This is a genomic window from Pandoraea vervacti (genome assembly GCF_000934605.2).
Lineage (GTDB): Bacteria > Pseudomonadota > Gammaproteobacteria > Burkholderiales > Burkholderiaceae > Pandoraea > Pandoraea vervacti.
The window spans coordinates 3,223,253-3,338,595 of the sequence record NZ_CP010897.2 but is presented as its reverse complement, the minus strand read 5'-3'; the positions used below and the strand labels follow the sequence as shown (position 1 = coordinate 3,338,595).

The window sequence follows — 115,343 nt, the reverse complement described above, 5'->3', positions numbered from 1 at the left end:
GCGCTCAACCAGAGTGCCAATCGCGGAGCGGTTAAGGCCAATGATCAGATCGCCTTCCCAATGTCCAGGAACAGCTCGATCGGCAATTTCTGCCGGGCGTTCACTGATCATCACCTCCGGAGTGACGAAGTGCTTTCCGCGCTGTTGCGTCCTGGCCCGCGGCACGCGAAGTGCGCGGCCCGAACGCAGGCAAGCAGTAAGCTCTCGTCGCAACGCGCCTCGGCCTTGAATGTAGAGTGCTTGATAGATGGCTTCGTGGCAGATCCGCATAGACTGATCATCGGGATAGTCAATCTGAATTCGCCGACTGATTTGCTCCGGACTCCAGCAAGTGCCCCAACGACGGTCCGCACGACGGCCTTGTCTTCGTCCTTTCCACGGAACGTTAGGTCCGGGAATTGGCTTGCCCCGAAAGTCAGTGATCGTTCCAGCCAGGCGAGCCTGCACATATGCCCTCAACTGGTCGTTCTCTGCCAGTTTCGAGGCCTTCGGACGCTCGGCCGCGCGTTCAGCTTTCCATTGGGCAACCGTTGCCCGATACACCAGAGTACCACTGCGGGTCGCGGCGTTGCGGCGTAGCTCGCGTGAAATCGTTGACGGTGACCGCTGCAGCCTGCGCGCAATCTCACGAACACTGCAATCCTGCGCCCACAGCAGTGCGATCTCCTCGCGCTCCGAAAATGACAAGTAACGCCCAGAGTGTGGCACCAGGTCGATCGGTGCCATGCCACCCGCCTCACGGAACCATCGCGGCCCCAACGGTTGCGATACGTTACACGCCAGCGCTGCGGCCTCGCTCTCCATCCCTTGTGCGATGCACTTCCAGAATGCTCGCTTCGAATCGAGTTGATTGACGCCCGGTCTGCCAGGTGATCGCATGAGGGGTCTTCCCGTTTGTGCTGAGCTCCATCCCAGTGGTCGTCCCATTCAACACCTCCAATCTGGAGATGTTGCGACGACCAGTTGAATCCGCCTTGACTGCCCTGATCGGAATGCACCATGACACCGGGTCCCGGTTTGCGTTTCCAAACCGCAGCCACTACGCCTGTAAAGCCAGATCGCTGGTCATCGTCGAGCGCGTAGCCCAACCGACGATCTGGCGCGAGTACAGATCCATAACAGCCGGCAGATACAGCCAGCCCTCGTAAGTCCGGATGTACGTGATGTCCGTTACCCAGACCCGGTTCAGTGCGCTTGGCCCGAATTCACGGTTCAGCACGTTGGCGATTACGCCGACCGGACCACCCCGATAGCGGGGCTTGCTGCCATAGCTCACTTCCGCCCGCAGACCTTCGCCTTTCATGAGGCGATGGACGCGGTGACGGCTGCACGTTTCGCCCGATTCACGCAAATCCATCGTGACCTTGCGGTAGCCATAGACGCCGCCGCTGGCTAGCCAGGAATGCTTGGTCAAACCGAGCAATCGATCATCCTCGCGCTTGCGGGATCCAACTGTCTGCAGTTGCCAGACGTAATAGCCGCTGCGATTCGCGCCAAGGACTCGGCACATCGAGTGCAGGTGGAACTCGCCGAGATGGGATCGCATGAATGTGTACCTTGCCGTTATCCCTTTGCAAAGTACGCGGCGGCTCTTTTTAGAATGTCGCGTTCCTCGGTCATGCGCTTGAGCTCGGCCTTCAGTCGCCGAACCTCGGCGCTCTGATCCAGCTCCGCCTGCCGCACGACGTCGGGCCTGCCGAGCTTCAGTTTCCATGCGTAAAGGCTGTGGGTCGTGATGCCCAAACGCCGGGCCACCTCTGCCACCGAATGACCCCGTTCGGTTACCTGTTTGACTGCCTCGATCTGGAACTCATCCGTGTACCGCTTGCCGCTCATGCTGACCTCCTCGGTTGCCATAAATGACGGCTCGAAGATGTCTACCAAAGGCTGGCCGGTCCACTAACGCCTCCTAAAGTATTAGCGTCTAGTAGCCGTTATTGAATTCTCATCTTATGGGAGTCTCTATGGAATTATTTTCTGCTGGGCTGGAAGTCTTTTTTCGTACCTTAGTCGTTGTCGGGGTTTTCGCCATCCTGATGAGATTTGCCTGCACCAATTTTGGTCAAGGGCTTCTGGTGTGGGTGCTCGGCGTACTCGTCGGATTCGGCCTCACAGCTGGCGGCGACATTTATCATTGGCTAACGGTCGGGGACTATCCTAGGTTCGTAGGCGAAAGCCAAGAGGTTACCTTTCGATCCGGCGACTATTTAGTGCTTGTGAAAACCCATCTCGTTGCGGGAGCGATAGGAATTGTTGTCGCGATAGGAGTGTACGAATATTTCGTTGGCGATCGACGCTGGTTCTGAGGGGCGAGCAACGCTGTGGACGCGCTTGATATTCACAGCGTGCTGCTCACACAATCCCGCGGTCATTGCTCGCGACGCTCGCGTGGGAGTCTGATCGCCAGTGGGGCCGGCAGTCGCGTAGGTCGGCGGCCTCCCTTGTGGTGCTGGTGAGGGAGGTGAACCACCACATGAACTGTGCAAAAAAACAGTATTACAGTGGTCCGCTATTGAGTGCTTCGCCATTCAGGCCGCTTTCTACGAGGCTCTTCTCATGCTCGATTCGGAGTTCCCGCCGCCTTACTCGCTCAGAGAACTCAAACTGGCGCATTGCCATAGTTGCCATCAATCCCTCTTCCGATCCATACAAAGACCAAGCATTGAGATTGAATTTATCCAGTGTTTCCAACGCCGTTCTTCTTTCAGATGCGGGGATCTCAAACTTTATCAGCACATCTTGGCCCTCAGTCCGGCCCATTGCGTCTTCGTGCGGAGCGAAATTCCAATCGTCATCGACGAGTACACGGCATATCGTGTATTCCGCCTGTTGAAGATAATGTCGCCGATGGGTTCGGGCATATGGACCAAGTGTGGCGATAGCGGGTTCGTTCAGCGATCCCACCTTCCCTGACCACACAGACTCCAGGTAGGCGTAAACGGCGACGGGGTCAGATTTTTCTTCATCGCAGCCTGAAAACGCAAAAAAGGCCGCTATGTATGGAGAGCGGCTCCAATCCAAAATCGGTGAAGGGAACCCGTGGTGGCGCAGGTAGAGCATATATTCGTAGGCCGGCGGTGCGCTCGGGATCGATGATTCGAGTGCTTTCCTTATCTCAAGGGGAGAAGGAATTTCCCACGTTGTGCCGCTGGCGGATTCGATCTCGTACCGAGCGGCGAATATTGCGTCGTAATAATCTGAAAAGCGAGATATCTTGACCGGGTACCGCTCAAGCGTCGTAGACAACGTAAATTGAGCCTTCGATTGCCCGCGATAAAGGAGATGTGGAAGATGTCGTCCATCGAGACCACGCTCCAACTCGTTATAAACGTTTGAGAGCTCAGAAAGCTTAGATTCGAATTCTCCCCAGTTCGCGACTTTTATTTCAATGGTCGTTCGTGCGTCTTGCACAAGTTGCTTGGTTATTTTGGATTCGGTCATATTTGCAGGCGACACGCAGCAATTCGGTTTCGAGATAATAGCCTTGCGGATTTCCTTGTTGACGCTCAGCATAGGTGACTTCGTGCGCACAAACTACCGCGTACCAGATCGACAGTTGTTTCGCAACAAGTGCGGCGTGGCCGTGCCAACTGCCGAGTGGCGAGACGAGGTCTACAAGGACTATTTCGCCCCGATCATTCGCCGGGACGGCGACGGGCGGCGCTCTGATTTGGCGTCGTTCGGGATGGTGCCGCGCGAGAAGATCCCGCCAGGTGTGAAGCTGTGCGACACGATGAATGCGCGAGCGGAGACGGTAGGGGAGAAGCGCAGTTTCAGCGGCGCCTGGAAGAAGCAGCAACTTTGCCTGATCCCGACGCAGGTCTTCTACGAACCGGACTACGAGACAGGGAAGGCGGTGCGCTGATCCATCGGCAGGGCCGACGGACGCCCGTTCGCGATTGCGGGGCTATGGCGGGAGTGGGAAGGCGATGGAGGCACGCGGCTGTCATTCACGATGCTGACGCTGAACGCGGACCATCACCCGTTGATGAAGCGCTTCCATAAACAGGGAAGTGAGAAGCGGTCAGTGGTCCTCATCCGACCGGAAGATCTTGGAGACTGGCTGGCGGTGCGGTCGATCGACGAGGCGAGATCTTTCGTGGCGCTCCCGCGCGCTGAAATGATGTGCGCGGCACCAGCGCCGAAGTGAATTTTACGGCTTGTGGAGAATCGGTTTAACGAAGCTCACGATATCAGCTACGGCCAATTGGATTTCGTTGCCAAACTCATCAGTGCCGCGCAATCCGGCAGAAAATACCTTGCCTCTCACATCAAGCGCATATGCTCGGTCATCCTTGAAGTCTTCGCCGTCGCCTTCGACGTTTCGCAAATACGAGTCGTGTGCCGCCCATAACGTTTGGGCGATCTGGTGAAGGCGTTTGGTTTTTGTCGCCACCTCCTCTCCCCAAAGCGCCTCCGCCTCCAACGCTCTCGTGTCGAAGGTGGAAAGGGCCTCCCGAACGCCACTAAATCTCGAACTCAGTGCTTCTCGCCATGCCTGCAACTCTGGGATGTCGGCAGCAAGTGACACAAACGGTGCTCGTGCGATCTTGATTGCGTCCCTGAAGCGAAACGTTTCGAGAGCCAAACCTTTGGCGACTTCGTATTCGGCCCGTCCGTGCAATTCGCGCTTCCAGGCTCGGACTCCGCGAAGCGCAATTACGGCCGTTGCAACTGCGCTGCCGCCTAGCGCCACATCTTTAAGGGCACCGATAGCTGTTGCATTTTGCGAAAGGGCATTGAGAATCCAGCACGAGGTCATGATCGCATCCGCTCTTGTGGGATGGTGATATTAGGCAATTGCCTAATATTATGCTGTACATATCAACAGATTGACTCAAACGAAAAAACCCGCACGGCTTTAAACCGTGCGGGTTCTATTCTGGTCGGGGCGAGAGGATTTGAACCTCCGACCACCTGCACCCCATGCAGGTACGCTACCAGGCTGCGCTACGCCCCGTGAGACATGCATCGGTGAAGATGCATCGCTCGAAAGAACGCGATTATAGCAGAGCTTTTTGCGGGAAAGAAAGGGGACATGCCACGCCGACGCATCTTTTTTTCCTTCGCCAGCCAACCTGCGCATCAACTCATTGAATCGCTTCCATTTTTTGCGCATCACCTTCGGTCGCCCGACGTCGCATCCGGTCCTCGCCACGCTGCCCGACACCGATGATGGTTATCCCGAATGTCGAATTCGGAAGGCCTCACGATAATGGAATTCTGCCTAAATCCATTGCCCACGAGGCTCGGAGACCAGCGATGCCGCACACCCAGGGATTCGGCGACGCGCGCGATCTTCTGCTCGCGCAGCGCGCTCACTACGACGTGGCGTACCGCGATTTTCGCTGGCCAGTCCTCTCGCAATTCAACTGGGCGCTGGATTTCTTCGATCCGCAAGCGCAAGGCAACGACACGCCGGCGCTCTGGGTCGTCGAAGAAGACGGCAGCGAAACACGTCTGTCGTTTGCCGAAATGTCCGCACGCTCGAACCGCGTCGCCAACTTTCTGCGCGACCACGGCGTCGCACGGGGCGAGCGTGTGTTGCTCATGCTGCCCAATCAGGTCGAACTGTGGGACCTCATGCTCGCGTGCATGAAGCTCGGCGCTGTCATGATTCCGGCCACCACGCTGCTCGCCGCAGGCGATCTCCTCGACCGGCTCGAACGCGGGCGCGTGCGCCACGTTGTCACCACCGCACGAGACGCCCACAAGTTCGCGGATCTCCCCGGCGACTATCAGCGCATCGTCGTCGGCGACGACACACCGGACGGCTGGTTGCCGCTCGCCCCCGCCTACGACAGCGCCGCCGAGTTCACACCCGACGGCACCACGCTCGCCACCGACCCGCTCTTGCTGTACTTCACCTCGGGCACGACGTCGCGTCCCAAGCTCGTGCTGCATACGCATCAGAGCTACCCCGTGGGCCATCTCGCCACGATGTACTGGATCGGCCTGCAACCCGGCGACATTCACTGGAACATCAGTTCGCCGGGATGGGCTAAGCACGCCTGGAGCTGCTTCTTCGCGCCATGGAACGCCGGCGCCACCATCTTCATCTACAACTTCCCGCGCTTCGACGCGCGCGCCGCCCTCGAGACTGCCGCCCGATGCGGCGTGACCACGCTGTGCGCCCCGCCGACGGTCTGGCGCATGATGATTCAGGAGGACCTCACGCGGTACGCGGTGAAATTCCGCGAACTGATCGGCGCGGGCGAACCGCTCAATCCCGAAGTGATCGATCAGGTCAAGCGTGCATGGCACATTACGATCCGCGACGGCTATGGGCAAACGGAGACCTGTTGTCAGATCGGCAATTCGCCGGGGCAGGCCGTCAAGGCGGGGGCGATGGGGCGCCCGATGCCGGGATATCGTGTCGTGTTGCTCGATCCCGATGGCAAGGAGACCGACGAGGGCGAAGTCGCGCTGGTGTTGTCGCCGCGACCGACAGGATTGATGCAGGGCTATGAGGACGACGCCGAGAAGACCGCCGACGCCATGCGTGACGGCTACTATCACACCGGCGATGTCGCCATGCGCGATGAGCGGGGCTATTTCACGTACGTCGGTCGGGCGGACGATGTCTTCAAGGCATCCGACTATCGCATCAGTCCGTTCGAGCTGGAGAGCGAAATCATCAAGCATCCGGCCGTGGCCGAGGCCGGTGTCGTGCCGAGTCCCGACCCGCTAAGACTTGCGGTGCCTAAAGCGTTCATCACGTTGCGCTCCGGTTTTCAGGCCGACGACAAACTCGCGCTCGACATTTTGCAGTTCTGCCGCGATCGGCTCGCGCCCTATAAGCGCATTCGCCGCATCGAGTTCTGCGACTTGCCCAAGACGATCTCCGGCAAGATTCGCCGTGTCGAACTGCGCCGCACCGAGGAGGGGCGCAGCCTCGAATTGCGTCGCGAGATGGAGTTCTGGGATGTCGATTTCGCCGATCTGAAGTGAGACGAAGTCGCCGACGTCGACGATGTCGCACCTTAGCGCACGTGCTGAATCACCAACTCTGCGCCCAACATCGCGAGGCCGACGAAGAAGCACCGACGGAACACCGGCGCGCTCACGCGAGCGCGCACCCATTGTCCGAAGAACATCCCGCCCAGGGCGGGGGCGAGCGCCAGCAGCGATACGCCGATGGCATGACCATGAAAGACGCCGTCGCGTGCCAGCCCGGCGGCGAGCGCCATCGTCGAGACGGTGAACGACAGACCCAGCGCCTGCACGAGGTCATCCTTGTCGAGATCGAGCGCCTGAAGAAACGGGACGGCAGGGATCACGAAAACGCCGGTTGCCGCCGTCACCAGCCCGGTGATCACGCCGATGCCGCCGCCAAGCGCGCTGACATGGGCGCTGCGCCATGTCCTCGGCAGTTGTGGGCGCACTGCAGCCAGGCCGAGTGCGGCGTAGACGAGCAGCGCAACGCCCAATGCCACGCCGGGCAGATTGCCGCCGTTCGAAAGCCACCCGCCGCCTGCCCACGTTCCCACGCAGATACCGACGAGCATTGGCCACAGGCGTTTGGCCAGCGCCGCGAAGCGCGGCCCGGCCAACAATTGCCAGATATTGGTGACAAGCGACGGCACGATCAGCAGTGCCGCCGCTTCGGCCGTCGGCATGGCAAGCCCAAGCAGACCGACGGCGACCGTCGGCAAGCCCAGCCCGATCACGCCTTTGACGAATCCGGCGAGCAAGAACGTGACAAGGCCCAGCGAAAGCAGGGGGAGGAGGTCGGTAAGTGTGTGGGCAGGCATCATGCGCTCAGTATCGATGCGCGGCGGCAGGCCGCCAATGCGGCATTCACGCAGGCCGACTCAGGCGCGCGCTGAGGCTGTGTGCCGGACGTGGTGAGCAACGCCGCACGGGACCGGGTCGCGCCGTCTTTGTGGCGGCGATTCGCGACGACGGTCTCGCCGCATGGATCGGGGGCGGTGTTGAGTGCCGCGGTGTTGAGTCCCATTGAGGCCGACGTTGATGCGCATTTCGGCCGTGATGGCGCGAATTGCCCCGGCGAAGCGGCGCCCGACGCGGTTTGGCGTTTTCAGTTATGCTCAGGCCAAATTCGCGCCGTGCCGCGCATCGGGCGCGTTCCCCGGAATCCCGATTCCGGCGGTCGTGCCGTTGCCGTCGGCACCCCGTAGACCTCCGTATGCCGTTCGCCGCCGAAACCCGCGCCGACCATGACGTCTCGTCATGCCGGATCTTCTCGGCGACAGTCATGCCATAGCACCGCGCTTGTCCAGAGGGATGGAAGTTGGAAAACCAGAATCGTCAAAACGAACCTACCACCGCTCACGCTGGTCAGTCTGACGCCCACGCGTTGCTCGATCAGCGTCTGGCGCTCATCATGCAGCCCGCGCACCGGGATCTGCTCGGTCAGGGCCTGTCGGGCATCGAACGTGAAACGCTGCGCGTCGAGGCCAGCGGCGCACTTGCGCTCACGCCGCATCCTCGCGCGCTGGGCTCCGCGCTCACCAACGAAGAGATCACCACAGATTACTCCGAGGCACTGCTCGAGTTCATCACGCCGCCGCAACGCGACGCCGCCGATGTCATTGCCCGTCTCGACGAGATTCATCAGTTCGCCTATCGCAAGCTCGGCGCCGAACTGCTGTGGAGCGATTCGATGCCGCCGGCATTGCCGCCGGAGGACGTGATTCCGATTGCTGATTACGGTACCTCCCACATCGGCATGCTCAAGCATGTGTATCGTCGCGGCCTTGCGCTGCGTTACGGCAAGCCGATGCAGTGCATTGCGGGCATCCATTACAACTTCTCGCTCGCGGAGCCCGTCTGGGAACTGCTTCGCGAAGCCGAAGGGGCGACGGACTCCCCGCGTGACTATCAGTCGGCGCGTTACGTCGCGCTTATCCGCAACTTCCGCCGCTACAGCTGGTTGCTGATGTATCTGTTCGGTGCTTCGCCGGTGCTGCACGCCGAGTTCCTGCGCGGGCGCGACCATGGTCTGGAGACCTTCGACGAAGGCACGCTCGGGCTGCCGTATGCCACCAGCCTGCGCATGAGCGATCTGGGTTATCAGAACAGCGCGCAATCGGAAGTCTCGCCCTGCTACGACTGCCTGCCGAGCTATATCGATGCGCTCACGCAGGCGGTGAGCCAGCCGCATCCGGCTTACGAAGCGCTCGGCACGAAGCGCGACGGGCAATGGATTCAGCTCTCGACGAACCTGCTGCAAATCGAAAACGAGTTCTACGCGACGATTCGTCCGAAACGTGTGACGTACAGTGGCGAGCGTCCGGTGCAGGCGCTCGCGCGCCGGGGCGTGCAGTACGTCGAAGTGCGTTGTATCGACATCGATCCGTTCGAGCCGGTCGGGATTGACGTCGACACGGCGCGATTCATCGACGCCTTCCTGTTGTTCTGCGCACTGGAGAACAGCCCGTCGTGTTCGAACGCCGAGAACGTGGAGAATCGCGATAACTTCGCGCATGTGGTCAAAGCGGGCCGCAAGCCGGGCCTGATGCTCCATCGCGGCGGCGAAGCGATCACGTTGTCCGACTGGGCCGACGAACTGCTCGATCGCATCGATCGCACCGCAGCGGCGTTCGACGCGCAACGCGGCGGCGCTCACTATGCGCATTCGATGGCCTTGCAGCGTGCCAAGGTGCGGGACGTATCGCTCACGCCGTCCGCCCGTGTCATGGCCGCGCTCGAACCGCTGCGCGGCACGGCGGGCGGCGCGTTTCAGGCGTTTGCACTGGAACAGAGCAAGCGTCACGCGCGGACGTTGCGCGACATGCCCCTCGATGCTGCCGTCATCGATCATTTCGAGACGCTGGCGCGCAAGTCGCTCAACACGCAAGCCGAACTCGAGCGCACGCAGGTCGGGGACTTCGATGCCTTCGTTGCCGCCTATCGCGCCGGAACGCTGGGAACGATGAGCGTCTGACCCTGCGCCGACGATCGGTGCGGTTCCATGGAAAAAAAGCGCCTGTTACGGCGCTTTTTTCTTAGGCGAGCACGCCTAGCTGCCAGGCAAAAATGACAGCCAGTCCCGCGCCGATCGTGAGTAGCTGATGACGCGTTGCCGCACACACGGCGATCGCGACCAGCGCGGCTACGAGTTGCGGGTTGCGCCACGTCAGTTCGAGGCCATCGCCGTGCGGGGCAAGCGTCATGGGCACGATGATCGCCGTGAGCACCGTGACGGGAACGAACGACAGGGCTTCGCGCAGCCACTCGGGAAAACGCACCCGGTCGCCGAGCACGAAGATGCCGGCCTTGACCGCGAACGTTACGCCCGCCATGCCGAGAATTGCGACGACGTAGTTCATTGCGCACCTCCCTTCGGCGCTTCCTGCGAGCGCATGCCGGAGGGATCCTGCGCACTGTTTCGGCGATCGTTATTCGCGCCGCCCGAGTCCGGTCGCGCGCCGTCCCGACGCTTCGCATGCAGGGCGAGCATGCCAGCGGCAATGCCGAGCGCAACGGCCACGAGCAGCCCGAGCTTGTAAGGCATCCCCCGACACAGAAACGCGGACGCGCCGGCGACGATCGTCGCAATCGCCCAGGGCGCGCGCGCCATTTGCGGCACGATGATCGCGATGAACGTCGCCACCATCGCGAAGTCCAGCCCGAGGGTTTGCAGACGGGGAAAGGCGGCGCCGAACAGCAGGCCGGCCAACGTCCACAGTTGCCAGTTCAGATACATCGACAGCGCGGAGCCGAGGAAGTACCAGTGGCCCATCGGGTCGTCCGGGTGGCGATGGAAATAGCTGCTGGTGACAGCAAACGTTTCGTCGGTAAGCAGAAAGCCCAGCACGGCACGCCAGCGCAAGTTCAGGTGCTTTACGTGTGGCAACAGATTCGCGGCGTACAGCATGTGTCGCAGATTGACGATCAGCGTCGTTGCCCACAGGACGGCGTAACCCACGCCCGTGGCGAACAACCCGGCAGCGATGAACTGGCTGGACCCGGCGAACACGGTTAGCGACATCAGTTGACCGTGCCATAGCGCCAGAGGCGTGGAGGCGACCAGCGCGCCGAAGATCAGACCGAATGGCGCAGCGCCGACGATCATCGGCAACGTATCGCGAGCACCTGCGGCGAAGCTTGCCGTGCGGGACAGAACCGGCATGGTGAAACGTTCCTGTAGATGGGTAAGAGATGAACGGAGCGATGAACTGAGCAATGAACGGAGCGCTCAGCATAGCGGTTTCGGCCCCGCGCACGCTTGTACGTTCTTGCGTTCCGCAGGATGACGCAAGCCAAAGCAAAAACGGCCGCCGTGTCGGTTCACGGGCGGCCGTTCCTGGGCTTGCCGGAGGATCGGATCGACGCCGCTCACACCGGCGTGAGTCCGGGACTCACCGGACTCAGGGCGAAATCACGGGTGCTTGAACATATCGAGAATGCGGGCTTTCTCGCTGGCGTCGGTGCCGCCGGGCGAGGGCGGCTGACCGGCAGCGGGCGGCGGGGCTGCGGGCGACGGCGAACGGTTGCCGAAGAACGGCAGCGAGAAGCCTCCGCTGTTGTCTTCGATGCCGATGCTAGCGACAAAGCCATTGCCCGGCAGCTTGTCGGATTCGTACAACTCGCCGTTCACGACGCTCACGCCCTCGGGCATCGGCATTTGCTGCTGCGGTACCCCGTTGAGCGCGACCCCCATGTACTTGAGCCAGACGGGCAGCGCCAGTTGTGCGCCGAATTCCCGGCTGCCGAGCGTTTTCGGCTGGTCGAAGCCGAGCCATGCGACGGCGACGAGCGAGCGCTGATAACCGGCGAACCAGCCGTCGACGGCGTCGTTGGTCGTGCCGGTCTTGCCGGCGATGTCTGTGCGCTTGAGCGCGTTCGTTCCCGAGCCCGTGCCGCGCTGCGCCACCGTTTGCAGCAGACTGTTCATGATGAACGCGTTCGGCGCGGAAATAGCGCGCGCCGCGTTGACGCCCGCGACAACCGGCGTCGCCTTGTTCAGCACGTTGCCGCGCGCATCGCGGATCTCGCTGATGAGATACGGTGCGACGCGATAACCGCCGTTGGCGAACACGGCATACGCCCCTGCGAGTTGCAGCGGCGTGGTCTGTCCGGCGCCGAGGGCCATCGGCAGATAGGGCGGCACTTTGTCGGCGTCGAAGCCGAAGCGCGTGGCGTAATCCTGCGTGTACTGCGTGCCGGCGAATTGCAGCAGACGGATCGCAACGAGGTTCTTCGAGCGTTGCAGACCTTCGCGCACCGTCATCGGGCCGCTGAAGGCGTCGTCGTCATGCGGGTCCCACGCCTGGCCGCCCGTTTGCGCGGGGGGCAGGTTCAGCGGGCCGTCCATGACCATCGTGGCAGGGCTGACGCCTTTTTCGATGGCCGCCGAATAGACCACCGGCTTGAACGTCGATCCCGGCTGACGCCATGCCTGCGTTGCACGGTTGAACTTGCTCTGGTTGAAGTCGAAGCCGCCGATGAGCGCACGGATTGCACCATCGTCCGGTGAGAGCGAAACCAACGACCCTTGCACTTCGGGCAACTGCGAAATGCGCCATTTGCCCTTAGCGTCCTTCATGACGCGGATGATCGAGCCCACGCGAATGCGAATCTTCTCGTTGGCCTTGGGCGAGAGGGCCGAGGCGGCGAAGCCGATGCCGTCCCCATTGATGACGGCGGCGTCGCCCGACAGCGGCACCGCCGTGACTTGCGACGCACTCGCCGCCACGACCACCGCCGCCATGAGGTCGCCGTTATCGGGATGCTCCAGCAGCGTGTCTTCGATCAGTTGCTGACGGTCCGGCATGGCAGCCGGAAGTTCCACAAAGCCCTCGGGGCCGCGATAGGCGTGCCGGCGCTCGTAATCGAGCACGCCCGCGCGCACCGCTTCATACGCCGCTTGCTGCTTTTTGGCATCGAGCGTGGTGATGACCGTCAGACCGCGCGTGTAGGTGTCGTCCTTGTACTCGTCGTACACCGCCTGACGCACCATCTCCGCGACGTACTCGGCATGCACGTTGTACTCGTTGCCGGACGTGCGCGTGCGAATCGGTTCGTGCAGCGCATCCTCGTATTGATTGCGCGAGATGTAGCCCAGATCGAGCATGCGCTTGAGGATGTACTCCTGCCGGATCTTCGCGCGCTTGGGGTTGACGATGGGGTTATAGGCAGAGGGCGCCTTGGGCAGACCGGCGAGCATCGCAGCTTCGCCCAGCGTGATGTCTTTCAGGTCCTTGCCGAAGTAGATCCGTGCCGCACTGGCGAAGCCGTACGCGCGTTGGCCCAGGTAGATCTGGTTCATGTACAGCTCAAGAATCTTGTCCTTGGACAGCGCGGACTCGATCTTGTACGCGAGCAACATTTCGTAAATCTTGCGGGTGGCCGTCTTCTCGCGGGAGAGGAAGAAGTTGCGGGCGACCTGCATGGTGATCGTACTGGCGCCCTGCGCTGCGCCGCCGTGCATCACGTCCGACACGCCCGCACGCAGAATCCCGATGAAATCGACGCCGCCGTGGTCGTAGAAGCGGTAGTCCTCGATGGCGAGCACCGCTTTTTTCATCACGTCCGGGATCTGGTCGATGGTCACCAGGCTGCGTCGTTCTTCGCCGAATTCGCCGATCAGCACGTTATCGGACGTATAGACGCGCAACGGCACCTTGGGCCGATAGTCGGTGATGACATCCAGCGGCGGCAGATTCGGGCGCATGACGATCAGCGCATACCCGACGATCAGGGCCGCGACAACCGCCAGCCCTGCCAGGGCGACGAGGATGACGCCAATCGTGCCGAAACCGCGCTGGCGACCGATGGGGCGACCAACGCGACCAACGCGACCAAGGAGACCGCCGAAGGAAGCGCCATGAAGGCGAGGCGAGGCGGCGTGCGATGACTGCGCCTGAGGGGTGACGACGGGGGACAAGCGGTGCGCGCGTTGCGACGGCGCACGAGGCGGCAAACAATGCTTCAAGGACATACCCAACGAAAAATGCAGGATGGGAACAGGCCGGCCGGCCTAGCGCTGCGTGGATCCCCGCCGCGCGGCGAAATCGGTGCAGTATGCCACGCCCGGCGCATCCCTCCCGAAAAAAGTAGGGGGCTACGGTGGACAGACTGCGGGGGGGGGCGCGACACGAGCATCCGGCATGCGCCGTCGCCGCTCGCGCACGGGGCGCATCGTCAGCGACGCGCCTCCGTTGCCATACGTAGGGCCAGTGCGCCGAGCACACCGCCCATCAGGTAACGCTGAATACGCAGCCATGCCGGACGCTGGCCGAGAAAGCGCGAAATCGCGCCGGCCGATAGCGCCACGGAGGCATTCACCGCCACGCTGCAAACGATTTGCGTGACGCCGAGGAACAGCGACTGCGTCAGTACACTCCCGTGCCCGGGGTGCACGAACTGCGGCAGCAGCGCGAGATAAAGCATGGCGATTTTCGGATTCAGCACCGAAGTCAGCAGGCCCATCGTGAAAAGACGACGATTACTGTCCTTTGGTAGCGTACGCACCTCGAACGGGGACCGGCCGCCGGGCTTGAGCGCTTGCCATGACAGCCATAGCAGGTAGATGGCGCCGCCAAAGCGCAACGCATCGTAGGCGAACGGCACCGCGAAGAGCAGGGCGGTAATACCGAAAGCCGCACAAAGCATGTAGAAGACGAAGCCCAATGCCACGCCGCCCAGCGACACAAGACCGGCGGCAGGTCCCTGGCATAACGAGCGCGAAATCAGATACATCATGTTTGGCCCGGGCGTCAGGGCCATGCCGATGGCGACCAGGGCGAAGGCCAGCCAGGTGGAGATTTCGGGCATTGTGGTGGCATCCCGAACGCTCGATGCGTTCGAGTCTCGTGAAAGGAGCAGGCTGCAAGATACCATGCTCGCGGTGTACACGCCGGTTCGGAAAAACCGAGCGGTCACATCGTGCGAATTCAGCCCAGCCGTTTGAGAAAGACCGTCATTTCCTTCTCCGCTTGCCGGTCGCCGTGCGCCTGCGCCGCCGAGATGCCGCGCGTCCATGCGTCGCGCGCGCCCTCGATGTCGCCCGCGCCCTGACGCGCCTTGCCCAGCAATTTCCACGCTGCGGTGTAGGCCCCGTCAAACGCGACACAACGCGCGAGGTGATCGGCGGCGACGGTGAAATCCCGCAGGTCCAGATAGGCCTTTCCGAGACCAAAGCGCAACAGGGCGTTGTCCTTGCCGGCGGCCAACAGTTTCTCAAGTCCTTCGATCATGATCCGAATATATTGAATGTATATATAAAAAACGTAATAAGATTTCGCACACCCCCCGATCACTCGCAGCACGGCGTCGTTCCTCGGCGTCTTCCCGGTGAGTTCGCGTGACGATCTCGAGCTGACTCGACCTGACTCGACCTTTACGCGACGTGTCGGACGCCCGACGATTGATATCGATCAATCCGGGCGCGCGTCGGCATCTTGGCTCACAGGCACGTAAACCCGCAGGATGCTCAAGTCTGGCGCGCGATGCGCCGATGTGACAAGTAGTACTGGCCCATCAGAGGCCGGACAGGGGTGGGATACCCATTCAGCAAGACGGAGACGACAGCATGTTGCGAAGCTTTTCGATCAAGGCGCGCCTGGGCATGACCATGGCGCTGTTGGCGGTGTTATTGATTGTGTTGGGCGCATTGGGCATGGCCGGCATGACGCGCACTGGCGATGCGCTTCGCGAAACGTATGCCAATCATCTCGCGGCGACCGTGGCGCTCGGTAAGGACAACGCCACGCTTGCGCGAACGCGCGCGATTCTCGATCGCATCGTGCTGCATCCCGAATCGCCCGACGTCGACAAGGTTGCCGCCCGTGCGCGCAACATGATCAAGGACGCCAATGCGGCATGGGCGGCATATCAGGCGCTGCCCCATGGGGCCGAAGAGCAACGTCTGGCGGATGACGTTGCCACCCGGCGCGCGACATTCTTCGCCCAGGGCATGGACCCGATGCTCGCCGCCATCGACGCGCGTGACCGTACCGCCATGGACGAGATCACGATGAACGTGCTGCCGAAGCACTACGCGTCGCTGACCACGGCAAGCGATGCGCTCGCCGCCTACAAGCTCAAGCTCGGCGAGCAGACCTATGAGGCGTCGATGACAGAGCTCGCGGCGTTTCGCTGGTTGAGCATCGGCGCGACGGCGCTGGGCGTGCTGATGGCCATCGCGTGCTACTTCTCGTTGCGCGGCGCGATCATGCGGCCGCTGAACGAGGCGTTGTCGCATTTCGAGAACATTTCCGCGGGCCAACTCGACAACCCCGTGCACGTGCGTGGCAAGGACGAAATGTCGATGCTCATGCGCGGGCTCGAGACGATGCAGTCCAGACTGGCCGGCACGATCCGCGGTGTGCGCCACAGTTGCGACGCCATGGCCACTGCCACGGCCGAGATCTCGGCGGGCAATACCGATTTGTCGGCGCGCACCGAACAGCAGGCGGCATCCCTCGAAGAGACGGCCTCCTCGATGGAGCAACTGACGGCGACCGTCAAACAGAATGCCGACAACGCGCGCCAGGCGAGCCAGTTGGCCGTCAACGCCTCGGACATCGCGACACGTGGCGCGCGCGTCGTGGCGCGCGTGGTCGACACGATGCAGGGTATCTCGGCAAGTTCGTCGCAGGTCGTCGACATCATTGCGGTCATCGACGGCATTGCGTTCCAGACCAATATCCTCGCGCTCAACGCGGCCGTCGAGGCTGCGCGAGCCGGCGAGCAGGGGCGCGGCTTCGCGGTGGTGGCCGGCGAGGTGCGCACGCTGGCCCAGCGCAGCGCCACGGCCGCACGCGAAATCAAGGCGCTCATCGAGGCGTCGGCGCAGAAGGTGTCCGACGGCTCGACGCTGGTGACCGAAGCGGGACGCACGATGGACGAGATCATGCAAGCCGTGCAGCGGGTGACCGACATCATGGGCGAAATCTCGGCGGCGTCGGACGAACAGAGCGGCGGCATCGAACAGGTCAATCAGGCCGTCACGCAGATGGACACCGTGACGCAGCAGAACGCGGCGTTGGTGGAGCAGGCGGCAGCGGCGGCAGCGTCGCTGGAGGACCAGACCCACGCGTTGCGTGAGGAAATGGCGCGGTTCCGGCTGGGTGACGAAGCGCTGGCGCAGGGCGTCGCGCCGGGCAGCGGGCGACGCACCGCATTGCACTCGGCCGGTGGCGCCCCGCTGTCGCTGGCCGCGTGAGCGGGCATGTCCATGGCGGCGGCCCGCCTAACCGGGTAACATTGCGCATCTTTTTGCTCAGTTGAGGGTGTCGAGGTATGAAGCGAGTGGCGCTGATGGCGACGGTGGCAGTACTGGCGGGTCTGACGGCAGGCTGTGGTCCGATCAACCAGATGAGCCGGCCCGATCCGGCAACGGGTCGACTGCTCGATCAAGGCACCAGTGCCGATCGTTTCATGGTGCTCAATTGCATCTACCACGGCTGGAGCGAGCTTTCTACCAACGTCGATTCGACGAGCTACGCGCGTCAGGGGGCGGACCGTGTGCGTGTCTATCGTGGTCACGACAAGGACAACAACGCGATCTACAACCCGTACGTCGACGTCATGCAAGGCGGGTTCGGCGCCCGTATCCAGTACTTCGAGACCCCGGGCAGCAACCTGCCGCGTGACTTCGAGAACACCGTCAAGCGCTGCATGGTGCCTTACGCGGGCAGTAACGACTGATCGGTGCGTCATCCGAGATGGGAAGCCCCGGCGTGAAAGCGCCGGGGCTTTTCTTTTTGCGGGATCGGATGTTGCGGGATGTTGCGGGGGCGAGCCGGACGGCAAGGGTGGCAAGGGCGCCAGGTGCATGCCACGCCGGCTTCACGCGTGCATCGTCCCGCTCGGGCAGGGGACTTAGAAATTAAAATAATAAAAGCCATTTTCCATATATCTTTTCTGCATATCGGGGTGGCGGACCGTGGCAATGGCTGTCATCTGTTGCGTAACAGGAATATGCGACAAGTGCGCACGATGACGGCATGTTCGCGGTCGAATCGCGGGGAGCTAGGGGGAAATCGGGGTCGGAAGCGCGCACGGTCGATTCGATGCAAACGGGTGTTCGGCGCGGCGCAGGCGGGGGGCGGCAACCCATGCGGCGGACACCCCGCAAATCCCCGTGCGACGGCTTTCCAGGGCGGTGACCCTTGGGAAAACGTGCTATGCTCCACGCCGTGATTGATCAGGTCCTTCCAAGCACCACTTGATTCTCGCAATCCGCTAATCGGTCAGGCCGTGTCGCGGAAGGTTTCGTAACCCGCTATTTCTCGAGACACTCGTAGAAAAGGTGAGCGCAAAATGAGTTTGATGGAACAATTCCAAGCGAACTCGTACCTCTTCGGCGGCAATGCCCCCTACGTCGAAGAACTGTACGAATCGTATCTTGATAATCCGGCTTCCGTGCCGGACAACTGGCGCCAGTATTTCGACGCGCTGCAAAACGTTCCCGCTGTTGATGGTTCCAACGCCAACGACGTGGCTCACGCCCCGATCGTGGAGTCGTTCGCCCAGCGCGCCAAGGCCAATGCCTTCGTGTCGCACGCCGGCGCTTCCGACCTGGCCGTGGCCCGCAAGCAGGTGCACGTGCAGTCGCTGGTCGCCGCCTATCGCTTCCTCGGCGCACGCTGGGCCAATCTGGACCCGCTCAAGCGTCAGGAACGTCCGGCCATTCCGGAACTGGAACCCGCTTTCTACGACCTGACCGAAGCCGACATGGACAGCGTGTACTCGGCAGAGAACACGTACTTCGGTTTCGAACAGGCCAGCCTGCGCGATCTGCTCAAGGCGCTGCGCGACACGTACTGCGGCTCGATCGGCGCCGAGTACATGTACATCAGCGATCCGGTGCAAAAGCGCTGGTGGCAGGAGCGTCTGGAGAAGGTGCGCGCGACGCCCAACTTCACCGCTGAAAAGAAGAAGCACATTCTCGAACGCCTGACGGCCGCTGAAGGCCTCGAGCGTTATCTGCATACCAAGTTCGTCGGCCAGAAGCGCTTCTCGCTCGAAGGCGGCGAATCCTTCATCGTGGCGATGGACGAGCTCGTCCACCACGCCGGTAGCAAGGGTGTGCAGGAAATCGTGATCGGCATGGCCCACCGCGGCCGCCTGAACGTGCTGGTCAACACCCTCGGCAAGATGCCGTCGGACCTGTTTGCCGAATTCGAAGGCAAGCACGTCGACGATCTGCCGGCAGGCGACGTGAAGTACCACAAGGGCTTCTCGAGCGACGTCTCGACCACGGGCGGCCCGGTCCACCTGTCGCTGGCGTTCAACCCGTCGCACCTTGAAATCGTGAACCCGGTGGTCGAAGGTTCGGCCAAGGCCCGTATGGACCGTCGCGGCGAAGCCGACGCGGCCAGCGTGCTGGCGGTGCAGGTCCATGGTGACGCGGCCTTCGCAGGCCAGGGCGTCGTGATGGAAACGCTGAACCTCGCGCAAACGCGCGGTTACGGCACGCACGGCACGGTGCACATCGTCATCAACAACCAGATCGGCTTTACCACGTCGGACCCGCGCGATGCGCGCTCGACGACGTACTGCTCGGACGTGGTCAAGATGATCGAAGCGCCGGTGCTGCACGTGAACGGCGACGATCCGGAAGCGGTCGTGCTGGCCATGCAGCTCGCGCTCGAATTCCGTCAGGAGTTCAAGAAAGACGCCGTCGTGGACATCGTTTGCTTCCGCAAGCTTGGCCACAACGAGCAGGACACCCCGGCGGTCACGCAGCCGCTGATGTACAAGAAGATTGCTCAACACCCGGGCACGCGCGCGCTGTACGTCGAGAAGCTGGTGCAGCAGGGCGTGATCACGGCGGAGGAAGGCGACGGCTTCGTCAAAGCCTATCGCTCGGCCATGGACGACGGCCACCACACCATCGACCCGGTGCTCTCGAACTACAAGAGCAAGTACGCCGTCGACTGGGTGCCGTTCCTGAACAAGAAGTACATCGACAAGGCCGATACGGCCGTGCCGCTGGCCGAGATCAAGCGACTGGCCGAGCGCATCACGACGATTCCGGAAAACTTCAAGGTTCACCCGCTCGTCGAGAAGGTCATCGCCGACCGCCGCAAGATGGGCGCAGGCGAGCAGCCGCTGGACTGGGGCATGGGCGAGCACCTGGCTTACGCCTCGCTGGTGGCGTCGGGTTTCGCCGTTCGCCTGACCGGTCAGGACGCCGGCCGCGGCACGTTCACGCACCGTCACGCCGTGCTGCACGATCAGAATCGTGAGCGCTGGAACGACGGTACGTACATCCCGCTGCAACACGTGGCGGACGGTCAGGCCAACTTTACGGTCATCGACTCGGTGCTGTCCGAAGAAGCCGTGCTGGGCTTCGAATACGGTTACTCGACCGCCGAGCCGAACACGATGGTGCTGTGGGAAGGCCAGTTCGGCGACTTCGCCAACGGTGCCCAGGTCGTGATCGACCAGTTCATCTCGAGCGGCGAAGTGAAGTGGGGCCGCGTCTCGGGCCTGACGATGCTGCTGCCGCACGGCTATGAAGGCCAGGGTCCGGAGCACTCGTCGGCACGCATGGAACGCTATCTGCAGCTGTGCGCCGATACGAACATGGAAGTGGTTCAGCCGACCACGCCGGCACAGATTTTCCACGTGCTGCGTCGTCAGATGATCCGTCAGCAGCGCAAGCCGCTGATCGTGTTCACGCCGAAGTCGCTGCTGCGTCACAAGGAAGCGGTCAGCGATCTGTCGGAACTCGTCAAGGGCGGCTTCCAGACCGTCATCGGCGAAACCGATGCCGCGATCGACGCCAACAAGGTCAAGCGTGTCATCGCCTGCTCGGGCCGCCTGTACTACGACCTGATTGCACGCCGTCGTGAAGAGAAGTCGACCGACGTTGCGATCGTCCGTGTGGAACAGCTCTACCCGTTCCCGCACAAGGCGTTCGAGAACGAGCTGAAGAAGTACGAAAACCTCGCCGAAGTGGTGTGGGCTCAGGACGAACCGCAGAACCAGGGTCCGTGGTTCTACATCGAGCACCACCTGCTCGAAGCCATGAGCGCCGGTCAGAAGCTGGCATATGCCGGTCGTCCGGCCTCGGCATCGCCCGCGGTGGGTTACTACGCCAAGCACTACGAACAGCTCAAGTCGCTGCTCGACGTCGCTTTCGGTCGCAGCCTGAAGGGCGCGACGGTGGTGCAGTAACCGGTTAGGTCTTACAGCGGTCGTCCTCCCCCAGGGACGGCCGCTGCCGTATTTCCGAATTGAACGTTTATCGAATCCAGGATCCAGAAATGGCCATTGTTGAAGTCAAAGTCCCCCAGTTTTCCGAGTCGGTTTCCGAAGGCACGCTGCTCGACTGGAAGAAGAAAGTCGGCGAAGCGTTTGCGCAGGACGAAACCATCATTGAAGTCGAGACCGACAAGGTCGTGCTCGAAGTGCCGGCCCCGGCCGCTGGCGTGCTCGTCGAAGTGTCGGCCGCTGCCGGCGACACCGTGACGTCCGAACAAATCATTGCCAAGATCGACACCGAAGCCAAGGCAGGCGCCGCTGCGCCGGTCGCCGCCAAGCCGGCCGAAACCGCTGCGCCGGCTGCCGCCCCGGCCGCCGCCCCCGCCGCCGGTGGTGCTTCGGGCAACATCGCCAGCCCGGCCGCTGCCAAGGTGCTGGCCGAGAAGAACCTGTCGGCCGGCGACGTCGCCGGTTCGGGCCGTGACGGCCGCGTGACCAAGGGCGACGCCCTGGCTGCCGGCGCCAAGCCGGCGGCTGCGGCGGCTTCGTCGATCCCGGCCCCGGCACAACGTGCCGCACTGCCGTCGGTCGCTGCCCCGACGGGCCGCGACCAGTCGCTCGAAGGCCGTCCGGAACAGCGCGTGCCGATGTCGCGTCTGCGCGCCCGTATTGCCGAGCGTCTGCTCCAGTCGCAACAGACCAACGCCATTCTGACCACGTTCAACGAGGTCAACATGAAGCCGGTGATGGATCTGCGCAACAAGTACAAGGACAAGTTCGAGAAGGAACACGGCGTGAAGCTGGGCTTCATGTCGTTCTTCGTCAAGGCCGCCGTGCACGCGCTCAAGAAGTACCCGGCCGTGAACGCCTCGATCGACGGTAACGATATCGTCTACCACGGCTACTTCGACATCGGTATCGCTGTCGGCTCGCCGCGTGGTCTGGTGGTGCCGATCCTGCGCAACGCCGATCAGATGAGCCTCGCCGACATCGAAAAGAAGATCGCCGAGTACGGCAAGAAGGCTGCCGACGGCAAGCTGTCGATCGAAGAAATGACCGGCGGTACGTTCTCGATCTCGAACGGCGGCGTGTTCGGCTCGATGCTGTCGACCCCGATCATCAACCCCCCGCAGTCGGCCATTCTCGGCGTGCACGCCACGAAGGACCGTGCCGTCGTGGAAAACGGCGAGATCGTCATCCGCCCGATGAACTACCTCGCCATGAGCTACGACCACCGTATCATCGACGGTCGCGAAGCCGTGCTGAGCCTCGTCGCCATGAAGGAAGCGCTGGAAGATCCGGCTCGCCTGCTGCTCGACCTGTAAGCGTTAGCGCGCACCGCGCGGTGCCGTCAGGCCACGCATGTCGTGGCCGGCGCGCCGCGCCTCCCCCTGCCGTCAACCTTCACTGAGTCTCAAAATGGCAAACAAAGCATTTGATGTAGTCGTTATCGGCGCCGGCCCCGGTGGTTATATCGCCGCGATTCGCGCTGCGCAACTTGGCTTCTCCGTCGCGTGCGTCGAGAAGTGGACCAACCCGGCCGGCAAGATGGTGCTGGGCGGTACGTGCCTGAACGTCGGTTGCATTCCGTCGAAGGCGCTGCTGGCGTCGTCGGAAGAATTCGAAAAGATCGGTCATCATCTGGCCGATCACGGTATCACCACGTCGGATGTCAAGATCGACATCGCCAAGATGCTCTCGCGCAAGCAGGGCATCGTGGACAAGATGACCGGTGGCATCGAGTTCCTGTTCAAGAAGAACAAGATCACGTGGCTCAAGGGTCACGGTACGCTCGTCGCCAAGAGCGACGGCGGTTACCAGATCGACGTGAAGGGCGACGAGACCGAATCGGTCACCGCCAAGAACGTGATCATCGCAACGGGCTCGAAGGCTCGCCATCTGCCGGGTATGCCGGTCGACAACAAGCTCATCTCGGATAACGAGGGCGCGCTGTCGTTCGACACGGTACCGAAGAAGCTGGGCGTGATCGGCGCCGGCGTGATCGGTCTGGAGCTGGGTTCGGTGTGGCGCCGCCTGGGTGCCGAAGTCACCGTGCTCGAAGCCATGCCGGAGTTCCTGGCCGCTGCCGACGCCGGCGTGGCCAAGGAAGCCGCCAAGCAGTTCAAAAAGCAGGGGCTGGACATCAACGTCGGCGTAAAGGTCGGCGAAGTCAAGACCGGCAAGGACAACGTCACGGTCAACTACACGGACAAAGACGGAAAGGAGCACACGCTCGAAGTCGATCGCCTGATCGTGTCGGTCGGTCGCGTGCCGAACACGGACGATCTGGGTCTGGGCAACATCGGTCTGGCGACCGACGAGCGCGGCTTCATTCCCGTGGACGATCACTGCCGCACCAAGCTGCCGAACGTGTATGCGATCGGTGACGTGGTGCGTGGCCCGATGCTCGCGCACAAGGCCGAAGACGAAGGCGTGCTGGTGGCCGAAGTCATTGCCGGTCAGAAGCCGCACATCGACTACAACTGCATTCCGTGGGTGATCTACACCTCGCCGGAAATCGCATGGGTCGGCAAGACCGAGCAGCAACTGAAGGCTGAAGGCCGTGAGTTCAAGCCGGGTCAGTTCTCGTTCGCGGCCAACGGCCGTGCGCTGGGCATGGGCTCGTCGGACGGTTTCGTGAAGGTGCTGGCCGACGCCAAGACCGACGAAATCCTCGGCGTGCACGTCATCGGCCTGAACGCTTCGGACCTGATTGCCGAAGCCGTGGTGGCGATGGAGTTCAAGGCCGCTTCGGAAGACATCGGTCGTATCTGCCATCCGCACCCGTCGCTGTCGGAAGTGATGCGTGAAGCCGCCCTCGATGTCGAGAAGCGTGCACTGAACAAGTAAGCCGTTTTCGCTTACCTGTCCGAACAAAGGCGAGGCAACTCGCCTTTGTTTTTTCCCGATTTCCTATGCCCCCCGGCGCGGGCCCGTCGCCGCACTGCATGAACGTTCGCGAATACTACCAACAAGAATTGGCCGCGCGCGGCTACAAGCCCGATGAAGCGCAGGAGCGCGCTGTCGAGCGTTTGCAGAAATGCTACGACGAATGGGCCGCCTACAAATCCAAGCGCTCGAATACGCTCAAGAAGTGGCTCGTCCACCCGGACCTGCCCAAGGGCGTATATCTCTGGGGCGGGGTAGGGCGCGGCAAGAGCTTCCTGATGGACAGCTTCTACTCGGTGGTGCCGTTGCAGCGCAAGACGCGCCTGCACTTCCACGAGTTCATGCGTGAAGTCCACCATCAATTGCAGGCGCTCAAGGGACTGCCGGATCCGCTCGATGAACTGGCCAAGCGTATTGCCAAGCGCTATCGCCTGATCTGTTTCGACGAATTTCATGTGTCGGACGTGGCGGACGCCATGATCTTGCACCGCTTGCTCGCCGAGCTTTTCAAGAACGGCGTGCAGTTCGTGATGACGTCGAACTACCGTCCCGACACGCTGTACCCGGACGGACTGCACCGCGACCGGGTGCTGCCGGCCATCCGCCTGCTCGAAGAGAAGCTGGACGTGCTCAACGTGGATGCAGGCGTCGACTATCGTCGTCGTACGCTCGCGCAGGTGCAGGTCTACCACTATCCGCTTGGCAACGACGCGAACCGCGCGCTGCGCGCAGCATTCAGCGAGATTGCCGGTGTGCCGGACGAAAGCCCGTTGCTGCATATCGAGCAGCGCGAACTTAAGGCATTGCGCCGTGCCGGTGGCGTGGTGTGGTTCGACTTCCATACGCTATGCGGCGGACCGCGTTCGCAGAACGATTATCTGGAACTGGCCAATCGCTTCCATACGGTGGTGCTCTCGGATGTGCCGAAGATGACGCCTCGCATGGCGTCGGAGGCGCGCCGCTTCACATGGCTGGTGGACGTCTTCTACGACCACAAGGTCAAGCTGCTGATGTCGGCGCAAGTGCCTGCCGAGGAACTGTACACGGAGGGTACGCTGGCCCACGAATTTACCCGGACGGTTTCGCGTCTCGTGGAAATGCAGTCGCTCGAATATCTCGAAGCGCCGCGTCGCGTCGTGGACACGTCGCTGACCTGATCGCGCCTATCGTCCCCGGTCGCTGCGGCCTCGCTGGCGCGAGTCCGAGGGGGGCGGTGGCGGCGGTTGCCGCTGTTCCCGGATGTGATTGTAGATGTCGCCGCGAAGGTCGCCCTGCGGGCGCACCTCTTGTGGCTGCGGCCGAGACGGTCCAGACCGTGCGCCGCCCTGATTGTCGCCGCGTCCGCTAGGACGTTCGGCGCCTTGTGCAAACCAGCCCTGGAAAAAGCGGTTGCCTGACGACGATTGCGCCGCCGCGCCCAGCGACGCACCGGCCAGCATGACGAAACACAGCACCCGGACAAGTCGGGCATAACGCGTCGTGCGCATGTCGCCACCTCCTTGTCGGTTGAACTGCCCTGAATTGCCGCGTGGACCCGGCGCACGAGCGGACTGACCGTGCCGAAGCAGGTTGCCGTGAACTGCCGACCCGGTAGCGTGCTCTGCGCGTTACGTCCATTGCGGCTACGCTTCGAGATTAAGAGGACAGCGACCCGCGTGCTGTAAAGATTTGTAAAGCAATGTAAGTCGACAGGCGATTGTCGCCACAGGTCGCCTACCATGCGCTGTTTTGACGCTGTTTTGACTGTTGGAGTCCTGCCATGCGCAAGCTTTCTGTCGTCGTCGTTGCACTGGTCGTCGTCCTGGGCCTGCTTTTCGGTACGCCGTATTACACCTTATGGCGTGCGCGCGACGCCGCCAATGCCCGCGACGCCGACGCACTCTCGTCGTACGTCGACTATCCGGCGGTGCGCGAAAGTCTGAAAACGAGTTTGCACGACGAACTGTCGCGTCAGATGGACAAGCAACGCGGCAACGCGTTTGGGGCGCTGGCGCTGGCACTGGGCGGCTGGGTGTCGGATCGCGTCGTGGAGGCGCTGCTCACACCGCAGGCCGTTGCAGCCATGTTGCGTGGTGACAGCACCGGGCTGCCCCCGGCCCCTGGCGCACCCGCACCGCGCGACATCGCGCCGCCACAGCCGAGCGCGCCGCAGTCCGCTGCACCTGCGACACCTGCGACACCCGCCACGCCGCCGACGAACGGCGACGCGAATTCATCCGCCGCAGCGGGCACGGGAGCGCCGGAGAACAACCCACCGCGCACAACGACCAAAACCGAGTTCCAGGACTTCAACCATTTTCTCGTTCATGTGTCACGCAGCGACCGTCCGGAGCGCGTCGTGACCTTCACGCTGACACGGCGAAATGTCGTGCAGTGGCGTCTGACGGCGATTGCGTTGCCGCCGTTGTAATTTCTCATATGGATTGCCATCTTGGATGCGATTCTGAAAGCGGTGTCCTGGCGACGCCTGTGTGTGGCCGCGATGCTCACGGGCAACGCGCTCGTCGCCGCAGCGGCTGCGGATGTCTCGTCGCCCGTCGGCGTGTGGCGCATCGTTGACGAAACGGGCGATCCGAAAGCGCTCATCACGATCAGCGAGCACGACGGTGAAATCGTAGGGGCGTTGACCAAAAGCCTCGGCAGACCGGACGGCCTGGAGCGTCGTTGCACCGAGTGCACGGACTGGCGCAAGGACAAGAAGCTTCAGGGCCTGCAAATCATTCGCGGGTTGCACAAGGATCCCGACAGCGACGAATACGTCGGTGGGAAGATTCTCGATCCGGATAGCGGCAGCGAATATGGGTGCAAGATGCGGGTCGTCGCAGGTGGCAAGAAGCTCGAAGTTCGAGGCTATTTCGGCATCTCCTTGCTGGGCCGCACGCAGACCTGGATTCGCGAGCCGTAACCGCATCCTTCCGGCGCAGGGGGCGACGTCATCGCCCGACATCGCATCGATGTGCCCTCGCCAAGGCTAGAGGACTTCCTCAGCACGACGTCACGCCTTTGGCGTAATCTTCAAAGCGACTCACGCGTGGAAGACCGGCGCCGGTATGCGTATTTCCGATGTGTCCTTCGCGGTTGCGGTGAGTCCCACGACAATCAATTCCGTATCTGGGAGGATGACAATCATGATGCAAATCTCGAACGCGACGTCCTGGCGACGTCTGGGTGCGCAGGCGCTCGTGGCGGTGGCGCTGCTCGGTGGGATGGCGAATGCGGCGATGGCCGCCGACGAAAACTCGCCGGTGGGGGTGTGGAAGACCATCGACGACGCGACCGGCAAGCCGAAGGCGCTCGTCACAATCTCGGAGAAAGACGGCGAGTACGTCGGGGTGATCACGAAGGGGCTCGGGCCGAACGACGACCCCGAGCGTGTCTGCGAGAAGTGCACCGACGCGCGCAAGGGGCAGAAGATGCTGGGCATGCAGATCATTCGCGGCATCAAGAAGGACGGCGACGAATATAGCGGCGGCTACATTCTCGATCCCGAGAACGGCAAGGATTACAAATGCGAGCTGACGGTGGTCGACGGCGGCAAGAAGCTCGACGTTCGTGGCTTCATCGGTATCTCGCTCATCGGCCGCACGCAGACCTGGATTCGCGAGCAATGATGGGCATCGATGTGCGCTGACACCGGGGGCCCCACGGGCACGGTAATGCGCAACGACGGCGGACGACCCGCATGACCCGGACGAGAAATCGTCCGGGTTTTTCTTTGACGGAACGCTTACCACCTCACGCCTACGGTGTAACGCCTACGACGCAACGCCCTGCAAGGCGCCGATGTCCTCGCGCGAGCCGGTGCGCTTCGGCAGCCGGTCGAATAGCGCGTGAATCATTTGCGGCATGGTGTGCTTCTCGATGGCGCCCAGCACGCCTCTGGCGGGCCGGATGTCACGCTTCGGATCGTCAATGTCGCTGGCGTTTCCAACGTCGCGCGCCTGGCTGGTCGCGCTCGACCGACTCACATCCGTACGCATCTCTGGCGCGACGGGCGGCAGCGCTGCGGGCACGCCGATGCGTTGCCCGACCGGCCGCGGAATCATCAGGCGCGAGACCCAGCCCATCGCCTTGCCGACGAGCGGGAAATGCATGGCGAGCCGCTCGGCGTGCTTCACGGTCTCCTGCAACAGGGACAGGGCTTCGCCATCGACGTAATACGCCGTGATCCGCGATGACGCGGGCGACGCCGAATGGCGGGCTACCGTGCGATTGTGCAGGCCCGCGCTGTCAAACGTCAGGCCTCGCGAGCCGGGCACCACGGATGTCTGCGCCGTCGCCAGCCCGCCGCCTAGCGAATGGCCGGTGAAGACCAGCGTCTTCGCACCGTACGTCCATGCCAGCGACCTGGCCAATCCGACCGCCTTGTCGTATTGGGTCGACGTGAGTCCGAGCGCCTGCCGGATGTTGTGCATCCAGTCGACCGACGCGCGACCCGCAATGCCGATCTCCGTGCCCCGATTGGCCACGATGATCTTGTTGCTGAGCGCATCGGCATAGACGGCCGCGAAGTGGCCCGACTGCCCGGAACCGTTGTCGTCGTGGTTCTCCAGTCGCTGCACGCGCGAGGGCAGAATCTGTGGGACGACGTGATCGAAGTAGACGTCGTAGTTCACCAGCGCGGCGGCTATGGCGTCGCGTTGTTCGAGCAGGGCGGCCGGGGTGTGACGACGTCCTCTCGATTCGATCCATGTGTCGATTTCGTCCACGCGTTGTGCAATCGGCACGAGCTTCGATGTTGTCTCTGCCACCTCGTGCGCGGCATCCGGGCCGACGAGCGGTGTCATCTGGAAGAGCACTTCGCGATACGCGTTCGCTTGCCGAAGCCCATTGGCGCGCGACACGGTATCGGTATCGGTGGGATCGCCGCCGAAGGAGGCCGATGACGGCGCGCTTCGCGCGGCCTCGCGCCACGCTCGCGTCAGTGCCTGCAGAAGGTCGTTCAGCGCGTGCGGCCGGTTCGTGCCACGCGTGATACCGGTGTGTGGCGGCGGGGCGATGCGTTGCAATGCGGATCGCCATTGCTCGCCCGCCATGCGGCGCTCGTTGACATGCTCGGGCCATTGGTCCGGCATCGCAGGCGCGTGCGTCGCGGAGGGCGTGGTGTCGACCGGCGCGCCATCGACCGGGTCGTGAACCGGTTCGTTGGCAGCGGGGGTCGTCAAAGTCGAGGGAGATAACGTGGGGCTGAACGCCCCGGTCAGGATGTGCATGGAAGTCATCGTTTGCGATGGTAAAAATTCCCCCGCGTGGCACCGCCTCGGCTCGTGACCCAGGTATGCGGCAGCGCAGGGCAAAGGCGAGCGATTCTGCGCGACGCCCGTGCGCGCGGAAATCAAGAATGGCTCATTTCCCATCGTTCGCTTGCGCATGTGGGCCGGGACCCGTCGGGTGTCGCAAGCACATCTTCGGCACATCGTCGGAACGTGGCACGGACGTCATAACGACAACGCCCGGGCAGTGTCGCTTCACTGTCCGGGCGTTGCCGTCCTGCACCGTTCGTCGGGGCCTGCCCCCCGCGAACGTTCCCCCCTCGCGATCCGTTCCCTTCGGATTACTTCCCGAGTCCGCCAAGCAAACCGGTCACTGGCGCGAGCAGTCCGCCCGCGCTGCCCGAACTACCGGTGCCGGTGCTCGCCAGCGACGTGAGCGGCGTGGTGACGGTGCTCAGCAAGGTCGTGACGGGCGCCAGTGGGCTTGCCGTGGCGCCGCTGCCCGACCCACCCGCCGTACTTGTCACCCCGCCCAGAAGGCCGCTCACTGCGCCCAGCGGGTTGCTGCCGGACGATCCCGTGCCGGTCGTCAGCCCGCCGAGCAGGCCGGTGACGCTGCCGAGCGGATTGCCGGAAGCGCCCGTCGCGCCGCCCAGACCGCTGAGCAGTCCGGTGAGGGCGCCGAGCGGATGGTTGCTGCCGGCCGCCGTGGGGCTCACGGTGGTATTGCCGACGTTCGCCAGCACATTGCCCAACGCATTCGGGCTTGCCGTTCCGGTCGTGCCCGAGAGAAGGCCGCCTGCGCTCGCCACGGTGTTGCCGAGGGCCATCAGCGGGTTGCCGAGGCTCGCGACCACGCCGTTCGGCGCGCTGGCCTTGACCTGGGCGCCGGTCGTGTTGAGCGCGCCGCCGAGGGTCCCGAGCAGCCCCGCGACGGGCGTGCCGAGTCCGGTGGTGTTGCCGAGCGTCTGTGTCGTGGTGACGACCGTGTTCGTAATGGGTGTAATGGCCGAGGAGAGTGCCGCGCTCGCTTGGACGACCTGAGGACTGGTGAGTCCTTGCGTGAGCGCCTGTCCCCCCGTTACGCCGCCCTGACCGACGGTCGTGACGACGTTACCCAACACGCCGGTGAGCGCAGCCACGGGCGTGTTGGCAAGCGGGCCGCTGTTGCCGATGCCGGCCACGCCGCTGCCGAGCGACTTGGTAGCGTTGCCGAGATCGGAGACGACGCCACCGGTGCTCGCGAGCGTGGTGCCGACCGGATTGGCGCCGCGCTTGCCGAGTTGCCCGAGGCCGTCGCCGACCCCCGTACCCAGATCTGTCACCGCTTTGCCGGTTAGCGAGACGGCGCCGCCGACACCCTGCGTGACCTGCGGCGAGACACCGGGAATGGTTGTGTTGGACACCTGATTACCGACGGCGCTGACCACCGATCCCACCGAGCTCACCACGCCGTTGCTGCTCGAGCTTGGGTTTGTCGGATTGTTCGGATTGGTCGGCGTATTTGGCGTATTTGGCGTACTCGGGTTGTTCGGCGTGTCGCCGGTGGCGCCACTGCCGCCACCCGAACTTGAGCATCCGGTGACGCCGATCACGCCGGCGACGAGCGCCACGAGCAATGTGGGATGCAGAATCTTCGACATGACATTTCTCCTCGATGGCGCGCGGCTTTCGTTGGCTCGCGCGCGGTGTCCGGCGACGCTCGCTCAGGTTTTGGACGACGTGCCGCGCGTGTTCGACACCAGACCTGCGATGTCCTGATCCGCTTCGAAGCGCAGACGAAACGTTTCGCTCTTGAGCGTGCGAATGCTCTGCACCAGAAAATCGTGTATCGCAGCGAGTTCACTGTGGTCGTATGCCGCGCTCACCGCAGTGAGCTCTCGCGATACCGACGATAGAAACTGCTCGATTTGCGCACAGCGTTCTTCGATCGGGTGAATCATCACCATGCGACGGTCGTGCGGGTTCTTCTCGCGCTCGACGAAGCCCGCGCGCTCCAGCCGGTCGATGACGGTCGTGATGCCGCCCGAGCTCACGCCCATCAATTCGGCGAGTTGGCCCGCCGTGATCGATTCGAGTTCGAGGATCAGGTCGAGCGCATTCAGGTCGGTGACGTTCAGGCCGAGCTGCTCGGCAAGCGCCGCGTGATAGAGCGCGGTGTACACGGCGAGCCGGCGTCCGAGCGAGCGGACGATGCCGGCGACGAGATCGTTGCGGTTCGTGTGTCGGTCGCTCATGGTGCCGTTCGTTCCATGGGACGGAGCAGACGTCGAGGTCGCTCCCGAGGCGACGCCGGTGTCGGCGCCGTACGTGTTATGGCTGTGACGGGGGACGTAACCGTCACCGGATTCACGCATTGCCAGCGGTTCGGAGGTTTGCGGGGCGGATTCGCCATGACCGCGCATCAGAACGCCGGTGTCGGATATGAAGCGGGCCATGGCATCTCCTTATCGATTCCTGTCGGGGGGGTGCCCCTATGTAGTTCGTCAAGCACTGGGGTCCGTTTTGGGTTGATAAAAAGTGCCGTCGCGTAGCATGGCAAAAAGGACGTCGCAGCGCCGGCGAGCCAGCGCGATAAGTGCCTGGTTGTGGCGCTTGCCCTGCTGGATTTTTCGACTGTAGTAAGCCCTTGAGATCGGGTCTCGCAAAGCCGCAAAGGCCGAGAGAAACAGGGCGCGTTTGAGTACCTTATTGCCACGTCGAGAGGGGTGTTCGCCGCGAATCGAGGCGCCAGAGCGCCGGGTCACCGGCGCTAGGCCAGCATAGGCCGCCAGGTGGGCGGCCGAGGCAAAGGCCTTGTGCGCCACCTCGGTCAGGAGTCGCGCTGCGGTCCTGAGCCCGACTCCGGGCATGCTGCTCAGGACCGGCCAAAGAGGGTTGCTTTGCACCAGGCGCTCGACCTCGGCGGCGATCTCGTCGCGTTGCTTGCGTAGGGCGGCCAGTTGCTGGGCCAGACGCGGCATCACCAGCGTGGCGGCATGAGTACCCGGCACGACTACGGTTTGTTCGGTAAGCGCCTGCGCGATGTCGGCGGCCAAGCTCTTGCCAATGCGTGGTGCGAGCTTGATCAGGCGATTCGCCAGCGTTTTTTGGCCCGCGGCCGCCAGTGCTGCGGGTGAGGGGTAGCGCTCAAGCAGATCGAGCACGGCGGGATGATCCAGGCGAGGTCCGAGCACGCGCTCAAGCGCGGGATGAATCTGCGTGAGCAGGCCGCGAATGCGGTTGCTGGTTTGGTTGGCTTGGGCGGCCAGGTCGTCGTCGAAGCCACACAGCATAGTGAGCTCGGCGAGCGGCTCATCGGCCAGACGCAATGAGCGCAGCGTATGCGGCATGGTGCGTGCGGCATCTGCGATGACGGCGGCGTCGCGCGCGTCGGTCTTGGCTTCGCCTGCGTGCAGGTCGGCGATGCGACGCATAGCCAGACCTGGCAAGTAGGCGACTAGCGTACCGGCGTCGCGGGCTACGGCCAGCGGCAGTGCGCCGATGGTAGCCGGCTGATCGACGACGAACAGGAGCTGGCCGTGGGCTTTCAACTCATCGATGAGGGCGCGCAGTTGGGTCTCATCGTTAGGCAGGGCCTTGTTGTAGAGGCGACGGCCGTTGCGATCGAGAGCGACGGCATGGTGGTGGCCTTTGCCGACGTCGACGCCGATGAAGACATCGACGGCGTCATGAAGTGGAAAGTTATGCATTGCAGTTGGCACAAAAAGTGAATTGGCCTGCAAGAACCCTGGTGGCAAGTCTCGGCATCCACGTTACGGACGGCGTCGGAATATCCGTGCCAAACCCCTATCAGCGATCACCAGCCACCCACCAGACCCGGTGACAACACCCCCCGGATCATGGTTACGACTGGGGGCGGGAATCATGCCGGGCCTGGCTGGCCAAAACCTCGATTATCGAGGTGCGAACATAGTAACGGGGCTTGCGTGGCCCGGCGCGTGCGCGTCGAGCCACATGACGCATCAATTACTTGCCGACGCTGGCGACGCTGCCCAGCAGGTTCGTGACCGGCACGAGGATGATGGCCAGACCGTTCGTCGCGCCGCTGCTGCCGCCTGCGCTGCTCGTCACGCCGGAGAGCAGACTGGTGACGGGGGCGAGCGGGCTGCTGCCGCTGCTGCCACTGCTGCCACTGCTGCCCGATGTCGCACCGCCCAGACCGCCGAGCAGACCCGTCACGGGCGCCAGCGGGCTGCTGCCGCCACCGGCGCCACCCAGGCCACCGAGCAGGCCCGTGACCGGTGCGAGCGGGCCGCTGCCGCCACCGAGCAAGCCGCTGAGCGAGCCGAGCGAGCCGAGGGAGCCGCCACTGCTACCGCCGCCACCGGCGGCGGTGTTGCCGAGACCGCCAAGGAGTGAGCCGAAGGGGTTGGCGGAGCCGGTCGATGTCGAACCGTTGACGAAGCCACCCAGCGTGGAGACCGTGTTGCCGGTTGCGGTGACCGTGTTGCCGAGCGATTTCACGACCCCGTTCGACGACGTTCCGCCGATCTGCACCCCTAATCCGGCCACCGTGCTGCCGACCGTGCCGAGCAAGCCGTTCAATGGCCCACCGAGTCCGGTCGTGTTGCCCACGGTGCGGGTCGTGTCGGATACGACGTCGGTGATCGGGTTCACTGCCGAGGACAGGGTTTGTGTCACCTGCGCTACCGGGCCGCCGGAGAATGCCTGGCTCGCGATGGCCCCGCCGGCGATGCCGGCCTGACCCACGGTGCCTACGATGTTGCCAACGGCGCCGACCAGCGTATCGGCCGGCGTGTTCTGGAGCGGGTTGCCCTTCGTGATGCCCGAGATGCCGCTGCCCAGTTGCACACCGGCGTGGCCCAGATCGGTAATGGCAGGCGCGAGTCCGACTTTGAGCGTGGTGCCCACCGTGTCTGCCGATGTGCCGCTCTGGCCAAGACCGGCGCTCACGCCGTTACCCAGATCGGTGACGGCGTCACCCGTGCTCTTGAGCGCGCCGCCCATGCCTTGCGACGTTTGCGCTGACACCAGCGGAAGCTGGGTGTTCGCTACCTGATCGCCCAGTGCGCTCACCACGTTACCGGCCGAGCTGACGATGCCGCCGGCGCCGGAGGCCGTGGTGCCGACGGCGTTGGGGGTGCCTGTCGTGCCGGTGGAGGTGGCGCCGCTGCCGCCGCCGCCGCTGGAGCAGCCCGTAAGCGCGATGGCTGCCATGGCGGCCGAGGCCAGAAGGGTGCGTTGAAGTGCGTTGCTCATGATGTCTATCTCCCTTGATCGTTCTGAGTGTCGGCTGGCGGGGGACCGCTCGATGACGCCGTTGGGTTTCGTTGCTTGCCGTGAGGTGCTGCTATTTCCATTTGAGAAACCGGGGCCGCTCGCTGTGGTGCCGCGGCGCATGTTCGGCGTGTCGGGCGGGCCGGATCCGGGGCGCCCCGGTGCGATGCGTTGGCATCGGGGCGAGGGCCGGATCGCGGCGGCCACAGGCGGGCGGTGGTATCGCGCGGGTCATGATCGGGTTGCCGGCGTGTCGATGGCGTCGGTTGCGTTCGATCACGTCGTTTGGCGTGGCCGGCCGTCGCTTACTTCTTGCCGCCGAGCAGGCCGCCGAGCAAGCCGGTCACCGGGGCGAGCGGGCCGCCGTTGCTGGCGCCGCTGGCCGAGGTTGCGCCGCCCACCGAACCCGTTACCGTACCGAGCAGCGTGGTCACCGGGGCGAGTACGCCACCCGAAGCGGCGCTACCGGACGCCGAGCCGCCTGCACCGGCCGAGGCGCCGCCCGTGCCGGCCGCGCCGCCCACGCTTACGCTGAGCGTGCCGCCGAGCGCACCCGTCAGACCCGAGACGAGATTCGTGACCGGGGCGAGCGGGTTGGCGCCCGAGGCACCGCCCGTTGCTCCGCCGACGGCGCCCGTCAGGCCCGACACGACGGTCGTGACCGGGGCCAGCGGGTTGCCCGTCGAGCCGCCGCCTGCGGCACCACTGAGCGCGCCCGTCAGACCGTTGACGAGATTCGTGACCGGGGCGAGCGGGTTGTTCGCCGAGCCGCCGCCCGTGGCGCCGCCGAGCGCGCCTGTGAGGCCGGAGACGAGGTTCGTGACCGGGGCGAGCGGGCCGGTAGCGCCCGTGCCGCCGCCGATGCCGCCCGTCAGGCCGCCGAGGGCAGAGGTGAGCGGTGCGAGCGGATTGGTGCTGCTCGGCGTGCCGTGAACCACGCCGCCGAGGCTTGCCACCGTGTGACCCACGCCGGCGACGACGCCGCCGAGATCGGCGGCCACCGGGTTATTGACCTGGCCGCCGAGCTTGGTGCCCACGCCCGCCAGGCTGCTGCCCACCGTCACAAGCAGGTTGTTCACCGGCGTGCCGAGACCCGTCGCGTTGCCCAGCGTTTGCGTGGTATTGGTCACGACCGTCGTGATCGGCGTGATGGTCTTCGTCAGCCCGGCGGTCAACTGCTGAACGGGCGCGGCGTTCACGGTGTCCGTGAGACCCGTGCCGAGTGCGGCGCCTGCGCCGCCCACGGCGCTCACCACACCGCCGAGCAGCGTGGTCACGCTGTTCACCGGGGCGATCTTGTTCAGACCGGTGGTTTGCCCGAGGCCGGTCACGGCGCTGCCGAGTTGCTGGCCCGCCTGACCGAGGTTGGTCACAGCGACCGTGACGCCGGTGAGGGTCGGGTTGAGCACGTCGTTGCTCGAACCGAGCTTGCCCAGACCGTTCGTCAGGCCGTTGCCGATGGATTGCACGGCGTCGCCCGTCTTGACCGTAGCCCCCGCCAGACCGCTCTTCGTTTGCGTGCTGACCAGCGGCACGTTGGTGTTGTTGAGCGTGGTGCCCAGATCGCTGACCGTTTTGCCGACTTGCGTGACGACGCCCGTGCTGGCCGTGGCTGCGATGGTGCCGATCGGGTTGGTCTGCGCGCCGGTGCCCGTACCGCCGTTGCCATTGCCGCCATTTCCATTGTCGCCGTTGCCGTTTCCACCGTTTCCACCGTTGCCATTGCCGCCGGTTCCGCTGCCGCTGCCGCTGCCGCCACCGGTGCCGCCGCCCGAACCGTCAGGCACGGTGCCTGCGCCCGAACCGCCGCCGCTGCCGGTGCCGGCCGTGGTGCCGCTGCCGCCGCCGTCACCGAGCGAGCCACTGGTGCCGCCCGAGCCGGAGCTCGCGCAGCCCGTCATCGATACGACGGCGAGAAGTACGGCGGAAGCGAGAAGGTTGCGTTGGATGTTGTTCATGATGAAGTCCTCTGGTCTTTGTTGTCGTCAGGCGAGCACGGCTTGTGCTGCCAGTCGGGTGTTCATGCGTTGTGCGATGAGTGCGAACAGGAGCGCGTTGACGACTGCGCTATCGGGGCCCGTCATCGCATGGGCCGAATTCGTATTGCGGTTGCTGCGGGCATTTGCCGCGTCGGTCGGTGTGGCGGTGGCGCGTACGCCACCGCCTTCTTCACCGCCCCTCCCTGGGCTTGCGCCTCTACGATCCGCGTCGGCCGCAGCGCCTTGCTGCCTCGCCGCAATGCGTTGACGCTCTGCCGTGATGGCCGCTGCGCCGTACATCGTTTGTTTGGTATTGCCAACGATCATGGTGTCCCTCGTGATCTTCAGCGTTGCGATGCACGGATATCCGCAAGAGGTGTGCCAATCGTCGATTCGGAAGTCGAATAAGCGCTCTAGTTTTTCCGGCAACGGGCTCGAAAGCCTGTATTTATTTGCGTTTCGGAAAACAAGAATCTTTTGAATCGAGAGATCGCCGTTGGGCGCGCGGGGATGTAAGTCAGGGTTAACGCCATCGGGAAATGGCGAATAACGGGGAAATGGGCGTTCCCGTTACGTGGGTCGTTACGGGTAACGTAACGTAACGGGCCCGATGTAACGGGGAGCAAAACGCAGAGCAATCGAGAAGCAAAGAAGACGCAAAACACCATGCGTGGCGAGAGAATGCCGTTGCCTTTCGTTTTATTAGAAACAGTCCGGCGTGTGCGGGTAATGCCCGACCGGAGTCGACGCTGAGGAAACCGTATTTTTATGAAAAGGCATACACCGCCCGGGCGGCGGTGCGATCGACCGGATCACGAAACGACCCGGAGGCTTCGCGAAGGTCGGGGTCCGCAGAGTCAGACCCCGGCGTCGCTTAACTGGATGAATTGTTATTTAAATGTGCGCTGAAATCGGCGCAGAGCGTTTCATGAAGGTGTGTGGCGCCGCACCAATCATGGTTTTCCCTCCTGCACGTTTCATTGCTTAGTTTTGGAGTATTGTTCGATCAATCCGTGTAACGATTTTTTACAATCGCCGACGTGATTGGAAGCAAGGCTCTAGTTTTTGGGAATTAGTTTAAATTAGCATCAGAAAAAATTAGCAGACAGCTGTAAACGTCGTGCCAACAGCAAGAGAAATATTGGCATACAACGTAAAAGAGGTTCGCAAGCCTGATGGCGCAACGAGCCCAGGGCCGAAGTCAAGAGTTGATAAGCGATATGGCGAGACTGCGTCTTCAGTCCGATGGGCGGGTGTGTGATGTCTCGCTATTTGCCAACGGGCGCTCCGGTGCCTTTATCGAGGGAGGGTGAAATGAAGCTCGCAAATCGTTTTCGTCTGTTTGCTCGGGATGAGCGCGGTGTCACGGCACTGGAGTACGGCGTCCTCGCCGCCATTGTGGCGGTCATCATCGGTGGCACCGTGTCCGGCGGCCTGGGCACGGCTTTCTCCTCCGTGTTCGCGAAGATCCAGTCGGTGATCACCACAGCGGGCGCCTGACGCATACCGCTGCCCCAGGTGCTGCGCAAGGCTTCTCGAGACGCTTGCGCATTGGCGTCAGAACGACAAGCCAACCGGCGCTGCTCGCGCGTGCCATTAATGTCGCGGTGACGAGGGGACGCGTTGGCCGAAGGGGAAAGGCACTCGCTATCACACGTGCAGGTCATGTCGATAGTGTCGGTCGTGCCGTTCGAGGTAGAGAGATGCCGTATTCGCCAGGAAGCGAATCATGCAAGCAAATCGAGCACGCAACGGTGGGCGCCCGCGCAGCGGGTCCCGGCAAGAGGGGGTGACTGCCCTCGAATACGGGATTCTCGCGGCCATCGTGGCGGTCATCATCGGCGGCACGGTTTATACCAATCTGAGTGGCGCATTGACGAGCGCATTCGCGTCGATGACGTCGGCAGTCAGTTCGGCGATTTCGCACTGAGCCCGCACGCCGGCGTCGGCGGTGTCGGGCGTCTTCGCCGCCATGATTTTCTGGAGCGAGGCGCGCTGTGCTGATATTGCTTTGGCTGCTGTGTGTGCCGATCGTGATGACAGATCTGATCGCGCGGCGCATTCCGAACGTGTGGCTGATAGGTGTCGTTGCGCCGACCCTCGTCTGGGTTGGCTGGCGGGCGTGGCAAACGGGACCGCAGGTGCTGTGGGTTCACGGGTTGGGCGCGGTGATCGGATTGCTCGTACTGCTGCCTTTCTGGTGGCGTGGTGTGATGGCTGCCGGTGACGTGAAGCTTTTCGCCGTCATCGGGTTGATCGCCGGATATCCGGTGCTGTTGCCGGTGTGGTGTCTGGCCAGTGTCGCAGCGGGGGTGCATGCGCTCATCTTGCTGACCGGGCGGCTGAAGGGGTTGGCGCGGTGGCGCGGGCGTCTGGCGCAATCGCGTGCATGGCAACGAATTTTGCAGTGGCGCGCGGGACGCGTCGGGTTGCCCTACGGGGCCTATCTGGCGGCCGCAGCGCTCGTTGTGAGGTGAGCGCAATTCGGGCCGGGAACGCCAGGGCCCGAAGTCGCAAGCCTTGTCGACGATGCTGTGACGAGTGCTGCCGCAGGCAGTGCCGTAATAATGGGAGGCGCGGGCGACGCCGCGCAAATGGGCAGGTTCACGCGTCGCCAGACACGGCCGGAAAGCGCCGTGCGCGACGGGGGGTATCGTCATGAAACGGTCTGGGGCACAGGCAAGGGCGAGGTGGCGGGACGTACGCGCGGTGAACATGCGCGGCGTCGCTGCACTGGAATTCATGCTGATTCTCCTGATCCTGCTGCCTGCCTTCTACGTCGCCGTTGCGTTCTCCATCAACATTCTCGCCCGCCAGATGCTGACGCAGGCCGCCTCCGAGGCCGGCCGGGCAATGCTGCGCGCCGGCACGATGACACAGCGCCAGGGGTACGCCACGACGGCGATCAACACGACGCTGGCGTGGCCGTCTGCATCGGCGGTGACGGCCACCTTTCCGGTCGACGCGACGTATCCCTGCCCGGCGTCGGGCGTGGGCGCGGCCTCGCAGTGCATCGTTCACGTGACGCTCACGCTGAATCAGCCGATGACGGTGAACTGGCCGGGCCTCGGCGCGCTGGTGCCGTCGACGGTCGTGGGCACGGCGGCGGTCACGCTCGATACCTCGACGCTCGGGGGCGGTTGATGACCGCGCACGAGCGCCGGCAAGCGGCGCGCAGGCGGTGCGGGAAAACGCACGGGGGAATCGTACGAATCGCCCCCATCGCCCCAAACGTCCGAATCGCTCGGAGCGCAAGCACGCGGAGGGCGTCGTGCACGACAGTAGCGACAGAATGACATGCCGCCGGCACGCCGGCGTCCCGCAAGTTTCGACTGAACGGCCGACAGGCCCCAAGCCATGAACAAAGCCACCAAGATTCTTGCTGCCGTGCTGGTTGTCGCCGGCGTGCTGCTCGCGCTCTTCGCCTTGCGTCTGGGCACGGCGAACGCGCCTGCGCCGACAGCGACGCCGTCGGCAGTGACGCAGACGCTCACGCAGCGTTTCCCGGCCGTGGTGGCGGCCAAGACGCTGACGCCGGGCAAGCCGATCACCGCCGACGACATCAAGGTGGCGCAATTCGACAGCCCGGCGCCGGGCGCTTTCAGCGTTCCGGCAGACGTGGTGGGTCGCGTGCCGCTGGTCGCGCTGGCCGCCGGTGTGCCGGTCACGCAAAACTTGCTGGCTCGCGGGCTGGCCATGCAACTCGCACCCGGCGAGCGTGCCGTCTCCCTTCCGGTGAGTGAAACGGTCGGCGTGAGCAATCGCATTCGCCCCGGGGATTACGTCGACGTCTTCTTCACGATGAAGACGAACCCACCCGCAGCTGGCCCGGTGGTCGGTCTGGCCGACGATACGCAGGCCCGGTTGCTCGCATCGCGAGTGCGCGTGCTGACCTACGGCAATGCGTCGCTCGACGATGTCACGCCCGCGCCGGCGGCGCCCAGCGTGGCGTCGACGGTCGCCGCTGCCGCATCGACCCAGCCGCCCGCCCAGCAACCGCCCGTCAACGCGCAATCGCCCATGCCCGCGACCTCTACGGTCGTGGCCGTGCCGATCGAAGACGTCAACCGTCTCGTGCTGGGCGCACAGCAGGGCAAGATTACGCTCGCCCTGCGCAATCCGACCGACGATGCGAAGCCCGATACGTCGTTGTTCCCGCCCACGCCGCCGGTGCTCGTGAGCAAGGCGGGTCTGGCAGGCGACACCAGAGCCGCGCTCGATGCGCCGGAGAACCGCGCCTATGCAGGGATTGCGACGACGGGGCTCGCGGGCGAAGCGCCACGCCGGACGGCGGTCGCGACACCGCGCGCACCCGGGGGCGGGGCAGGCGCCAGCGGCACGATCGAGGTCGTGCGCGGTGCCGAGCGCTCCAGTGCGGCTTACTAGCATCGCGCAAACCCATGAATCGGACTTGACCTGAATTGAACCGAGTTGCACCGAATTACACCGACGCGTAGATCCAGTGACGCAGGACCCCGGGAGCCGATAACCTGCCCGCGCCACTCAACCGACACAGTGACCGATACAGCCACGCCATGATCAGAAGCCAGGTTCGCACTGCCAGACGAGAAACCAGACGTGTCACGGGAAGGTTGCTGTGCCTAGCCGCGATGCTGGCCTGCGCAGCTACCGTGGCTGTGCGCATGGCCGACGCGGCAGATAGTGCGGTATCCGCCGGGGCGCGTTCGCTCACGCTGGGCGTGGACGAACAACGCGAGCTGCCCGTCTCCGGCAAGCTGGAGCGCGTGGCCGTCGCGGACCCGAAGGTCGCAGATGTGGTCGTGCTCAAGGGCTCGGGCGGGCGGCGCGGCTCGGTCCTGATCGTCGGCAAGAAGGCGGGAACGACGCAGGTCTCGACATGGTCAGCGGGCAGCGAGGCGAGGCACTGGGAGATCCACGTGCAGGGCAGCCTGCAAGGCGCGCTCGGCGACAGCGGCACGGCCAGTGTGGACGCGCGCGGCAACGCGGCGGTCATCAAAGGTCACGCCGGGTCCGTGATGGAGCATAGCGGCCTGCAGGCGGCGGCGGTGGACGCCACGGGCAAGGGCGGTGTGGTCGTCGATCGCTCGACCGTGGGCGAGACCGGTGTCGTGCAGGTCGATGTGAAGATTGTCGAAGTCAACCGCAACATCCTGAACCAGTTGGGCGCGAGCTTCAGCGCATCGCGGACATCGGGTTCCGGGAGTTTCGGCATCGGATCGAAGCTGAATTCGGCCTTCTCGGGCAGTGGCGCAGTGCCGAACTTCGGTTCGTTCTTCGGCACGATTACGCGAGGGGCGTTCAACCTGTCGGCAGAGATCGATCTGCTGCAGTCGAACGGTCTGGGGCGCGTGCTCGCCGCACCAACGCTGGTCGCGCTCTCAGGCCAGAGCGCGAGCTTTCTGGCCGGTGGCGAGTTGCCAGTGCCGCAGTCGGGGGGGCTGGGCACGACGACCATCGTCTACAAGTCGTTCGGTGTCGGCCTGACGGTCACACCGACGATCCTGTCGCCGAACCGCATTGCGCTGAAGGTCGCGCCGGAGGCGTCCGATCTCGACTATACGAATGCCGTGGTGATCGCCTCGACGCAGATTCCCGCGATCTCCACACGTCGCGCGGATACGACGGTCGAGCTCGGCGACGGTGAGAGTTTCATCATCGGCGGGTTGATTTCGCGCACGACCACCGCCGCCGTGGACAAGGTGCCGCTGCTCGGCGATTTGCCGCTTATCGGCGCGTTTTTCCGCAATCTGAAGTACAACAGTACCGAAAAGGAACTGGTCATTATCGTCACGCCGCGTCTGGTCAAGCCGGTTTCCCGGGACGTGGCGCTGCCGTTGCCGGGGGACACCCGCGAGAAGCGGCCGGGCCAGGTGTGGGGCGCCTATCTGATGGGCGTGGCAAGCGACAGCGAACTACCGGGCTTCTCGAAATGACGCGCACGCCGGGGCCGATGCGATCGGCCGGTGGCAAGGCAGAATCGGGCGGGGCATTGACGAGAGTCGGGATGGGGTAGTGAGGAGTGCATAAATGAACGCACCGACGCGAATACTGGACACCATGACTGAGTTGCATCGCTTTCTTTTTTGCAGCGCACATGCCGGCCACGGACAGTGGCTGTCGGCGGCTTTGCGCGAAGAGGGCGTTGTGCTGCAGGAAGCCGGACGCCCGGCCCAATTGCAGCAGCGCATCGGCGATCTCGACCCGCAAGTCGTGTTGCTCGACTTCTCGGGCGAGCCGACCGGACACGCCGAAGCGCCGGCCGATGGCGGCATCGCGCAGGCGACCGAACTCGCCCAAATACTCAAGCGCGTGGCGCCCAAGCTGCCGCTCGTGGCGGTCGGCTCGATGGTGCGGGCCGACGGCATGAAAGCGGCCATACGCGCGGGGGTTCACGACTTCATCGACATGCATTCGACGCACGAAGAAGCGCTCGAAGTCGTTCGCCGTGTCATCGACCACACGCCCAGCGCGACGAGCACCGCCGCGCCGCAACGGCACGGTCGCTTCGTCGTACTGCTCGGCGCACGCATCGGTGTCGGATGCAGCACGCTCGCCGCGCATCTGTCGCAACTGGGACAGGAGTTGGCCGTGGGCGCCAACCCGGAGCGCGCAGCCAAGTCGGCCAAGGCCGGCAATGGCAACAAGGACGACAAATTCGACACGTCGTTGCTGGGCCACGTCGCGCTGCTCGATCTGGGATTGCCTTCGGGCGACGGCCTGCTGTACCTGAACACGCAAAGCCAGTTCAGCTTCGCCGAAGCCGTTCAGAATCTGCGTCGCTTCGACGAAACGCTGGTGCACACTGCGCTCTCTCATGCCCCGAGCGGGCTGGCCGTGCTGCCCTTGCCGCTCGACCTGGGCGACATGCGCAGCGTTGCCGCCGCCGACGCGCTCGCCCTGACCGATCGTCTGCGCGCGTTCTTCGATCTGATCGTGGCCGACCTCGGCGGCTTCTCGAATCCGGCATTTGTCGCGAGCCTCGTGCGCGCGGCCGACGAAGTCTGGCTCGTGGTGGATCAGAGCGTGGGTGCGATCGTCTCGCTCGCGTCGATGCTACGCGATCTCGAAGAGAAAAGCGTGGAGCGTAGTCACCTTCACCTCGTGCTCAATCGCTACGATCCGCGCTACGGCATGGCGGCCGACCAGATCGCCAAGCGCTTCGATGTGCCGCTGCTCGCCACGCTGCCCGATCGCCCCCTCGCGATGCTCTCGGCGACCAATCAGGGCAAACTGATCCTCGATACGGCACGCGGCGACCCCTACGTGCGCGCGCTGCAACCGCTAGTGGAACGTCTGCTGTCCGCCCAGCACGCGGGTGCCGCTTCACACCGCCAGTCGTCAAGCTGGCTAGGCCGATTCATGGGAAAGCACTGATATGACCGACTCCATCGAATTTGCCGACGACAAGCGCGCGTTTGCCAATTCACAACAGTTCCAGGACATCAAGACCGCTGCGCATGAACATCTGCTCGCACGCATCGAGGAGCTTGGCGCCGAGTTCGGGCGCTGGAGCCGCAGCGCCATTCAGCAGTTCGTCGATCTGGAGATGGACGGCTTCGTGCGTCTGCGTCGCATTCCGATCAACGAAGCGGAACTGCGCCAGATCTCCGATGCGTTGACGAAGGAGCTGGCGGGCTTCGGTCCCATCGAGGATCTGCTCGCCGACGCGGCCGTCGAAGATATTCTGATCAACGGCTACAACGACGTGTACGTCTCGCGTCGCGGTGTGCTCGCACGCGAAGCGTTGCGCTTCTCGGACAACCAGCACCTGCTGCGTATCGTGCGCCGCATTCTCGCGCCGATCGGCCGCCGTCTGGACGAATCGAATCCGATGGTCGATGCGCGCCTGCCTGATGGCGGTCGTCTGAACGTCGTGATCGAACCGCTTGCGGTCGACGGGCCGGTGGTGTCCATTCGCAAGTTCCGCAAGGACCCGCTCAAACCGTCGGATCTGCTCGCGCTGGGCAGTTTTAACGAAGAAATCTACAACCTGCTCGAAGCGGCGGTGCGCTCGCGCTGCAACATTCTCGTGTCCGGCGGCACCAGCTCGGGCAAGACCTCGCTGCTCAACGCGCTGGCGAGTTTCATCCCGGCGACCGAGCGGGTGGTGACGGTCGAAGACACGGCCGAACTCTCGCTCAATCACCCCCACGTGGTGCGACTGGAATCGCGTCAGGGGGGCTTCGACGGCTCCGGCGAGGTGACAATTCGCGATCTGATTCGCAACAGTCTGCGCATGCGTCCCGACCGCATTATCGTGGGCGAAGTCCGTGGCTCGGAAGTGCTGGAAATGATGCAGGCGATGAACACGGGGCACGAAGGGTCGATGGCGACGATCCACGCCAATTCACCGCGTGAATGTCTCTATCGTCTGGAGATGCTGGCGGGCTTCGCGGGCTTTCAGGGCAGCGAAAGCAGCCTGCGTCGACAGATCACGAGCGCGCTCGACTTCATCGTGCAGATCGGGCGGCTGTCGAACGGACGTCGACGCATACTCTCGATTACCGAGGTGACGGGCGTGTCCGATACGGTGATCTCGACGCAGGAGTTGTTCCGCCACGAATCCATCATCGGGCCGGACGGCGAAGAGAAGGACAAGTGGGTGTCGCTCGGGCTCCAGCCGCATTCGCCGAAGCTGCAACGCTACAAGGAACAAACGCGCAATGCCGCCGCCGCCCTGCAATCCCAGCAAGGCAACGTGCCGCCGGAGAACGGGGGCGGGGGCGGCTTTTTCGGACGCCGTCGATGAATCCCATCGTGCTGTGGGTCGCCTGCATCGCGCTGCTGCTGGTGGCTGCGGGACTGGAGCTGTGGCGTCGCTCGCATCAGCGCGCACGCGAGCAGGCCACCAGCGCGTTTCTCGAGCGGCAACTGGCGCAAAGCGCGCCGCGATTTGCCGGAAGCGAGACGGGCGAGGTGCGTGCATCGCGCCGCAAATCGCTGCCGTGGGAGTTTTTTTTCGAGCGCGCGGGCGTGCATACCGACTCGACGTTCTACCTCACGTTGATTGCCCCCGGCGTGTTGCTCATGCTCGGGTTCTGGGCCTGGAACGGGCCGCTGTCGGCCATCGTGATTCTGCTGCTGTATGTCGTGGGCGTAGTGCTGCGTTACTGGCTCAAGGCGGCGCGTCGTCACCGCGATATCGTGCGCCAGTTGCCGGTGTTTCTCGATGGCATGGTGCGCATGCTGACCGTCGGCAACAGCTTGCCGGCGGCGTTCCAGTCGGCCGCAGGCAATACCGATCAGCCGTTGCGCGAACTGCTCGAACGCGCGGTGCGTCAGGTGCAGGCGGGGGTGGATCTGGACGTGGCGCTCAAGCACATTGCGCGGGTGTATCAGGTCGAGGAGATCTACCTGTTCGCGTCGGTGGTCGATCTCTCGACGCGCTTTGGTGGACGGGCGGATCAGATTCTGGCGCGTATGTCGGGCTTCATGCGCGATCGCGAACAGGCGCAGGCGGAGTTGTTCGCCTTGTCGTCCGAGACGCGCATGTCGGCGTGGGTGCTCGCGGCGCTGCCGATCGTCGTGAGTGCGATGCTCATGCTGCTCAATCCGGCGTTCTTCGAGCCGATGTTCAAGGAAGCCGCAGGGCAGAAGCTGCTGGCCATCGGCATGGGGTTGGAAATCTTCGGCGGGTTCGTGCTGTATCGCCTGGCCAAGTCGCTTTGAGGTGACGCCATGAATTTTTCGTCCCTGACGGCTGACTCGCAAACGTGGATGATGCTCGGCCTGCTGATGGTCGCGGCAGGTCTGCTGCTGGCCGCGTCGGCCATCGTCTTGCGCGCGATTCGCCAGGGACGCAGCGGTCGCATGATCGATCAGGTGCTCGCGAGCCGTCAACAGCAGGCGCTCGCGGCGCTTCGCGCGGCCACCGCGCCGGTGGGCTCGCGTTCGATGCCGGACGACGCGTCGCAGGAAAGCGTGCAAAGCGCACAGCGCGGCTGGCGCGGGTTGCTCGATCGCGCGGCGGCGCTCGGCAAGCAATGGTCGGAGACGCGTCTCGGGCAAAGCCTCATCGCGGCGGAAGACCGGCTGCTGCTCGCGCAATGCGGCTACGACAGCACGCGCGCCAAATCATTGTTTCTGTTCGCCCGCGTGACGCTGGCGGTCGTGCTTCCCCTGCTCGTGTGGCTCTGGTTTCCCGGTAGCGGTGGGCTTGGCACGATTTTGCGCCTCGTTGGCGCTGCCGGCGCGGGGCTGATGGCCCCCAAGTTTTACGTCCAGCGCAAGGCGGCGGAGCGTCGTCGTGCACTGATTGACGAACTGCCGTTGCTCATCGACTTGTTGCGTCTGTTGCAGGGCGTCGGATTATCGATGGATCAGAGTCTGTACGTCGTGGTCTCCGATTTTCGTGAAGTGCTGCCGATTCTCTCCAAGGAATTCGAGGCGGCCAATCGTCAGTACGCGTCGGGGCGCGGTCGCGAGGCGTCGATGGGGCGATTGCGCGAAGTCTACGACAACGACGATCTGCGCGCGCTCGTGCGACTGATCGTGCAGGTCGAACAGCACGGCGGCGCCGTACAGGAACCGTTGCAACAATTCAGCGATCGCTTGCGCGAGCAGCGACGTCAGACGATGAAGGAGCGCATCGGCAAGCTCACCGTCAAGATGACGCTTGCCATGATGCTCACGCTGTTGCCCGCGCTGATGCTCGTGGTCGCAGGCCCCGCGATCCTGTCGCTCGCCAAATCCATGGAGGCCATGTGATGTCGCCCATTCCGACACTGACACCGACACCTTTGCGCTTGCGCGAGCAAGCGCGGCGTGGCGCCCGCGAGGTTGCCGCACGGGCTTCGGCCGCGCTCCTGTGCACCGTCTGTGCGGCGCTCCTTGCCGGGTGCGGCAGCGGCCCGACCCTCGGCGGCTATGGCGCGCCTTCGGCCGCCGCGCTCATGCAGGCGCAGCAGAACGACGAGGAGAAAGCCAAGCTGGCCAGGCCGGATACGCGCGAGCTGTATCTGTCGATGATCCGGCAGTCGCAGGAACAGGGCTCCTATTTCGCCTCGCTCGCCCATATCGAGCAATTCCGGATTCAGTACGGCGCCGCGCCGGACGTCGATATTCTGCGCGCCGACGCGCTGCGCGAGACGGGGCAGCCGGAGCTGGCCGAGCAGGCGTATCGCGCGTTGCTCGGCAGCACCGAAGCGGCCGCCGCATGGCACGGTATCGGGCTGGTGGCGGCGCAGCGCAAGGATTACGCCGCAGCGGCGCAGGCCCTTCGCGAAGCGGTGAATCGCGCGCCGACCGAGCCGTTCTACCTGAGCGATCTCGGCTTTGCGCTGTTGAGTAACGGCGATGCCGCCGGCGCGCGCGTGCCATTGGCGCAGGCTGCCGAGTTGCGTCCGGACAGCCGCAAGGTGCTCAGCAATCTGGCGGTCTATCTCGTGGTGACGGGCGAGCGTGCGCGCGCCGACGACATGATGACGAACGCCAAGATGCCGCCGGCCACGCGCGAGGCCATCAACAAGCTCGCGGCCGATATCCGTGCGCATACCAAGGCGCGCAAGCAGGCTGCCGATGCCGCCGCCGCACGTGTGGCGGCGCAGGCAGCGGCGTCTATTGCACCGTCGGCGGCGAACAACGACACGCAAACGGACACGACAAAGGCGGTGGCTGCCCCGGCCCCGGCGGGCGCAAGCGCCAAACTCGCCCGCGCGGGCGATGCGACACGCAGCGACATGCCGACGTCGATGCTTGATCGCTTTGCGCATTCGCAGTAATTCGTCGCGGGTGTGCGGTGACGTGTGGAACGGCAAGGTGCGAAGCTGCGCGGTGAGCCACGGCGAAGCAAGAGGCGACGAAGTCCAACGGCAAGAGGCAGGCGTTGCGGTTCACGCAACATCAGGGAGACGCGATGATGGCAGTCCAGAAAACTCAGGAAATGCGAGGCGCGCGGCCGATGCAGACGACGCAACGCGGACTCGCCGTGCTCACGCTCTGCGCCGCGTTGGGCGCGGCACTGTGGACGAGTGGGGCAGCGGCGCAAAGCAACGCGCCGGTAACGGGCGCCATGGGCGGTGTCGATGCCCGAACGGTAGCTGCGCCGTCTGCCGCACCTTCTGTGTCCGCTTCGGCGGCAGCGTCCACCGGGCAAACGACGCAGACAGCACAGCAGACGCCGGTCGCCAGCACCGTCGTCCAACCAGCCCCTGCTGCGCAGGTCGCCCCGGTTCAGGAGGCGGCCCGCACGCCGACCAACGTGGTTCGCCGCACCACGCCGCCGCGCGTGGGCGAGCCGGCGCGAGACGGCATGCTGGGCGACGAGACCGAAGCGCTGCTGGCCGTTCAGGGCAATAACCTCGCTGCCGGACGCGGACTGCCCATGCTAGGTGCGACCGCGTCTCGCGCTTACAAACGGTATCTCGACAGCTTCAACTATCCGATTCCGGCGTTCTTCGAGACGATGGTTCAGAGTACCAACGGTTCGGGGGGCGGAGGCGGTGGTGGTGGCGGTGGCGGGGCCGCGCCTGCGGCGATGGGGACTGGCGTCAGCCAGTGATGCGCCATGACTGCGCGTGCGCATGAGCGGCGGGCGAGGGCGGCGAATCGCGAGAGACGGCCAAGGATGTTCCTTGGCCGTCAACGCGGCTCGGTGCCGATCCTTGCCTACATTTTCGTATTCGTCGTGCTGATTCTGGCGTTCGCCATCGACGCCGGCTCTGCGTTCATGAAGCGGCGCGAACTGCAACGCGCCGCCGACATGGCTGCGCTCGCCGGCGCGCAGACGCTCCCCGGTTGCGCCAACGCCACGTCGTTCGACACGGTCGCGCGCGCGAACCTCACGTCGAACCTCGGCAGCAACGTGAGCGGACTCACGATCTCGACATCCTGCGGTATCTGGACCTCGCCGCCGCCGTCGTCGACCACGCCGGGCACGTTCGTGGCGGCCACGCCAGCCAATGCGGCAAGCGGCAACGCCGTCTCAGTGACGTTGTCCTTGGGCGTGCCGTCGTTCTTCCAACTGGCCGGCACGCGCACGATCGGTGCGACGGCGGTCGCGCGCAAGGCGCCTGCGGTCGTGACCTTTACGGTCGACTCGGGTCTGCTGGCGCTCAATGCGAGCAATTCCGTGCTCGCGCCGCTGCTGACGTCGATCGGTATCACGCCCTCAGTGTATGTCGGCGCGGCGCAACAGCTCGTTGGGGTGAACATCACGCCCAAGGGGCTGTTGCAGGCGCTGGGCGTGCCAGTGACGGGGGATGTCAGCGTCGCATCGCTCTCGGGGGTGGCCGCCGTGAAAAACCTGACGGTGGGCACGTTGCTGAGCGCGACGAATACCGCGCTTGCCACGCAAAATGGTGCGCTGTCGGCGTCCGTCACGGCGATGAACAACCTCGTCAACGTGTTCGCCAACAGCCCGGTGCTGAATGTGCCGGTCAACCTGCTCGGCACGGCGACGACGCCGGGCATCATTGCCAATATCGATGCCGCCGGCGTGAGCGCGGCGAATGCGCTAAGCGCAAATGTCGGAATCGCCGACCTGATTACGGCCGCCGTCATCGGGGCAAACGGCAGCAACGCCGTGGCGGTGCCGTCGCTGTCGATTCTCGGCGGCACGGTGTCTGTCGTTGCACGGGTCATTTCGCCACCGCAGATCGGCGTTGGGGGAATCGGCGCGACAGCGACCAATGCGCAGGTGCGGCTATTCCTGACGGTCAACTCGGCGGCATCGGGCGCGGGACCGCTGGGCGGACTGCTCAGCGCAGCGGGCACGACCCTGAATCTGCCGCTGGTGCTGGAGCTCGCGCAGTCAACGGCGACGGTGACCGCATTGCAGTGCGGCGCGACGCCGTCGACGACGTTGCAAGTCAATTCGGGGCTGGTGAATGTCTGCGTCGGCGGTACGGCTGCCGGTGTCGACGTGCAGACGAACCCGGCGAGTTGCACCACGCTCATGACACAGCGCACGAGCATCGCGACGTTGCTCGGCCTCATTGACGTCGGTGCGAACGTCAACCTTTCTCTCGTGACCAATTCGCCGGCGCCGATTACGTTCGCCGGACCGTTTCCGCAAAAGGTAGGGCCGATCGGATCGAGCGTGGACCTGAGCAAGATCGTTACCGCATTGGTCACCGGGCTCTCTCTCGACGTAAGCGCCGGTGGTGGAACGTCCTCCTCACAGCCCGTTGCCACCGCACTGGTCGACAACGTGCCGCCGGCACTTACGGCGTTGTCCATCTCGACGGTCAACAGCTTTCTCGGCAATGCAGCGAAGGGGCTGAACGATCTGGCCGGGTCGCTCAATAACACGCTCGGGGCGGTCTTGACCCTCAACCTGCCGAAGGTGGTCGGTGGCGTGACGGGAATCGTGAGCGGACTGATCACTACGCTGAACGGGATCGTGAGCGGGTTGCTCAGCGGCATCGCCGATACGATATGCAATCTGGGGGGAAGGCAATGCCGTATCGACACCGTCGCAAGTTCGATCAGCACATCGAACGTTTCCCCAGTCCTGGGCAGCGTGCTCTACACCTTGCTCAACCCGCTGCTCACGCCGCTGAGCAACGTCATCAACACGTTGCTGTCCTCGCTGGGCATCACGCTGGGCATGACGACGGTGACGGTCGATAGCATCAACTGTCAGAACGGGCTGGTGCAACTGGTGTACTAGCGTCGCTGGGGGCGCGATGGGTGCGCAGCGCAGCGGACGACGCGGGAAACGTTGGCAAGCAGATGAGGGACTTCATGAAAAATGCGATCAGTGATTCCCGAAGTCGGGTAGAGGCGGTGCACTGAACTTGACCATGACGAGCGCCAGGGGGCGTTCGCCAACGAGCGGATAAGCATGAAAAGCAAGCCTGTACGCGAAGATCTCGATGTGTATGTCTGGGAGGGCAAGTCGGATATCGCCGACCGTGTCGCCCACTGCCTAGCGAGCTTCGACATGGAAGTCATTCGCGCCGACGGCATCGATCTGTCGCGTGAGCGGACGAAGACGCGTCCGTCCATCGCGGTCGTGAGCGTGTCGGTGATCGAAGGCGCGTCGACCAACGCCCGCGAATGGCAACTCGGCCACGGCATGCCCGTGATCTGGGTGGCCACGACCGCGCGCGAAAACGACGCACGCGTGTTTCCGCCCGAGTACAGCAACATCCTCACGCTCGACTTCACCGGGGCGGAACTGCGCACCCTCATCTTCAAGCTCTCCGGCGCCATTGCCGAAGCCGACAGCGCGCCGATGCCGGCCGATCCGCTCGTCGCGCAATCGAGCGCCATGCTCGATCTGCTGGCCGAAGTCGACGCGTTCGCCGATTGCGACTCGAATGTGCTGATCCATGGCGAGACGGGCGTGGGCAAGGAACGTATCGCCCGGTTGCTGCACGACAAGCAGAGTCATTACGGAAAGGGTCCGTTCGTTGCCGTGAACTGCGGCGCGATTCCGGACGGCTTGTTCGAATCGCACTTCTTCGGTCATGCCAAGGGCGCGTTCACCGGGGCGCTGTACTCGCACAAGGGGTATTTCGAGCAGGCCAACGACGGCACGCTGTTTCTCGACGAAATCGGCGATCTGCCGTTGTATCAGCAGGTCAAGCTGCTGCGGGTGCTGGAGGACAGCGCGGTGACGCGTCTGGGCTCGGCGCAGCCCGTGAAGCTCGACTTCCGGCTGGTCGCGGCCACCAACAAGAACCTCAAGTCCATGGTGCGCGACGAATTGTTCCGTGCCGACCTGTTTTATCGCCTCGCCGTGATCGAGCTTCATATCCCGAGTCTGGAAGAGCGCGGACCGGTCGACAAGCTCGCCGTCTTCTGCGCGTATCTCGGCAAGGTCGTAGGCGACAGCGAAATTGGCGCGCAGGTACCGCCATGGTTGCGCGAACGGGTCGAAAACGGGTTGTTTCCCGGCAACGTGCGCGAGATGCGCAACATCGCGGAGCGTGTGGGCATCATTTACCGGCAACTGGGGGGCTGGGACGAGCGGCGCATTCGGCCAATCTTCGACGCGCTGTCGATGGGCACGGTGACGCGCCCTGAAGAGGGCGCGCGGGGCAGCGCAGTGGGCGCCCGCTGGGATGCGACCGAGCGCGCGCGCATTGTCGCCGCGCTCGACGCCAACGGCTGGCGGCGTCAGGACACCGCGAACGCGTTGGGCATCAGTCGCAAGGTGCTCTGGGAAAAAATGCGCAAGTACCAGATTCTCGGCAACGACTCCGAACTGGCCAGCGAATATGAAGGGTGAACCCGGCCACGGACGAATCCGGATTTGACCGGGCCGGCGTGGCGCAACCGGGACGTCTTTGCCGGGCAGACGCCCTTAACGCGCACTGCGTGGGCAACGCCTCAATATGGCCTTCCTTGACGGGATTTTTCTGACAAGCATATTCCGTCAACCGGAAGTCGCGAGGCCGCCGAGTTGCGCCGTATCAACAGATGAAATCGCGCAGCGACAATAACGCATTCCCCGCTTGGAAGTGCGCGTCTCAATGGATAGAATTGTCGGCTATTGCGGGCATGCGGTTATCATTCCACAAATACGCAGGGATCAGATCCTCGGGACGGAGTCCGGGGTGGCGAGTGAATGCGACGAATAAGGGTCGTACAACGATCCGGTCGATAACAGGAAAACAGATCAGATGAAAATCAGTGATTGCCGGGGGCGGTTGTGGTTGGGCGTGGGGGTGGCATGCCTGGCAGCCTGGGGAACGTCGGCCATGGCAGCCGACGCGGTCCGTGATGTGACCGGCGCGACGTCCGCGCAGATCGCTGCGCCGGCAGTGCCTGCACAATCGGCATCGGCATCGGCATCGGCTGCGGCATCGGGCACGATCCAGGAACTGCGCGATCGCATCCAGAACAAGGAAGTCACCGAACTTCGCACCACATACAACGGCCGTTACGGGGCGAGCCTGTTGTTCTACCCGCAGACGCTTGGCTATTACGTGGCGCTGTTCCACGAAGGCCAGTTCTGGCGCGTCGTCAAGCTTGCCAATGAGAAGAAGGCGGAATCGCTGTATGCCGACTTCGTCCACCAGACGCAGGTGCTCGCCGACGTCGAGATCAATCGCATCAAGCTCGAAGCGCAGAAGGCGATGATCGAGCGTCAGCTGGCCGAGAGCGAAACGCGCCTGAACGCCGTGCAGAACGATCTGAATATTCAGCGTCAGCAGGAACAGGCACTGGCCCAGAATCAGCAGGCCGTGCGCGAACAGGCCGCGGCACTGGAGACCGAACGCAGCGCAGCTCGCATTCGCCTGAGCGACGTGCAGGGCCAGATTCGCTCGCTGGAAGCGCAGCAGAACACGGTCGATTCCGAACTCGTGCGCTCGGTCAAGGGCTCGGGCTCGACGAAGAAGACCACGCGTCGTCGCTAATTGCACGCCAATTCGACGTTTCAGATGTGAGAAAGCCGCCTTCGGGCGGCTTTTTTCATGGTGGCGCGCGGCAAACGTCCGGACGATGCGGGCGACGCCCGGCCCGTGCTACACGCAATTGACGCGACTGTCGACTGACGAATCGCGCATGTCCGGCATATGTCGCGCATTTGCAACTTGAAACGCGGGTAAGCGTACGCGCACGCTTACCCGCCCGAGATGGGTAAAACCCTTGCCGTACGGGACTGGTCATGGGACCCGCCTCGTCATATCCTAGCGAAGCATGTCATGTCACAAGCCCGGCGATCAGGAACTGCCCGGGCTGGCGAGGGAACCGGCGCCCAGTTAGAATAGCGCCCATTTTGTGCAGCGCAATAAAGCGATTACCCAAACCTTATGACGCAAAACATACGACACGGGCAGCGCCCCCAGGCCATGCCCGCGCTCATGGTGGCGGCCATCGGCGTGGTCTTCGGCGATATCGGCACCAGCCCGCTCTATGCGCTCAAGGAGTGTTTTGATCCGCAGCACGGCATTCCGTTTAATCAGCAGGCCGTGTTCGGCATCATCTCGCTGTTGTTCTGGGCGCTGGTGATCGTCGTTTCCCTCAAGTACGTTTTGTTCGTGATGCGTGCGGATAACCGCGGCGAAGGTGGGGTGCTGGCCCTCATGGCGCTTAGCCTGCGAAGCGTGCGTGCGGGTAGCCGATGGGCGTCGGTCCTTATGATGCTGGGCATGTTCGGGGCCTGCATGTTCTACGGGGACGCGGTCATCACACCCGCCATCTCCGTGATGTCGGCGGTCGAGGGGCTGGAGATCGCCGCGCCCTCGCTGACCAAATTCGTGCTGCCGATCACCATCGTCATCCTGATCATTCTGTTCTCGATGCAGAAGTCGGGAACGGCAAAGGTCGGACGCCTGTTCGGCCCCGTCATGGTGCTGTGGTTCGTCATTCTCGGCGTGCTCGGCGTGTACAACATGGTGCTCGCGCCGGAGATCATCAAGGCGATCAACCCGTACTACGGTATCCATTTCATTCGGACGCACGCGCTGCAGGCGTACATCGTGCTCGGCTCCGTTTTCCTCGTGCTCACGGGCGCGGAAGCGCTGTACGCCGACATGGGGCACTTCGGGATCCGTCCGATTCGTTTTGCCTGGTCGTTCCTCGTTTTTCCAGCCCTCGCGCTCAACTACTTCGGTCAGGGCGCGTTGCTGCTGTCCAATCCCAAGGCCATCGAGAATCCGTTCTTCCTGCTCGCACCGGACTGGGCCCTGCTGCCGCTGGTGATCGTCGCGACGGCGGCGACCGTGATTGCGTCGCAGGCCGTGATCTCCGGGGCATTTTCGCTGACGAGCCAGGCGATTCAGCTCGGCTACGTGCCGCGCATGAAGATCCTGCACACGTCGGATCGCGAGATCGGTCAGATCTACATGCCGGTGATCAACTGGTCGCTGCTGCTGGTCATCATCTGGATCGTGCTCGCCTTCAAGTCGTCGAGCAATCTGGCGGCGGCGTACGGCATTGCCGTGACCACGACGATGGTCATTACGACGATTCTCGCGTGCGTGGTCATGGTCAAGGTCTGGAACTGGAACAAGTTCCTCGTCGCACTCATCATCACGGGCTTTCTCGTGGTGGACTTCGCGTTCTTCGGTGCCAATCTCATCAAGGTCGAAGAGGGTGGCTGGCTGCCGCTGGCGTTGGGGGCGTTCCTGTTCTTCATGCTGATGACGTGGCACAAGGGACGTCAGTTGCTGCGCGAGCGCACGGCGGCCGACGGGATTCCGCTCGGGCCGTTCCTTCAGGGGTTGCTGGCGCATCCGCCACATCGCGTGGCGGGCACCGCAATCTATCTGACGGGCGGCAACACGCTGGTGCCGGTGAGCCTGCTGCATAACCTCAAGCACAACCGCATTCTGCACGAGCGCACGATTTTCCTGACCTTCCGTACGCTGGACGTGCCATACGCCGAAGACAGCAGCCGCATCGAGGTCAAGGACCACACCGGTGGCCTGTTCAGTGTAGTCGCGACCTTCGGTTTCAATGAGACGCCGGACGTGAAGGAAGTGCTGCATCTGCTCGAAGAGAAGACGGACATGCACTTCGAACTGATGGACACTTCCTTCTTCCTGGCGCGCGAGACCGTCGTGCCGACCAAGCTGCCGGGGATGTCGATCTGGCGCGAACGGCTGTTCGCATGGATGCATCAGAACGCCGCCAAGCCGACCGACTTCTTCAGTATTCCGGCGAACCGCGTGGTCGAGCTGGGCACGAAAATCGAGATCTAGCGCACGTTCGCGTGCGTTCGCTTCGTCCGGGGAAGCGATGCGCGATGGCAAGATGAAAAAAAGCCCACTCATCCGAGTGGGCTTTTTGCCGTCTGGGCGCCGGATGCAGCGTGTGTCGCTGCATCGCGGGACGCTCAGGACATTCAGCGCTTGAGCTTGGCGAAGGCTGCCGCCATGGCGTTGACCGTTTCCGGTTCGCGCTGGCGGGCGCCGCCGTTGCTGCTGCGATGGCCGCCGCCTCCGCTGCCGCTACGTGCTCCGTTGCCGCCACCACTGCTCGGACGGTCGCTGGCGCCGGCGACCGGCAGGTCATCGCTCAGGCGCATCGTGAGCGAAATGCGCTGACGGCGCGGGTCGACTTCGAGCACCTTCACCTTGACGATATCGCCAGCCTTCACGACTTCGTGCGGGTCCTTGATGAACTTCGTCGACATGGCGGAGACGTGAACCAGGCCATCCTGATGGACGCCGATGTCGATGAACGCACCGAAAGCGGCCACGTTCGTCACGACGCCCTCGAGTTGCATGCCCGGCTTCAGGTCGGTCAGCTTCTCGACGCCTTCCTGGAAAGTCGCCGTCTTGAATTCGGGGCGCGGATCGCGGCCGGGCTTTTCCAGTTCGGTCAGAATGTCCTTGACGGTCGGCAATCCGAAGCGCTCGTCGACGAACTCCGTCGGCGACACGCTGCGCACCACCGAGCCATTGCCCATCACCTCGCCGATCGATTTCTTGATCTTCGCGAGAATGCGCTCGACAACCGGATACGCCTCCGGGTGAACCGACGAGCGGTCCAGCGGATTGTCGCCGCCGTTCACGCGCAGGAAGCCGGCAGCCTGTTCGAACGTCTTGTCGCCCAGGCGCGGCACTTTCTTGAGCGCTTCACGGTTGGTGAACGGGCCGTTGCTGTCGCGGAAGTCCACGATGTTCTTCGCGAGCGTGCTGTTCAGGCCGGATACGCGCGCGAGCAGCGGCGCCGACGCCGTGTTGACGTCCACACCCACGGCGTTCACGCAATCCTCGACGACGGCGTCGAGCATGCGGGCCAACTCGCGCTGGTTCACGTCATGCTGATACTGGCCCACGCCAATGGCTTTCGGCTCGATCTTGACGAGTTCGGCAAGGGGATCCTGCAGGCGGCGCGCAATCGATACGGCGCCACGCAGCGAGACGTCGAGTTCCGGGAACTCCTTGGCGGCAAATTCGGAGGCCGAGTACACCGACGCGCCGGCTTCCGACACCACGATCTTCTGAAGCTTGAGTTCCGGGTGGCGCTTGATCAGTTCCTGCGCGAGCTTGTCCGTCTCACGCGACGCCGTGCCGTTGCCGATGCTCACGAGTTGCGCGCCGGTGGCGGCGGCGATTTTCGCCAGACGCGCCAGCGAGCCGTCCCAGTCGCGGCGGGGCTCGTGCGGGTAGATGGTGTCGGTGCCGAGCAGTTTGCCCGTTGCGTCGACCACTGCGACCTTCACGCCGGTACGCAGGCCGGGGTCCAGGCCGATCACGCCCTTCGGGCCGGCCGGTGCGGCGAGCAGCAACGCCTTGAGGTTGCGTGCGAACACGCGGATGGCTTCGCTCTCGGCGCTTTCGCGAATTTGCGTGAGCAGTTCCGATTCGAGGTGCGGCTGCACCTTCACGCGCCACGACCAGCGGCACACATCGCCGAGCCATTTGTCGGCGGCGCGGTTCTGCTGACGAATGCCGAAGTGCCCGGCAATCACGCTCTCGCACGGGTGCGGGACCTGCGCGTCGAGCTCTTCGCCCAGGCCCAGCTTGACCATCAGAATGCCGAGGTTGCGGCCACGGAACAACGCGAGCGCGCGATGCGACGGGACGGCGGCAATCGGCTCGGCGTAGTCGTAATAGTCGCGGAATTTTTCGCCTTCTTCGCTTTCCTTGCCTTCCACGACCTTCGACGAGACCACGCCCTGCGTCCACAGGTAGTCGCGCAGCTTGCCGAGCAACTCGGCCGTCTCGCCGAACTGCTCCGAGAGGATGTCGCGCGCGCCGTCGAGCGCTGCCTTGATGTCTGCCACGCCTTTGTCGGCGTCGACGAATTTGGCGGCTTCGACCTGCGGGTCGAGCGTCGGGTCGCCGAGCAGGGCCTGCGCGAGCGGCTCAAGGCCGGCTTCGCGGGCGATCTGGGCGCGCGTGCGGCGCTTTTGCTTGTACGGCAGATAGAGATCTTCGAGCGTCTGCTTCGTTTCGGCCGCCACGATGGCGGTGCGCAGTTCGTCGGTCAGCTTGCCTTGTTCCTCGATGCTCGTGAGGATCGCTGCACGGCGATCTTCCAGTTCGCGCAGATACAGCAGGCGCTCTTCGAGATTCCGCAGTTGCGTGTCGTCGAGGTTATCGGTCACTTCCTTGCGATAGCGGGCGATGAAGGGCACGGTGGCGCCTTCGTCCAGCAGTTGCACGGCAGCGGCGACCTGACGCGGCTGTACGCCGAGTTCGTCGGCGATGCGTTGAACGATCTGAAGGGCTACGTTTTGCGTCATGAGTGTTGCGAGTTACCCAAGTGCCAGGAGCGGGGCATTTTGCCATAAACCGCGGGCGCGTCCGGGCAGGCAATGCTAAAATTTGGCATGACTCCGCTCAACCTCATGATTTCCCTCGATAAATTGTTTTCGCGACTGAATCAACATCAGGTTTCGTATCGGGACGCCACGTCCCGTGCGCGCGTATCGATTCCCGGACTCGCCCTGACAGTGGCAATGGCGGCTACGGCTGCCGCGCCGGGGATCTCGTATGCGCAGGGGCTGAGCGCCGTGGAAGCGGCGGGTCGCACGACCGAGCAGCTGCGCGTGCCCGTGGTGCCGTTCGACGCGACCGCAGACCGCATCGCATCGCCGTCGTCCGCCAGCAAGGCCAGCGCCGCAGCGGCGGCGGCCGAGGACGACAAGCCCGTCCCCTACGACGACCAGCTCGACATGCACCCGGCGCAGGACGATTTTGCCGGTCGCCGCGCGGTGCTCGATCGTCAGCGGGCGTGGATCGATTACCGTTTCGCGGAAGCGAAGTACGAGTGCGCGTCGAAGTTCTTCGTGAACTACTGCATCGACAAGGCACGCGACGAGCAGCGTGAGGCGCTCAAGGCGGTGCGCAGCCAGCGTCTCGTGCTGGAAGATCAGGAGCGCAAGGCGCGTGCGGCGGAGCGCGACGAGCGTCTCGCAGCCAAGCGCGCGCAAACCGCTGCCGAGGCGCCTCAGCGCGCCGCCGAGCGAGCCCAGAACGTGGCCGATTACGAAGCCAAGCAGGCCGAGTATCAGCAACGGGTGACGGAGCGCACGGGGCAAGCCCCGCAGCGTGCGGCCAACAGCGAGTCGTACAATGCGAAACAGGCTGCACAGCAGCAGAAGCTCGACGAAGCGAAGGCCACCGCAGCACAGAAGGCGGCAGAGCGCGAAGAGAACGTGCGCAAGTACAACCAGAAACAGCAGGAAGCCATCGAGCGTCAGCAAAAGTCGGACGCGCGCCGTAACGAGTCCCAATCGGGCGGCTCGCCGGCGCAGAAGGCCATCCAGGGTCAGTAAATTCAGCAATACCTAGCAATACCCAGCAACACCCAGTAAGGCCAGCAAGCGACGCTGAACGATCGTTGGCGCCGGAACCGGAATTAATTGAGAGTCGCAGGAGAGTTGCCACGATGCAGCACGATCTTCACTCCGTTGGACGCCGCATCATCGAGTTGCAGATCGAACACCGCGATCTGGATTACCTGATCGACAAGCTCCTGACGGAGCCGGCGTACGACGAACTTCAGGTCACCCGCCTCAAGAAGCGCCGTCTGAAGATCAAGGACACGATCACCTTGCTGCAGGTGCAGCAAACGCCGGACCAGCCCGCCTGAGCGGGGTGAGCCGGAGCTTCGCGCGATACCGGACGCCTGTGTGTGCGGCGCCAGCGCGGTTATTTTTCATTGCGGCGCCACGAATGCTCATGGAGCGATTCGCGGCGCCTTCGAGTTTTCTGAGCCGTTTTGACCGATTCCGCCGCCAGCGATCCCGCCGACCTCTCCCCCAGCGCCGATACCCCCACATTTCACGGACTCAAGCCGCTTGCGCCCAAGCGTGAGCGCGAGTTGCAGGAAATCTTCGGTGACGGCGGCATGCTCGCGCGTGCCATCGACGGCTACCGCTCGCGCGAGCCGCAGACCGAGATGGCGCGCGCCGTGGCCGCCGCGATGGACACCCACGACACACTGATCGCCGAAGCGGGCACCGGCACGGGCAAGACCTACGCGTATCTCGTGCCGGCCATGCTATGGGGCGGCAAGACGATCATCTCGACCGGTACCAAGCATTTGCAGGACCAGATCTTCGCGCGGGATATTCCCACCGTGCGCAAGGCGCTCGCCGTGCCGGTGACGGTCGCCATGCTCAAGGGGCGTTCGAACTATCTGTGTCACTACTATCTCGAACGCGCCCAGCAGGAGGGGCGTTTCGCTTCGCGCCACGAGGCGGCGCAACTGCGTGAGATCACGACGTTCGCGCAGATCACGCACAGCGGCGACAAGGCCGAACTCGCCTCGGTGCCGGAGAATGCGCCGATCTGGGCACAGGTGACCTCCACCCGCGACAACTGCCTGGGACAGGAATGCCCGCGTTACAAGGACTGCTTTGTGATGCTCGCGCGCAAGGAGGCGCAACAGGCCGACCTCGTGGTGGTCAATCACCACCTGTTCTTTGCCGACGTGATGCTGCGCGATACGGGCATGGCGGAACTGTTGCCGAGTGCGAACACGGTGATTTTCGACGAAGCGCATCAGTTGCCGGAGACGGCCACGCTGTTCTTCGGCGAGACGGTGTCGACCAGCCAACTGCTTGAATTGGCGCGCGATTGCGTAGCCGAAGGGCTGATTCACGCGCGTGACGCTGCCGACTGGGTCAAGCTCGGTGCGAACCTCGAGCGCTCGGCACGCGACGTGCGTCTGACGTTCGGGCAGGACAACACGCGCATGTCCGTGACGCAATTGCCGGACGATCACGAACTGTTCGGCGCGCTCGAGAGTGTCGATCTCTCGCTGCAAGACCTGATCGAAACGCTCCAGCATCAGGCGGAACGCGCCGAGGCGCTGGGCGCTTGTCTGCGTCGTGCGTTGGAGTTGCACGAGCAACTTGAGCGCTGGCAGTTGGGGGTGACACCGCCGACGCCGGACGAGCAGCCGCTGCCGTTGCTGGACCCGGACGCGCCGCGTGTTACGGACGGCAAGCGGGAAAAAGCGGCGAAGGCTGCGAAGGCCGCGACGGCGCGCGAAGCGCAAGCCGCGCGGCTGGCCACCCAGGCGGAGGCCGCTGGCACCGACTTGCAAGGCGATGGCCCGTCGGACAAAACCTATACGCCGCCCGAGACGGTTCGCTGGATCGAAGTCTTTTCGCAGACGGTGCAGTTGCACCAGACGCCGCTGTCGATTGCGCCGATCTTCGCGAAGCAGCGTGCCGGTGCGCCGCGTGCGTGGATTTTCACGTCGGCGACGTTGTCCGTGAAGGGCAACTTCATGCACTACGCCGCCCAGTTGGGCCTCGACGCACAGAAGTCCCTCACGCTGGCCAGTCCGTTCGACTATCCGAACCAGAGCCTGTTGTACGTGCCACGAGGATTGCCGCAACCGTCTGCCCCCAACTTTACGGATGCGGTGCTCGACGCCGCATTGCCGGTGTTGGAGGTGAGCGGCGGGCGGGCGTTCGTGCTCTGTACGACATTGCGTGCGGTGAACCGGGCCGCGGAACGTCTGCGCGAAGAGTTCGAACGTCGCGGGTGGCCTTACCCGTTGCTCGTGCAGGGCGAGGCAAGCCGCACGGAATTGCTCGACCGCTTCCGCGCGCTGGGCAATGCGGTGCTGATCGGCAGCCAGAGTTTCTGGGAAGGGGTGGATGTGCGTGGCGAGGCGCTCTCGCTCGTCATTATCGACAAGCTGCCGTTTGCCCCGCCCGACGACCCGGTGCTGGCAGCGCGCCTCGACGCGCTGACGAAGAAGGGGCTGAGTCCGTTTGCGGTGCACCAGTTGCCGCAGGCCGTGATTACGCTCAAACAAGGGGCGGGGCGTCTGATTCGTTCCGAGGCCGACCGGGGCGTGTTGATGATCTGCGATCCGCGTCTCGTGGACAAACCTTACGGCCGTCGCATCTGGCAGAGCTTGCCGCCATTCAAGCGCACCCGCGAGCTGCCGATCGTGCGCGGTTTCTTCGACGAGATCGCGGCACAGGCCGGTAGCTGAATCGTGGTTTGCATGCAGTAAATGAGAAAAAAAGCCAGACGTTTGCGTCTGGCTTTTTCATGTCGACGGGCGTCTTTCAGGTCGCTCAGGTCGTTCAGTTTGCACCGGGCGGCATGGCGTCGAGCCAACGTCCAATAACGGCAGGCGCGACTTCCGAGAGCCGCGCGTGATGGCGGCGCGCGTCCTCGCGCAATGTCGCCGGATCGATCTTCGCCGCGCTCAGTTCACACGCATGACCGACGAGCCAGGATTCGATGCGGGCGGCATCGGCTTCGAGGTGAAATTGCAGGCCCAGTGCGTGGGTGCCGAGCGCGAACGCCTGATGTGCACCGACAGCGGTGCGCGCGAGGTGTGCCGCCCCCGGCGGAATGTCGAACTGATCGCCATGCCAGTGAAGTACCGCCGCATCCCCCAGCGCGGCGAGCGGCGACGTCTGTCCCGCGTCGGTCAGCATGAGTGGCGCGTAGCCGATCTCCTTCACGCCCAGCGGATAGACCTTCGCACCCAATGCCCGCGCCATCAGTTGCGCACCCAGGCATATGCCGAGAATCGGTTTGCCTGCGTCGAGTCGTCGTTTGACGAGCGCGAGTTCGTCGGCGATGAACGGGTGTAGCGCGTCATCGTACGCGCCGATCGGGCCGCCCAGCACCACCAGCAAGTCCGGGGCGAGCGCATCGAGGGTGCCAAGCTCGGCGAGCGGCGCGTCGACATACTTCACGACCGGAACGAAAAAGCCCCCGCAATTGCGAGGGCTCCTTTCAGAAAGACGATCGGCGGCTTATGCAGCTTAGCGCCAGATCTGCCACCAGGACTTCTTGTCGCCGGTGGTGTCGATACGTCGGCCGACGGTAAGGTAGCCGCTGTTCGGGTAGGTCTTTTCCATCACGCGACGGGCGTCGTCACGCAGTTCGGTCATGCCGAGTTTGTCGTACGACTTGATCATGATGCCAAGCGCGTCTTCCAGCGCGGGCGCCTGATCGTAATCCTTCAGAGCGGTCTGCGCGCGGTTCACGGCGGCGAGGTACGCGCCACGACGGTAGTAGTACTCCGCCGCATGCACTTCGTGTGCCGCCATCGCGTTGACGGCGTAGCGCATGCGCAGGGCAGCGTCGTTCGCGTACTTGCTGGTCGGATAATGCTCGACCAGGTACTTGAAGCTGTCATATGCAGCGCGCAGCGCCTTCGGATCGCGTTCGCTCAGATCCTGGCCCGAGAAGCGGCCAAACAGACCAAGGTCGTCGTTGAAGTTGATCAGACCCTTGAGGTAATAGGCGTAATCGATCGACGGGCTGTCCGGATGCAAACGGATGAAGCGGTCGACGGCGGTGAGCGCCTGCGCCGGCTCATTGTCCTTGTAATAGGAGTAGGCCGTGTTGATCTGTGCCTGTTGGGCGTGCGGGCCGAACGGATCGCGACCTTCGAGCAACTCGTAGTACTTGGCGGCCTTCGTATAGTCGCCGCTATCAAAGCTGTCCTTGGCTTCCGAGTATAATTTGTTCGTCGACCAGCTGGCCGTTTCGTCGACCTTCTCCGGCAGAATGCCACAGGCGGCCATGCTGCCGACCACGATGGCGGCCAGCGTCAGATGTTTGACAAGTTTCAGGGCTTGCATGCTCGTTGGCTTCACTTCTCGATGACCCGTTCAATAGTGCCGGATTATAGCGTAACCGCCTCATTCGCCACGGAAAATGCGGAGGATTCGTCTGACGACGACCTCGACTCGCTTCCGGCGGCTTTCCCAAGTGCTTCCGATCAGCCTCTCGCAGAGGGCGCTTCCGTCGTTCCCGTCAATACACCGCTTGTCACGACCTTACCCGACGCCCTCGCCGGCGAGCGGCTGGATAAGGCGCTGGCGTCCTGTTTTCCCGAATATTCCCGTAGCCGACTGCAAGCCTGGGTCGAAGACGGCCGCGTCACGCTCAATGGCGAGACCGCCAAGGTCCGGCAAAAGGTCGCCGGTGGCGAAGCTGTCGTCATCACGCCGGCGGCATTGCCGGAGCAGCTTGCCTTTGCGCCCGAACCCGTGCCGCTGGATGTCTTGTACGAAGACACGACGCTCGCCGTCTTCAACAAGCCGGCGGGGCTCGTCGTCCACCCGGCAGCCGGAAACTGGTCCGGCACGCTCCTCAACGGACTGCTGCACCGCTACGGCCAGTCGGCGGCCGACCTGCCGCGCGCGGGCATCGTGCACCGGCTCGACAAGGAGACGTCGGGGTTGATGGTTGTGGCACGTACGCTGATCGCGCAGACCGATCTGGTGCGCCAGTTGCAGGCGCGCTCGGTCAAGCGGCATTACGCGGCGCTGGTATGGGGACGCCCGGCGCTTCGCACGGTCGTCGACGCGCCGATCGGACGGGATCCGCGCGAGCGCACGCGTATGGCGGTCGTGCAGGGGCAGGGCGGCAAACCGGCGCGCACGCGCGTGGTGACGGTCGCCAGTGCCGAATGGGAAGGCTCCCCGGTTTCGCTGGTGCTTTGCTCGCTCGATACGGGGCGCACGCACCAGATTCGCGTCCATCTCTCCCATCTCGGCCATTCGCTGCTTGGCGATCCGCTATACAAGCCACGTCACAAGCGCCCCTCGTTGCCAGGCGGTTTTGCCCGTCAGGCGTTACATGCCTGGCGCCTCGGTCTGATTCATCCGGAAGACGACAGCGCGATGCACTGGCAGGCGCCGTTGCCGGACGACATGCGCGAACTCATGGCCGCGCTCGGCCTCGAATTCGACTTTACAACGCTCCCCGATTCGCTCGATGACTTCTTCCCTGCCTGAGTCAAACGACCTCAACGCCGTGCAAAACGCCCTCGCCACGGACTGGATCGTCCCGGACTGGCCTGCGCCGGCGAACGTGCGCGCCGTTTTCACGACACGCGCGGGCGGTGTCAGCCAGGGGCCGCACGCGACGTTCAACCTGGGCTACAAGGCGGACGACGATCCCGAAGCCGTGCGCATCAACCGGACGCTGCTCGCCGCGCGAGCAGGCGTGCCGTGTGCGTGGGTGGCGCAAGTGCATGGGCCGCGCGTCGTCGATGCACAAGCGGCGTTGGATGCCGTCAATGCGGGCGATCCGTTGCAAGCGGACGCGAGCGCCACGAACGCGGTAGGGCTGGCAAGCACGATCATGGTGGCGGACTGTCTGCCGGTGTTGCTATGCGATGCTCAGGGGCACGCTGTTGCAGCGGCACATGCCGGCTGGCGAGGGCTTTGCGCCGGCGTCATCGAGCAGACCGTGCAGGCATTGCGCGCACGCCTGCCGGAGCCCGGCAGCACAGCGACCGTCATCGCGTGGCTTGGCCCATGTATCGGTCCAACGGCGTTCGAAGTCGGTCCCGAGGTGCGCGAGGCGTTTCTGCGCGCCGCGACACCGGATGAGCGCGAAGCGACGCAAGCGGCGTTCGTTGCTCACGGCGACCCGGCGCTCGGCAAATCGCTCGCCGACCTATGCGCGCTGGCGCGGCTGCGGCTCGCGCGCGAGGGCGTGACGCAGGTCTCGGGCGGTCAGTGGTGCACGGTCGGCGACCCGGCGCGCTTTTATTCCTATCGTCGTGACCGGACGACCGGGCGTATGGCGGCGCTGGTCTGGCGTCAGACGTAAGGGGTGGCGCGGCCGACGTTGGCCGAGCGAGTGCGCGCCTGAGCCGGTTGGCGCGAGGGAGAACGAATTCGTCCTGGGGCGAGTCCCGAGCGCTCAATCTGCGTCATCGCGTCGCAGCGTGCGGGTACGCCGCGCGCGGCCTCCCGCGATGTACAGCATCAGCAGCGCGGGGCCAATGCCGCCGAACAGGAAGATCGCGATGCCCAGCCACGCGGAGGGTGCGGTGATGGCGACCATGCCGATGACGTAGAGCCAGCCGAGGAGGACGATGAGCATCGGGACAAACGCGCATTCAAAAATAAGGGGTGGAACGGGACAATGCGGAGATCGCGTGCCCGCGCCGTTCTCCGCAAAGATTGACACGCCTTCGCGCGCACGCAAGAATGCTTCACAGGCGGGGCGCATCGCTCATGAAGCGAAGCACGCCGCCGCGTTCCGGGCACTGGCCCCTAACGCAACGGACGTGACACTCAGGCTACCATGAATCGCGCCAGTGCCAACTTCGATCCGGCCTCGTTTGCCGCCTCGTTTGCTCAGCAGTTTCCCTCCGCTTCGCTCTCCGCTCAGGACATGTCGCAGTGGTTCAAGGCCGCCCAACAGATGTTCGGCGCTTTGCCGGGAACTGGCCCGTCACCCTTCGCCGCCAATGGCGCGGCGGCTGACGCGAACCCGTTCGCGGGGCTCTTCGAACTGTTCGGCAAGACGGGCGCACTGCCGCAACCGACGTCATTGCACGTCGACCCGGCCCGCCTGAAAGCGCTTCAGTCCGATTACGCCCGAGAATTTTCCGAACTTGTCGCCAGCTTCAATCAGCCCGGTCTCGATACGGCGCCCGCCTTGGGTGACCGTCGCTTTTCGGGCGAGGGCTGGCGCAATCCGTTCTATGCCCTGCCGGCGGCGCTCTATCTGCTCAATGGTCGTTTTCTGATGCGCATGGCCGAACTGGTCGATGCGGATGCGAAGACGCGTGAGCGCATCCGTTTTGCGGTCGAGCAGTGGGTGGCCGCGAGTTCGCCCGCGAACTTCATCGCCACCAATCCCGACGCGCAGCAACGTCTCGTGCAGACACATGGCGACAGTCTGCTCGCCGGTATGCAGCACCTGCTCGTCGACATGGGCAAAGGCAAGGTCTCGCAGACCGATGAGGCGGCCTTCGAAGTCGGACGCAACGTTGCCACGACCGAGGGCGCCGTGGTCTTCGAGAACGACCTGATTCAACTGATCCAGTACAAGGCACTCACGCCGACGGTGCATCAGCGCCCGCTGCTGGTCGTGCCGCCGTGCATCAACAAGTACTACATCCTCGATCTCCAGCCCGAGAATTCGCTGATCCGCTATGCCGTGGAGCAGGGGCACACCGTGTTTGTGGTGTCCTGGCGCAACCCTGACATGTCGCTCGCGCACAAGACGTGGGACGACTACGTGGGCGAGGGACCGATCGCCGCCATCGACGTCGTGCGCGACATCAGCGGGCAGTCGCAGATCAACGCCCTCGGCTTTTGCGTGGGCGGTACGTTGCTTGCCGCCGCGCTGGCCGTCCTTGCCGCCAAGGGCCAGAAGGGGCGGAAGTCACCGGTCGCGAGCGTGACATTGCTCACGACGTTGCTCGATTTTTCCGACACCGGCGTGCTCGACGTCTTCGTCGACGAGCCGCACGTGCAGTTTCGCGAGCAGACCATCGGCGGCGGCCTCGGGCAACCGCCGGGTCTCATGCGTGGCGTGGAACTGGCCAATACGTTCTCGTTCCTGCGTCCCAACGATCTGGTGTGGAACTATGTGGTCGACAGCTACCTGAAGGGCAATGCGCCGCAGCCGTTCGACTTGCTGTACTGGAACGGCGACGGCACCAATCTGCCCGGCCCGATGTTCTGCTGGTACTTGCGCCATCTCTATTTGCAGAACGAACTGAAGCAACCCGGTGCGATCCGCACCTGTGGCGTGCCTGTGGATCTGAGTGCGATCGACGCCCCGGCTTATGTGTTCGGGTCGCGTGAGGATCACATCGTGCCCTGGACGTCGGCGTTCCGCTCGCTGCCGTTGCTCAGTGGTGAGCGTCGCTTCGTGCTGGGCGCGTCCGGTCACATTGCCGGGGTGGTCAATCCGCCGATCAAGAAAAAGCGCAGCTATTGGCGTAATGACGATGTCGGTGTCGACGCAAACGATTGGCTGGCCGGCGCCACCGAGCATCCGGGCAGCTGGTGGACCGATTGGAGCGAATGGCTCGCAGGTTACGCCGGAAAACGCGTAAAAGCGCAAAATGCGTATGGTAATGTTGCTTATGCACCCATCGAACCGGCGCCTGGCCGCTATGTGAAGGCGAAAGCCTGAGCGTGGTATGGCGGCGTACATGCGGCTGAACGATCAGCCTCGCGGCGGGCATCCCCCCCCTGGTTCGAACCCATTGAAAAAGAGGAATGAGACATGACGGATATCGTGATTGTGTCGGCTGCCCGCACGGCAGTCGGTAAATTTGGCGGCTCGCTGGCCAAGGTGGCGGCGCCGGACCTGGGGGCGATCGTCATCGACGAAGTCCTCAAACGCGCCAAGCTCAAGGGCGAAGACATCAGCGAAGTCATCATGGGTCAGGTGCTGACCGCCGGTTCGGGACAGAACGTGGCGCGTCAGGCGTCGATCAAGGCGGGGCTGCCGACGATGGTGCCGGCCATGACGATCAACAAGGTTTGCGGCTCGGGTCTGAAGGCCGTGATGCTCGCCGCGAACGCGATCACCGCCGGCGAAGCCGACATCGTCGTGGCGGGCGGACAGGAAAACATGAGTGCGGCGCCGCACGTGTTGCCGGGTTCGCGAGATGGTTTCCGCATGGGGGACGCCAAGCTCATCGACTCGATGATCGTCGACGGCCTGTGGGACGTGTACAACCAGTACCACATGGGCATCACCGCTGAGAACGTCGCCAAGGAGTACGGCATCACGCGCGAAATGCAGGATGCCTTCGCAGCCGCTTCGCAGAACAAGGCGGAAGCCGCGCAAAAGGCGGGTCGCTTCGACGACGAAATCGTGCCGGTCTCGATTCCGCAGCGCAAGGGCGACCCGGTCGTCTTCAAGACTGACGAATTCGTGCGCCACGGTGTGACGGCCGAATCGCTTGCAGGCCTGAAGCCCGCGTTCTCGAAGGACGGCACCGTGACGGCGGCCAACGCATCGGGCATCAACGACGGCGCGGCCGCCGTGGTCGTGATGTCGGCCAAGCGCGCCGAGCAACTCGGTCTGACCCCGCTCGCGCGCATCGTGGCGTATGCCAACGCCGGCGTCGATCCGTCGGTCATGGGGATCGGGCCGGTGCCGGCCTCGCAGCGTTGCCTCTCTCGTGCGGGCTGGAAGGCGAGCGATCTGGACCTGATGGAAATCAACGAAGCGTTCGCGGCGCAGGCGCTGGCCGTGAACAAGCAGATGGGCTGGGATACCTCGAAGATCAACGTGAACGGCGGCGCTATCGCCATCGGCCACCCGATCGGCGCGTCGGGCTGCCGCATTCTGGTCACGCTGCTGCATGAGATGCAGCGTCGCGATGCCCGCCGCGGACTGGCCTCGCTGTGTATCGGCGGCGGCATGGGCGTGGCGCTGGCGGTCGAGCGCGTCTGACGCTCCGGCGTCCTTTGGGTCCTCCGAGGCCTTGACGTTTCAGGTCCGCACAAGAATCGGTGTCGCCCGTGCGTGCAATGTGCACGGGCTCGCACTGAAGTAGTCAGGAGACGGAAGGCTCGCGCGGGAACGCGCGACCTGCGCGTCGGTCAATTGGCAGTCGCAACAGGCGGCAGGTTTGCCGTTATTTTGGGGGAAGCGTTCCATGACTCAACGCATTGCATATGTGACAGGCGGGATGGGCGGTATCGGTACGTCCATTTGCCAGCGGCTGTACAAAGACGGCTTCAAGGTGGTGGCCGGGTGTGGCCCGAATTCGCCGCGCCGCGTGAAGTGGCTGGAAGACCAGAAAGCGCTCGGTTTCGAATTCATCGCGTCCGAGGGCAACGTCGGCGACTGGGATTCGACGAAGGCGGCATTCGACAAGGTCAAGGCGGAAGTGGGCGAGATCGACGTGCTGGTGAACAATGCCGGTATCACGCGCGACGTCGTCTTTCGCAAGATGACCCGCGAGGATTGGGATGCCGTGATCGACACCAACCTCACAAGCCTGTTCAACGTCACGAAGCAAGTGATCGAAGGCATGTGCGAGCGTGGCTTCGGCCGCATCATCAATATCTCGTCGGTCAACGGGCAGAAGGGCCAGTTCGGTCAGACGAACTACGCGACGGCGAAGGCCGGTATTCACGGCTTCACGATGTCGCTGGCGCAGGAAGTGGCGACCAAGGGCGTGACGGTCAACACCGTGTCGCCGGGTTACATCGGCACGGACATGGTGCGCTCGATCCGTCAGGACGTGCTCGACAAGATCGTGGCGACGATTCCGGTCAAGCGTCTGGGCGAGCCTGGCGAAATCGGCTCTATCGTGGCATGGCTGGCATCTGACGACTCCGGCTTCTCCACGGGCGCGGACTTCTCGCTCAACGGCGGCCTGCACATGGGCTGAGCGGTGACGGGGCGGGTGCCGGTGCGGGCCGAAGCGAAGCACCGCGCGCCGTTGCGGCTCCGTTGCGGGTTAGGGCTTTGCCGCATAGCAGCAAACGCCCTAGAATCGATAATATGTGATTAACCCCGACCGCCGGTCGGGGTAGTCCTTCAAAAAACGCAGGAAACCCACCGCATGACCGCGAGCAAGAAGACTGACGAACGCCTGATCAAAAAGTATCCGAACCGGCGTCTGTACGATACCCAAACCAGTACGTACATCACCCTTGCCGATGTGAAGCAACTGGTGCTCGAGACCGAGGAGTTCAAGGTCGTCGACGCCAAGACGGGCGAGGACCTGACCCGCAGCATCCTGCTGCAGATCATTCTGGAAGAAGAGACCGGCGGTGTGCCGATGTTCTCGAGCGCGATGCTCGCCCAGATCATCCGCTTCTACGGCCACGCGCTGCAGGGCATGATGGGCACGTATCTCGAGAAAAACATCCAGACTTTCATCGAAATTCAGAACAAGCTGGCCGATCAGTCGAAGGGCATCTACGAAGGCGCGGCCTTCAACCCTGACGTCTGGGCGCAATTCATGAACATGCAGGCGCCGATGATGCAGGGCATGATGACCAACTACATCGAGCAGTCGAAGAACCTGTTCGTGCAGATGCAGGAGCAAATGCAGAGCCAGGCGAAGAACATGTTCAGCACCTTCCCGTTTCCGGGAGGGCCGGGCGCTCCCGGCGCGCCGGGCCGCGATCCGAACAAGAAGCCCTGAGCAGGGCGCGATCAGACGTCAACCGGGCGGCATCGTTCGGTGCTGCGGTGTGACGAGGGGCGCACACCGCAACGGATCGCCCGATGGCACCGTGCGCCGGCACGCGCCGGCGGGAGTGCCGCCCGGTTTGGCGCAATTGTTGGAACGAACCGTGGGCGATCAGGGTAAAATGCGCGGTTACCTGCTGTTCGGCCGCGTGGCGATGCAACGCACGGGATTGACCCCGTCGTGATGCTCAGGCGGCCGATCGTCACACGTATTTACTAGATCAGGATTTCGCCCCATGTCCCGCCCATCGCCCGCCGGCACCCCCAAGGTCGGCTTCGTCTCGCTCGGCTGCCCCAAGGCTTTGGTCGACTCCGAGCAGATCCTGACCCAATTGCGCGCCGAAGGTTACGACATTGCCGGTACCTATGACGGTGCCGACCTCGTTGTCGTGAACACCTGCGGCTTCATCGACGACGCCGTTCAGGAAAGTCTCGACGCCATCGGCGAGGCGCTCGCCGAGAACGGCAAGGTGATCGTCACCGGCTGTCTGGGTGCCAAGAAGGACGCCGCCGGTCAGGACATCGTGAGCGCCGTGCATCCGAAGGTGCTCGCCGTCACCGGTCCCCACGCCGTGGGTGAGGTGATGAGCGCCGTGCACACGCACCTGCCCAAGCCTCACGATCCGTTCACCGATCTCGTTCCGCCGGCCGGCATCAAGCTCACGCCGCGCCACTATGCCTATCTGAAAATTTCCGAGGGGTGCAATCACCGCTGCACGTTCTGCATCATCCCGTCGATGCGCGGCGATCTCGACTCGCGCCCCGTGGCCGAAGTGATGCTCGAAGCGGAGAACCTGTTCAAGGCGGGCGTGAAGGAATTGCTGGTGATCTCGCAGGACACCAGTGCATACGGCGTCGATGTGAAGTACCGCACCGGTTTCTGGGCGGGTCGTCCGCTCAAGACCCGCATGACCGAGCTGGTCACGGCGCTGGGCGAACTGGCCCGGCAGTATGGGGCATGGGTGCGTCTGCATTACGTCTATCCGTATCCGCATGTCGACGAGATCATTCCGCTGATGGCCGAAGGCCACATCCTCCCGTACCTCGACGTGCCGTTGCAGCACGCGCATCCCGACGTGCTCAAGCGCATGAAGCGTCCGGCCTCTGGCGAAAAGAACCTCGAGCGCATCCAGGCCTGGCGCAAGATGTGCCCGGATCTGACGATCCGCAGCACGTTCATCGCCGGTTTCCCGGGCGAGACCGAAGCCGAATTCGAATACCTGCTGGACTTCCTGCGCGAAGCCGAACTCGACCGCGTTGGCTGCTTCGCCTACTCGCCTGTCGAAGGCGCGCGCGCCAACGAACTGCCCGGCGCGCTGCCGGACGAAGTGCGCGAAGCGCGCCGCGCGCGCTTCATGGAAGTGGCCGAAGAAATTTCTTCCGAGCGCCAGCAACGCAAAATAGGCAAGACGATTCAGGTGATCGTCGATGAAATCAATCAGGACGGCGGTATCGCCCGCTCGGCCGCCGACGCGCCGGAAATCGACGGCCTCGTGTACATCGAACCGACGCCCAAGGCCGCCAAGCGCCTGAAGGTCGGCGAGTTCGTGAACGTCGAGGTGACCGGCGCCGACGGTCACGACCTGTGGGGCGAGGTGGTCTGATGACGCAAGCGGATTCGAAAATCATGCAAATGCCGCAAGTCCTCGCCATGGGCGAGGCGATGGTCGAATTCAATCAGTCGCCCGAGGACGCCCGGCGATATCTGCAAGGCTTCGGCGGCGACACGTCCAACTTCGCGATCGCCGCGAGCCGCCAGGGGGTGCGAACGGGTTACGTGAGCGCGGTCGGCGACGACCTGTTCGGCCGCATGTTGCTCGATCTGTGGCGCGACGAGCATGTCGATACCCGGTTCGTTCGTGTGGATTCGCAGGCGCCGAGCGGCGTCTATTTCGTGTCGCACGACGACAACGGGCACCATTTCGACTATTTGCGCGCGGGGTCGGCCGCGAGCCGCTATCGCGCGCAGGACCTGCCGCGCGAGGCGCTCGCGGGTGCACAGTTCCTGCATTTGTCCGGGATCAGTCTGGCCATCAGCGTCAGTGCGTGCGACGCCGCCTTCGACGCCATGTCGAAGATTCGCGCAGCGGGCGGCAAAGTGTCGTTCGATACCAATCTGCGTCTCAAGCTGTGGCCGCTCGCCCGCGCGCGCGCCACCATGCGCGAGGCGTTCAGCCTGACCGACGTCTGCCTGCCGAGTTGGGATGACGTCACGGCCGTGACCGGCCTTGAAGATCGCGACGCGATTCTCGATGCGCTGCTCTCCTACGGTGTTAAGGTCGTGGCGCTCAAGCTCGGACGCGAAGGTTGCTACGTCGCAACGCCCGAGGAGCGCCGTATCGTCGCGCCTTACCCGGTACAGGCGGTCGACGCCACGGGCGCTGGCGATTGCTTCGGCGGCGCGTTCGTGGCGCGTCTGGCACTGGGCGACGATCCGTTCACGGCGGCCCGCTATGCCAACGTGTGCGCCGCGTTGTCGACCACCGGCTACGGCGCGGTCGCCCCGGTGCCGCGCGCGGAGCAGGTACTCCGAGCGCTGGCGAACTGACGCACCGACGCACCGATGGAGGCTTCCTTCCAATGACCCTGCCATCGCGGTAACCCCCTATGACGCTATACTCGTTGCAAACTTATACCCACCCGGAGAAGAGACATGCAACGAGAGGTCGTGATCGTCAGTGGAGTACGTACCGCGATTGGTGATTTTGGTGGCAGCCTGAAGGACTTCGCGCCGACGCAGCTCGGCGCCATCGTCGCCCGCGAGGCCATGGCCCGCGCGCAGGTCGGCGGTGAAGACGTCGGACACGTCGTGTTCGGCAACGTCATCCACACCGAACCCAAAGACATGTATCTGGCGCGCGTGGCCTCCATCGAGGCCGGCGTGAGCCAGCACGCGCCTGCCATGACCGTCAACCGCCTGTGCGGGTCCGGTCTGCAGGCGGTGGTGTCCGCTGCCCAGTCGATCCTGCTGGGCGACACCGACGTGGCGATGGCGGGCGGCGCGGAGAGCATGAGCCGCGCACCGTACGTCATGCCCGGCGCCCGCTGGGGCACGCGCATGGGCGAGTCGCGTCTGGTCGACATGATGCTCGGGGCGCTGCATGACCCGTTCGCCAACATCCACATGGGCGTGACGGCGGAGAATATTGCGAAGAAGTGGGGCATTACACGCGACGATCAGGACCGTCTTGCCGTGGAGTCGCACCAGCGCGCGGCCCGTGCGATGGCGGCGGGGTACTTCAACGATCAGATCGTGCCGATCACGCTGAAGTCGAAGAAGGGCGACGTCGCGTTCACCACCGACGAGCACGTACGCGCCGAGGTCAGTCTGGAGGACATGGCGAAGTTGCGTCCGGTGTTCGAGAAAGACGGTACCGTCACGGCAGGCAATGCCTCCGGTCTGAACGACGCGGCAGCGGCGCTCATTCTGATGGAGCGCGCGGAAGCCGAGCGCCGCGGGGTCCGGCCGCTTGCCCGTCTGGTGAGCTACGCGCACGCTGGCGTGGATCCGAACTACATGGGCATCGGCCCGGTGCCGGCGTCGCGCAAGGCACTGGAGCGTGCGGGTCTGAAGGTCGACGACATCGATGTCGTGGAAGCCAATGAAGCGTTTGCCGCGCAGGCTTGCGCCGTGACGCGCGATCTCGGCTTCGATCCGGCCAGGGTCAATCCGAATGGCTCGGGCATTTCGCTGGGTCACCCGATCGGTGCGACGGGGGCGCTCATCACGGTCAAGGCACTGCACGAGTTGCAGCGTATCGGCGGACGATACGCGCTGGTCACGATGTGCATCGGCGGCGGTCAGGGCATTGCCGCCGTGTTCGAGCGCGTGTAAGTTACTCCCCGGGGGCCGGCGGTGTTGCCGGCCCGAGTCTTTCCGGAGCCGTGATGACGCAAGACAACCGCAAGCCCCTCGATAAGCCGGAAGCCAACGGCTGGCACTGGCAAACCAATATTCTGCACACCGACACGCAACTGCCCGCCGGCTTCGCCGCCATGCCGGTGCCGGTGGCGCGCGCCTCGACGGTGATCTTTCCCGACCTGGCCGCCATGCGCACGCTCGACTGGAAGAACGACAGCCAGTGGCGCTACGGTTTGCACGCGACGCCCACGTCCATGGAGTTGATGCGCCGGCTCGCCGCGCTGGAAGGCGGCAAGCATTGCCTGCTGTTCCCGTCGGGACTTGCCGCGATTTCCAATGTGTATTTCGGTCTCGTCCGGAGTGGCGACGACGTGCTGATTCCCGACAACGCCTACGGCCCGAACCGCGAACACGGCGATTGGCTCGCGCAGTCGTGGGGCATCACGGTGCGTTACTACGATCCCATGATCGGTGACGGCATTGGCGCGCTGGTCCAGCCAAACACCAGGTTGATCTGGCTGGAAGCCCCGGGCTCGGTGACGATGGAAGTCCCCGACATTCCCGCGATTGCCCGCGTGGCGCGCGAGCGTGGTGTGCTCACCGCCATCGACAACACCTATTGCGCCGGGCTTGCGTTCCGTCCCTTCGATCACGGCGTGGATATCTCGGTGCAGGCGCTGACCAAATATCAGTCGGGCGGCAGCGACATTCTGATGGGCGGCGTCGTGACCATCGACGACGAGATCCACCATCGCCTGAAGCAGGCGCGTATGCGCATGGGCGTCGGCGTGTCGGCGGACGATTGCAGTCTGGTGCTGCGCAGCCTGCCGAACATGCAGTTGCGCTTCGAGGCGCATGATCGCGCGGCGATGAGGCTGGCCACGTGGCTGGGTACGCGTCACGAGATCGCTGCGGTGCTGCATCCGGCGTTCGAGGATTGTCCGGGGCATCAGAATTTCCGGCGTGACTTCACTGGCGCGGGAGGGCTGTTCTCCGTCGTGTTCGACGAGCGTTACACGCAGGCGCAAGTCGACGCATTCATCGAAGCGCTTCGCCTGTTCAAGATCGGTTTCAGTTGGGGTGGGGCGCACAGCCTCGTCGTACCGTACCGGGTCCCGTCCATGCGCACGGCCACGCCCTGGCCGCACAAGGGCGCCCTCGTGCGCTTCTATGTGGGGCTGGAAGACGTTCGCGACCTGCAAGCCGACATCGAAGCGAGCCTGAAGGCGCATCTGACGGCTTGATGCCGTCGGCGGCGGTGGCCGCCTGCGAATGGCGGCACACTTTGCAGCACATTTCGGAAGCGGGCCGGCGGCGTAGCACGTCACGCTGATGCTTTTCGACCTTCGTGGGTATCACGTGCGAGGTCCGGAGCGGCGCTCCGGACGCGCCGCCGCCGCCATGTTCCTGCCAGCCGCCTCGTTCCCGTCCGTTCCCGTGAGCGCACCGCCGTCGGTATCCGACGCGCCTTGCGCGCCTTCGCCGCTTGCCGTGGTCGCAACGACCGCACCGGCCGCCGCCGGCGTGCCGCTCGATTCCCGATCGCTCGACGACATCATCGGCGCCCAGGCCGAGCGCCACTTCGTGGGCGGTGGCGACGCGGGCGCCGTATTTGCCGATCGCGACGATCCGGCCTATGTCGTCAAGGTAAGCCGGGACGTGTTGCACTCGGCAGACATGAGCGGGGCGTTCGAACGGACACGGCAGGAGGTCCGGAACTTCAATCGGTTATATGGTCCTTGCGGCGCCGAGAGCTTCGTGACGAAGGACAACTACCTGTGCATACGCATGCGCAAGGTGCCGGGCAAACCGCTGTACCGGATCTGGCCATCCGAGTATGGCCAGTGCAAGCTCGACGTCTTGCTCGCGCTCGATGAACTGCAAGGGAAGATGATCGATGCGGGCGTTGCACACCGCGATCTTCATTCCGAAAATCTTTATTTCGACGCCTCGACGACAACCTTCTGGGCGGTGGACATGGGCGTGGCCGCAACGTTCGACGCGTGCGCGATGGCGCCCGATGCGCGCACGCCGGGGCCGGCGGCGGCGGACGCGTCGAGCTTCGACGCGATGCGCAGACGTCTGGGCGCGATCATCGATAGTCACGCCCCCGACGTTATCGAGACGAAGGCGACGCTCGCGGACCTGGTGGGTTACGAAGCCGCCTGCGAACTGGGCGAGCGCTGCGGGACAGTCGCGCCCGATCCGCACGACGCGTCACGCGTCTACAAGTGGCTGTTTTCCTTTCGCGCGTCCGAATTCGAGGCGGGCGTTCCTACAGGGCCGCGCAAGCTCGCCCTGGCCGTCAACGAGAAGCGCATGTTCGAGCGCTATTACGGCGCTGGCGCCGCGACGCTCCTGCGCACTTGCCAGGGGCGATTTGTGCTGCATATGCGGCGCGTGGCGGGCACGCCGGTCGGCGCGTTGGAACACTTGCCGCAGGACTACGCGAATGCGTCGCTGGCGATGTTCGACAACCTGATGACGCGCGGCATTCTGCATGCGGGGCTGACTGCGGAGCACGTGCACTACGAGCCCGACACCGGCACGTTGTTTCCGCTCAGTTTTGCGTTGTCGCGCTTGTCTGTCGACGCGTCGAAGGACGAAGCGACCGACGCCGGTCCCGCAAGGCAAACCGAATGGGCGCTTTTACAGGCCGCCATTCGTCGGCGTCTGGAGACGTCGGCGTGTCAGGCGCACCATGACGTGAGCGCGCAGCCCGCGACATCGCGACACCGTGACGCCTCGCCGACGATGCACGAACGGCGAGGTGGCGCGACGCTCAGTCGCGCCGGAACAGCGACAGCAATCCGTCGAGCCCCGCGTAGTTGAACGCCACCGATGCCTTCTCGCGCACCACGGGTTTGGCACGGAACGCGACCGACAGGCCCGCGATGGCCATCATCTGCAAATCGTTCGATCCGTCGCCCATCACGATGGCTTGCGCAGGCGTTGCGCCGAATTGCGCGGCGACTTCGGAAACGGTGCGGGCTTTCACCTCGGCATTGACGATCTCGCCCAGCACGCGGCCGGTCAGTTTTCCGTCGACGATCTCCAGCGTATTGGCGCGGGTCACGTCCAGATTCAGACGCGCCTTGAGCCGATCGGTGAAGAACGTGAAGCCGCCGGAGACGAGCAGCGTCCGAATGCCGAGCGCCTGAACGCCGCGCAGCATGGTTTGCGCGCCTGGGGAGAGTTGCAGACGCTCGTCGTAGACCTTTTCCAGCGCGTTGGCGTCAAGCCCCTTGAGCAGGGCCACCCGACGCGTCAGGCTTTCGTTGAAGTCCTTGATCTCGCCGCGCATGGCGGCTTCGGTAATGGCGGAGACTTCCGCCTTCAGGCCGCAGTAATCCGCGATTTCGTCGATGCACTCGATGGTGATGAGCGTCGAGTCCATGTCCATGGCCACGAGCTTGAAATCGGTCAGGCGGCGTGCGCTGTCGACCAGCACGGCGTCCACGCCATGCTGTTGCGCGAAGGCGCCCAGGGCTGTGCGCAGCGCCGGTGAATCGACGACGTCGCGCACGCGCGCCACCCCTTGGGCAAGGTCGATGGTGCAATGGGGGACTAATGCCTCAATCGCGGCCCGGGGCGCCGGCAAGTGTGCGTCACCGCTAGCGGACTGCGTTGCTGCGCCCGAGTCGGGGCCGGTGGGAGCGTGAGGTCCCAATATGACGAGGTCGTGAGCCATCTGGAAATGAAAATTAGCGACTGCGCAAATACCGCTCAGAAACCGCTTAGTAACCGCTTAGTAACCGCTTAGTAACCGCTTAGAAAACGCCTGGAAACCGCTCAGACACCTTACGGGCATCGCCCGGGAGCGGCACATGGCGTGCGAATGGAACCGCATTTTACAGGGTTGCGTTGCGCCCGGCAGCTTTCCCAATTGGCCTGATTTGAGCGAAAAGTGAACTCGACGGTGTTGACCTCGGCAGGAGTATCTGGCTGCAGGGAGCAGCGACCGATCGTTACCCGCAGGAGTTCATATGCAGATTTCCGCTTCGCCCGGGCGTTCCTGGCTGACGCCCGATGCGACCGCGCCCGCCAACGCGCCCCCACCGGCACGCGAATCGTCACAGGCAGTGTTGGGGCAACCGCATGTCCCTGCGGCCGCGACCGAGCCCCACACCGCTACGGATGCCCATCCCCATACGGCTATCGATACGGACGTCGCAGGCGCCTTCGGCGCCTCGCCGATGACGATCCGGCTACCCCGGCAACTGGCAGACAAGGATTGGCGCGCGCGCGTCGTGTACGGGTTGATGTGTCTGCCCCCCGAGCGCTGGGGGCCGGTCTCGTCGGCGCTCGCTTTTCAACTGCTGGATCGACGCGACGCCTGCGCGGACACGCGTGAGCAGGCCGGGCTTCGCAGACTGGCCGGTGCGATGGCGCGAGAGGGTTTTGTCGTGCGCGAGGGCGCGCTGCCCGGGATCGTGTACCGGGACGGTCGATTCGACGCGGACACGGGGGGGCAGGCGAGGTGGACCTGTGTCGCATCGCTCTACAACGGCCTGTTGTACGCGGTGCTCGAATCGGTGCTGGCGCCGGATGTGACAGACGTCGAACTCTCGATGCTCTCGGCGCTTCCCGGTATGTGGGCGGACCTCGTGGTGGACGATCCGGCATTTGCGGTCGCCGCATGGCAACGCCAGTTGGCAGGGAACCGGCCGACATTTACTTCCGCCGCACCCGTCGGATTGGGCGAGGTGGCGTGGAAGTGTCTGCCGTTCATGGCCGGGGCGGCAGGATTGGCGGCGGGACTGACCTATTACTTTGCGGCCGGCGCCTTGCACGTGTCGACGAAGGCGGCGCACGCCGAGACATCGTCGTCATCCACGAAGCTGGTCAAAGTCGGCCAGCTCCGGCCGCTGTGGAGGACCTTGGGTCCGATGGTGGGCGCGCTGACGGCCGCGACCTGTGAAGCGGCTGCGCTGGCGCGTTTGTGTGCCGCCGGACCCTCCGAGCGCGACGCGCTGGCGCTCCAACGCGCGCAGTGTCTGTCGGCGTACGCCTTGCTGCTGCCTTCGCTCACGGCGACCGAGTTGCGACGGCTGGTGACGAGTCTTGGCCCCGCGTTCGCGGAAATGGACGTGTTCGACGTGGCCGCCTTGCTCAAGCGTCGACTCGGAGGGATGCGCGGGAGCACACCGTGCGACATCTTTTCACTGATCGACTGGCCGGGGTTTCTGCGCAAATCGCGCGAGCGCCGACATCCGCAACTCCGTCCCGAAACGCCCGGCTGGGTCAGCGCGATCGAGGCTGTCGCAGCACTGACTCAGGGAATGGATGTGTGCGCACTGGCAAGCCGCGTGGTACACGCCATTCGCCTGCCGCATCGTTTGCCGACGCACCCGGTCGGTCTCGCAGCGTCGCGGGTCCCGGGGGCGCATTGCGGCGTCGTGAACCACTGGCCGGACGATCTTGTCTTGCGTCGCGTGAAGCACGAACGTCAGGCGGTCGTGTCCACCCAATGGCGCACGGGGGTAGCGATGGCGTCCGAAGCCAACGCCTGGACCGTTTCGGCGTTGCGGTATCAGCCCAACCATCGCCGGCCGGCGCCGAATCGGATCGACTCGCCCGGATTCGCGCAGTCCCCGGCCGAAGGGGCGCACGCGCTATCGCCGACATTAGCGCCGACATTCGTGCCGACGCCCGGCCATCGCTCGCTCACGCTCGATCAGATGCTTGGGGTGATCGATTCGACGCAGTGGGACGAATCGCCGGCCACCGCGATGGAAAACTATCGCAACGAAGTGCGGGCTTCGATCAGCAAGGACATGGGCGTTGTGTTGCGCAAGCGATATCCGAGAGAGGGCTTCGGGCACGGGGCTGTTCTGCCGTGGAACGCGACGGTCGAGGTCACGTACCGGGAATATGGACGCTCGGCCGACCCCGACCGGTTCGGTTTCACCGCGGGCATGAGCACTACGCGCACCTTCTCCGTACTCGATGTCGCGCTGGGACATCATTATTTGCCGGAATCCGGCTTCTACTTCGCCAGGCGGGAGGTGAGCTCGGTCCAGGTCGTCGACGACGCGGCAAAAAAACTCCTCTCGGCAGTGAACGACGACACCTTTCGCCACGCCTTGATCGAACACGATCGCGAACAGCTGGCGGCCATGGAGACCTCGGTAGCGCTGCGGACCGCCTTCGAATCCTACGTGCAGGACATGTTCGTCGGTCTGCTAATGAATGCGACGACGGCCGCGTGGGAGCGTCAGTTGCCACCGGGCAGCCGGGTGAGCAAGGTGGGGCGCAGCGGGCGTCCGTGGCATCAGCTAGGGGGGCCGCATCAGCGCTTCTGGGTCGGATACGACGCCGTATGGGTCATGTCGTTCGACGAGGAAGTCCTGCCGGGTTTGCTGGCGGCGTCCTCACCGGACGGCAAGTCCGTGCTGCTGATGTCGATCCGGCATGGCACCACGTTCGGCTGGCAGCCCGGCATGGAGATGAGCGATGCGCTGCGCGCATTTCTGCATGCGCATTTGTCCACGAAGCAGAAGCTCAAGGCGTCGAGCCCGCTGCGACACGACGCCTTCAAGTTCAGGATCGAAGCGCCCCCCGTCATCAGCAACCGCGCCTGTGTCGCCGCCGGCGAGCGTGGCGTGAGCGGAGAAGGAGGAGGGCGTGTTGCACCTGACGGCGAGGCGTCGACACCTGCAAAGGGCCTTGGCGTCTTGTACGACGCGGTGTCGTTTGCACCGTCGTTCAGGTTCGTCAATTGCCCGTCGCCCAAGCGCGAGCTATGGTTCGCGAAGCTTCGCCGTGCGGCGCAGGAGCGCGACTTGCTGATCGTCACGAGCGCGTGGCGCGCGCAACAACGCGCCAGCGACCTGCGCCATATGGTGCATCATCGTCTGACGCTCGTCAGCCCTGCGACGACGGCAGCATTCCGGGGACTGGGACGTGCCGGGATCGCCTTGTCGATCGCCTTCGAACTTGGCTCGCGCATTTCGTACGCGTCGGGATCGTCGACCAACGCGCCGACCACGCGGGCCGATGTCGACGAGCTCGAGCGCATTCAGTACGACATCTCGCTGTCGCGCTCACTGGCGGCGCTGCTTCGCATCCCCAATGTCCGCACGCTCGACGCGTTGGCCGACTGGCTCATTCAGCACTCGGCGCAAACGGCGAGCGTCGTGCAGATATGGGATGCCTTCATGGCGGCATGGCCGCCGGTTGCACAGCGTCGGCGAGACTTTGCCAATCAGATCCGCCTGATGGTGCAGGGCGAGCAGGAGGTGGGCGCGACGACGAACGACGGCGCACGGAACCGCGCAGCGAAAGGGCGGCAGCGCAAGCCGATGGCTTCGCCAACGGACCCGATGCACGACACCTCTGCCGGAGCCTTGCCACACAGTTTGAGGTCGATAGGTGTGATCAAACGCTCGTGGAATCTCATGACCGATGGCCAAACCACGGTACCGGTGGGCGATGGCGAGCGCCACGTCGACCGGTATCTGGGCGCGGCGCGCCTGCAGGTCACCTCTGCGCGGCAGGCAAAGCGCTTGCCCGAAGGCTACGGATTCGCGTTCGCCGAGTCCGATGGCACGATGTTCTTTGCGGGCATTACCGGCGGCCACGGCGAGTTGCTGGGCATCCGCGTCGACGACACGCCTGCCACGGCGCGCAACAGCACGTCTTTTCCGACGGCGGCCATCGAGCGATTCGATATGCGCGGCATGACGTTCTCCGACGGGCGCTTTCAATGGGGGAGCGTCACCGGGACGATGTATGTCGAAGCGCTCTCCGACCGGATGCCGGAAGCCCGGCGCCTCATGTCGCACGCCGTCGGCGATCTCGCCGAATCCACGCCGACCGCCGCGCCCGAGGCGTCAAGCAGCGCGGCGTCGGCGTCGAGAATGCCGCATGGGCCACTGACGCCAGTGATGCCAGTGACACCTGCGATCCGCACAACGCCTGCCTCGGCGGCGAGAACGTCGCCAACGCACAGAGCGCCGGTGAGAACGACGACAAAGCCGCCCGCGCCGCGAAGAATGTACGTTCCTCCGGCACCCCATGCAAAGCAGGACGGTGCAGAACGCCACGCTCCTCCGACGCCGCCGGGATCGAGCGGACACTTCAAGGCGCCTCCACCGCACGCGCCTTACCTGCCACCGTCGACTACCGTTCTCCCCACGCCGCCGTCGACCCGCGCGCCGCATCTCCCGCCCCCGCCTCACGCGCCGAATCTGCTGCCAACGCCACCGAAATCGTACGTGCCGATGACCGATCATGCGTCGCACGTGCCGCCCGCGCCGCACGCGCCGCCATCGATGAAGCGCGGGAAGCCGGAAGTGGTGATTCCGACATCCGCGGTGCCGATGGTGTCGCCGCGCGGCCGCCACCCGATACCGATTGCACGGGGCAAGCGGGCACACGATGCGTGGGAAACGTTCGTGGACCTGTGGAATGCGCGCGAGGGACGCATTGCGGTGGATGTCGACACGCAGGCACTGTCTCTCAATGTGACAGCTCGCGCACATCCCTGCGCAGCGCCCCCGACGATGGCATCGCGCCTATCGCTGGCGTCGAGTGCAACCGCGTCGCCAATGGCCCGGGGCGGCGTCGGCGGCGCGACGATCTCGGCAGCGACGCTTGCCGAGCTATGGAATGCCCCCGATTTTCGGGCGGCGCTCACGGAAGATGTCGTGAGAGTGCACCGCGGCCTGTTGCTCTGGCACGTTGCGCACATGCCGCCGCCGCAACGCGACCTGATGCTGGGCGCGCTGACCGGGCGTGACGCGTTCCGGTCGGTGCTGGTCAATGGCACACGGCTGCCGGGCATCGTCGGATTGCGTGACGGCACGTGCGGCGTACTGCTCTCAGTGACGCACGGGCAAGCCGTCGCCTTGCCAACGGGCGCTGGCGAGCGTGGCGATGCCGATGAGGCCAATGCGCGAGTCCACGCGTTCGTCGCCAGGCATGCGCGAGACCCTGACGTGCGGGGTGGGAGCGGCGCGAGCGTGACGCTCGAAGAGACGCCGCGGGGCGACCCCATCGCTCGCGTGATCGACGACCTGAGGGACCTCCTGATCCATGCGATACAGCATGGCGGCGCGCTTGACGCAGGGGTTGCCGCGCTGGCATGTCGTGCAGCAACCGCGACCGCAACGGCAACGGCGAATGCCAGCGCGTTGATCGAGGCGATCACCGGTGTACCGACCACGGGCACACCGTTATCGCCGGATGTCATGTATCTGAACGATCCGGTCGATGCCGCGCGCACTGCGCCGAGCCTGTCGCTGGCCCGCGATATCGGCACCGCGATTCGCGAGTTCTCGGCGGATATTTTCACGACGACGCCCACCGACACGGGCGCACACGACAGCGCCGCGCAAGACGTCGTTGCCTTCGTTGCCGGTTTCGTCGAGCAGGTGAACCGGTGTCGCGTGATTGCGCGTGTGCACGACGACATTGCGAACCTCGTGGAATTCGGGATGGGCAATGCCGACTTCGCCGGCGCAATGCTCGGTGCGGGCATGGGACTGCAAGACGGCAAATTCGGCGCGGCGATTTCCGCCGTCTGGCGGCATTTGCCGGGGGACCGCTGGTTCAATCCGCGTCAGCGCGGGGCGCCGCAGCTGCTCGCGCTTCGCGGCGTCGATGGGGTCCGCAACGTCCCTCGCGGCTACCGCGTCTTCGTTGACGCCGACTCGGAGAGTGCGCCGGAATCGAAGGGATACGACGACATGCTCAGTCTGGGGAATGGGCGATTTGCGGTGGCGAGTCACGTCGGCACGCTGTCGGAGCCTCGCTTTGCACTGACGGCGGCCGATTTGACGCAGGGCGGCGCGGGCATCGTCGGATCCGGGAACGACACCGTCTGGCATCGCGACGGGGCAGTCGTGCGGCTTTGGGTGCAGAGCGATGCGCCCGGCCTCTTCGCGGAACCTTCGGCCCCCATGCTGCAAAACGGCACCATCGATGCAAGCGTTTTTGCCGACCGGTTGCTGGCGCATCCGAATGTCGCCGCGTTGCGGTCTCGGCAAACCGGCACAGCGCGATGGGGGCTGGACAGCGCGCTGCAACGTCTGCTCGCGACGGCCGCGGAGATGCTTGGGAACCACGGGGCGACCGAGGTGAAATACCGACTGATCGTGGCGTGGTCCGCGCCGGATCAGTTCCGGCCCCGCGTGTCCTTCGCCATGGTGGGGGAGGCGCCCGCGGCATGGATTCGCGCTGGCAATGTCAGCCGGGTGGTAGTCGACCTGTTTCCCAGACAGGCGTTGGGCGACGCTGTCACGCTCACGCGAGATGTCTGTATCGCCAGCGAACACGACTGGCAGAACATCTATCGAGGCTACGCCGACGGCCGATGCGTAAAGTACTTCGACTTCAGTACCGCCAACGATGCGCAGCTTGCCGCGCAGGACTTCATCGTCGCCCCTGGCGGGCTGGCGGGCGATTTCAGGCCAAACGGCGTGCTTCTGTGCTCGCCGGCGTGGCGATCCGCGCGGTAGCCGACACGGCCGCCACATCCCCCGCGTCTGCCGAATTCGCTGCAAGGGGCAGATGAGCGACATCTGTCGCACCTCGCAGATTTGCCGGAGCCGACATGCCAATCGAAGTGCAGGGTCCCCGCACGACGCCTGTGACCTGCGCGTTGCAGCCGGAACCCACGCCGGCGGACATGGCCGCCCGCGCGTATGACGACTGGACCGCGCAGGCGGCCACGATGTCTGCCGCCTGCGGTCTGCCACACGCGGCGCAAGCGGTTTATTGCCTGCTCAGTCTCCCGATACGCTGGGGGCCGACGGCGGCGAGCGTGGTGCTGGACATGCTTGAGGTGGGGGGACAGCCCGCGAGCATCGAAGGCATCGACACACTCCACACGCTCGACATGCCAACAGGTGAACTCCTCGCGCGCCTGCTGTCCCGGGCAGGCTGCCCGCTGCCCGGAAAATCGCATGACAACGCGTTGTCGCTGTGCTGCGCGCAGGCGCGTTTCGGCGTCTGGATAGCGGGCAGCCCGTGCTGGGCTTCGGACGAGGCGTCATTCGGCGGGTTCTATCACGCCCTGTTCGCCGCCGTGAAGTCATGCGACCCGGCATGCATTACCGATCGGGAAGTCGAACACATGCTGCCGCTGTTGCCCGCGCTGGTGCTTCGATGTCCCGAGGCAGCGCAGCGCGCGTGGGAACGTGCCACGACGCAGGGCCGGAGGCGGGGCATGGCCCACGCCCCGGTCCACGCGCCAACGAACGGCAATGCGTTACGGCCCCGGCGAGCGCCCGCCTGGGACGGTGCGCTCTCGCAAACCTGCGCGCTGCTCGCAGCGGGCGGCGGGTTAGCGTACGCAGGTGCGGCCATATCGCCGTTGATCGGCGCCGTCGCAGGCGCCGTGTTCGAGGCCGCCGCGTTGACATTCGGCGTGGCATCGCTTTGGCGTTGCGCGCCGGACGATGCTGCGCAGGCGCGATATGCGCAGGCGCTGACACTGATGCTGCCGGAGTTGCGCCCGTGGCACATTCGGCAGGTCATGGCGCGACTCGATGGCGCAGAGCGTCGGCTCAACATTTTCCACGTCGTCGGGTCGCTGCGTTATGCCTTACGTGACGCATCGCCTGATGCGCTGCCTCATGCGTTTCCTCATGCGTTTCCTCATGCGTCGTCTCGTGCGTTGTCTCGTGCGCCGAGCCAGGTCTGCCCGCAGCAAGCGCCGGAGCGGGTGATCGCGCAGTGGGGCGCCAGCGATGTCGAGCGGGTCGCCGAGGATATCGCGCAGGCTCGGCGACCCGCGGCGCAACACCGGATCGCGCAGATTCTGGAGCCGCTGCTGACGCTGGCCGACCAGTACGGGATGCTCGCGCCGTGGGATGGCGCAGGGGAAGTGCGCGACGCCCATGCGATTCGATACGCGCGCGCGTGGCAAGCGCAGGTGCCGGTGCACTCACCGTGCCGACTGACGCATTTGTCGCATGGCGCGGGCACGGCACCGGCTGACGTCGGACGTCGCACGCGCGATGCCAACGACTGGGGTGAGGTGCCGAGCGTGCGGCCAGCGAGCGAGGCAATCCCTGCATCGTCGCCATCGAGCGTTGCGTTGAAGGACCCGTTGCGCGACGCCGGACTGCAGACGGCCGCGTGGTCGTTGGGGGCCTATCTGCGCGGGCGTTACCGCAACGTCATTCCGGCAACGGGGCTGGCTGCCGTGACCTCGCTTGCTCTGACGTACTGGCGCCGCGAATCGGCAAGCGTGCCATCCGGCGTTGCGGCGCATTCTGTCGATTCAGCCGATTCGATTGAAGCGATGCCGCTCGCTTCGCCGCTTACGGCCACGCGGGCGCCCGCCAATGCCAGCCGTCAATTCGCCCGTCCGTCGGGGGGCGGCCCGGTCGATTTGCGCGACAAATTGAGCCTCGCACAATTGCTGACGTTACACGCCTGGATGGGCTGGCAAATCGACGAGGGCAGCTTCGCCGAGTTCAGCACACGTGCGAAGGACTACAGCATAGATACGGTCATGCGGGTGTTTCACGATTACGTGCTCGCGCATGGCGGCCCGACCGGTGTGGTGTCCTGGAATGCGCCGGTCAACGTAACGTACCGGGAGGTCGGGCATCTGTATCAGGCGCATGGATTCGGCACGGGCATTCACGTGAAGGCGGCGTTTCCGTTATGGCAGGTCGCGTTGGGTCATCACTATCTTCACGAATCGCTGAGGCTCGGCGGGTCGACGATCGTCGCGAGTGTTCGCGCCGGGGACGAGGCGGTCCAACCGTTCCTGCGGGTCGTGAACGACGACAAGTTCCGTCAGGCGTTGCTCGCGCACGATGTGCAGAGCATCGAGGCGCTCGGACGAAACCGCCAGGCGAGCATCGCGTTTTCCACCTACGTCAGAACCAGTGTGTCGAAAGCCGTGCTGGACGCCCTGGCGGCCGGCGTGACGCTGTCGACGGGAGACGCGTTCGCAGCCTCGCGCCTGACTCGCAAGGCGCTCGATCGCATTCAGGGACTTCGCCTGGAACTGGTGACCTACAGGGGCGACGTTGTCGCGGGACTGGTCGCATTGCGCGATCCGGCGCTCGACAGGGCGTTAATGATTTCGATCAAGCGAGGCACCTGGCGGCAATGGAATCGACAGGAGGAGGTGACGCCGGCGTTCCGGGAGTTCATGCTGGATCACCTGCCGATTCGAAGCGTGCTCCGCGTCAACGGATTGTTTCGGTGGAACAGCGTGCAATTTCGCTTTGCGCCGAGGCGCGGGGCCGATGTCAATGGCAAGTCGATGGGGGGCGCCTACGGCGTACGTCCGGCCAAATCGCTGATGTCGTATGCGAACGCCGGCAGCCTCGGAAGACCCTACCGTCCCGAGCTGGCGTTTCGTGCCGACGATCGCATCTGGCCCGCCTTGTGGGAGGCGGAACTCAAGACAATGCGAAAGAATCTGGACGTGCAGATTGTGACGGCCGATGTGCGCGGTACCCGCGATTGGCATCAACTGACGGTGTCCATGCTGCAAGGGGCGATGGTGATGTTTCCCATACTCGCAGGCGCTTTCCCGCTGTCGATACTGGATACGGGGGCGTTCTTCAGGGTCGGGGCAACCGCCCTGGCGATCGGGCAGATCTCGGCGCTATCGCGCAGCGAGACGACCGCCACGTTGCGCGAGTTGCGGCGCATGCACGACGGGATCAAGCAGATGGCGGCGGTAATGCTGGTGAATCAGGTCGGCGCAAGCGGAGAACCGCTGGAAAAAATACTGCGTGCGCTCCTGAGCGCAGGCATCGTTGCGGCAGGCCAGTTGCTCAGAAACGTTCGTCCTTTGATCGGTGCGACGCCGACCCATATGCTCGTTCGGCTCGTGTTCTCCGAAAGGGCGCGAGGCCTCACGGCGTTATCGTCGGCCAACGCGACGAAGGAGGCGCCGTGGCGCACGATTGCGCGATTGAGACAGGAGGACATCGCTGCGGGCACACCCACGTGGCAAGGGTTGCGCGACGACGCGAAAAGTGATGTGAAGGGCGAGGTGAAGGCATTCCTCGGGCAGGCGAGGGTATGCGTGCAAACGCTGGATGAACTGACGCATCTTCCTCCCGGGTACGTCATTGCCTTTGTCCATCGCGTACGTGCGGGATCCGGCGCGCGCGGGCGCACCGTCAAGTCCGGGATGTTCTTTGCAGGTGTGACCTGCGGGCGTGGCGCCGTCGTTGGCCGAAGTATCGAGCCGGAGATCGTATTGCTCGGTACCGAAGGGTACGAACTGCTCGATTTCGTGGGCGACCACGCGAACCTGTTCGAGTTCAGGCAGGACGGGATCGTCGTATGTGAAGACGTGGAGTTCGAGATATTCGTCGAGGCATCGGTGCGAGAACTGATCCCGGCGCTTCCCGAAACGCTGTTGCTTCCCCAGTTGCGGGGATTGGGCAGCGCGCCCGACGGTGCCGGCGCAGGCGTATCGGACGCTCGTGTCGACGCGTCGCCCGACGAGGCACAGGCGAACACGTGGTACGAGGCCCGCACGCAGGCCGAACGCGATTGGCAGGCGGTGACCCGGCGGTGGCGATGGTTGCGGTGGGGCGAAGATCCGTCCGCGCTTGAGGACCATCCGGCGGGCAGCCCGAGGGCGATCGCGCTGGTGGGCGGCGACCCCGCACGGTCGCAGGCCAGCGGGACGCACGCCACTACGGACATGCCGACGCCAATGCGGACGCCAATGCCGACACCGATACCGACACCGATACCGACACCGACACCGACACCGATGCCGACATCAGGTCCGACGCGCGAATCCACAGCAAGCACGCCTGAGACCGTCGGCACCTCGACGCTCGCCGTATTCGGCATTCGCAAGCCCGGCATGGTGATCGAGACGCTCTGGGACAGACCGGCGTTCCGGACGGCGCTCCACGACACGATTGCGACGCTCGAGACCGGACTGTGGCTTTGGCATGTACGGCGGGTCGACGACGCGTCGGGCATGCTGCTGGCGGCCCGGCTGGCGGGAAGGATCGATCCGCGCGCGGTCGAGACCTTCGGTGTGACCGTCGCCGGCGTGATCGCGCTGGCGAACGATCTGGACACGGTCGTCGTGTCGCTGCGCACCGGGCAACTCCTGCGTTGGCCCAAGACGCCCAAAGCCCCTGAGCTCGAGGCGATGCGTCGCTTCCTTCTCAGCCATCTGCATCAGGGCGACGCCAATGATCTTGGCGATCTCCTCACGGGCAAGGTTCTGCCGGTCGATTCGTCGATTCAGCTTTTCAAGTCGCGGCGATTCAAGGGCGACTGGCGAGTCGCGCTCGAGAACGACCTGCGCGACTGGATCGCGGACGAAGTGACGTGCCTGACCGGTTCACGCCGTAAAGCAGGCGTGCTGCGCTGCGAGCGGCCGGATCGTGAGGCGGACGACCTGATGTATCTCCTTGGACGGGCCGCGCGCGCGTTACGCGGCGAGACCGAGCTGGACATGATGCGGGACCTGCGCGACGTGCTCGGCGCCGGCGACGGCCAGGCTGTGGCGGCGGTGACCGCGCAAATTCGAAGGGACGCCGGTGGCAATGGGGACAGGCCGTCGCTCATGTTCGCACACTATCTCGGTGCGACGTTGCAGGAATATGCTCGCGACAACTTCGAGTTCACGCTCGGGCAATCCCCGCCCGATCAGGCGAGATCCATTGCCGAACGATGGTGCAGTCACGCCAGGTTTCGATTCATGTCGCACGTGACGCATGGCGACATTGCCAGTCTCGTCAGATCCGGCTTGACGGTCCCGGCGTTCGGCAGCGCGTTGCGACGATTCGGCGCCTATCAGGATTTCGGTGATTTCGGCGTCATGCAATCGATGGTGCGTCAGCACATCGGCTACAAAGGAGGGCGATTCGGACCGATCCAGTTGGGGGCGTCGCTCGTGGAGGTCGTCAACCGGTTCTCCATCGCCACGATTCCGCCGGGCTATCAGGTACTGGTGATGAGCGCGCAGCACAGCTCGGTGTCGCCTCGCATCTATGGCGAACTGACGACGCTCGGCAATGGCGTGGCGGCGGGGTGGCTTTCGCTCAATGCGACGCTGGACGACCCCTGGAACATGCAGTACTTGCGCGTCGAACTGGCACGCGACGACGATTCGCGTCTGCGCTTCGACAACGGCTTCCGGCTGCGGGACAAGACGTTGGTCCGCGTCTGGGTCGACGAAAACACGCCTGGCCTCTTGTCCGGAAAGCCTGCACCTTCGCATCAGACGCATGCCTTCACGAACACTGCGCTGCTTCAGTCGTTAAAAGACAACGCGCGGGTCAATCAGGCCATCCAGGGGAACTTCGAGACGGACCCGCAGGACACGGTGTTCATCGGCGGCGAGGTCGCGTCCGAAATTTTCACGATCTTGCAAACGCACAACATCACCGGCATCCGGTATCGGCTGATCGCCGCGTGGGACGCCCCACGGCAACGCAAACCTCGCCTGTCGTTTGCGCTGACGGGCAGGTTCGCGGTACCGGCACCCGGCAACCTGGAGACGCGGCATGTCGACGACGCGAAGACGCTCGCGCCCGAACGGCATCCGGTCGTCGTCGACCTGTTTGCGTCGCGTCTGTTGGGACATGGACACGGCGTGTCGTCGATCGGATATGTGGCGGGCGAGTCCGATTGGCGCGCGGCGTACACGAGACATGGCGGCAACCGCTGCATCAGGTACTGGGATTTCGACGATTGCACGGCAATGGTCGAAGCGGGCATGCGGTGCCAGCGCTCACCCGGCGTGCTCGCGTACGGCGATCATCCGCAGGCGTACGTGCTCGTCGTGCCGGACTGGCATGACATACCGCAACCGGGCTGGCATCCGAATCGGGAGTGAGGCCGGCGCGCGCCCCGGGGCGCGGGTTGGCGCCATACGGACGTCATACGGAATTCGTACGGAATTCAGGCGGAGGTACGTCTCGATCGGCTTGGCGGCAACGTGTCGAACTTGTGCCAGACACGCCGTAGATGGCGGCTCGATCCGAATCCGGCGCGTTGCGCAATGTGTTCGAGATCGAGCTGGCTGTTGCCCAGCATTTCGCGCGCGAGCGCAATGCGCAGCCGGTGGAGGTAGTCGACCGGCGCGACGCCGGCGTGTTCGCGAAACAGCCGCGTCACGTGGCGCTCGCTGGTACAGGCAATCTCCGCCATCGCGGCGAGCGTCCAGTCATGGGCCGGGTCCGATGCGATGGCGTCCTGCACGCGGTGTAGGGCGGGGTGCAGATGGTTGCGGCCTTCGACCCAGGGCGATAACTGCGGGTCCGCACCCGCGCGGCGGGCATAGACCACCATCTGCCGGGCGACCGCTGCCGCGCACAATGCACTGGTGGCGTTGGCGATGAGCGTGAGCATGAGATCGAGTCCGGTCGTCACGCCGGCGCTTGTCCAGACGTTGCCGTCGCGCACATAAAGCCGGTTGTCCGCCACGCGCGCGCCCGGCGCGAGCGAGCGAAGCTCGTCGCAACTACCGTGATGTGTCGTGCACGCCAGCGTGTCGAGCAACCCCGCCCGCGCGGCGAGCAGCGCGCCGGTGCAGATGCACGCGAGTTGTTGCGTCGGGCGCACCACGCGGCGCAGCCACGCAATGGCGCGTTCGTCGGCGCTCGCGATGGCCGCCGGGTCATCGCCCGGCACATCGTTAGACGAGTCGACCGGGGCCGACGTCTGCATCGGCAACGGTCGCGACACGGTGCCCGACACGACCAGCCACGCGTCCTCGGGCACCGTGTCGGGCAGCACGTCAAGCGGCGAGAGACGCAGGCCGATCGAAGTGGCGACCGAGGCGTGCGTGCCGACATAGCGCAGCACGAAACGCACGTCGTCCTGTTGATGATTCGCGATGCGCAGGGCTTCGGCCGGCGCTGCCACATCGAGCAGCAGCGTATTGGGCATGACCAGCACATAGACCGGTTGAAGGCGTGGCATCGCAAGTCTCGTTATGGCGGGATTCGGACGGATTCAGACGGATCGGTACGGGCACGGATCGTCGCGGATGACGACACGTTACACCGACGCGAGCGCCTCCTCAACCGTCGCGATGCGGGCGAAGCGGTCGACGAGCACCGTCTCCGTGCGCTCCTTGAGCTCGGCGCTCGAGAACTCGCGTCCGGTGCGTGGATGACGCATGGGAAACGTGAGTGTCGCTTCCGTCACGAAATCGACGTCGTAACCGGCGTCCGATGCGGCGCGTGTCGTCGTCTCGCAGCACTGCTCGGTGCGAACGCCGGAGACGATCAGGCGCGTGATGCCGTGTTCGATGAGCCATGCGCCAAGGGTCGAGCCGGCCAGCGCGCTGTGCTTGGTCTTGTCCACCACGAAGTCCGGTGCGATGTGCAGTTCCTCGAAGGGGCGAACGAAGCCGGAGTCGCGCGAAAAGACGCCGGCGTCGATGTGGAAGACCTGCACCACGGGCACGCCGCGTGCCACGGCCCCGTCGATGAGCGCCTGCTGGCGGTCGAAATACACCGCCAGATCGTCTTCGCGCCAATACGGGCGCTGGCGGAACGACTCCTGCGCATCGATGACGAGCAGGGCGGTGCGGGACGTTTGGGCTTGCGGCTTCTGCGACATGAGAGTGGCTCCGTGAAGTCTGTGACAATGGGTGTCATCTTACGCACCGGAGCTTGTGTTCGACAGCACACCGCACGACCAGAATCGGACCGATTCGGACATCGATCGCTGGCGGTGCGCTGCGAGCGCGCCATGCCGAAGTTGCTCAAATGCTGGCGCGCGCGCCCGCACCGGCCGCATTGGCGCGTTGATACAGCGCAGCCGCGAGCGCGACGTCCTGCGCGCCCATGCCAAGTGATTTGAACAGCGTGACGGCCTGCGTGTCGGTGCGCCCGGGGTGAGACCGAATGACCAGTTCGCCGAGTTCGGCAAGCAGGTCTTCCGGGCCGATGCGGCCCTCTGCCACAGCGGCGAGATAGTCGCCCGATTCGTTGACGGTCGACTCCCGGCGGTCCACGAACAATTGCGCGCGCGCCATGAGCGACGTGTCCGCCTCACGGTGGCGCGGCGTGCTGCTGCCGATCAGATTCACATGCGTGCCCGGTGCGATCCACTCGGCCTTGACGATCGGGTCGGTCGTGTTCGTGACCGTCGTCACAATGTCGGCGTCGCGCACGGCAGCCTCGACGCCTGCCACCGCTTCCAGTCGGAAAGGGTAATGCGGCTGTTCCCTGTCGACGAAGGCCTGGGCCGTGGCGAGCGAGCGGCTTGCCACGCGCACATGTCGCAGCTCACGCGCGGCGGCCAGTGCCGCGAGGTGCCAATGGGCCTGGTGGCCTGCGCCGACGAGCGCCAGACGCGAGGCGTCGTCACGTGCGAGCAAGCGCGTCGCCAACCCGGTGACGGCGGCGGTACGAATGCCGGTAATCTCCGCGGCGTTCATGACGGCGAGCAGTTCGCCGGTCTGCCCGCTCATCAGCAGCACGCACCCCTGATGCGGGTCTTTGCCGAGCGCACTGTTGCCGGGGAAGAACGTGCCGACCTTCGCGCCGTAGACTGGCTCGCCGTTTGCCGCATTGGCGAGAAAAGCGGGCATCATCCCCAGCAAGCCCTTTGCGCCGAGCCCTTCCGGCGGACGAACGATCTGACGCAGCGGGAGGTGTATCTGCTCGCGGGCCAGCGCGCCGAACATGTCGGACATGACCGGTATCGCGTCGGCCACGGGCATCAGGGCCGCGATCTGGGCCGCGTCGAGCAGGAGAACGGAAGACGAGGGTGCGGACATACGGAATCCTTGTGAGCGTGTCGTGCGAAGGCGAGTGCGTGTGCGTGCGTGGCGCGTCGTCAAACGAAGACGCGACCGTCTGGTCGCGTCAGCAAGTGTTGTGACTAGGCGTCATGCGCGCCGTGAGCGGCAGGCGTCAGCCGTTCGCCTCGGCAGCGAGCGCGGCCTCGATGTGGCGATTGAACGTGGCCGTGTCGGTGTTCGTCCCGCACAGCAGCACGCCCACCCGCTTGCCCATGAGCTTGTCGCGCAGCGGGCCCATCAGCGCTGCCGTGGCGGCCGCGCAGGCCGGCTCGAGCGCGAGCTTCAACTGACGGAAGAGGGTGAGCATGCCCGCGCGCATCTGATCGTCGGTGACGGTGACCAGTTCGTCGATATGACGGCGGCACAGCGTGTAGCCGTACAACTCGGTGTGCGGCGCCATCAGACTGTCGGCGATGCCCGTCATCGGGCCCATCTTGATCGGTCCCCCTTGCGCGAAGCTTTGCGCCATGGCGTCGGCGCCAGCGGGCTCGACGCCGTACACCTTGACGTGCGGCGCGAACAGCTTGACCGCCGTGGCGACACCGGCGATCAGCCCGCCGCCGCCGATCGGCACGATCACGGCGTCCAGATCAGGCGCCTGCGTGATCCATTCGTAGCCGAGCGTGGCTGTCCCCAGAATCGTGCGATACCCGTTGAACGGATGCACGAAGTAGCGACCTTCGTCCTGTTCCACACGTTTGACGATATCGAACGCTTCGTGCACGTTTTCCGCCAGAATCAGGTCCGCGCCGTACTCGCGGCACAGCGACGAGCGCGCCGGGCTGGCCGTCTTGAGCATGACGGTCTTCGCGCCGACGCCCATGGCCTGCGCCGCGTACGCGACCGCGACCGCGTGATTGCCGGCCGACACGCAGGTCACGCCGGCCTTGCGTTGCGCGTCGTCCAGCGACAGCAGATTCGAGAAGGCGCCGCGCGCCTTGAACGTCCCCGATGCCTGCAACAACTCATACTTGAAGGTCACTTCGGTGTTGCCGAGCGTCGGGAAGTCGTTGCGCGTAAACACCGGCGTCTTGCGCGCGTACGGCTTGAGCCTTTCGTGCAACGCGGCAATGGCGTCCTTCGTCGGAACGGGCTGGCCGTCAATGGTCTCGGCGTGCAGGTCGGGGGTCGATGGCGTCACTTGGACTGTGTCTCCGAAAATAATGAAGCGCGAAGGGGCGCAGCGCTCGCGCCATGCCCCTTGTCGCAGGACTTAACGCATGCCCAGCTTGCGGCTGCGCAGCAGCGCGGTGATGCTGATGATCGCCGCGAAGATCAGGTAGAAGCTCGGGGCGAGCTTGTTGCCCGTCGCGCCGATCAGCCACGTGATGATAAACGGTGCAAAGCCGCCGAACACGGTGGCTGCGATGTTGTAGCCGAGCGAGAGGCCCGTGGTGCGCACCTGCACCGGGAACAGTTCCGTCAGCAGGGCGGGCAGCGCGCCGAAGTACGTCGTCATCAGCAGACCCAGCACGATCTGGAACACCATCAGGGAGCTGAACGTTGGGTTTGCGTCGAGGAAGCGGAACATCGGGTAGACGAGCACCAGCAGCGCCACGGCTGCGGCGAGCATCGGCTTGATGCGACCATGCGTGTCCGACCAGTGACCGACGATGGGAGCCACGATCAGTTGCACCACGCCCGTGAGCAGCACTGCGGAGAACGCAGCCGAGGACGGCAGGCCGAGTTGCTTGACGGCATACGTCGGCATGTAGAGCACGAGGTACGTGGCCACCGTTGCCATGACGACCACGCCGATGGCGAGCAGCAGACGCTCCTTCTGGCTGGCGAACGTATCGCGCAGCGGGCTTTGCGTCGGCTCGATGTCCAGGAATTCGGGCGTCTCGTCCAGACGACGGCGAATGTAGTACGCCACCGGACCGATCAGCAGACCGAAGAAGAACGGCACACGCCAGCCCCACGAGGCCATGGCTTCGGGCGAGAGATTACCCGTGAGCAATGCGCCGAAACCTGCGGCCAGCAGCGTGGTCAGCCCTTGCGAGGCGACCTGCCAACTGGAGAAGAAGCCGCGACGTTGCGGTGCGTGTTCCGCGAGGAACGCCGTTGCACTGCCGAATTCGCCGCCGGCCGAGAAGCCCTGCACCATACGCGCGATCACGATGCCCACCGGCGCGAGCACGCCGATCGCCGAGTACGTCGGCATGACCGCGATGAGCAGCGTGCCGACCATCATCAGCAGAATCGAAAGGGTGAGGGCAGCCTTGCGGCCTGCGCGGTCGGCGTAGGCGCCGATCACGATGGCGCCCAGCGGACGCATGAAGAACGACACCCCGAAGGTGCCGAGGGTCAGCAGCAGCGAGACCGTATCGTTGCCGGTCGGGAAAAACAGTTTGGCGATGGTCACGGCGAAAAAGCCGTAGACGACCAGATCGAACCACTCGAGCGCGTTACCGATCGAGGCCGATACGATCACACGCCAGGCGTGCGGGGAAGTGCGGGCGGCGGGGGCCGTCGCGTTGGGGGCTGCGCTTGCGCTCATGGGCGAGATCTCCAAAACCTGTCTGGCGTACGTGCTTGTTATCTTGCGGATGAATGTCCTGTGCACCCTTGTCGTGGGCGTCTGTTACTGCGTCGTGCTCGATCCTGCGTGGTGGTGCCGGGTAATGCTCGATGGTGCTCGATGGTGCTCGGTGTTGCGGGACTAACGGTGTCGCCTTCGCGGCGATCCTGCCAAGGCAACGGGCCGCATCCGGCAAGCGGAATACGGCCCGGTGAGACGTCACGGTCCGTGCGACCCGAGGCGGCTCGGGGCGCACGACACGATCAGGCGCCGACGGTGTTGCTGCGAATCAGTTTGTGCAGGAACGACTCGCACTGCGCGATCTGTTCGAGCGACACGAACTCGTTGGGTTTGTGGGCCTGTTCGATATTGCCCGGACCGCACACGATCGACGGCACGCCAGCGAGTTGGAACTGACCGGCTTCGGTGCCGTAGGCGACCTTGCGCTTGTCGGTGTCCTTGGTCAGCGCGCGCACGAGCTGGGTGATGGCGTCCTGTTCGGAGGCATCCAGCGCCGGGGCGGCGGCAATCTTCTTGAACTCGATACCGGCGTTCGGGTGCTCCTTCTGCATCTTCGGCACCAGCTCGTTCACGGCATATGCCTGAATGCGCTGGAAGATGCCTTCGGCATCCACACCCGGCAGGTTGCGATACTCGAAGACGAATTCGCACAGCGCCGGAATGGTGTTCAGGGCGATGCCGCCCGAGATCGTGCCCGTCTGCGCCGTGGTGAACGGCACGTCGAACAGCTCGTCGAACGGGCCGTTTTGCTTGAAGTGATCGGCCAGATCGCGGATATAGCAGATCAGGCGTGCGGCGTACTCGATTGCGTTCGAGCCTTTCGGCGTGAGCGAGGAGTGCGCCGCATGGCCGCGCACGCAGCATTGGTAGGCGTTGATGCCCTTGTGAGCCACGATCACGCGCATGCTCGTCGGCTCGCCCACGATGCAGCCGTCCGGACGGATGCCGCGCTCACGCAGTTCGGCGAGCATGACGGGCGCGCCAACGCAGCCGATTTCCTCGTCGTACGAAAACGCGAAATGGAACGGCGTCTTGAGCTTGGCGTCGCGCATTGCCGGCAGCATCGTCATGACCGAGCCGATGAAGCCCTTCATGTCACAGGTGCCGCGGCCGTACAGGTTGCCATCGCGAACGACCGGCTTGAAAGGATCGGTGTCCCACGGCTGGCCGTCGACCGGCACGACATCGGTGTGACCCGAGAGGACGATGCCCCCTTGCGTGTTGCCGTCGGCCGCGGGCAGGGTGACGAACAGATTGGCCTTGCGCTGGGTGGCGTCATACGACAGCCATGGCGCCACGCCTGCCGCTTTGAGGCTGTCGCGTACGGTCTCGATCAGGCCGAGATTCGATTCACGGCTCGTGGTGTCGATGCTGACCAGCTTCTTGATCCAGTCGAGCGATGCCGGCTCGGCCTCATGGTTGGCCTGCGGGGCGATAGCTTGGGAAGCGCTTGTCATTCGAATCTCCGGGAATCTTCCAGTCATACGTCTATTACGTATTGCTACTGGGAAATGTTACTCAAAAATAATTTAGAGGTAAAAGGTTGTGCGAACAACCATTCTTGCCTCGCGGGAAAAGGCACGCCGGGCGAGGGTTTGCCCGGACGTGCGCGAAAGGGAATGGGGGGCAATTGCTGCGGTGCACACCGCGTTTTGCCGATTTCGTTTCCGTGGGCGGTTCATGCCGCCTTCGCGCCGGGCGACCCCAGGGCGCGCAGGGTCTCCTTGATGGCGCGCACACGGTCGGTCAGTTGCGCGTGCCTGGCTTCGATGCGCAGCTTGTCCTGCCCGGCGAGCTTGATATGGCGATGTTTCTGTACGAGCTCGATGATGCGCATCGGGTCGACGGCGGGCGTCGGCTCGAATTGCAATGCCACGGCGTCTTCGCTGGCGTCGATCTTGATGATGCCCAGCGGTTTGGCCAGCAGACGCAGGCGGTGTGTCTCGATGAGCGCCTGTGCCTGCTGCGGCAGCTTCCCGAAGCGGTCGACAAGCTCTTCCTGAATCGTGTCGATGGCGTCCGTGTGCGTGCCGTTGGCCAGCCGCTTGTATAGCGAGAGACGCTCCTGCACGTCGCCGCAGTAATCGCTCGGCAGGATCGCGGGGACGTGTAGATTGATTTCCGTCGTCGCGGCCAGCGGCGCGGTGAGGTCGGGTTCCCGACCGGCCTTGAGCGCGCTCACGGCATCGGCCAGCATGTCGGTGTAAAGCTGGAAGCCGATTTCGTGGATCTCGCCCGATTGCTTGTCGCCCAGCACTTCACCGGCACCGCGAATTTCCAGATCGTGCATCGCCAGATAGAAGCCGGCGCCCAGTTCTTCCATTTGCTGGATGGCTTCCAGGCGTCGCTGCGCTTGTTTGGTGAGCGATTTCGGATCGTGCACGAGCAGATAGGCATAGGCCTGGTGGTGCGACCGGCCCACGCGTCCGCGAAGCTGGTGCAACTGGGCAAGACCGAACTTGTCCGCGCGATGCATCAGGATCGTGTTGGCCGTCGGCACGTCGATCCCCGTCTCGATGATGGTCGTACACAGCAGCACGTTCGCGCGCTGAGTGACGAAGTCGCGCATCACGCGCTCCAGATCGCGTTCGTGCATCTGGCCGTGGGCGACCACGATGCGCGCTTCCGGTACGAGCGCTTCGAGTTGAGCCTTGCGGTTCTCGATGGTCTCGACTTCGTTGTGCAGGAAGTACACCTGCCCGCCGCGCTTGAGCTCGCGCAGCATCGCTTCGCGGATCACGCCGTCTTCCTCGCGGCGCACGAACGTCTTGATCGCCAGCCGCTTCTGCGGCGCGGTGGCGATGACCGAGAAGTCTCGCAGGCCTTCGAGCGCCATGCCCAGCGTGCGCGGGATCGGCGTGGCGGTGAGCGTGAGCATGTCCACTTCGGCGCGCAACGCCTTGAGCGCTTCCTTCTGACGCACGCCGAAGCGATGTTCTTCATCGATGATCACGAGGCCGAGCCGCTGGAACTGAATGTCGTTCGAGAGCAGCTTGTGCGTGCCGATCACAATGTCGACCTGACCTTCGTTGATGGCTTTTACGCTCGCATTCACTTCCTTCGTGGTCTTGAAACGCGAGAGTTCGGCAATGCGCACGGGCCATTCGGCGAAGCGGTCGGAGAAGGTCTGCGCGTGCTGCTCGGCGAGCAGCGTCGTCGGCGCGAGAATGGCGACCTGCTTGCCGTCGAGCACGGCAATGAAGGCGGCGCGCAACGCCACTTCCGTCTTGCCGAAACCAACGTCGCCACAGACCAGACGGTCCATGGGGCGGCCGCTCGTCATATCGCTCATCACGGCGGCGATGGCGGCGGCCTGATCCGGCGTTTCCTCGAAACCGAAGCTGTCTGCGAACTTCTCGTAGTCGCGCGGCGAGAGCTCGAACGCGTAGCCCGATCGTGCGGCGCGGCGCGCATAGAGATTGAGCAACTCGGCCGCCGTGTCGCGAATCTGTTGCGCGGCCTTGCGTTTGGCCTTCTCCCACTGACCGGAGCCCAACGAGTGCAGCGGGGCGGTGTCGGGGTCCGAGCCGCTGTAGCGCGAGATCAGATGCAATTGCGAGACCGGCACATACAGCTTGCTGTCGCCCGAGTATTCGAGGTGCAGGAATTCCGTCTCGCCTTCGCCCAGATCCATGCTGACGAGCCCGTGATAACGGCCGATCCCATGCTGGCTGTGCACGACCGGGTCGCCGATCTTCAGTTCGGCGAGATCGCGCACCATCGAGTCGACGGAGGTCGCCTGTTCCTGGCGACGCTTGCCCGCGCGACGCGCCAGGCCTTCGTAAAGCTCGTTCTCGGTAACGAATGCGAGGTCTTCCGTGGGCAGCAGGAACCCCGCCGCAAGCGGGGCGACGCCGATGCAAAAGCGCTTGTCCGACGTCAGGAAATCTTCCAGCGATTCGACGCTCGCGGGCCGCAGATCGTTGTCATGCAGCAGTTGCAGCAGCGTCTCGCGACGGCCCGCCGAGTCGGCGCACAGCAGGACGCGGGCGGGCGTGCGGGCAAGATACGCGCGCAGCGCGGCGAGCGGATCGTCGGCGCGACGGTTGATCGCGAGCGGCGGCAAGGCCATCGCCCAGCTGCCGTCCCCCGGTGTGGGCAGCGTCAGGCGCGCGAACGGCTTGGCAATCGCGAAGAAATCCTGATCGAGCAGGAACAGTTGCTCCGGCGGCAATACCGGGCGCTCGCGGTCGTGCGAGAGGAAGTTGTATCGCTGGCGCGTGTCGTTCCAGAAGCGGCTGATGGCTGCGTCGAGATCGCCGACGAACACGAGTTGCGCGTCTTCGGGCAGATAGTGGAAGAGCGTGGCGGTCTCTTCGAAGAACAGCGGCAGGTAGTACTCGATGCCCGCGGAGGGCACGCCGCTGCCAATGTCCTTGTAGATCGGACTCCGGCTCGGGTCGCCTTCGAAGACTTCGCGCCAGCGGCCGCGAAAGGCCGTGCGGGCGGCTTCGTCAAACGGGAATTCGCGGCCCGGGAGCAGACGCACTTCCTTGACCGGATAGAGACTGCGCTGGGTATCGGGGTCGAACGCGCGAATGCTGTCGATCGTGTCGTCGAACAAATCCAGGCGATAAGGCAGGGCGGAGCCCATCGGATAGAGGTCGATCAGCCCACCGCGCACGCAATACTCGCCCGGGCGCATCACCTGACTGACATGCTCGTAGCCGGCGAGCGTCAATTGCGACTTCAGACGCGCTTCGTCGAGCCGTTCTCCTTGCGTGAAGAAGAACGTGTAGGCCGCCATGAAGCTTGCCGGCGCCATGCGGTAAAGCGCGGTGGTGGCGGGCACCAGCACGATGTCGCAGCGCTTCTCGCCTAGATCGTGCAGCGTGGCGAGACGCTCGGAGACCAGGTCCTGATGTGGCGAGAAGGTGTCGTAAGGGAGCGTTTCCCAGTCGGGGAGCAGACGCACGCGCAACTCGGGCGCGCACCACTTGAGCTCCTGCTGCAGACGCAGCGCGTCGGTGGCTTGCGCGCACACGACGGCGAGCAGCGGCAGGCGCTCGCGATTTTCCTCGAAGTAGCGGGCGATGAGCAGGGCGTCGCTCGATGCGTGCGAGCCGGCAAAAGCGTAACGCTGTCCCGCTTTCACGAGCGGCACAGGCACGGTACTACGGGATAAGGCGTTGGCGGAGGGCATAGGAAAAACGTTGCAGAAATGGCAAAGCACGGGGCTCCATTCGCATGGGGCCCCGTGACAGTCAGCGTCTATTATAAAATCCCTGCTTTCTCCTTACCTGCGTTTTATCGTGAGCGACCGACTTTTTGCCGTGATCCCGTGCGCCGGGGCCGGTGTACGCGCCGGGGCCGCAGTGCCCAAGCAGTACCGAAGCGTTGGCGGCCTTCCCATGCTTGCTCATGCGCTCGCCGCGTTCGATGCTTGCTCCGAATTTGCGCAGACCTTGCTGGTCCTCGCGCCGGACGATAATCACTTCGACGGGCGGCGCTTCGGCACTTTGCGCTTTGCCGTACGTCGCTGCGGCGGGGCCTCGCGCCACGCTTCGGTGCTGGGCGGCCTTCAGGCGCTCACCGAGTTCGGTGCGCAGGACAGCGACTGGGTGCTCGTGCATGACGCTGCGCGCCCGGGGATTACGCCCGAACTCATTCGCACGCTCGTCGGTGCGCTGCGCGACGATCCGGTCGGCGGTATTCTGGCGTTGCCCGTGGCCGATACGCTCAAGCGGGAGACGCCCCCGGCCGAGAAAGACGGATTGGCAAGCGTTGGCGCCACCGAGTCGCGTGACGGACTCTGGCAGGCGCAAACGCCTCAGATGTTCCGTCTCGGCATGCTGCGTGGCGCATTGGAAGATGCACTGGCGGCGGGCGCCGAAGTGACGGACGAGGCCAGCGCGATCGAGCGCATTGGTCACGCGCCGAAGCTCGTGCGCGGTAGCCTGCGCAATTTCAAGGTGACGTACCCCGAAGATTTCGCGCTGGCCGAGGCGTTCCTCGGCACGGCAAAGCCGGCCTGAGCGTCTCGCGTCAGGCGCTTGCGCCTGACGGGACCGACGCATCGTATTTCCGCATCTGACGACTCCATATAAATGACTGAACAAGCTGTCTCGCCAGTATCTCTGGCTTCGTTGGCCAAGCTTCGCATCGGGCAGGGCTACGATGTCCACGCCCTCGTGCCGGGACGCCCGCTCGTGATGGGCGGCGTGACGATTCCGTTCGAGCGCGGCCTGCTTGGCCACTCGGACGCCGACGTGCTGCTGCACGCCATCACCGATGCTGTGCTTGGCGCTGCGGCGCTCGGCGACATTGGCCGTCACTTTCCGGACACGGACCCGACGTTCAAGGGCGCGAACAGCGTCGTCCTGCTCAAGGAAGCCATGCGCCGCGTGCGCGAACAGGGGTACGAGATCGTGAACGTCGACTGTACGGTGATCGCGCAGGCGCCGAAGCTCGCGCCACACATTGCCGCCATGACGCAGTCGATTGCCGATGCGCTGGGGGTCTCGGTGGGGCAGGTGAACGTGAAGGCGAAAACGAACGAGAAGCTCGGCTATCTTGGGCGTCAGGAAGGGATCGAAGCGCAAGCGGCCGCATTGCTGATCGGTCGCTGACGCCCACGGGGCGGGGCGAGGCGGACGGCGCAAGTCGCTGTCCGTCCATGCAACCGACGCAAGTACGAAAAAACGGCGCCACCGGAATCCTCCGGTGGCGCCGTTTTTCGTTGTGACGGCGCGCGTCGTCGCGGCCGTCGGGCACGTGGCCCGCTCAGTCCGAATCAAGCCTCGGCAGCGAGCACCTGAGCCGCGGCGTTGATGACAGCGGCGATACGGCCGACGTCACGCAATTGCGCGGTGCTCATCTTGTGCTCCTCGGCGAGCAGCTCGGCGTGCGACTTCACGCAGAAGTGGCACTTGCCCACGATGGATGCAGCCAGCGCGTACATCTCGAAGCGACGCTGATCGACACCGCCACGCGTGGCGTAACCGTTCATGCGAAGTTGCGCCTTCTCGTTCTTGAGCTCGGCGTTATCGGCCATCTCGAGATACGGATACCAGGTGTTGTTCATGCCCATGAGCGCGGCGGCGGTCAACGCGCCTTCCAGTTCTTCGGGGGCAAGCACGCCGGCCTCGCGGATCGCCTTGACGATCGGCTGGGACTTGGCGGCGAACGCAGCGGCCAGAGCCACACCCACGGCATCGTTGCCTTCCAGCGAGGAGCGGGCAATGGTGCCGTCGAGGTTCAGACGGATGTCCTTGGCGTAGTCAGGGATCTGTGCCTTAATCGCGGCGAGGAATTCCATAAATTTCTCCTATTGCTTTGGGCTGAAAAAGCCCGCTTTCGCGGGCTTCGAGACGACGCTTACAGCGTTGCACCGCCAACCGCGCGGTTGCACGGGCAGAGTTCGTCCGTTTGCAGGCCGTCCAGAATACGCAGGACTTCTTCCGGGTTACGGCCGACGTTCAGGTTGTTCACCGAAACGTGCTGGATGACGTTGTCCGGGTCAACGATGAACGTTGCACGCAGGGCGACGCCGGCTTCCTTGTCACGCACGCCGAGCTGGTCGATCAGCGCACCGGTCGTGTCGCCGAACGAGTAGTGGTTCAGCTTGTTCAGGTCCTTGTGCTCACGGCGCCATGCCAGCTTCACGAATTCGTTGTCGCCCGAGCCGCCGAGCAGCACTGCGTCACGATCTGCGAAGTCGTTGGCCAGCTTGCCGAATTCCACGATTTCGGTCGGGCACACGAAGGTGAAGTCCTTCGGGTAGAAGTAAATGATCTTCCACTTGCCCGGGAACGAAGCTTCCGTGATCGTTTCGAAAGCCGACACGCCGTTTTCTTCGTGGTTGTTGAAACCAGGCTTGGCCGCTTGGACCGAGAACGCTTCGAGTTTATCGCCGACAGTCTTCATCGATTACTCCTAAATTTAGTGCGGTTTATGTCGCGACATCGCAAGGACATCGCAACTGGCAACTGACCGGGTTCACGCGATCCCGGTCAACCAAAGCAGTATACGCTATCGATGCGTCGATAGCAATAGCTTTATTTTATGCGGGGGATAGTTAAAACAAATCCCGTCGATAGGATTTTGCGCTCTGGCGTGTAGCCAAGCCTTGAGCATAGCCAAATTTTCGCGAGATCACATCAAACACTTATTTAGCAAGCGGAAATGACACGATGATTTCAAGGCCGGAACCCGGGCGAACGTTGCGTAGCGAGGCGTGGCCCTTGTAGCGCGTTGCAATGCGCTGGACGATCGCCATGCCAAGGCCGGTGCCGTCTGCCTTCGTGCGCGCGGTATCTACACGATAGAAGGGACGGAAGACGAGGTGCAGTTGTTCCTCGGGGATGCCGGGGCCGGTATCGCGCACGCGCATTTCGACGCGCTCGCCCAGCACGCGGGTCGAAATGTGAACGTTGGCGATATCGGATTGCGCGTCGCGCCCGTACTTGCGTGCGTTCTCGATCAGGTTCGTGAGCAGGCGCTTGAGGTCCGTGCGCTCGGCGAGCACCGGTGCCGAGTCGGCCAGATCGACGCTGAGGTTCAGATCGTCGCGTCCCTCGAAGTTGGCAGCCGTATCGCGGGCGATGTCCGACAGGTCGACGGATTGGGTCGTGCGCGAGGCCGGACGTGCGTAATCGAGGAAGCGGCCGATGATCTCGTCCATTTGCTCGATGTCGCTGATCATGTCGCGCTTGACCGATTCGTCCGACGGGCTCATCTCCGTCTCCAGCCGCAGTCGCGCGAGCGGCGTGCGCAGATCGTGCGAGATGCCGGCGAGCATCAGGGCGCGGTCGGCTTCGAGCCGGTCGAGCTCCTCGACCATCTGATTGAAGCTGCGGTTGGCCTCGGCCGCCTCGCCCATGCCGCGCTCCGGTAACGGATCGGGGCGCTGGCCTTCGCCGATCGCGCGTGCCGCGTGGGCCAGTCGCGCAAACGGGCGGTTCACCAGGGCGGTGATGAAGGCCGCGCCGATGAGCGAGAGCGCCAGCGCGAACGTGCCCCAACTGAACAGCTGCAGACCCGTTGCCGTGTCGATGCGGTCTTGCTCGATCGCGACCCAATAGTCGTCTTCATCGATCTTGAAGCTGATCCACATGGCGGGAATGTCATTGACCGATGCAGCGATGACGGTGTCCGTGCCCAGGCGTCGCTGAACATCGCGCACGATCAGGTCCTGCACCACGCCGCCGCGTTGCTTCTCAACGGCGTCTGCCGGCTCGCGCGGGTAGACGCGAATACCTTCGTTGCTCTCCAGATCCTGGAGCAGGGCGCGCCGCAGGTCTGGCTCCGAATAGAGCAGGGCGGTGCGGGTGAGCTTGACGATGGACACGAGTTGCTGCGCGACGCGTTGCGCGCGGGGTTCGCGTTCGATCACGCGGAAGCTCTGGTACCAGGCCGCGAGGCTGACACCGATGAGCAGTGCAATGAGGAAAAAGGTACGCCAGAACAGACCGCCGAAGAGCCCGCGTACCATCCGGATCGGATGCATGGGTGGCTCCGTCTAATGCGTGGCGTGTGCGTGTCGGAAGGCTTGCGGCGCGCAGTGGCGCAAGCGCAGGCGAGCCACGGTGAACGATAGGGGGCGCAATCTGAGGCAAGGCACAACGCCGGTGCGCGAAGGGAGCGCGACCGACGTCGTTGTATCGCTTGAGACGTGATGACGGCGGATCACGCGCCGCCATCCGGGATGAACACATAACCGAGGCCCCACACCGTCTGAATGAATCGGGGGCTGCCCGGGTCCGGCTCGATGAGCTTGCGCAGGCGCGAGATCTGCACGTCGAGGCTTCGGTCGAAGACTTCGTATTCGCGCCCGCGTGCGAGTTCCATGAGCTTTTCGCGCGAGAGCGGCTGACGGGGGTGGCGCGCGAAGACTTTCAGGACGGAGAATTCGCCGGTCGTGAGCGCGATTTCCTGGCCATTCTTCGTGAGCGTGCGGGTGGCGAGGTTCAGGGCGAAATCGCCAAACTCGAACGTCTCCATCGTTTCGCTGGGCGCACCGGGAAGTTCGGGCGGTGCTTGACGACGCAGCACGGCGTGAATGCGGGCGACGAGCTCTCGCGGGTTGAACGGCTTCGGCAAGTAGTCGTCTGCGCCCATCTCGAGTCCGACGATACGGTCGACATCCTCGCCTTTGGCCGTTAACATGATGATTGGCGTACGGTCGTTCGCGCCACGCAGACGGCGGCAAATAGAGAGACCGTCTTCACCGGGGAGCATCAGGTCGAGCACGAGCAGATCGAAGCGCTCGCGCACCCAAAGCTTGTTCATGGCCGTGGCATTTTCGGCCACAAAGACATTGAAACCCTGTTCCCCGAGGTAACGACGCAGCAGGTCGCGCAGGCGCGGATCGTCGTCGACAACCAGAATTTTGGGAGAGTTTTTGTTTTCCATGCCGTGTATCTTAGCCCGAAATGTTGCGAACTGAGGAGGCCGCCAAAGCGGGTTACAAAGGGTTACACAATTTACCCTACGGCTTGTGCGCTGACCATAGGCAGTGGGTACACTTGCACCCCTGCCAGGGCAAAAACAGCCGCATGGCATGAAGGACATACGCACAAGATGAGATGGGCTGCTGAGTTTACGCTACTGTTCGGGGGAATCATGCTCTGGGGACACCTGGGCGTGACCTATGCCCGTCCCACGGCGCATTTCAGCACGCAGTCACAGGATGCCAGCGCGCTCCGGATGCAGAACACCGCCCCCGCCGCACCTTCGCCGCGCAATCCCGCCAGGAAGACGTCGCCGAACGATCCGCAAGCCGATCGCCGTAGCGACGAATTGCAGAATCCGCCGCCTGGGCGCCGTCCCAATGGTCATATGTCCGCGGATGATCGGCGCTTGCTGCGTCAACACATTCAAGATGCCGTGCGTGAACTATATAGTCACTGACACGACGCGCGCTTTCCCGTCGCCATGGGAATGCCCCCACACGCTTCTTCCGAAAACGCCAGTGACGCTACTTTGACGCGAGCGTGCCATGAAGCCGAAACGACATCCGCCAGCCTCTGCCGACGCTGGCTTTTTTTGCGCCTCGGATTCGAGCGCTGCGCCAATGCTGCGCGTTGCGCGGCCGGTCCGGATGGTTCGCGGGCTCGCCTGCCTCGCGTTGATCGGGGCGCTGGCAGCGCCGATGGCGCAGGCGTCGGAATCCCGTTATCCGGGCGGAAATCAGGCATCCCATGCGACGCCGGCCAAAGCGGCAAGGTCCGCGCAACCCGTTGTCGATCCATCCGCCCGTGTTCTGACGCCTGACGACGCGCGTTATCTCCTCACGCGCACAGGCTATGCGCCGGACGCACGCGAGCTGGCGCCGTTCGTCGGCCTGACGCGGGCGCAAGCGGTCGACAGGCTGTTGGCGCAAGCGCGGCGCACGGCCGTGACACCGGCGCCCGTCTGGGCACAGGATCCTCCGCTCTACGGGCCGGCTACGAAAAACATGACGGCCGATGAGCGTCGCGCGCTCAACGAACGCCGCAATCGCATGGCGGCGTCGCTGAGCGCGTGGTGGGCGCAGGAAATGGCGACGACACCCTCGCCGCTCACCGAGCGCATGACCATGTTCTGGCACAACCACTTCGTGTCCAGCGGAGACAAGGTGCGTGAACCGGTCGTACTCTACCGGCAGAACGTCCTGCTGCGCGCCAATGCGCTGGGCAACTTCGGCACGATGCTGCACGAGGTGTCGAAAGATCCGGCAATGCTCATCTATCTGGATGGCGACGGGAACCGAAAGGGGCGGCCGAACGAGAATTTCGCACGAGAAGTGATGGAGCTGTTCACGCTCGGCGAAGGGCATTACACGGAGCAGGATGTGCGCGAAGCCGCGCGCGCCTATACCGGTTGGAGCATCGAGCGCACGACGATGACGTTCGTCTGGCGTCCCAACGTGCACGACACCGGCGAGAAAACCGTGCTGGGTCGCACGGGGGACTTCGATGGCGATCAGGTGCTCGATATCCTGCTGGCGCATCCGGAGACCGCGACGTTCGTCGTTGGCAAATTGTGGCGCGAGTTTGTATCGCCTGTGCCAGACACCGCCCAACTCGGGCGCGTTGCGAATGCGTTTCGCGCCAGCGGTTACGACATACGCGTGGCGATGCGCGCCTTGCTGCTTACGCCGACGTTCTGGGACATGCGCGTTCGCGGCACGCTGGTCAAATCGCCGTCCGAGTTCGTGACGGACACGGTGCGCGAGTTCGACATCGGCTATGACGATCCCCAACTGTTGGCGCAGCAAATGCGCGTGTTGGGGCAAGACCTGTTTCGTCCACCGAACGTGAAGGGATGGCCCGGCGGCGATGCCTGGATTGACAGCACCACGCTGCTCGCGCGCAAACAGTTCGTCGAGCGGATGTTCCGCGCAACGGAGAGCGCGAATGCAGGCGGGCCTTCCTCGATGTCCTCGATGCAGACGTACGCCGGCGTACAGCGCACGGCGCTGCGTGCGGCACAGCCGATGCCGCGAACGGTGGCGGGGGTGCGTTTCGACTTGTCTCGCTGGCTGGGGTCGTATGCATTGGGGCCGGTCGACGTGCCGGATGTTGCGGCGCGCGAGGCGTTGCAGCGGGCCGTGTTGCCGCTCGCGCCGGCCGCACCGCAAGCGCCTGGCGTGAACAGTGCCGCATTTCTGCAAGCGTTGCTGATGGACCCGGCGTACCAGTTGAAGTGATGCGAGCCCGGTATGCCGGTCGGTCTCGCCGTGATCGGTGGGGATGCGACATCGTCCCAGGCCGAGCATCTGGCGGGGGCTTCGTCCGGACCTTTGGGAACGGACGAACCGGTCTGACGGGAAGGGACTTCGATGCTCGCTGACGTCGCGGGCGGAAGTGGCAGGATGTATGCGTGTGTTTTTGAGGTGCGCCCCGCGAGCACGACGGTGCGGGGGCAGCTATGCGAGGTGTGTGATGCAGAAGATGTGTCGTCGCGATTTTCTGGCTTTCGCGGGCGGATTGGGGGCGGCGTGGCTGGCCCCGGCACCGGTCTTGGCCGCAGCGAAAGACTTGTCCGGAATACTGCCGGGCACCGGAAGCAACTACGGCAACTTGCTGATTCTCGTCGAACTCAAGGGGGGCAATGACGGGCTGAACACTGTCATTCCGTTTGCGGACCCGATGTATGCGAGTTTGCGCCCGAATATCGGCATCAAGCGCGAGCAGGTGGTGCAACTGGACGAGCACAGCGGTTTGCACCCGGAGATGCGTGCGTTGTTGCCGATGTGGCAGGCCGGGGAGTTGGCGATCGTGCAGGGGGTGGGTTATCCGCAGCCAAACCTGTCGCATTTCCGCTCGATCGAGATATGGAATACGGCGTCGCGCTCAGACGAGTACTTGCGCGACGGTTGGTTGTCGCGGGCATTTGCCGAGCAGGCCGTGCCGGCCGGTTTCGACGCGGACGGCGTGATCGTCGGCAGTGCGGAACTTGGGCCCTTGAGCGGGGGCGCACGCGCCGTGACGTTGACGAATCCGGCGCAGTTCTTGCGCGACGCGAATCTGGCATCGGCGAATGCATCGCAGGTGAGCAACCCTGCGTTGGCGCATGTGTTGCGTGTCGAGAACGACATCGTGAAGGCGGCCGACGGTTTGCGTCCGAGGCAGGGGCAATATGTTTTGCGCACACCGATGCCGCCGGGCGCGTTCGGCAATGTGGTCAGGACGGCATTGCAGGTGGTGGCTGCGGCGGATTCGCCGACGGGCGTGCCGCAGCCAGGGCGTGGTGTGGCGGTGTTGCGCCTGACGCTGAATGGGTTCGACACGCATCGGAATCAGCCTGGGCAGCAGGCGAATTTGCTGCGTCAGTTGTCGCAGGGGATGATGGCGTTGCGTGCGGGGCTGACCGAGTTGAATCGGTGGCAATCGACGATGATCGTCACGTATGCGGAGTTTGGGCGGCGTCCACGCGAGAACCAGAGCAACGGCACGGACCATGGCACGGTCGCGCCGCACTTTATTGCGGGTGGACGCGTACGGGGTGGTTTGTACGGCGAGGTGCCCAGACTGGACCGTCTCGACGGCAACGGCAACTTACCGTTCGCCGTCGATTTCCGCGACATCTACGCCACGGTGCTGCAACGCTGGTGGGGTTTGAATCCTCAGCCCGTGCTTGGCGGCGCATTCAAGCCGTTGGATGTCTTGCGCGTTTGAGTGGGAACCTTCGTGAGCGTCAGGATTCGATTGCGTGAGGCGTGAGGCGTGAGGCGTGAGGCGTGAGGCGTGAGGCGTGAGGCGTGAGGCGTGAGGCGTGAGGCGTGAGGCGTGAGGCGTGAGGCGTGAGGCGTGAGGCGTGAGGCGTGAGGCGTGAGGCGTGATACCCCGACGCCTAATGCGTGATACGTAAGGCGTAAGGCGCGAAGCATGACGCGTCAGGCACGCGGTCTGAGGCGTCAGGCGAGAGTTATCGTGCGCGCCATGCTTTCCAGAATTTGCGCAGGGGCGTGAGGTCGATCCGCTGGTGGAGCACTTGATAGTCGCTGGCGGCGGTTTCATCCATCAGGGCCAGTTGCAGCGAGGCGAGGGCGAGCAGCGGACGTTGCTTGCGGCGATCCTTTTTGGGGATGGCGGCAGCGGCTGCCGAAATCGCCTCGTGTGCGCGGGCGTGCTGAAATTTCATCAGATCGACGAAGGCAGGCGAGTATTTGCCGTTCTGGATGTCGGCGGCGGTGACGCCGAAGCGTTGCAGTTCGTCGATGGGAAAGTAGACGTAGCCTGCACGCGCGTCGACGCCGGCGTCCGTCACACGTCGGCCGAGCGTGATGGCATGGCCCAGGGCGCGGGCGAGGGCAGGGGTTTGCGGGTCGTCGAAGCCGTAGACGTGTGAGGCGAGTTCGGCGGGGGCGCCGCCGGCGGCGTCGCAGTAGTGCGTGAGTCCTGCGAAATCGAGATAGCGCATTTGCGAGAGGTCCATCTCGGCGCCATGCATGACAGCCTCGAATGCTTCGCGCGACAGGCCGGTACGCTTGACGACGGGGGCGAGTGCACGTGTGACGGGGTGTGCCGGTTTCCCGTCAAACAGTCGTGCGAGTTCCTGGCGCCACCAGTCGAGCTTGGCGTGCGCGACACCGGGATCGTGGACGGCCGAATGAATATCGGTAATTTCCTGGCAGAAGGCGTGAACGGCGTAGGCGTCGTCGCGTTTGGACGGCGGCAGTTGAAGCAGAGCGTAATAGAGCGCGGAGCCGGGGGGGCCTGCTTTCTGGCGGCAGTATTCGTTGGCCTGAGCGGGGTTGGCGGGGGAGCCGGGGGAGCTATCGGCGGTCTCGTGGGGTTGCATGCGAATGGGGTATCGGTTTGGTCAGGTGCCCGTCAGGCGGCGCGCAGAAGCGCAGTGGGGCAAATGCCATGAATTGGGGCGAATTCTAGCATTGGGCGGCGAGAAGGACGGATGCAGCGACTCGCCTCGCAGGGAGATTGCCGGCCAATAGTGGTTCATGTAGAATACGCGCCTGCTTTGACGCGTGCAGCGGGGCGGCGACAAGTCGCCCTTTTTCATGTCCGACAGGACGCAAGCACGCCGTCGACCCGATGCCGGGACGTCGTACCTACAAGGAAGCGACGCCCACGGGCTGCGAGGATGGCGAAATTGGTAGACGCACCAGGTTTAGGTCCTGACGCCCGAAAGGGTGTAGGGGTTCGAGTCCCCTTCCTCGCACCAACTTTCCGTTTTGGCATCGGTTTTGTAGGTCTTACTTCTTCCCGCAATATCTCGCAAACGACCTGCCTGTAAGGCTTGGCGGGGTTTTTTGCGTGAATTCCGATTGTTCTTCCGGCGCGCAAAACCTCACATCTTCAAACCTAAAATCGATGGGTCGGCCCCATTGGGGCCCCAAAGCGGCCCCATTGGGGCCCCAAAGCGGCCCCAAGAAATGGCATCGATTACGAAGACTTCCAGCGGTTGGAGAGCGCAGGTAAAACAGAACGGCGTGCGGGACAGTCGCACGTTTGACACGAAGGCTGCTGCGTTAGCGTGGAGCGCGAAGCGTGAGACGGAGCTGCGATCTATCGCGGATGGTTTTGGCAGTAAGACGCTCACCGTTGGTGACGTGCTGCGAGAGTATGAACTCAAGGTTAGTCCGACAAAACGCGGGGCAAGGTGGGAGAGGCTGCGCTTGCCGTTGATTGGTAGTAAGGAGATCGGTGGGCGGAAGTTTGCGGAGATCAAGCTAGCGGATCTACGGCCTAGTCATATTGCTGCGTGGCACGATGCCCGGATGCGCGAAGTTTCAGGATCATCGACCTCGCGCGAAATGTCTCTGATGTCGCATGCGTTTCTGGTGGCCAGGAAGGAGTGGGGCTGGCTGGTGACCGCCGGATGCGCCGGGGCGCGAGCGCTTGATTTCGCAGGAGGAAATCGACGCTTTGCTTGCGAGTATGGGCTACGAAGAGGGACTGCCGGTAGAAATGCCGATGCAGCGTGTAGCCGTGGCATTTCTCTTCGCGATAGAAACCGCCATGCGCTCCAGCGAAATCCTAGCCCTCACAGCTTCCTCGGTGAACTACAAGGGCAAGTTCGCGCGCTTACCTATGACCAAGAACGGTACGGCGCGAAATGTACCGTTGTCCTCCCGGGCAATCGAACTCCTGAAGATGCTTCCGGCAGTGGACAAGGGCGAAGCACTGTTCGCCCTGTCTACGTCCAGCCGTGACGCACTGACCTGCCCCAAGAATTTCGTACCAATCAAATCTAGAGACAATGGCTCCTCAGCGCATATTACGCGTTGGCACGTGGCGGGCTTGGCAAGCGTTTTTCGTATGGCCTTGGGTGCGGGGGAAATAAGCGGTTGAAAGTATCTCTTTTATGCGTGCGCCGCGCGGTCAGGGACTGTCGAAAGCTTTACGCCTAGCGCGTGCATGACTCGCAATACTGTGGAGAATCGGGGTTGAGCATTGGGTGATAGCGCCTTGTACAAACTCTCTCGACCAAGGCCGGCGGCTAGTGCCACCTGCGTCATGCCTTTCGCCTTGGCCACATCGGCAATCGCGGATAGAAAAAGCGCTGGGTCATTCTCTTCAAGCGCCGCGTTGAGGTACTCGGCGATCATTTCATCGCTATCGAGATACTCCGACGCGTCAAACCGAGTGATGTCTGTTCTACTCATTTCAGCGACTCCATGCGGACCTTGTTCCAAAAATCCCGGGCGCGAGCAATGTCCGCCTGTTGGGTTGACTTGCCGCCTCCGCAAACCAGCAAGTAAGTGATTTCGCCATCTCTACCGTAGTACACGCGGTATCCCGGCCCGTGGTCGATGCGCATTTCCCACAGACCACCGCCGAGCGACTTGGAGTCTCCAAAGTTCCCGGCCTCGGCGCGCCTAATGCGCAGCGCGATCTTGGCTCTGCCCGTTACATCTTTCAGCTTACCAAGCCACGTTCGAAACGTAAGCGCTCGATGTGTACCGTAGATCGGGTTGTTGACGCGGCGGTAAATGGCGGTTAGCGAATGGGTTCGATCTTGGCGATGTCAGGCAGTTGCTGCGCCACGTTCCATGGCAGCAACTCGTCGATCCGATTGACCGGGTGATCGGCGATGCGCTCGAGCACGTAGGCGAGGTAGGCTTCGGGGTTGATGCCGTTCAAGCGTGCCGTGCCGATCAGGCTGTACATCGCCGCAGCACGCTCACCGCCCGAGTCGGCGCCGGCAAACAGATAATTGCGGCGGCCAATCGCCACGCCGCGCAGCGCACGCTCGGCAATCAGGTTATCGATCTCCGCCTGCCCGTCCTCGCAGTAATAGGCGAGCGCGGGCCAGCGGTTCAGGGAGTACTGAATCGCGCGGGTGGTGTCGGACTTCGCAGAGAGTGTTGGCAGCACTGATTCGTACCACTGCCGTAACGCTTCGAGCCGAGGTACAGCCTGTGCCTGTCGCACTTGCCGTCGCTCGTCCGGTGGTTTGCCCCGGATTTCGGCTTCTATGCGATATAGCTCGCCGATGCGGTGCAGAGCTTCTTCTGTAATGGCGTTGGGGCGTACCGCATGCAGGTCGTAGATCTTGCGTCGCGCGTGCGCCATGCACGCCGCTTCGCGGATGCTGTCGTTTTCATAAAGTGGCGCGTAACCGGCAAACGCATC

Annotated in this window: 83 protein-coding genes, 2 tRNA genes and 5 pseudogenes (2 of these 90 running past the window's edge); 51 read left to right on the top strand and 39 right to left on the bottom strand. The window is 64.1% G+C overall.

Annotated elements, in window-relative coordinates; genetic code table 11:
* Positions 1–927, bottom strand: the 5' portion of a protein-coding gene (locus UC34_RS14595) for an IS30 family transposase (protein ID WP_072617483.1). The gene continues 444 nt to the left of window position 1, outside the view; 927 of the gene's 1,371 nt are visible here — the first part of the coding sequence; its start codon is at positions 925–927; its stop codon lies beyond the left edge, outside the window.
* 47 nt (positions 928–974) lie between these two features.
* A pseudogene (locus UC34_RS14590) lies at positions 975–1,836 on the bottom strand (IS3 family transposase); the annotation flags it as partial.
* Positions 1,837–1,964: 128 nt separating this feature from the next.
* Here UC34_RS14590 and UC34_RS14580 point away from each other — a divergent pair.
* Complete coding sequence (locus UC34_RS14580; RefSeq protein WP_072617482.1) at positions 1,965–2,306, top strand: hypothetical protein; 342 nt, start codon at positions 1,965–1,967, stop codon at positions 2,304–2,306.
* A gap of 190 nt (positions 2,307–2,496) precedes the next feature.
* Here UC34_RS14580 and UC34_RS14575 read toward each other — a convergent pair whose 3' ends face one another.
* A complete protein-coding gene (locus UC34_RS14575; protein ID WP_084071015.1) occupies positions 2,497–3,513 on the bottom strand; it encodes an FRG domain-containing protein in 1,017 nt (338 codons plus the stop codon).
* Between the two features lie 10 nt (positions 3,514–3,523).
* Between UC34_RS14575 and UC34_RS25870 the strand changes: the two are divergent.
* Positions 3,524–4,150 (top strand): annotated as a pseudogene (locus UC34_RS25870) (SOS response-associated peptidase).
* A gap of 3 nt (positions 4,151–4,153) precedes the next feature.
* On the opposite strand, the gene UC34_RS14565 reads toward UC34_RS25870, so the two are convergent.
* Together UC34_RS14565 and UC34_RS14560 are read right to left on the bottom strand one after the other, a co-directional pair.
* Positions 4,154–4,762 carry a hypothetical protein gene (locus UC34_RS14565; RefSeq protein ID WP_157123199.1) on the bottom strand — a complete coding sequence of 203 codons (609 nt, stop codon included), beginning with the start codon at positions 4,760–4,762 and terminating at the stop codon, positions 4,154–4,156.
* Positions 4,763–4,883: 121 nt separating this feature from the next.
* Positions 4,884–4,960, bottom strand: a tRNA-Pro gene (locus UC34_RS14560).
* A gap of 302 nt (positions 4,961–5,262) precedes the next feature.
* On the opposite strand from UC34_RS14560, the gene UC34_RS14555 reads away from it, so the two are divergent.
* Positions 5,263–6,951: an AMP-binding protein gene (locus UC34_RS14555; protein WP_044456113.1), complete on the top strand. Its 1,689-nt coding sequence runs from the start codon at positions 5,263–5,265 to the stop codon at positions 6,949–6,951.
* A gap of 32 nt (positions 6,952–6,983) precedes the next feature.
* Here the strand turns inward: UC34_RS14555 and UC34_RS14550 are convergent, their stop codons facing one another.
* Complete coding sequence (locus UC34_RS14550; RefSeq protein ID WP_044456112.1) at positions 6,984–7,757, bottom strand: sulfite exporter TauE/SafE family protein; 774 nt, start codon at positions 7,755–7,757, stop codon at positions 6,984–6,986.
* A gap of 590 nt (positions 7,758–8,347) precedes the next feature.
* Here UC34_RS14550 and gshA point away from each other — a divergent pair.
* A complete protein-coding gene (gshA, locus tag UC34_RS14540) occupies positions 8,348–9,910 on the top strand; it encodes a glutamate--cysteine ligase (protein WP_044458210.1) in 1,563 nt (520 codons plus the stop codon).
* Positions 9,911–9,971: 61 nt separating this feature from the next.
* On the opposite strand, the gene UC34_RS14535 is transcribed toward gshA, so the two are convergent.
* From UC34_RS14535 to UC34_RS14515, 5 genes are all read right to left on the bottom strand, one after another.
* Positions 9,972–10,295 (bottom strand): AzlD domain-containing protein, encoded by a 324-nt coding sequence (locus tag UC34_RS14535; RefSeq protein ID WP_044456110.1) that lies wholly within the window; start codon positions 10,293–10,295, stop codon positions 9,972–9,974.
* Complete coding sequence (locus UC34_RS14530; protein ID WP_084070660.1) at positions 10,292–11,098, bottom strand: AzlC family ABC transporter permease; 807 nt, start codon at positions 11,096–11,098, stop codon at positions 10,292–10,294. The genes UC34_RS14535 and UC34_RS14530 overlap by 4 nt, the downstream gene beginning before the upstream one ends.
* 249 nt (positions 11,099–11,347) lie before the next feature.
* Positions 11,348–13,909: a penicillin-binding protein 1A gene (locus UC34_RS14525; RefSeq protein ID WP_418303904.1), complete on the bottom strand. Its 2,562-nt coding sequence runs from the start codon at positions 13,907–13,909 to the stop codon at positions 11,348–11,350.
* A 203-nt stretch (positions 13,910–14,112) separates the two neighbouring features.
* Positions 14,113–14,745: a LysE family translocator gene (locus UC34_RS14520; protein WP_044456109.1), complete on the bottom strand. Its 633-nt coding sequence runs from the start codon at positions 14,743–14,745 to the stop codon at positions 14,113–14,115.
* A gap of 119 nt (positions 14,746–14,864) precedes the next feature.
* Positions 14,865–15,167, bottom strand: coding sequence for a tetratricopeptide repeat protein (locus tag UC34_RS14515; protein ID WP_044458207.1), 303 nt, complete (start codon positions 15,165–15,167; stop codon positions 14,865–14,867).
* A 335-nt stretch (positions 15,168–15,502) separates the two neighbouring features.
* Between UC34_RS14515 and UC34_RS26055 the strand changes: the two genes are divergently transcribed.
* The 9 genes from UC34_RS26055 (at position 15,503) to UC34_RS14465 (ending at position 27,629) form a co-directional block, all read left to right on the top strand.
* Complete coding sequence (locus tag UC34_RS26055) at positions 15,503–17,137, top strand: methyl-accepting chemotaxis protein (RefSeq protein WP_044456108.1); 1,635 nt, start codon at positions 15,503–15,505, stop codon at positions 17,135–17,137.
* 77 nt (positions 17,138–17,214) lie between these two features.
* A complete protein-coding gene (locus UC34_RS14505) occupies positions 17,215–17,622 on the top strand; it encodes a hypothetical protein (RefSeq protein WP_044456107.1) in 408 nt (135 codons plus the stop codon).
* A 624-nt stretch (positions 17,623–18,246) separates the two neighbouring features.
* Positions 18,247–21,102 carry a 2-oxoglutarate dehydrogenase E1 component gene (locus UC34_RS14500; RefSeq protein WP_418303903.1) on the top strand — a complete coding sequence of 952 codons (2,856 nt, stop codon included), beginning with the start codon at positions 18,247–18,249 and terminating at the stop codon, positions 21,100–21,102.
* An 89-nt stretch (positions 21,103–21,191) separates the two neighbouring features.
* Positions 21,192–22,454: a 2-oxoglutarate dehydrogenase complex dihydrolipoyllysine-residue succinyltransferase gene (odhB, locus tag UC34_RS14495; protein WP_044456106.1), complete on the top strand. Its 1,263-nt coding sequence runs from the start codon at positions 21,192–21,194 to the stop codon at positions 22,452–22,454.
* A 94-nt stretch (positions 22,455–22,548) separates the two neighbouring features.
* Positions 22,549–23,979, top strand: coding sequence for a dihydrolipoyl dehydrogenase (lpdA, locus tag UC34_RS14490; protein ID WP_044456105.1), 1,431 nt, complete (start codon positions 22,549–22,551; stop codon positions 23,977–23,979).
* A 98-nt stretch (positions 23,980–24,077) separates the two neighbouring features.
* Complete coding sequence (gene zapE, locus UC34_RS14485; protein WP_044458205.1) at positions 24,078–25,175, top strand: cell division protein ZapE; 1,098 nt, start codon at positions 24,078–24,080, stop codon at positions 25,173–25,175.
* 602 nt (positions 25,176–25,777) lie between these two features.
* Positions 25,778–26,428 carry a DUF2939 domain-containing protein gene (locus UC34_RS14475; RefSeq protein WP_052811066.1) on the top strand — a complete coding sequence of 217 codons (651 nt, stop codon included), beginning with the start codon at positions 25,778–25,780 and terminating at the stop codon, positions 26,426–26,428.
* Between the two features lie 72 nt (positions 26,429–26,500).
* The gene (locus UC34_RS14470; RefSeq protein ID WP_044458203.1) at positions 26,501–26,923 is read left to right on the top strand and encodes a DUF2147 domain-containing protein; all 423 of its coding nucleotides are present in this window, start codon (positions 26,501–26,503) and stop codon (positions 26,921–26,923) included.
* Positions 26,924–27,146: 223 nt separating this feature from the next.
* Complete coding sequence (locus UC34_RS14465; RefSeq protein WP_084070659.1) at positions 27,147–27,629, top strand: DUF2147 domain-containing protein; 483 nt, start codon at positions 27,147–27,149, stop codon at positions 27,627–27,629.
* A gap of 144 nt (positions 27,630–27,773) precedes the next feature.
* Here the strand turns inward: UC34_RS14465 and UC34_RS14460 are convergent, their stop codons facing one another.
* From UC34_RS14460 to UC34_RS14430, 8 genes and pseudogenes are all read right to left on the bottom strand, one after another.
* On the bottom strand, positions 27,774–29,231 hold the full coding sequence (locus UC34_RS14460) for a Tle-like phospholipase domain-containing protein (protein WP_044456103.1): 1,458 nt from the start codon (positions 29,229–29,231) through the stop codon (positions 27,774–27,776).
* Between the two features lie 341 nt (positions 29,232–29,572).
* Positions 29,573–30,874 (bottom strand): collagen-like triple helix repeat-containing protein, encoded by a 1,302-nt coding sequence (locus UC34_RS14455; protein ID WP_052811065.1) that lies wholly within the window; start codon positions 30,872–30,874, stop codon positions 29,573–29,575.
* A 63-nt stretch (positions 30,875–30,937) separates the two neighbouring features.
* Positions 30,938–31,669: a MarR family winged helix-turn-helix transcriptional regulator gene (locus UC34_RS14450; RefSeq protein ID WP_052811064.1), complete on the bottom strand. Its 732-nt coding sequence runs from the start codon at positions 31,667–31,669 to the stop codon at positions 30,938–30,940.
* A 48-nt stretch (positions 31,670–31,717) separates the two neighbouring features.
* Positions 31,718–32,981 (bottom strand): annotated as a pseudogene (locus tag UC34_RS14445) (IS110 family RNA-guided transposase).
* A gap of 219 nt (positions 32,982–33,200) precedes the next feature.
* Positions 33,201–34,454 (bottom strand): collagen-like triple helix repeat-containing protein, encoded by a 1,254-nt coding sequence (locus UC34_RS14440; protein ID WP_052811063.1) that lies wholly within the window; start codon positions 34,452–34,454, stop codon positions 33,201–33,203.
* A 323-nt stretch (positions 34,455–34,777) separates the two neighbouring features.
* Positions 34,778–35,356 (bottom strand): annotated as a pseudogene (locus UC34_RS26240) (collagen-like triple helix repeat-containing protein); the annotation flags it as partial.
* 102 nt (positions 35,357–35,458) lie between these two features.
* A pseudogene (locus UC34_RS26235) lies at positions 35,459–36,373 on the bottom strand (collagen-like triple helix repeat-containing protein); the annotation flags it as partial.
* A gap of 84 nt (positions 36,374–36,457) precedes the next feature.
* Positions 36,458–36,778 (bottom strand): hypothetical protein, encoded by a 321-nt coding sequence (locus tag UC34_RS14430; protein ID WP_044456101.1) that lies wholly within the window; start codon positions 36,776–36,778, stop codon positions 36,458–36,460.
* A 987-nt stretch (positions 36,779–37,765) separates the two neighbouring features.
* On the opposite strand from UC34_RS14430, the gene UC34_RS14425 reads away from it, so the two are divergent.
* The 16 genes from UC34_RS14425 (at position 37,766) to UC34_RS14350 (ending at position 56,031) form a co-directional block, all read left to right on the top strand.
* Positions 37,766–37,951, top strand: a complete 186-nt coding sequence (locus UC34_RS14425; protein WP_044456100.1) for a Flp family type IVb pilin — start codon at positions 37,766–37,768, stop codon at positions 37,949–37,951.
* 229 nt (positions 37,952–38,180) lie between these two features.
* Positions 38,181–38,381: a Flp family type IVb pilin gene (locus UC34_RS14420; RefSeq protein ID WP_044456098.1), complete on the top strand. Its 201-nt coding sequence runs from the start codon at positions 38,181–38,183 to the stop codon at positions 38,379–38,381.
* Between the two features lie 67 nt (positions 38,382–38,448).
* Positions 38,449–38,928, top strand: a complete 480-nt coding sequence (locus UC34_RS14415) for an A24 family peptidase (RefSeq protein ID WP_052811062.1) — start codon at positions 38,449–38,451, stop codon at positions 38,926–38,928.
* A gap of 238 nt (positions 38,929–39,166) precedes the next feature.
* A complete protein-coding gene (locus tag UC34_RS14410) occupies positions 39,167–39,595 on the top strand; it encodes a TadE/TadG family type IV pilus assembly protein (protein WP_044456096.1) in 429 nt (142 codons plus the stop codon).
* Positions 39,596–39,808: 213 nt separating this feature from the next.
* Positions 39,809–40,837 carry a Flp pilus assembly protein CpaB gene (cpaB, locus tag UC34_RS14405; protein ID WP_044456095.1) on the top strand — a complete coding sequence of 343 codons (1,029 nt, stop codon included), beginning with the start codon at positions 39,809–39,811 and terminating at the stop codon, positions 40,835–40,837.
* Between the two features lie 257 nt (positions 40,838–41,094).
* Positions 41,095–42,366 carry a type II and III secretion system protein family protein gene (locus UC34_RS14400; protein ID WP_237165112.1) on the top strand — a complete coding sequence of 424 codons (1,272 nt, stop codon included), beginning with the start codon at positions 41,095–41,097 and terminating at the stop codon, positions 42,364–42,366.
* A 124-nt stretch (positions 42,367–42,490) separates the two neighbouring features.
* On the top strand, positions 42,491–43,807 hold the full coding sequence (locus UC34_RS14395; protein ID WP_157123195.1) for a CpaE/TadZ family protein: 1,317 nt from the start codon (positions 42,491–42,493) through the stop codon (positions 43,805–43,807).
* Position 43,808: 1 nt separating this feature from the next.
* Entirely contained in the window at positions 43,809–45,182 is a 1,374-nt protein-coding gene (locus tag UC34_RS14390) for a CpaF family protein (protein WP_044456092.1), read from the top strand.
* Positions 45,179–46,102 (top strand): type II secretion system F family protein, encoded by a 924-nt coding sequence (locus tag UC34_RS14385; protein WP_044456091.1) that lies wholly within the window; start codon positions 45,179–45,181, stop codon positions 46,100–46,102. The genes UC34_RS14390 and UC34_RS14385 overlap by 4 nt, the downstream gene beginning before the upstream one ends.
* A gap of 9 nt (positions 46,103–46,111) precedes the next feature.
* Positions 46,112–47,140 carry a type II secretion system F family protein gene (locus UC34_RS14380; RefSeq protein WP_084070657.1) on the top strand — a complete coding sequence of 343 codons (1,029 nt, stop codon included), beginning with the start codon at positions 46,112–46,114 and terminating at the stop codon, positions 47,138–47,140.
* Entirely contained in the window at positions 47,140–48,153 is a 1,014-nt protein-coding gene (locus UC34_RS14375; protein ID WP_052811061.1) for a tetratricopeptide repeat protein, read from the top strand. The genes UC34_RS14380 and UC34_RS14375 overlap by 1 nt, the downstream gene beginning before the upstream one ends.
* Positions 48,154–48,332: 179 nt before the next feature.
* Positions 48,333–48,932 carry a DUF3613 domain-containing protein gene (locus UC34_RS25855; protein WP_052811060.1) on the top strand — a complete coding sequence of 200 codons (600 nt, stop codon included), beginning with the start codon at positions 48,333–48,335 and terminating at the stop codon, positions 48,930–48,932.
* Positions 48,933–48,998: 66 nt separating this feature from the next.
* Entirely contained in the window at positions 48,999–51,044 is a 2,046-nt protein-coding gene (locus UC34_RS14365; RefSeq protein WP_044456090.1) for a pilus assembly protein TadG-related protein, read from the top strand.
* 174 nt (positions 51,045–51,218) lie between these two features.
* On the top strand, positions 51,219–52,610 hold the full coding sequence (locus UC34_RS14360) for a sigma 54-interacting transcriptional regulator (protein WP_044456089.1): 1,392 nt from the start codon (positions 51,219–51,221) through the stop codon (positions 52,608–52,610).
* Positions 52,611–53,004: 394 nt separating this feature from the next.
* Positions 53,005–53,742, top strand: a complete 738-nt coding sequence (locus UC34_RS14355; RefSeq protein ID WP_044456088.1) for a DUF2968 domain-containing protein — start codon at positions 53,005–53,007, stop codon at positions 53,740–53,742.
* 396 nt (positions 53,743–54,138) lie between these two features.
* Positions 54,139–56,031 (top strand): potassium transporter Kup, encoded by a 1,893-nt coding sequence (locus tag UC34_RS14350; protein WP_044456087.1) that lies wholly within the window; start codon positions 54,139–54,141, stop codon positions 56,029–56,031.
* A gap of 143 nt (positions 56,032–56,174) precedes the next feature.
* Here UC34_RS14350 and UC34_RS14345 read toward each other — a convergent pair whose 3' ends face one another.
* Positions 56,175–58,526, bottom strand: a complete 2,352-nt coding sequence (locus UC34_RS14345; RefSeq protein WP_044456086.1) for a Tex family protein — start codon at positions 58,524–58,526, stop codon at positions 56,175–56,177.
* Positions 58,527–58,613: 87 nt separating this feature from the next.
* On the opposite strand from UC34_RS14345, the gene UC34_RS14340 reads away from it, so the two are divergent.
* The 3 genes from UC34_RS14340 to UC34_RS14330 all read left to right on the top strand — a co-directional run bounded on the left by UC34_RS14340 (position 58,614) and on the right by UC34_RS14330 (position 62,245).
* Positions 58,614–59,561 carry a hypothetical protein gene (locus UC34_RS14340; RefSeq protein ID WP_052811058.1) on the top strand — a complete coding sequence of 316 codons (948 nt, stop codon included), beginning with the start codon at positions 58,614–58,616 and terminating at the stop codon, positions 59,559–59,561.
* 113 nt (positions 59,562–59,674) lie between these two features.
* Positions 59,675–59,878 (top strand): YdcH family protein, encoded by a 204-nt coding sequence (locus UC34_RS14335; RefSeq protein ID WP_044456085.1) that lies wholly within the window; start codon positions 59,675–59,677, stop codon positions 59,876–59,878.
* A 129-nt stretch (positions 59,879–60,007) separates the two neighbouring features.
* Positions 60,008–62,245, top strand: coding sequence for an ATP-dependent DNA helicase (locus UC34_RS14330; RefSeq protein WP_044456084.1), 2,238 nt, complete (start codon positions 60,008–60,010; stop codon positions 62,243–62,245).
* Positions 62,246–62,339: 94 nt separating this feature from the next.
* Here UC34_RS14330 and UC34_RS14325 read toward each other — a convergent pair whose 3' ends face one another.
* Entirely contained in the window at positions 62,340–62,963 is a 624-nt protein-coding gene (locus UC34_RS14325) for a glutamine amidotransferase (RefSeq protein ID WP_052811057.1), read from the bottom strand.
* Positions 62,964–63,032: 69 nt separating this feature from the next.
* Positions 63,033–63,857: an outer membrane protein assembly factor BamD gene (locus UC34_RS14320; protein WP_044456082.1), complete on the bottom strand. Its 825-nt coding sequence runs from the start codon at positions 63,855–63,857 to the stop codon at positions 63,033–63,035.
* A gap of 21 nt (positions 63,858–63,878) precedes the next feature.
* Between UC34_RS14320 and UC34_RS14315 the strand changes: the two genes are divergently transcribed.
* Both UC34_RS14315 and pgeF read left to right on the top strand, forming a co-directional pair.
* Positions 63,879–65,018 carry an RluA family pseudouridine synthase gene (locus tag UC34_RS14315; RefSeq protein WP_044456081.1) on the top strand — a complete coding sequence of 380 codons (1,140 nt, stop codon included), beginning with the start codon at positions 63,879–63,881 and terminating at the stop codon, positions 65,016–65,018.
* Positions 64,999–65,841, top strand: coding sequence for a peptidoglycan editing factor PgeF (gene pgeF / locus UC34_RS14310; protein ID WP_052811056.1), 843 nt, complete (start codon positions 64,999–65,001; stop codon positions 65,839–65,841). Before UC34_RS14315 ends, pgeF begins: the two co-directional genes overlap by 20 nt.
* Before the next feature lie 93 nt (positions 65,842–65,934).
* On the opposite strand, the gene UC34_RS14305 is transcribed toward pgeF, so the two are convergent.
* Positions 65,935–66,117: a hypothetical protein gene (locus UC34_RS14305; RefSeq protein WP_044456080.1), complete on the bottom strand. Its 183-nt coding sequence runs from the start codon at positions 66,115–66,117 to the stop codon at positions 65,935–65,937.
* A gap of 204 nt (positions 66,118–66,321) precedes the next feature.
* Between UC34_RS14305 and phaC the strand changes: the two genes are divergently transcribed.
* From phaC to UC34_RS14260, 9 genes are all read left to right on the top strand, one after another.
* Positions 66,322–68,169, top strand: a complete 1,848-nt coding sequence (phaC, locus tag UC34_RS14300) for a class I poly(R)-hydroxyalkanoic acid synthase (RefSeq protein ID WP_237165111.1) — start codon at positions 66,322–66,324, stop codon at positions 68,167–68,169.
* 93 nt (positions 68,170–68,262) lie between these two features.
* Positions 68,263–69,444 (top strand): acetyl-CoA C-acetyltransferase, encoded by a 1,182-nt coding sequence (locus tag UC34_RS14295; RefSeq protein ID WP_044456079.1) that lies wholly within the window; start codon positions 68,263–68,265, stop codon positions 69,442–69,444.
* Positions 69,445–69,649: 205 nt separating this feature from the next.
* Positions 69,650–70,390, top strand: coding sequence for a 3-ketoacyl-ACP reductase (locus tag UC34_RS14290; protein WP_044456078.1), 741 nt, complete (start codon positions 69,650–69,652; stop codon positions 70,388–70,390).
* Between the two features lie 174 nt (positions 70,391–70,564).
* A complete protein-coding gene (gene phaR / locus UC34_RS14285; protein ID WP_044456077.1) occupies positions 70,565–71,152 on the top strand; it encodes a polyhydroxyalkanoate synthesis repressor PhaR in 588 nt (195 codons plus the stop codon).
* A 283-nt stretch (positions 71,153–71,435) separates the two neighbouring features.
* Positions 71,436–72,803 carry a 30S ribosomal protein S12 methylthiotransferase RimO gene (gene rimO / locus UC34_RS14280; RefSeq protein WP_044456076.1) on the top strand — a complete coding sequence of 456 codons (1,368 nt, stop codon included), beginning with the start codon at positions 71,436–71,438 and terminating at the stop codon, positions 72,801–72,803.
* Positions 72,804–72,826: 23 nt separating this feature from the next.
* Positions 72,827–73,747 carry a sugar kinase gene (locus tag UC34_RS14275; protein ID WP_157123194.1) on the top strand — a complete coding sequence of 307 codons (921 nt, stop codon included), beginning with the start codon at positions 72,827–72,829 and terminating at the stop codon, positions 73,745–73,747.
* A 105-nt stretch (positions 73,748–73,852) separates the two neighbouring features.
* Positions 73,853–75,034, top strand: a complete 1,182-nt coding sequence (gene bktB / locus UC34_RS14270; RefSeq protein WP_044456074.1) for a beta-ketothiolase BktB — start codon at positions 73,853–73,855, stop codon at positions 75,032–75,034.
* 53 nt (positions 75,035–75,087) lie between these two features.
* Positions 75,088–76,305 carry a cystathionine beta-lyase gene (locus tag UC34_RS14265; RefSeq protein WP_044456073.1) on the top strand — a complete coding sequence of 406 codons (1,218 nt, stop codon included), beginning with the start codon at positions 75,088–75,090 and terminating at the stop codon, positions 76,303–76,305.
* 88 nt (positions 76,306–76,393) lie between these two features.
* Positions 76,394–77,893: an OspG family effector kinase gene (locus UC34_RS14260; protein ID WP_044456072.1), complete on the top strand. Its 1,500-nt coding sequence runs from the start codon at positions 76,394–76,396 to the stop codon at positions 77,891–77,893.
* Here the strand turns inward: UC34_RS14260 and serB are convergent.
* On the bottom strand, positions 77,844–78,752 hold the full coding sequence (gene serB, locus UC34_RS14255) for a phosphoserine phosphatase SerB (RefSeq protein ID WP_044456071.1): 909 nt from the start codon (positions 78,750–78,752) through the stop codon (positions 77,844–77,846). The genes UC34_RS14260 and serB overlap by 50 nt on opposite strands.
* A gap of 295 nt (positions 78,753–79,047) precedes the next feature.
* Between serB and UC34_RS14250 the strand changes: the two genes are divergently transcribed.
* On the top strand, positions 79,048–85,524 hold the full coding sequence (locus UC34_RS14250) for a hypothetical protein (protein WP_044456070.1): 6,477 nt from the start codon (positions 79,048–79,050) through the stop codon (positions 85,522–85,524).
* 95 nt (positions 85,525–85,619) lie between these two features.
* Entirely contained in the window at positions 85,620–91,856 is a 6,237-nt protein-coding gene (locus UC34_RS25680; protein WP_044456069.1) for a hypothetical protein, read from the top strand.
* 65 nt (positions 91,857–91,921) lie between these two features.
* On the opposite strand, the gene UC34_RS14240 is transcribed toward UC34_RS25680, so the two are convergent.
* The 7 genes from UC34_RS14240 to mfd all read right to left on the bottom strand — a co-directional run bounded on the left by UC34_RS14240 (position 91,922) and on the right by mfd (position 102,463).
* Positions 91,922–92,944 carry a GlxA family transcriptional regulator gene (locus tag UC34_RS14240; RefSeq protein ID WP_084070651.1) on the bottom strand — a complete coding sequence of 341 codons (1,023 nt, stop codon included), beginning with the start codon at positions 92,942–92,944 and terminating at the stop codon, positions 91,922–91,924.
* A gap of 78 nt (positions 92,945–93,022) precedes the next feature.
* Complete coding sequence (locus UC34_RS14235) at positions 93,023–93,589, bottom strand: cysteine hydrolase family protein (protein ID WP_044456067.1); 567 nt, start codon at positions 93,587–93,589, stop codon at positions 93,023–93,025.
* A gap of 145 nt (positions 93,590–93,734) precedes the next feature.
* Positions 93,735–94,754 carry an ornithine cyclodeaminase family protein gene (locus UC34_RS14230; RefSeq protein WP_044456066.1) on the bottom strand — a complete coding sequence of 340 codons (1,020 nt, stop codon included), beginning with the start codon at positions 94,752–94,754 and terminating at the stop codon, positions 93,735–93,737.
* A 136-nt stretch (positions 94,755–94,890) separates the two neighbouring features.
* Positions 94,891–95,919 (bottom strand): threonine/serine dehydratase, encoded by a 1,029-nt coding sequence (locus tag UC34_RS14225; RefSeq protein WP_044456065.1) that lies wholly within the window; start codon positions 95,917–95,919, stop codon positions 94,891–94,893.
* A 72-nt stretch (positions 95,920–95,991) separates the two neighbouring features.
* Positions 95,992–97,278 (bottom strand): MFS transporter, encoded by a 1,287-nt coding sequence (locus UC34_RS14220; protein WP_044456064.1) that lies wholly within the window; start codon positions 97,276–97,278, stop codon positions 95,992–95,994.
* Positions 97,279–97,562: 284 nt separating this feature from the next.
* Positions 97,563–98,777 (bottom strand): acetylornithine deacetylase, encoded by a 1,215-nt coding sequence (gene argE, locus UC34_RS14215; RefSeq protein WP_044456063.1) that lies wholly within the window; start codon positions 98,775–98,777, stop codon positions 97,563–97,565.
* Positions 98,778–98,998: 221 nt separating this feature from the next.
* Positions 98,999–102,463 (bottom strand): transcription-repair coupling factor, encoded by a 3,465-nt coding sequence (mfd, locus tag UC34_RS14210; RefSeq protein ID WP_044456062.1) that lies wholly within the window; start codon positions 102,461–102,463, stop codon positions 98,999–99,001.
* A gap of 109 nt (positions 102,464–102,572) precedes the next feature.
* Here mfd and ispD point away from each other — a divergent pair, with 109 nt between their 5' ends.
* Together ispD and ispF are read left to right on the top strand one after the other, a co-directional pair.
* The gene (ispD, locus tag UC34_RS14205) at positions 102,573–103,295 is read left to right on the top strand and encodes a 2-C-methyl-D-erythritol 4-phosphate cytidylyltransferase (RefSeq protein ID WP_044456060.1); all 723 of its coding nucleotides are present in this window, start codon (positions 102,573–102,575) and stop codon (positions 103,293–103,295) included.
* A 72-nt stretch (positions 103,296–103,367) separates the two neighbouring features.
* A complete protein-coding gene (ispF, locus tag UC34_RS14200) occupies positions 103,368–103,889 on the top strand; it encodes a 2-C-methyl-D-erythritol 2,4-cyclodiphosphate synthase (protein ID WP_044456059.1) in 522 nt (173 codons plus the stop codon).
* A gap of 164 nt (positions 103,890–104,053) precedes the next feature.
* Here the strand turns inward: ispF and UC34_RS14195 are convergent, their stop codons facing one another.
* From UC34_RS14195 to ompR, 4 genes are all read right to left on the bottom strand, one after another.
* The gene (locus tag UC34_RS14195; RefSeq protein WP_044456057.1) at positions 104,054–104,578 is read right to left on the bottom strand and encodes a carboxymuconolactone decarboxylase family protein; all 525 of its coding nucleotides are present in this window, start codon (positions 104,576–104,578) and stop codon (positions 104,054–104,056) included.
* Positions 104,579–104,637: 59 nt separating this feature from the next.
* Entirely contained in the window at positions 104,638–105,186 is a 549-nt protein-coding gene (locus UC34_RS14190) for a peroxiredoxin (protein ID WP_044456056.1), read from the bottom strand.
* A 241-nt stretch (positions 105,187–105,427) separates the two neighbouring features.
* Entirely contained in the window at positions 105,428–106,768 is a 1,341-nt protein-coding gene (locus UC34_RS14185; protein ID WP_157123193.1) for an ATP-binding protein, read from the bottom strand.
* Between the two features lie 179 nt (positions 106,769–106,947).
* Positions 106,948–107,673 carry an osmolarity response regulator transcription factor OmpR gene (ompR, locus tag UC34_RS14180; RefSeq protein ID WP_010808867.1) on the bottom strand — a complete coding sequence of 242 codons (726 nt, stop codon included), beginning with the start codon at positions 107,671–107,673 and terminating at the stop codon, positions 106,948–106,950.
* 688 nt (positions 107,674–108,361) lie between these two features.
* Here ompR and UC34_RS14170 point away from each other — a divergent pair.
* The gene (locus UC34_RS14170; protein WP_418303943.1) at positions 108,362–109,951 is read left to right on the top strand and encodes a DUF1800 domain-containing protein; all 1,590 of its coding nucleotides are present in this window, start codon (positions 108,362–108,364) and stop codon (positions 109,949–109,951) included.
* A 244-nt stretch (positions 109,952–110,195) separates the two neighbouring features.
* Positions 110,196–111,422 carry a DUF1501 domain-containing protein gene (locus UC34_RS14165; protein WP_044458188.1) on the top strand — a complete coding sequence of 409 codons (1,227 nt, stop codon included), beginning with the start codon at positions 110,196–110,198 and terminating at the stop codon, positions 111,420–111,422.
* A 250-nt stretch (positions 111,423–111,672) separates the two neighbouring features.
* Here the strand turns inward: UC34_RS14165 and hpnD are convergent, their stop codons facing one another.
* Positions 111,673–112,548, bottom strand: coding sequence for a presqualene diphosphate synthase HpnD (gene hpnD, locus UC34_RS14160; RefSeq protein ID WP_044456055.1), 876 nt, complete (start codon positions 112,546–112,548; stop codon positions 111,673–111,675).
* A 294-nt stretch (positions 112,549–112,842) separates the two neighbouring features.
* Here hpnD and UC34_RS14155 point away from each other — a divergent pair.
* Positions 112,843–112,929 (top strand) — tRNA-Leu (locus tag UC34_RS14155).
* Between the two features lie 677 nt (positions 112,930–113,606).
* Positions 113,607–114,059: a tyrosine-type recombinase/integrase gene (locus UC34_RS25850; RefSeq protein WP_072617479.1), complete on the top strand. Its 453-nt coding sequence runs from the start codon at positions 113,607–113,609 to the stop codon at positions 114,057–114,059.
* Between the two features lie 11 nt (positions 114,060–114,070).
* Here UC34_RS25850 and UC34_RS14145 read toward each other — a convergent pair whose 3' ends face one another.
* The 3 genes from UC34_RS14145 to tnpC form a co-directional block, all read right to left on the bottom strand.
* Positions 114,071–114,373 carry an addiction module antidote protein gene (locus UC34_RS14145; RefSeq protein WP_044456054.1) on the bottom strand — a complete coding sequence of 101 codons (303 nt, stop codon included), beginning with the start codon at positions 114,371–114,373 and terminating at the stop codon, positions 114,071–114,073.
* On the bottom strand, positions 114,370–114,603 hold the full coding sequence (locus UC34_RS14140) for a type II toxin-antitoxin system RelE/ParE family toxin (protein ID WP_335645762.1): 234 nt from the start codon (positions 114,601–114,603) through the stop codon (positions 114,370–114,372). The genes UC34_RS14145 and UC34_RS14140 overlap by 4 nt, the downstream gene beginning before the upstream one ends.
* 104 nt (positions 114,604–114,707) lie before the next feature.
* Positions 114,708–115,343 carry the 3' portion of an IS66 family transposase gene (gene tnpC / locus UC34_RS14135; RefSeq protein ID WP_044453172.1) on the bottom strand. It continues 951 nt past the right edge of the window, so the window shows 636 of its 1,587 coding nt (coding positions 952–1,587); its start codon lies off the right edge, out of view; its stop codon occupies positions 114,708–114,710.

Bases quoted from the DNA above. Each gene is read 5' to 3' on its own strand.
- ompR (WP_010808867.1), bottom strand. From the start codon at position 107,673: ATGGAAAACAAAAACTCTCCCAAAATTCTGGTTGTCGACGACGATCCG.
- UC34_RS14535 (WP_044456110.1), bottom strand. From the start codon at position 10,295: ATGAACTACGTCGTCGCAATTCTCGGCATGGCGGGCGTAACGTTCGCG.
- UC34_RS14275 (WP_157123194.1), top strand. From the start codon at position 72,827: ATGCAAATGCCGCAAGTCCTCGCCATGGGCGAGGCGATGGTCGAATTC.
- UC34_RS14220 (WP_044456064.1), bottom strand. From the start codon at position 97,278: ATGAGCGCAAGCGCAGCCCCCAACGCGACGGCCCCCGCCGCCCGCACT.
- UC34_RS14230 (WP_044456066.1), bottom strand. From the start codon at position 94,754: ATGTCCGCACCCTCGTCTTCCGTTCTCCTGCTCGACGCGGCCCAGATC.
- hpnD (WP_044456055.1), bottom strand. From the start codon at position 112,548: ATGCAACCCCACGAGACCGCCGATAGCTCCCCCGGCTCCCCCGCCAAC.
- argE (WP_044456063.1), bottom strand. From the start codon at position 98,777: ATGACAAGCGCTTCCCAAGCTATCGCCCCGCAGGCCAACCATGAGGCC.
- UC34_RS14475 (WP_052811066.1), top strand. From the start codon at position 25,778: ATGCGCAAGCTTTCTGTCGTCGTCGTTGCACTGGTCGTCGTCCTGGGC.
- UC34_RS14355 (WP_044456088.1), top strand. From the start codon at position 53,005: ATGAAAATCAGTGATTGCCGGGGGCGGTTGTGGTTGGGCGTGGGGGTG.
- UC34_RS14350 (WP_044456087.1), top strand. From the start codon at position 54,139: ATGACGCAAAACATACGACACGGGCAGCGCCCCCAGGCCATGCCCGCG.
- UC34_RS14550 (WP_044456112.1), bottom strand. From the start codon at position 7,757: ATGATGCCTGCCCACACACTTACCGACCTCCTCCCCCTGCTTTCGCTG.
- ispF (WP_044456059.1), top strand. From the start codon at position 103,368: ATGACTGAACAAGCTGTCTCGCCAGTATCTCTGGCTTCGTTGGCCAAG.
- serB (WP_044456071.1), bottom strand. From the start codon at position 78,752: ATGGCTCACGACCTCGTCATATTGGGACCTCACGCTCCCACCGGCCCC.
- UC34_RS14295 (WP_044456079.1), top strand. From the start codon at position 68,263: ATGACGGATATCGTGATTGTGTCGGCTGCCCGCACGGCAGTCGGTAAA.
- UC34_RS14170 (WP_418303943.1), top strand. From the start codon at position 108,362: ATGGTTCGCGGGCTCGCCTGCCTCGCGTTGATCGGGGCGCTGGCAGCG.
- UC34_RS14555 (WP_044456113.1), top strand. From the start codon at position 5,263: ATGCCGCACACCCAGGGATTCGGCGACGCGCGCGATCTTCTGCTCGCG.
- UC34_RS14500 (WP_418303903.1), top strand. From the start codon at position 18,247: ATGGAACAATTCCAAGCGAACTCGTACCTCTTCGGCGGCAATGCCCCC.
- UC34_RS14505 (WP_044456107.1), top strand. From the start codon at position 17,215: ATGAAGCGAGTGGCGCTGATGGCGACGGTGGCAGTACTGGCGGGTCTG.
- UC34_RS14455 (WP_052811065.1), bottom strand. From the start codon at position 30,874: ATGTCGAAGATTCTGCATCCCACATTGCTCGTGGCGCTCGTCGCCGGC.
- UC34_RS14580 (WP_072617482.1), top strand. From the start codon at position 1,965: ATGGAATTATTTTCTGCTGGGCTGGAAGTCTTTTTTCGTACCTTAGTC.
- UC34_RS14440 (WP_052811063.1), bottom strand. From the start codon at position 34,454: ATGAGCAACGCACTTCAACGCACCCTTCTGGCCTCGGCCGCCATGGCA.
- odhB (WP_044456106.1), top strand. From the start codon at position 21,192: ATGGCCATTGTTGAAGTCAAAGTCCCCCAGTTTTCCGAGTCGGTTTCC.
- UC34_RS14520 (WP_044456109.1), bottom strand. From the start codon at position 14,745: ATGCCCGAAATCTCCACCTGGCTGGCCTTCGCCCTGGTCGCCATCGGC.
- zapE (WP_044458205.1), top strand. From the start codon at position 24,078: ATGAACGTTCGCGAATACTACCAACAAGAATTGGCCGCGCGCGGCTAC.
- phaC (WP_237165111.1), top strand. From the start codon at position 66,322: ATGAATCGCGCCAGTGCCAACTTCGATCCGGCCTCGTTTGCCGCCTCG.
- UC34_RS25855 (WP_052811060.1), top strand. From the start codon at position 48,333: ATGCAGACGACGCAACGCGGACTCGCCGTGCTCACGCTCTGCGCCGCG.
- UC34_RS14250 (WP_044456070.1), top strand. From the start codon at position 79,048: ATGCAGATTTCCGCTTCGCCCGGGCGTTCCTGGCTGACGCCCGATGCG.
- UC34_RS14190 (WP_044456056.1), bottom strand. From the start codon at position 105,186: ATGAAGACTGTCGGCGATAAACTCGAAGCGTTCTCGGTCCAAGCGGCC.
- UC34_RS14400 (WP_237165112.1), top strand. From the start codon at position 41,095: ATGGCCGACGCGGCAGATAGTGCGGTATCCGCCGGGGCGCGTTCGCTC.
- UC34_RS14465 (WP_084070659.1), top strand. From the start codon at position 27,147: ATGATGCAAATCTCGAACGCGACGTCCTGGCGACGTCTGGGTGCGCAG.
- UC34_RS14460 (WP_044456103.1), bottom strand. From the start codon at position 29,231: ATGCACATCCTGACCGGGGCGTTCAGCCCCACGTTATCTCCCTCGACT.
- UC34_RS14375 (WP_052811061.1), top strand. From the start codon at position 47,140: ATGTCGCCCATTCCGACACTGACACCGACACCTTTGCGCTTGCGCGAG.
- phaR (WP_044456077.1), top strand. From the start codon at position 70,565: ATGACCGCGAGCAAGAAGACTGACGAACGCCTGATCAAAAAGTATCCG.
- UC34_RS14420 (WP_044456098.1), top strand. From the start codon at position 38,181: ATGCAAGCAAATCGAGCACGCAACGGTGGGCGCCCGCGCAGCGGGTCC.
- mfd (WP_044456062.1), bottom strand. From the start codon at position 102,463: ATGCCCTCCGCCAACGCCTTATCCCGTAGTACCGTGCCTGTGCCGCTC.
- UC34_RS14575 (WP_084071015.1), bottom strand. From the start codon at position 3,513: ATGCTGAGCGTCAACAAGGAAATCCGCAAGGCTATTATCTCGAAACCG.
- UC34_RS14315 (WP_044456081.1), top strand. From the start codon at position 63,879: ATGACCCGTTCAATAGTGCCGGATTATAGCGTAACCGCCTCATTCGCC.
- UC34_RS14450 (WP_052811064.1), bottom strand. From the start codon at position 31,669: ATGGCCCGCTTCATATCCGACACCGGCGTTCTGATGCGCGGTCATGGC.
- UC34_RS14165 (WP_044458188.1), top strand. From the start codon at position 110,196: ATGTGTCGTCGCGATTTTCTGGCTTTCGCGGGCGGATTGGGGGCGGCG.
- UC34_RS14340 (WP_052811058.1), top strand. From the start codon at position 58,614: ATGACTCCGCTCAACCTCATGATTTCCCTCGATAAATTGTTTTCGCGA.
- UC34_RS14195 (WP_044456057.1), bottom strand. From the start codon at position 104,578: ATGGAATTCCTCGCCGCGATTAAGGCACAGATCCCTGACTACGCCAAG.
- UC34_RS14430 (WP_044456101.1), bottom strand. From the start codon at position 36,778: ATGATCGTTGGCAATACCAAACAAACGATGTACGGCGCAGCGGCCATC.
- UC34_RS14525 (WP_418303904.1), bottom strand. From the start codon at position 13,909: ATGTCCTTGAAGCATTGTTTGCCGCCTCGTGCGCCGTCGCAACGCGCG.
- UC34_RS26055 (WP_044456108.1), top strand. From the start codon at position 15,503: ATGTTGCGAAGCTTTTCGATCAAGGCGCGCCTGGGCATGACCATGGCG.
- cpaB (WP_044456095.1), top strand. From the start codon at position 39,809: ATGAACAAAGCCACCAAGATTCTTGCTGCCGTGCTGGTTGTCGCCGGC.
- UC34_RS14410 (WP_044456096.1), top strand. From the start codon at position 39,167: ATGCGCGGCGTCGCTGCACTGGAATTCATGCTGATTCTCCTGATCCTG.
- UC34_RS14360 (WP_044456089.1), top strand. From the start codon at position 51,219: ATGAAAAGCAAGCCTGTACGCGAAGATCTCGATGTGTATGTCTGGGAG.
- rimO (WP_044456076.1), top strand. From the start codon at position 71,436: ATGTCCCGCCCATCGCCCGCCGGCACCCCCAAGGTCGGCTTCGTCTCG.
- UC34_RS14395 (WP_157123195.1), top strand. From the start codon at position 42,491: ATGACTGAGTTGCATCGCTTTCTTTTTTGCAGCGCACATGCCGGCCAC.
- UC34_RS14380 (WP_084070657.1), top strand. From the start codon at position 46,112: ATGAATTTTTCGTCCCTGACGGCTGACTCGCAAACGTGGATGATGCTC.
- UC34_RS14425 (WP_044456100.1), top strand. From the start codon at position 37,766: ATGAAGCTCGCAAATCGTTTTCGTCTGTTTGCTCGGGATGAGCGCGGT.
- UC34_RS14515 (WP_044458207.1), bottom strand. From the start codon at position 15,167: ATGATCGAAGGACTTGAGAAACTGTTGGCCGCCGGCAAGGACAACGCC.
- pgeF (WP_052811056.1), top strand. From the start codon at position 64,999: ATGACTTCTTCCCTGCCTGAGTCAAACGACCTCAACGCCGTGCAAAAC.
- UC34_RS14335 (WP_044456085.1), top strand. From the start codon at position 59,675: ATGCAGCACGATCTTCACTCCGTTGGACGCCGCATCATCGAGTTGCAG.
- lpdA (WP_044456105.1), top strand. From the start codon at position 22,549: ATGGCAAACAAAGCATTTGATGTAGTCGTTATCGGCGCCGGCCCCGGT.
- UC34_RS14185 (WP_157123193.1), bottom strand. From the start codon at position 106,768: ATGCATCCGATCCGGATGGTACGCGGGCTCTTCGGCGGTCTGTTCTGG.
- UC34_RS14265 (WP_044456073.1), top strand. From the start codon at position 75,088: ATGACGCAAGACAACCGCAAGCCCCTCGATAAGCCGGAAGCCAACGGC.
- UC34_RS14365 (WP_044456090.1), top strand. From the start codon at position 48,999: ATGTTCCTTGGCCGTCAACGCGGCTCGGTGCCGATCCTTGCCTACATT.
- UC34_RS14145 (WP_044456054.1), bottom strand. From the start codon at position 114,373: ATGAGTAGAACAGACATCACTCGGTTTGACGCGTCGGAGTATCTCGAT.
- UC34_RS25680 (WP_044456069.1), top strand. From the start codon at position 85,620: ATGCCAATCGAAGTGCAGGGTCCCCGCACGACGCCTGTGACCTGCGCG.
- UC34_RS14470 (WP_044458203.1), top strand. From the start codon at position 26,501: ATGCTCACGGGCAACGCGCTCGTCGCCGCAGCGGCTGCGGATGTCTCG.
- UC34_RS14385 (WP_044456091.1), top strand. From the start codon at position 45,179: ATGAATCCCATCGTGCTGTGGGTCGCCTGCATCGCGCTGCTGCTGGTG.
- UC34_RS14320 (WP_044456082.1), bottom strand. From the start codon at position 63,857: ATGCAAGCCCTGAAACTTGTCAAACATCTGACGCTGGCCGCCATCGTG.
- UC34_RS14290 (WP_044456078.1), top strand. From the start codon at position 69,650: ATGACTCAACGCATTGCATATGTGACAGGCGGGATGGGCGGTATCGGT.
- UC34_RS14235 (WP_044456067.1), bottom strand. From the start codon at position 93,589: ATGTCGCAGAAGCCGCAAGCCCAAACGTCCCGCACCGCCCTGCTCGTC.
- UC34_RS14345 (WP_044456086.1), bottom strand. From the start codon at position 58,526: ATGACGCAAAACGTAGCCCTTCAGATCGTTCAACGCATCGCCGACGAA.
- gshA (WP_044458210.1), top strand. From the start codon at position 8,348: ATGCAGCCCGCGCACCGGGATCTGCTCGGTCAGGGCCTGTCGGGCATC.
- UC34_RS14240 (WP_084070651.1), bottom strand. From the start codon at position 92,944: ATGCCACGCCTTCAACCGGTCTATGTGCTGGTCATGCCCAATACGCTG.
- UC34_RS14565 (WP_157123199.1), bottom strand. From the start codon at position 4,762: ATGACCTCGTGCTGGATTCTCAATGCCCTTTCGCAAAATGCAACAGCT.
- UC34_RS14530 (WP_084070660.1), bottom strand. From the start codon at position 11,098: ATGCCGGTTCTGTCCCGCACGGCAAGCTTCGCCGCAGGTGCTCGCGAT.
- UC34_RS14390 (WP_044456092.1), top strand. From the start codon at position 43,809: ATGACCGACTCCATCGAATTTGCCGACGACAAGCGCGCGTTTGCCAAT.
- UC34_RS14305 (WP_044456080.1), bottom strand. From the start codon at position 66,117: ATGCTCATCGTCCTCCTCGGCTGGCTCTACGTCATCGGCATGGTCGCC.
- UC34_RS14260 (WP_044456072.1), top strand. From the start codon at position 76,394: ATGCTTTTCGACCTTCGTGGGTATCACGTGCGAGGTCCGGAGCGGCGC.
- bktB (WP_044456074.1), top strand. From the start codon at position 73,853: ATGCAACGAGAGGTCGTGATCGTCAGTGGAGTACGTACCGCGATTGGT.